The sequence below is a fragment of the Oerskovia flava genome, assembly GCF_026163685.1.
In the GTDB taxonomy this organism is placed as follows: Bacteria; Actinomycetota; Actinomycetes; order Actinomycetales; family Cellulomonadaceae; genus Oerskovia_A; species Oerskovia_A flava.
Genome location: NZ_JAOXSR010000001.1, coordinates 341908 through 457250, shown reverse-complemented (window position 1 = coordinate 457250; position 115343 = coordinate 341908). Strand labels below are relative to the sequence as shown.

Below are 115343 nucleotides of genomic sequence, written 5' to 3'. Positions count from 1 at the left end.
GAACCCGGGTGCGGTCGCCACGACCCCGACGACCGCACCTCGCACCACCCGGCCCCGTCCCCGACGGGGCCCGACAACCACGGCGCACGGATGCGCCGTCGGGGTTGCGACAGCGAAGTCCAACAAGAAAGCGAGTACACGATGGACGTGTCAACAGGCGAGCTCATCGTCTCCGAGTTCCTCGGGACGGCGTTCCTGCTCCTCGGAGGTGCAGGAGTCGTCGCGAACGTCATCCTCCCGAAGACCAAGGGATTCAACGGCGGCTGGCTCCTCATCAACTTCGGATGGGGCCTTGCCGTCTTCGCCGGTGTGTTCGTGGCGTACCGGTCCGGTGCACACATCAACCCGGCCGTGACTTTCGGCATCTGGGCCAACGGCGCGGAGGAGTTCGCCCCGGGCATCCCCGTGACCGCCGCGAACGGCTTCTACTACGTCACCGCGCAGATGGCCGGTGCCGCCGTGGGTGCCGCGCTGGCCTTCCTCGCCTACAAGAAGCACTTCGACCAGGAGGCGCCCGGCGCCACCAAGCTCGCGGTCTTCTCCACCGGCCCGGAGATCCGCTCCTACGGCTGGAACGTCGTCACCGAGGTCATCGGCACGTTCGTCCTCGTGTTCGTCGTCCTCCAGTTCGGCAACACCCCGCACGAGCTCGGCCCCCTCGCGGTCGCCCTCCTCGTGGTCGGGATCGGCGCGAGCCTCGGTGGTCCCACCGGGTACGCGATCAACCCGGCACGTGACCTCGGCCCCCGTATCGCGCACGCACTGCTGCCGATCAAGGGCAAGGGCCCGAGCGACTGGAGCTACTCCTGGGTCCCGGTCGTCGGCCCGATCGTCGGTGGTGTCCTCGCCGGACTCCTGGCCGCCGCGGTCGCCTGACCGTCCGCCGCCCGGTGGCGACCACGACGTCGCCACCGGGCAGCACCCGTCGCACCAGCACCTCGTCCAAGCGCACCCGATCCACAGAAGGACTGACACACCATGGCTGACTACGTCCTCGCCATCGACCAGGGAACCACCAGCTCCCGCGCCATCGTCTTCAACCACTCCGGCGAGATCGTCTCGTCGGGGCAGCTCGAGCACGACCAGATCTTCCCGAAGGCCGGCTGGGTCGAGCACAACCCCGAGCAGATCTGGAACAACGTCCGCGAGGCCGTGGGCCTCGCCCTGACCCGGGCGAACCTCACGCACGCCGACATCGCCGCCGTCGGCATCACGAACCAGCGCGAGACGGCCGTCGTGTGGGACCGCACGACCGGCAAGCCCGTCTACAACGCGATCGTCTGGCAGGACACCCGCACGCAGAAGATCGTCGACGAGCTCGGTGGCTCCGAGGGCGCCGAGAAGTACAAGGCGATCGTCGGCCTGCCGCTCGCGACCTACTTCTCCGGACCCAAGGTCAAGTGGATCCTCGACAACGTCGAGGGCGCCCGGGCTGCGGCCGACCGCGGCGACCTGATGTTCGGCAACACCGACACCTGGGTGCTGTGGAACATGACGGGCGGGACCGACGGCGGTGTGCACGTCACCGACGTCACGAACGCCTCGCGAACCATGCTCATGGACCTCGACACCCTCTCCTGGCGAGAGGACATCGCCGCCGACATGGGCATCCCGCTGTCGATGCTCCCGGAGATCAAGTCCTCGTCCGAGGTCTACGGCCACGGCCGCCAGCGCGGCATGGTCCCGGGCGTCCCGATCGCCGGCATCCTCGGTGACCAGCAGGCCGCCACGTTCGGCCAGGCGTGCTTCGAGGTCGGGCAGGCCAAGAACACCTACGGCACCGGCAACTTCATGCTCCTCAACACCGGCACCGAGAAGGTGATGAGCGAGAACGGTCTGCTCACGACCGTCTGCTACAAGATCGGCGACCAGCCGGTCCGGTACGCGCTCGAGGGCTCGATCGCCGTCACCGGCTCCCTCATCCAGTGGCTGCGCGACAACCTCGGGATGTTCACCGACGCGCCCGACGTCGAGTGGCTGGCCCGCAAGGTGGACGACAACGGCGGCGCGTACTTCGTCCCCGCGTTCTCCGGACTCTTCGCCCCGTACTGGCGCTCCGACGCCCGCGGTGCGCTCGTCGGCCTCACGCGGTACGTCACGAAGAACCACATCGCCCGCGCGGCGCTCGAGGCGACGGCGTTCCAGACCCGCGAGGTCCTCGACGCCATGAACGCCGACTCCGGAGTGGACCTCACCGAGCTGCGCGTCGACGGCGGCATGGTCGCCAACGAGCTGCTCATGCAGTTCCAGGCCGACCAGCTGGGCGTCGACGTCGTGCGTCCGAAGGTCGCCGAGACCACCGCGCTCGGCGCCGCGTACGCCGCGGGCATCGCCGTCGGCTTCTGGTCCGGAGAGCAGGACGTCATCGACAACTGGGCCGAGGACAAGCGCTGGACCCCGTCGATGGAGTCCGGCGAGCGCGAGCGGCTGTACCGCAACTGGAAGAAGGCCGTCACGAAGACGATGGACTGGGTGGACGACGACGTGGAGCAGTAGTCCTCGATCGTCCCGTCGAGGGGGTGGTCCTGCCGGTCGCGGCGGTGCCACCCCCTCGTCGCGCGCTCGGGGCGTCGTGCGCTCGGGGCATCGTGCGCTCGGGGCGTCGGGGTACGGCGGTGCGCTGGCTAGGGTGGCTGCGTGAGCACCACGAGCGAGACCGGCTACACGGTCCCCGGCCTGCACGTCACCGACCGCGAGATCGAGGTCCCCCTCGACTGGTCGGACGAGAGCGACCCGCGGCGTCTGACGCTCTTCGTCCGCGAGCTCGTCGACCCGGCCCGACGCCGCGACGACCTCCCGCTGCTCGTGTTCCTCCAGGGCGGGCCGGGCGGCAAGGGGCCGCGCCCCACCGGTCCGGACGGCTGGCTCGGCCAGGCCCTGGCGACGTACCGCGTCGTGCTGCTCGACCAGCGCGGGACCGGGCGCTCGTCCGCGGTCCGCGCCGCAGTGCTCGCCGCACAGGGCTCGGCCGCGGACCAGGCCGAGCACCTCACGCACTTCCGCGCCGACTCGATCGTCGCCGACGCCGAGCACGTGCGCCGGTCGGTCTACGGCGGGCGGCGCTGGACGACGCTCGGCCAGTCCTACGGCGGGTTCCTCACCATGACGTACCTGTCGCGCGCCCCCGAGGGCCTCGCCGCGTGCCTCGTCACGGGCGGCCTGCCCGGCCTCAGCGCCGACGCACGCGAGGTGTACCGGCGCACCCAGCCGCGCGTCGTCGCCAAGAACGCGCGCTACCGGGCGCGGTACCCCCACGACGAGGCGCGCCTCGCCGCGATCGCGGACCGCCTCGCCGTCGGCGACGTCCGCCTGCCCGACGGCGACCCGCTGTCCGTGCACCGGTTCCAGTCGGTCGGTATGGACCTGGGGATGAAGCCCGGCGCCGAGCGCATCCACTGGATCGTCGACGAGGCGTTCGACCCGGGTGCGCCCGACGAGCTCACCGACACGTTCCTCGCCGACGTGGCCGCCACGACGTCGTTCCGCACCAACCCGCTCTACGCGGTGCTGCACGAGTCGATCTACGCGCAGTCGCACACCGGCCCCACCGCGTGGGCCGCGCAGGCGGTGCGCGACGACGACCCCGCCTTCGCCCCCGGCACCCGCCCGCTCCTGCTGACGGGCGAGATGATCTACCCCTGGATGTTCGACGAGGTCGCCGCGCTGCGACCGTTCCGCCGCGCGGCCGAGGCGCTCGCGACGTGGGAGCGCTGGCCCGACCTCTACGACCTCGACACGCTCGCGCGCAACGAGGTCCCCGTCGAGGCGGCGGTCTACCACGACGACATGTTCGTCGACGCCGACCTGTCGCTCGAGACCGCCGCTCACGTGGGCAACACCGAGGCCTGGGTGACGAACGAGTTCGAGCACGACGGCCTGCGCACCGGCGACGTCTTCGCCCGCCTCACCGAACGCCTGGCGACCCGCGGCGGCCCGCTCCCCGCCTGACGCCCCCGCTCCCCCGCTGAGTGCAGGGAAACGGTCGTCGGAGAGCGCTCTCCGACGACCGTTTCCCCGCACTCAGCGTTGGCGGACCTCGTCGGCGAGCTGTGCCAGGGCTGAGTCGACGCGCAGTTCGCGCAGCGCAGGCTCGTCGCCCTCCAAGCGGTCGGCGACGGCGTCGTAGAACTCCGCTGCGCGGTGGGGAGCGATGTCGAGGAGCACCGTCATCAAGCGCCAGGACCGGAGGGTGTCGCCGTCCGGCAGCTCGTGCCCGCGACGACGACACAGGTCGGCCACGCCGTCGAGCATGTCCTCGCCCGGCCCGTCGGGGTCGGTCAACCGGCACGCGGCGTCGGCCTGCTGGTCCGCGACCTCGTCGTCCCAGCCTGTGCGGTGCGGCACCAGGAGAGGGTGGAGACCCGGGTCGCCCAGCGCTCCCGCGGCGACGATCTCGAGCTGCCAGACGGCGCCGCTCGGCCGGGTCAACGCGGCTCGCACGCGCGGCAGCGCACGGGGATCTCGGCGGTACGCGAGCCCGACGAGGGCCTCGCACCGCGTCTCACGGTCGACGTCGTCGAGCCGGGCCGCGAGCGCGTCCCGGAGCTCGGGTGTGTCCACCTCGTGGAATTGCCGTCCGAGCACGAAGCACGCGTAGTCCCGCACCCTCTTCTTCGGATCCGTGGTGAGCCGGATCGTCGCGTCCACCATCTCGGGCGTCGGCGGATCACCGTGGGTCAGACCCGGCAGCATCATGACCGCACGGCGCCGGACGCCGGACTTCTCGTGGGACAGGAGCGCGATCACAGCGGCGACGTCCATGTCGGCCAGTATGCCCGGCGGTCCCCGCTGAGTGCGGGGAAACGGTCGCCGGAGAGCGCTCTCCGACGGCAGTTTCCCCGCACTCAGCGTTGGCGGGGCCGGGCGGGTCAGTCCGAGGGGGCGTGCTTGTCGAGGAACGCATAGACCTCGGTCGCGTCGACCCCGGGGAACGCGCCGGTCGGCAGTGCCGAGAGCACGTGCTGGTGCATGCGCGCGCTGGGCCACGACACGTCCTCCCAGTGCGCGGCGGCCGTGGCGGCCGGGCGACGGCAGCACGACTCGTCCGGGCAGGTCGACTGCCGCCGCACCGCGGTGTCCCGACCGCGGAACCACTTGGCCGACGCGAACGGCACCCCGACGGCCAGGGAGAACTGGCCGTTCGTCGTCGTGCCGGTCTGGGTGGAGCACCAGAACGTCCCGGCGGGCGTGTCGGTGTACTGGTACGACTCCTGCGCGCGGTCGCGGCGGGTGAACGCCTCGCGCACCGCCCAGCGCCGGCACACCATCTGGCCCTCGATCGCGCCGGTGACGTCGGCCGGGAGCGGCAGGCCGTCGTTCGCGTAGCCGCGGAACAGGGCGCCGTCGTCGCCGACCCGCAGGAAGTGCAGCGGGATGCCCAGGTGCTCGGTCGCGAGGTTCGTGAAGCGCTGGGCCGCGGCCTCGTGCGTCACGCCGAACGCGTCCCGGAAGTCCTCGACCGCGAGGTCCTTCTCGCGCTTGCGCCGGTCCAGGAACTCGACGGCCGCGGACTGCGGGATGAGGCAGCACGCGGCGAAGTAGGTGATCTCGACGCGCTGTCGCAGGAACTCCGCGTACGAGCGCGGGCGCTCGTGCCCGAGCACGCGGTGCGCCAACGCCTGGAGCGCGAGCGAGCGCAGCCCGTGCCCGCCGGGGATCGACGCGGGCGGGAGGTAGATGCGGCCGTGCCGCAGGTCGGTGACCGTCCGGGTCGAGTGCGGCAGGTCGTCGACGTGCAGGATCGTGAACCCGAGCTGCTCCGCCATGCGCGCGACGGAGCGGTGGGTGAGCGCGCCGATCGTGTAGCCGGCCTTGCGGGTCATGTCCTCCGCGAGCGCCTCGATCTCCGGGTAGTAGTTGTTGCGCGCCTGCCGCTCGAGGCGCAGCTCGGTGTTGGCGCGCCGCGCCTCCTCCGGGGTGGCGATGGCCTCGGACGCGCGGCGCGCGAGCTCGGTGTGCAGGCCGACGAGGTTCTCGAGCACGGGCAGCGGCAGCTTCTGGCTCGCCTTCACGGCGGGCAGGCCGAGCGAGGCGAACAGCGGGCCGCGCTGCGCCCGGTCCAGGTCGATCTCGAGGGCGGCCCTGCGCGACGGCGGCTCGTCCGCGAGGAGGTCGGTCACCGACACGTCGAGCACGGTCGCGACGTGCTGCAGGAGCGACAGGCGGGGCTCGCGGCGGCCGTTCTCGACCATGGACAGCAGGCTGGGCGCGGTGCCGACCGCCTCGCCGAGCTGCTCGAGCGTCAGACCCCGGGCCGTCCGGTGGTGCCGGATCCGTCGCCCGAGCGTAAGGAGATCGCCGTCGTTCTCGAGGCCGAAGCCTGAGTTGTCCGCCATTCCTTGACCATACGTCAAGATCGGCGAATCTTCACAGCATCCTGAGTGGAAAACCGTCACCGTACGGCGCGAGGGTGGAGGTACGAGGACGTCACCGCCGTCGGGCACGACGACGCGGGACCACCAGCGATACCGGGAGCACAGATGACCATCAGCACCGCCAACCCTCGCCGCACGCGGCACGTCGCCCTGATCGACGACGTCGAGGCGGTCCCCGCCGGCGTGCCGGCGCCGTCCGCCGACCCGCGTCCCCGCGACGCCCGGGCCTGGGTGCGCGAGATCGCCGCGATCACCGAGCCCGACTCGATCGTGTGGTGCGACGGGTCGGACGCTGAGCGCCAGCGGCTCGTCGACCTCATGGTCGACGCCGGCACGCTCCTGCCGCTGAACCCCGAGCTGCGCCCCGGCAGCTACCTCGCACGCTCCGACCCGCACGACGTCGCACGCGTCGAGTCCCGCACGTTCATCTGCTCGCGCGAGGAGGTCGACGCCGGCCCGACGAACAACTGGCGCGAGCCCGAGGCGATGCGCGCCGAGCTCCGCGAGGTGTTCGACGGCTCGATGCGGGGCCGCACGATGTACGTCGTGCCGTTCTCCATGGGCCCGGTCGGGGGGCCGATCTCCCAGGTCGGCATCCAGGTCACCGACTCCCCCTACGTCGTCGTGAGCATGGGCGTCATGACGCGGGTGGGCGACGCCGTGCTGCGGCTCATCGACGACGGCGCGGCGTTCGTCCCGGCCGTGCACTCGGTCGGCGCGCCCCTGATCGACGACACGGGCGCGGTCAGCGAGGACGTGCCCTGGCCGTGCAACGACACGAAGTACATCGCGCACTTCCCCGAGACGCGCGAGATCTGGTCCTACGGCTCGGGCTACGGCGGCAACGCCCTGCTCGGCAAGAAGTGCTTCGCGCTGCGCATCGCCTCGGCGATGGCCCGCGACGAGGGCTGGCTGGCCGAGCACATGCTCCTCGTGCGCGTCACGTCGCCCGAGGGCCGGCGCTACCACCTGGCCGCGGCGTTCCCCTCGGCGTGCGGCAAGACGAACCTCGCGATGCTCCGGCCCACGATCCCCGGCTGGACGGTCGAGACCATCGGCGACGACATCGCGTGGCTGCGGCCCGGCCCCGACGGGCGCCTGCGCGCGATCAACCCGGAGGCGGGGTTCTTCGGCGTCGCGCCGGGGACGGGCGTCGAGACGAACCCGGTCGCGGTCGCGACGTTCGACCGCGACACGATCTTCACGAACGTCGCCCTGACCGGCGACGGTGACGTGTGGTGGGAGGGCCTGACGCCCGAGCCACCCGCGCACCTCACGGACTGGACCGGTCAGGACTGGACGCCCGACGCCGGACGCCCGGCGGCCCACCCGAACTCGCGGTTCACGGTCGCGGCCGCGCAGTGCCCGACCATCGCCGACTCGTGGGAGGACCCCGCGGGCGTTCCGGTCGACGCCATCATCTTCGGCGGTCGGCGGGCCACGAACGTGCCGCTCGTCGCGCAGGCGTACGGCTGGGAGCACGGGGTGTTCATGGGCGCGACGATCTCGTCCGAGCAGACCGCCGCGGCCGAGGGCACCGTCGGCGAGCTGCGCCGCGACCCGTTCGCCATGCTGCCGTTCTGCGGCTACAACATGGCCGACCACTGGGCGCACTGGCTGCGCGTGGGCGCGAGCCTGGACCCGGAGAAGCGGCCCAAGATCTTCCAGGTCAACTGGTTCCGCAAGGGCCCGGACGGCGGGTTCCTGTGGCCCGGGTTCGGCGAGAACTCGCGCGTCGTCGAGTGGATCGCCCGCCAGGTCGACCGCTCGCGCGGGACGCGGACCGACCGCGGCGCGGTCGAGAGCCCGGTGGGCCTGCTGCCCGCACCCGGAGCGCTCGACGTCGAGGGCCTCGACCTGCCCGACGGCGCGCTCGAGGCGCTCTTCGAGGTGGCACCCGAGCCGTGGCTGGCCGAGACGCAGATGACGGCCGAGTTCTTCGACACGTTCGGCAACCGGGTACCCGACGAGCTCTGGGCGCAGCTCGCGCGACTGCGCGACCGCCTGGAGAGCAGCTCGCCGAAGTAGAACCCCCGTCCGCGAGGTAGTACTCCGGTCCGCGAGGTAGAACCCCCGTTCGTCACGGGGGTTCTACCTCGCGCACCCCGGTTCTACCTCGCGGAATCTCGTTCTACCTCTCGAGGTGAGCGCGCGGCCTCAGGAGAGGAAGAAGGAGTTCGCGACCCACGTGCCGGAGAGTCCGAGCGGGACGGCGACGAGCAGGCAGAGCGGGGCGATCCAGCGCTGGCGGGCGGTGCGGGCGATGACGACGGTGAGGACGATCCCGACCGCGACCATGATCGCGCCCGACGCGCCCTGCCACGGGAACGCGACCGCGCGCATCAGACCCTCGCTCACGAGCACACCGCCGGCGAGCGAGACCCCGGCGATCTGGGCCCAGGACTCGGTGGAGCGCCACCACGACCCGGCCACGCCGAAGACCAGACCCCCGACGAGCGCCCCGGCGATCCAGAACACGAGGATGCGCTCCTGCGACGGGACGTCCTGCAGCGTGCGGACCGCGTAGTAGCCGGCGAGCAGCAGGAGCTCGACCGCGACGCCCGCGACCGCGGCCCGGCGCGGCGTGCCCGCGAGCGCCCCGACGGCGAAGGCGACGAGCACCCAGACCGCGATGGAGTTCGCCCACATCGCCCAGGGGTCGACGAGGACGCCCTGCGCCCACTCCGTCAGGACGCCGATGCCGAGACCGGCCGCGACGACCACGAGGGCCAGGCGTCCGGTCGAGGCACCGGTCCGGACGGGCTGCGGCTCCTGGGCGCGCGCCACGGCGGGAGAGGTGTCGATCACCGCACCAGTCCACCGCGCGGGCGGTGCGCCGCACATCCCCCCTCAGACGGATATGGGCGCCCCGCCGTCGTCCCGGCGACGGACGGGACGTGCGAAGCCCGTACGCGAGGTAGAACCCCAGTCGCCGACTGGGGTTCTACCTCGCGGACCGGGGTTCTACCTCGGCAGGGGTGGGGTGGGAGAATCGGGACCGTGCCCGACGTCGTCCCCTCCCGCCCTGCCGCCTCGCCCTCGTCCGGGGGTGAGCCCGGCGACCTGGCCGGCGACTGGCGACCGCACGTCGCGAACCCTGCGGCCCGGCCGGCGCCGACGCTGCCGCACGTGATGTTCTTCGAGCCGCGGATCCCGGGGAACACGGGGAACGCGATCCGTCTCGCGGCGGTGACCGGCGCGCGGCTGCACCTCGTCGAGCCGCTCGGCTTCGACATGGACGAGCCGAAGCTGCGTCGGGCCGGTCTGGACTATCACGACCTCGCGGCGGTGGAGGTGCACGCGGACCTCGACGCCGCGCTCGCGACGCTGCCCGGTGAGCGGGTCTTCGCGTTCACCACGAGCGCGACGACGTCGTTCACCGACGTCGTCTACCGCCCGGGTGACGTGCTGCTGTTCGGGCCCGAGCCCACGGGCCTGCCCGAGGACGTCCTCGCGCACCCGCGCCTGACCGACCGGCTGAAGATCCCGATGCAGCCCGGGCGTCGGTCGCTCAACCTCACGAACGCCGCGTCGATCGCCGTCTACGAGGCGTGGCGGCAGGCGGGCTTCCCCGGCGGGTCCTGACCGACGGCGAGCTCTCGCCCGTCACGACACCAGCCGGACCTCGACGACCTGTGCCGTGCGACCTCCCGCGGTCGCCTCGAGGCGCACCTCGACCCCGGCACGCGAGCCTGCGCCGTCCGGCAACGGGATCTCGACGACCCGCGGCCCGGTCGGCGGCTCCTCCTGCGCGTCGAGCTCGGCCACCGGCGCACCGTCGAGGCGCACGGCGGTGGGCGTGGTGCCGGGGCGGTAGGTGATCCGCAGCGCGCGGCCGTGCCCGTGGGGATCGGAGAGCCGGTAGCCGAACCAGCCGGTGGCGGACCGCCAGCCGACGCCCTCGACCGTGCCGGTCGACGTCTGCTCGCCGGTGAACGCGTGGTCGCTCTCCGGCTGCTGCTGCCCGGCGTGCACGACGTCCACCGTCGCCCGGGACTCCGCGAGCTCGGCGTCGTCCCGGGCGCGCAACGCGGCGCGCACGCCCGGGACGGCACCCGGTGCGGCGAGCGGCCAGTACAGGACGTACCGCGCGTCGTGGATCCCGGCGAACGGCTCCAGCACGGTGACCCGGCCGGCCGGGTCGTCGGCGCGCTCGAGGACGTAGGCGAGCGGCTCGCCCGGCAGCCGGTGCACCGTACCCGGGAGGTCGTCGTCGCACTCCGTGAGGACGACGGGCAGCCCGGCGAGCGGGTGGAGCGGGCCGCCGGCCACGTGGCCCATCCGCGCCTCGTCCGCGACGAGGCCGACGAGGTCGTCGGCGGTCGTCCGCGCCGCGAGGACGACGGGACCGTGCCGGAACGCGACCCAGTCGCTCCCGTCCGGCAGGCGCTCGGCGCTCACCGCGGCGGGGAGCGTGAAGGTCACCCGGTCGCCGTCGTGCCAGGTCCGGCGGATCTCGAGGTACCCGTCGACCAGCACCTCGGCGACCCGTGCGCCGTTGACCGCCAGGTCGACCCGCGCCCCCGGTTCGAGCCAGCCGGGTCGGCGCACGCGGAGCGTGAAGCCCACCGGGGCCGCGGCACGGACGGTGAGCTCGACGGCGTCGTCCGCCGGGAAACGCGTGCGCTGCTCGAGCGTCACCCCGCGCTCGGCCCACCGCACCGTCGAGGCGACGAACAGGTGGACCCACAGCGCGTCGGCGCTGCGTGAGCAGACGAGCTCGCCGTAGCGGGCGTGGTTCTCCAGCCCGGTCCCGACGCAGCACCAGAAGCACTCCTGGGGCTGGGAGTACACGCGGTAGTGGTCCGGGCGCACCGGCGTGAAGTACACGAACCCGCCGCGGGGGTGCTGGGAGGACAGGATGTGGTTGAACGTCGCCCGCTCGTAGAAGTCAACGATCTCCGGGTCGGGGCGGTGCAGGAACATCGCCCGGCTGAGGCGCAGCATGTTCGTCGTGTTGCACGTCTCCGGACCCTCGGGCGAGGCGAGCGCGGGCGAGCAGTCGTGCGCCGGGTGGAAGTGCTCGCGGACCGAGTTCCCGCCGAACGCGTACGTCCGACGCCGCGTCACCGTCTCCCAGAAGAACCGCGCCGCGCCCAGCAGCTCCTCGTCCTGCGTGAGCTCGCCGAGCCGCTGGTACCCGACGACCTTGGGGATCTGCGTGTTCGCGTGCAGGCCGTCGAGCGCGTCGCGGCGCGCGGCCAACGGCTCGAGCACCGCCCGGTGGGCGAACCGGCGGGCCATCGTGAGGTACTCGTCGCGCCCGGTGATCGCGGCGAGGTCGGCGTACGCCTCGGTCATCCCGCCGTGCTCCGTGGCGAGCATCGCCTCGAACCGGTCGTCGTCCAGGTCGCGCGAGGCCGCGCACCACCAGTCGGCGAGGCGGACGACGACGTCGAGCGCCGCCCGGGAGCCGGCCTGCCGGTACGCGTCGACCAGCCCGGCGAACAGCTTGTGCAGGTTGTACCAGGGCACCCACGCGCCCCCGAGCTCGAACGTCCCGGCCTGGGCCTCAGCCTCGACACCGACGACCCGGTCCCAGAGCCGCTGCCCGTCGGGCACTCCCCCGACGTACCCGGTGCCGAGTGCGTCCTGGCACTGCGCGACGCCCGCGACCAGGCGGTCGAGGAGCACCCGCGGACGCGGGTCGTCGGTCGCCGCCGACATCAGCGCCGCCGCGGACAGGGCGTGGCCGAGGGTGTGCCCGTCGAGCCCCGAGTCCTCCCAGTTCCCGTACGACCCGACCGGGTCGCCGTCACGTACGACCGGCGCCAGGCCCGCCTCACGCCGCAGCGGCGCGAGGAGACGGTCCGGGTCCAGCCGCAGGAGGTACTCGAGGCCCGTGCGCTGGGCGTCCCGGAAGGGCCCGTCCAGCAGCCGGACGTCGCTCAGGTCGAAGGGCTCCATGCTCGGTCAGGCATCCGCGGCCTGGAGCGAGACCGTCGCGAACGACGCGGCCGGGAGCTCCACGCGGAGCACACCACCGGTGAGCGTGACGCCCTCGAGCGCGACGGGCGCGACGGCGTCGGGCAGGTCGGGCGTGTTGTGCGCCGTGAGCGCGTCCGCGACGAGGACCCGACCCTGGGCCTCGTGCACCGCACGACCGCGCAGGTCCAGCTCGACCGTGTGCGCCGCGTCGGCGTCGAGGTTCGTCAACGAGACGAGCACGGCGCCGTCCTTGCTGGACGCCGACAGCGACACCAGCGGCACGGCCTGCCCGTCGACCTCACGCGTCGGCACCGCCGAGGTCAGGTGCGCGGCGTGCGACGTCGCGTCCTGGTGCCCGGCGTTCATCTCGAACACGTGGTAGGTCGGCGTGAGGACCAGGGCTTCGCCGTCGGTGAGCAGCATCGCCTGCAGCACGTTGACCGTCTGTGCGATGTTCGCCATGACGAGGCGGTCGGCGTGCGCGTGGAACATGTCGAAGTGCAGGCTCGCGACGATCGCGTCCCGCATCGCGTTCTGCTGGAACAGGAAGCCGGGGTTGGTGCCGGGCTCGACGTCCCACCACGTCCCCCACTCGTCGAGCACGAGCCCGACCTTCTTCTCGGGGTCGTAGGCGTCCATGACGGCGGCGTGCCCGGCGATGTAGTCACCCACCCGCAGGGTGCGGCGCATCGTCTCGTAGTACTCGTCCTCGGAGAACTCCGTCGCGCGGCCCTTGGCCCCCCACGTGCCCGAGAACGTGTACGCGTGGAACGAGACCGCCTGGAACACCAGGTGCGGGTCCTTCGCCCCGAGCGTCGAGATCTCCTTCATGAGGGTCTCGGTCCAGTGGTAGTCGTCGTCGGACGCGCCGGCCGCGATCTTGTAGAGCGCGTTGTCGCCGTGGTTGCGCGCGTACGTCGCGTACTGCCGGGCGAGCGGGGCGAACTGCTCGGCGCGCAGGTTGCCCCCGCAGCCCCACGGCTCGTTGCCCACGCCCCAGAAGGGCACGCGCCACGGCTCGTCCCGCCCGTTCTCGCGGCGAAGGCGCGCCATCGGGCTGTCCCCGGCGCGGGTCAGGTACTCGACCCACTCGCTCATCTCCTGCACGCTGCCGGAGCCGATGTTCGCGCTCACGTACGGCTCCGTGCCGAGCAGGTCGCACAGCGCCATGAACTCGTGCGTGCCGAAGTGGTTGTTCTCCTCGACGTTCCCCCAGTGCGTGTTGACCATGCGGGGCCGCTGGTCGCGCGGGCCGATCCCGTCCGACCAGTGGTACTCGTCCGCGAAGCAGCCGCCCGGCCAGCGCAGCACCGGGATGCGCAGCGCACGCAGCGCCTCCACGACGTCGAGGCGGATGCCGCCCTCGTTCGGGATGTCGGAGTCCTCCCCCACCCAGAACCCGTCGTAGATGCAGCGGCCCAGGTGCTCGGCGAAGTGCCCGTAGAGGTGGCGCGAGATCGTCGGCCCGGCGACGTCGAGGTCGACGACGGCGCGCACGGACGCATCAGGGGACGTCGGGCTGAGGGTGGTGGTCATGCGGTGTCCTTCCGAAGGTCACGTCGTCGGGCTGTCGGCGGTGACCACGCTAACCGCGCGGCACGGCCCGACCCGGCCCCGGGACCGCCTGCGGACGGTCTGAAAGTTTCCGCCTCAGGCGGGTGCGACCGACGCGCGCTCGACGAGCCGCACGGGCAGCGCGAGCGGTGCGCCGGGTGACGCGGTCGCCGTGGGGGCGAGTGCTCGCTCGACGGCGGCGTCGGCCAGCTCGCGCAGCGGCTGGCGCATCGTCGTCAGGGCGGGCACGACGAGCTCGGCGGCGTGGACGTCGTCGAACCCCATGACGGACAGGTCGCGCGGGACGACGAGCCCGAGCTCGTGCGCGGCGCCGAGGAGCATCAGGGCGAGGTGGTCGTGCGAGGCGAGCACCGCTGTCGGGGGCTGCGGGAGCGCCAGGAGTGCCTCGAGCGCCGGGCGTACGCCGCCGGGTGCGACGACGTCGTCGACGACGTAGCCGCCGCGTTCCGGGTCGGGGAGGCCCGCGTCGTGCAGCGCCCCGAGGACGCCGGCGCGCCGCTCGGTCGCCGGCCACCCGCCGATGGAGCTGACGTAGGCGATGCGCCGGTGCCCGCGGGAGAGCAGGTGCTCGGCGGCGGCGCGACCGCCGCCACGGTTGTCGGTCGCGACCCAGGTCACGCCGTCGGGCGGGCGCGTGACCGGTTCGAGCAGGACGAGCGGGGTGCCGGTGGACCGCGACCAGGCGACCTCGCGGTCGACGACCGTGTGCAGCGCGGCGATCACTCCCCCGCTCGTGCGGCCGGTGACCTGCGCGAGCCAGTCGCCCGTGGCCGACGTGGTGAGCACGGTGGACACACCCCGCGACCGGGCGGCGGCCTGTACGGCCTCGACGACCGCGGACTCGTAGAGCGACCCCACCTCGGGGATGACGAGGTCCAGGAGCCGGGGCGCCCGCCGGTGCCCGACGACGTACCCCGCCCGCTCCAGCTCGCCCACCACTCGCCCGCGGGTGGCCTCGGCGACGCCCGGGCGCGCGTTGAGCACGCGCGAGACCGTGGGGACGGAGACCCCGGCCCGGCGCGCGACGACCGCGAGGGTGACGAGCGACGCCCGCTCGCGAGCGTCGTCGGGGGCATCGCTCACCCCTGCGGCTCCCGGCCCAGCAGCCAGGTCGCCGACCGGCGGAGCAGGTCGACCCGGCCCGCGGAGTCGTAGGACCGCACGTCGTGCCCGAGGCCGTCGTAGACCGTCCGGCCGCCGTGCGCCTCGTGCGCCCACACCACGGGGTGGTCGTTCCCGTCGTGCTCGACCGTCGCCAGGACCTCGATGCCCGGGCGGGTCCGCAGGAAGCAGTAGCGCTCGTCGAGCACGTCGACGTCCCCGAGCCCGCGGGTCACCTCGTGGCCGGGGCGCACCGTGACGCGGGCCTCGCCGAACGGCGGGTGCATCGACTCGCCGGGGATCCAGCGACCGCCCAGCACGTCCTGCCAGTCGGGCGCGTCCGGGAAGGTGTTCGCCGCCTGGTGCAGCCCGAGCACCGCGCCGCCGGCCCGCGCCCAGCGGGAGAGCGTGCCGTGCAGCGGTGCCCACGCGGCGTCGTCGTCGCCCGGCTCCCCGCGCCCGCAGTTCACGACGAGCAGGTCGGGACCGGCGGGTCCGTCCAGGTCGTCGAGCGCGTCGGGGAACGTGCTGCGCACCTCGACGTCGACGTCGGGCAGCGCCCCGAGCAGCACCGCGACCCGGTGCGAGGTCGCGGCGTGGTCGTGCCAGGGGTCCTCGTAGCGGCCTCGGCCGGCGAGGACCCGTACACGCTGCGTCATCCGATGCTCCACGTCTCTCCCGGCGGGCCGGGACCCGGCGGCGCCGGTGCGGTCGCCTGGTCGGACGGTACCCGACACCGGCCCGGAGGCGTCCAGGTGGACACCTCCGGGCCGGTTCGGGCAGCGCTGCCGCTCCGCGGACGCGGCTCAGACCAGGTCGCGCACGGCAGCGTACTGCTCACGCACCACCGGCTCGGGCGCGGCCTCGGACACCGTGCTCGACGACGTCCGCCACGCGGGCGGGCCACCCACCTCGCCCGACCCCCGGGCGGCCAGGACCCACGCGGCCTGGCGGGCCGCGCCGTCGGCCACGTACTCGCCGGGCTCCGGCACCGTCAGCGGCATCCCGAGCACCTGCGGCGCGATGCGCCGCACCGCCTCGGACTGCGCGCCGCCGCCGATGAGCACCAGCCGCTCGACGGGCACACCGAGCGCGCGCAGGGCGTCGAGGCCGTCCGCGAGCCCGCACAGCATGCCCTCGACGAACGCCCGCGCCACGTGCGACGGCGTCGAGCTGCCGAGCCGCACACCGTGCAGCGTGCCGCTCGCGTCGGGACGGTTGGGCGTGCGCTCACCCTCGAGGTACGGCACGAGGACGAGGCCGTCGGCGCCGGCCGGCGCCTCGAGCGCGAGCCGGGACAGCTCGGCGTGGTCCACGCCGAGGACGGTCCGGGCGGCGTCGAGGACCCGGCTCGCGTTGAGCGTGACAGCGAGCAGCAGGTACCGGCCCGTGGCGTCCGAGAAGCCCGTCACGAGGCCGGAGCCGTCCGCGGTCCGCTCGGCGGCGACCGCCGACACGACGCCGGACGTGCCGAGCGAGACCCCCACGTCGCCCTCGACCATCCCGAGGCCCAGGGCCGCGGCGGCGTTGTCGCCCGCACCGGGTCCGAGGAGCGCACCGCCGTCGACCGCGGAGCCTGCGACGACCGGCGACGCCACCCCCGCGGCCTCGGCCGGGCCGAGCACACGGGGCAGCACGACGTCGGACCGGCCGAGCGCGAGCTCGACGAGGTCGGGCCGGTAGGCCCCGGCCCCACCGTCGGCGGCTGCGTCGTAGTAGCCCGTGCCGGACGCGTCGGACCGGTCGGTGACGAGCGCCGACAGGTCGGGCTCGAGCCCCTGGCTGCGAGGCCCGAACCCGGCGATGCGCCACGTCAGCCAGTCGTGCGGGAGGGCGACCGCGGCCACCCTCGCCGCGTTCTCGGGCTCGGCGTCGCGCAGCCAGCGCAGCTTGGTCACGGTGAGGGACGCGACGGGCACCGAGCCGATCGCGTCCGCCCACGCCTGCTGACCGGCGTCCGTGTCTCCGTCGCCGAGCTCGGTGACCAGGTCGCGCGCGGCACCGGCCGAGCGGGTGTCGTTCCACAGCAGCGCCGGGCGGACCACCTCGCCGTCGACGTCGAGCGCGACCATGCCGTGCTGCTGGCCCCCCACCGCGAGCGCCGCGACGTCGTCGAGCCCGCCCGCCGCGGCGGCGGCCGCGCCGAACGCGGTCCACCACGCCTCGGGGTCGACCTCGGTGCCGTCGGGGTGGCGCGCCGAGCCGAAGCGCACGAGCGCCCCGGTCTCGGCGTCGCGGACGACGACCTTGCAGGACTGCGTCGACGTATCGACGCCGGCGACCAGAGTTCTCATGTCCCCCATGTCAGCCGATGAGGTGCTTGAGCGCCAGCTGGTTGAGGCGCACGAAGCCGAAGTCGCGACCCGCCGCGGCGTCGACGTCGAAGTCCTCGTACGTCGAGCGGTCGGCGAGGAGGTCCGCGACGGACTCGCCCGCGCCGAGCGTCGTCTCGCCGAGCTCGAAGACGCCGGAGTGGCGGAACGCGTCCTGGACCTCGGGGTCGGCACGGTACGCGGCGGCCTTGGCCGCCAGGAGCGAGTAGGTCTCCATGTTGGCCTTCGCCGAGTCCCACACACCGACCTCGGACTCGGTGCGCGACGGCTTGTAGTCGAAGTGCCGCGGGCCGGTGTAGCGAGGACCGCCGTTGGGGAAGCCGTTCTCGAGCAGGTCGACCGTGAAGAACGCCGACAGCAGGTCGCCGTGGCCGAACACGAGGTCCTGGTCGAACTTGATCGAGCGCTGACCGTTGAGGTCGATGTGGAAGAGCTTGCCCGCCCACAGCGCCTGGGCGATGCCGTGCGTGTAGTTGAGGCCCGCCATCTGCTCGTGCCCGGTCTCGGGGTTGAGCCCGACGATGTCGCCGTGCTCGAGCTTCGCGATGAGGGCGAGCGCGTGCCCGATCGTCGGCAGGAAGATGTCGCCGCGGGGCTCGTTGGGCTTGGGCTCGAGCGCGATCTTCAGGTCGTAGCCCCGCTCCTTGATGTACGCCGCCGTGAGGTCCAGGCCCTCCGCGTAGCGCTCGTGCGCCGAGTGCAGGTCCTTGGCGCCGTCGTACTCGGTGCCCTCGCGACCGCCCCACATGACGAACGTCTTCGCGCCCAGCTCGGCGGTGAGGTCGACGTTGCGCAGCACCTTGCGCAGGGCGTAGCGCCGCACGCCGCGGTCGTTGGAGGTCAGGCCGCCGTCCTTGAAGACGGGGTGGCTGAAGAGGTTGGTGGTCACCATCTCGATGACGAGGCCGGTCTCGTCGGCAGCCTTCTTCACGTCGCCGAGCAGGCGCTCGCGGGTGGTGTCGTCCGAGCCGAACGGCACGACGTCGTCGTCGTGGAACGTGAAGCCCCACGCGCCGAGCTCGGCGAGCTTGTGCACGGAGTACGCGGGGTCGAGCGCGGCGCGGCTCGCGCTGCCGAACTGGTCCTGCGCGGTCCAGCCCACGGTCCACAGGCCGAAGGAATAGTTGATGTTCTGGGCGGTGGTGTCGGCCACGACTCTCTCCTCGTCGAGATCACTGCACGGATCGTCCCCGCGTGGCGGGGCATATTTGTTGTACGGATGAACTTATGCGGAGTTCTCGGTAAGGTCAAGGCGTGAACCGGACCCCCGTGTCGCTGGCCGCCCGGCAGGGCACCCTGCGCGAGCACAACCTCGCCCTCGTCGCGCGTGCCGTGTTCGAGTCGCCCGCTCCCCGCTCGCGGGCGGACCTCTCCGTGGTGACCGGCCTGACCCGGGCGACGGTCTCCGTGCTCGTGGACCAGCTCGTCGACGCCGAGATCCTGCGCGAGCTGCCACCCCTGGCACCGCAGCGGGCCGGGCGCCCCGCGGTACCGCTCACGCCCGCGGCACGCAGCATCGTCGGGCTGGGGCTCGAGGTCAACGTCGACTACCTCGGGGGCCGGGTCGTCGACCTCACCGGCGCGGTGGTCGCCGAGCGCGTCACCCCGGGCGACTTCCACGCGAGCGACCCCGCCGACGTCCTCGCGCGCCTCGGCACGCTCGCCCGGGACCTGCTCGCCGAGGTCGACGCGCAGGGCATGCGCGTCGCCGGTGCGCGGCTCGCCCTGCCCGGGCTCGTCGACGCCCGCGCCGGGCGGCTGCAGGTCGCCCCCAACCTCGGTTGGTCAGAGCTCGACCCCGTGCCCCTCCTGGGCCTCGATCCCGGTCTGCGGTTCGACGTCGCGAACGAGGCCAAGCTCGCCGGCCTCGCGCAGTCCGCGCTCGCCCACGGTGGCCCGCCCGTCCCGTCCGACCCGGCGCCCGGTGCACCGCCGCTGCCCGACGACGGCGCGCGCCCCGGCCCGTCGTCTTACCTGTACGTCTCGGGCGACGTGGGCATCGGGTCGGCGATCGTCATCGACCGCCAGCTCTTCCTGGGCCGCCACGGCTGGTCCGGGGAGATCGGGCACGTCGTCGTCGACCCGCACGGACCCCGCTGCCCCTGCGGCGCGACGGGCTGCCTCGAGCAGTACGCCGGCAAGGACGCGCTGCTGCGTGCCGCCGGGTTGGGGGTCGACGCCCAGGTCGCGGACCTCGTCGCGGCGCTCGACGCCGGGGACGCCCGGGCCACGGCGGCCGCAGCCCGCGCCGGCTCGGCGCTCGGCAGCGCGCTCGCCGACTTCATGAACCTCGTCGACATCGACACGGTGCTCCTCGGCGGGATCTACCCCGACCTGCTCCCCTACCTCCGCGCTCCGCTGCTCACCGGGCTGCGCACCCGGGTGCTCGCCGCACCCTGGGCCGAGTTCGAGGTCTCCGCGGCCCTCGTCGGCTCCTACGCCGCGATGACGGGCGGGGCGCGGCTCGTCCTGCGCGACGTGCTCGCGCACCCGGCCGACTGGGTCACGCCGGTCTGACGCCGGCGTCCCGACCTGCCGACGCCCGCCCAGGATCACGGGGAAGCGCCTTCCGAGGTCCTACGCTGTGTTCATGCCGCCCCTCCCGCCGGGTCCCGTGACCCTCAGCCAGGTCGCCCGAGAGGCCGGGGTCTCCCTCGCCACCGCGTCGCGCGCCATCAACGGCAGCGCGACCAGGACCGTCAGCCCCGAGCTGCGCGAGCGGGTGCTCACCGCGGCGGCGAGGCTGCGCTATTCTCCCGACGCCAACGCGCAGGCCATGGCCCGGGGCCGGACGACGTCGGTCGGCCTCATCGTGCACGACATCTCCGACCCGTACTTCTCGTCCATCGCCGCGGGCGTCACGGGCGCCGCGGAGCAGGCGGACCTCGTCGTCACGCTCGCCAGCACCCAGCACCGGGCGGACCGCGAGCTGGCGTTCGTCGAGCTGATGCACCGCCAGCGCGCCCGCGCGATCATCGTCGCGGGCGGCCGCCTCGACGGGGGCGCGTCCGACGACGCTCTCGTCGCCGCGCTCGAGGAGTACCACCGCCACGGGGGCGGGGTCGCGCTCGTCGGGCAGCCCCTCGCCGCGCTGCCGACGGTCGTCGTCGCGAACCGCAGCGGAGCGGGCGACCTCGCCGGCGCGCTGCACGCGTTGGGCTACCGGAGCGTCGGGGTGCTCGCCGGGCCGGCCGGGCACCGCACGGCCGCCGACCGCTCCGCGGGGTTCGCGCAGGCGCTCCAGGAGCGCGGCACGGCCGTCGGGCCGGTCGTGCACAGCGCGTTCACGCGCGACGGCGGGTACGCCGGGATGGCCGAGCTCCTCGCCCGCCCCGACCGCCCCCGCCTCGTGCTCGCCGTGAACGACGTCATGGCCGTCGGGGCGATGGCCGCCGCGCGCGACGCCGGGCTGCACGTACCGGACGACGTCGCGGTCGCGGGCTTCGACGACATCGTCACCCTGCGCGACGTCACCCCGGCACTGACGACCGTCCGCATCCCCCTGACGTCGATCGGCGAGATCGCCACGCGCCTCGCGCTCGGTGCGGACGCCGGGTCCGTCGAGGTGACGGGGACGGTCGTCGTGCGTGACTCCACCCCGGACCTGCGCCCGACAGCACCGACCACGTGCCCGTGACGCTCCTCTCGCCCGATCGGTCAGGACGTGCTGTGATCAGAGGGCACGGGGCGCGCTCACCCCGCTCGAGACACGTGAGGTGATGCTCGCAGGTTGACGCAGGAAAGCGCTTCCCCTAGCCTCGTGGAAAGCGCATTCCCGATTGCGCGCACCGCCGCGCCCGTCCCGCAGGAGCACTCGCATGAGCACACCCCCGGCCGACCGCACGCTGCGCATCGCCATGAACGGCATCACCGGGCGCATGGGATACCGCCAGCACCTCGTCCGCTCGATCCTGCCCATCCGGGACGCGGGCGGCGTCGTGCTCGCGGACGGCAGCCGGGTCCAGGTGGAGCCCGTCCTCATCGGGCGCAACGAGTCGAAGGTCCGCGAGCTCGCCGCCCTGCACGACGTCGAGCACTGGAGCACCGACCTCGACGGCGCGATCGCCGACCCGAGCGTCGACATCGTCTTCGACGCCTCGATGACCGCGCTGCGCGCCAAGACCCTCACCAAGGCCATGCAGGCCGGCAAGCACATCTACACCGAGAAGCCGACCGCGGAGACCCTCGACGAGGCCGTCGACCTCGCCCGCCTGCGCGAGGAGACCGGCGTGACCGCCGGCGTCGTGCACGACAAGCTCTACCTCCCCGGCCTCGTCAAGCTGCGCCGCCTCGTCGACGAGGGCTTCTTCGGGCGCATCCTGTCGCTGCGCGGCGAGTTCGGCTACTGGGTCTTCGAGGGCGATCACCAGGCCGCTCAGCGCCCGTCGTGGAACTACCGCAAGGAGGACGGCGGCGGTATGACGACGGACATGTTCTGCCACTGGAACTACGTCCTCGAGGGCATCCTCGGGTCGGTGAAGACCGTCAACGCCCAGACGATCACGCACATCCCGACCCGCTGGGACGAGCAGGGCGCGGCCTACCCCGCGACCGCCGACGACGCGGCATACGGCATCTTCGAGATCGAGACCCCCGACGGCGACCCCGTCGTCGCGCAGATCAACTCGTCCTGGGCCGTGCGCGTCTACCGCGACGAGCTCGTCGAGTTCCAGATCGACGGCACGCACGGTTCGGCCGTGGCCGGGCTCACCAAGTGCGTCGCGCAGCAGCGCGCCCACACCCCCAAGCCCGTGTGGAACCCGGACCTGCCCGTCACCGAGTCCTTCCGCGACCAGTGGCTCGAGGTCCCCGCCAACGCCGAGCTCGACAACGGCTTCAAGCTGCAGTGGGAGGAGTTCCTGGGCGACGTCGTCGCCGGGCGCCCGCACCGCTTCGACCTGCTCTCCGCCGCGCGCGGTGTGCAGCTCGCCGAGCTCGGACTGCGCTCGTCGGCGGAAGGCCGGCGCCTCGACGTCCCGGAGATCTCCCTGTGACCCCGCAGACCACCCGCCTGCCCGGCCGGTCGGCCACCCCGGTGGCCGCCGCGCTCGACCTCGCCGACAGCGGCGTCGTCGTCCGGCTGCCGCGGTTCGGCGCCGGCCGCGTCGCCGGCACCGAGGTGCGCGAGCTGCGCGCGCCCGGACCCTGGACGACGCCGACCGGCCCGATCACCTCCCGGGTCGCCTTCGCGGCGGCGCACGTCGTGCCGCACGTCGGCGCCGACAACACCCCGGGCCGCCCCGCCGAGGTCGACTGGGAGTCGACGCTCGCCTACCGGCACCGCATCTGGGAGCACGGGCTCGGCGTCGCCGACGCCATGGACACCGCCCAGCGCGGCATGGGCCTCGACTGGGCGGCGACCCAGGAGCTGGTCCGCCGCTCGTCCGCCGAGGCGCGCGCCGTCGGTGCCCGGATCGCCTGCGGCGCGGGCACCGACCAGCTGGACCCCGCCCTCGTCGCGAGCTGGGAGCCCGGCGACCGGGCCGCGCTCGACGCCGTGACCGACGCGTACCGCGAGCAGGTCCGTATGGTGCAGGACGCCGGCGCGCAGGTCATCGTCATGGCCTCGCGCGCCCTCGCCCGCGTCGCCCGGGACGCCGACGACTACGCCCGCGTCTACGACGCCGTGCTCGCCGAGGCCGACGAGCCCGTGGTCCTGCACTGGCTCGGCACCATGTTCGACCCGGCCCTCGCCGGGTACTGGGGCGCGCAGGACCCGGCCGACATCACCAGCGCGACCCGCACCTTCACCGACCTGATCCGTGCCCACCAGGGCCGCGTCGACGGTGTGAAGGTCTCGCTGCTGGACGCCGCGCACGAGGTCGGCCTGCGCCGGGAGCTCGCGACGCTCGACCCGGCCGCCGGCGGCGCGGTCCGCCTGTACACCGGGGACGACTTCAACTACCCCGAGCTCGTCGCGGGCGACGAGCAGGGCCACTCCGACGCCCTGCTCGGCATCTTCGCCGCGATCTACCCGGCGGCGTCGACCGCGCTGCAGGCGTTCGACGCCGGCGCGGCGGGCGACGACGACGGCGCCGCCCGCGGGTACGCGATCCTCGCGTCGACCGAGGCGCTCGGCCGGCACATCTTCGCCGCACCGACGTACTACTACAAGACGGGCATCGCGTTCCTGTCCTGGCTGAACGGCCACCAGCCCGGGTTCCAGATGGTCGGCGGCCTGCACGCGGGCCGCTCCGTCGAGCACCTCGTCGACCTCTTCCGCATCGCCGACACCGCGGGCCTGCTGACCGACCCGGCGCTCGCCGCGCGCCGGCTCTCGACGTTCCTCGCGGTCAACGGGGTGGACCTGTGACCGGGCCGGGCACGGGCAGGCTCTCGCTCAACACGGCGACGATCAAGCGCTCGACCCTCCCCGAGGCGGTCGAGATCGCCGCGGAGGCCGGGTACGACGCCGTCGGCCTCTGGCGCGACCGCGTCCAGGAGACCGGGGCCACGGTGGCGGCGAAGATCGTCGCCGAGGCGGGCCTGCGCGTCTCCTCCCTGTGCCGCGGCGGGTTCCTCACCGCGGCCGACGACGCCGGGATCGCCGCGGCGCTCGACGACAACCGGCGCGCCGTCGAGGAGGCCGCGACCGTCGGCACGAGCGAGCTCGTGTTCGTCGTCGGCGGGCTCCCCGCCAACAGCAGCCCGGGGGCCGGGCCGCGGCACGACGCCGGGGCGGCGGACCGCGACCTCGTCGCGGCCCGGTCGCGCGTCGCGGACCGCATCGCGGACCTTGCGCCCTTCGCGGCCGAGCACGGCGTGCGGATCGTCCTCGAACCGCTGCACCCGATCTTCGCCGCCGACCGCGCCGTCATCTCGACCCTCGGCCAGGCTCTCGACCTCGCCGCACCGCACCCGGCGGACGTCGTGGGCGTCGTCGTGGACACCTACCACGTGTGGTGGGACCCCCAGCTCGAGACCATGATCGCCCGCGCCGGGGCGGAGGGGCGGATCGCGTCCTACCAGGTCTGCGACTGGATCCTGCCGCTCGCCGCCGACCCGCTGCTCTCGCGCGGGTACGTCGGGGACGGCTACGTCGACTTCCCCACCATCACCCGGTGGGTGTCCGACGCCGGCTACACGGGCGACATCGAGACCGAGATCTTCCACCAGGAGATCTGGGACACCGACCCCCGCACGGTGGCCGCCACCGTCGCGGACCGGTACGCCCGGTACGTGCTGCCCTCCCTCCCGGGCTGAGAAGCACACCGCCGGCCGTCCCGACGACGGGGCGTCACCCGGGGAGGCTCCATGCCCTCCTCACCCCGGGTGACGCCCCGTCGTCGTGCACGAGGCCGCGACTCAGCGCACCGTGAGGACTCAGCGCACCGTGAGCGAGACCGCCGCCCACGACAGCGCCGGCAGCGTGGCGAGCACCTCGCCGGCGACCTCGCGCACCGGCAGCGCCGTCGGGCGCACGGGCTGCTCGTCGCGGGTGTTGGTCGCGAACCGGTCCCGCCCCTCGGGGACCGTCAGGACCAGGGCTTCGCCCGCGAGGGCGAACCCCTGGCCCGCGCCTCCCAGCGTGACCTCGACGGGCGCCCGGTGGTCGCGGTTGACGAGGAACAGCTCGACCCGGTCGCCGTCGACCGTCCCCGCGACGTCGACCGAGGGGACGTCGCCGTAGGCGGCGGTGCTCACCAACGGGGCGTCCACCGCGATGCGCAGCGCCTCGCCGCGGGCGCGGGCCGCCGTGATCGCGAACGGCCAGAAGATGGTCTGGCGCCACGCCGCGGCGTCGGGCTCGGTGCGGATGGGCGCGATGACGTTGACGAGCTGCGCCTGGTTCGCCATGGTCACGCGGTCCGCGTGCCGGAGCAGCGAGTTGAGCAGCGACCCGACCACGACGGCGTCCGCCACGGCGTACTCGTCCTCGATGATCGCCGGCGCGTACGCCCACTCCCCCGTGAGGAGCGGCTCCTTGTCCTGCTCGTTGAAGCGGGTCTGGTACCAGACGTTCCACTCGTCGACGCTGATGCCGAGCGGACGCTCCAGGCCGAGCGCGGCCTCCTCCTCGGCGAGGATGCCCGCGACCTCCTCGATGTACCGGTCCAGCCCGACGCCGGAGGCCAGGAACGAGTCGAGGTCGCCGTCGAGCTCCTCGTAGTAGGCGTGCAGGGAGATGTGCTCGACGAGCCCCGCGGTCTGGCGCACGACCTCGCGCTCCCAGGAGCCGAACGTCGGCTGCCCCGCAGACGAGCTGCCCGCGACGACGAGCTCGATCCCGGGATCGACGAAGCGCATGAGGCGCGCGGTCTCGGCGGCGATCCGGCCGTACTCGTGGGCGGTCTTGTGGCCGATCTGCCAGTCGCCGTCCATCTCGTTGCCCAGGCACCACAGCCGGATCCCGAACGGGTCCTCGGCGCCGTTGGCGCGGCGCTCGTCGGACAGCGCCGTGCCGGCCGGGAAGTTGCAGTACTCGAGCAGGCGCGCGGCGTCGCGCGGCCCGCGCGTGCCGAGGTTCACCGCCATCATCAGCTCGAGGCCCACACGCTGCGCCCAGGACGCGAACTCGTGCAGCCCCACCTGGTTGGTCTCGACGCTGTGCCACGCCGCGTCGAGCCGCACGGGCCGCTCGTCGCGCGGGCCGACGCTGTCCTCCCACTCGAACCCGGAGACGAAGTTCCCGCCCGGGTAGCGCACGACCGTGGCACCCAGCTCGCGGACGAGGTCCGCGACGTCGGTCCGGAAGCCGTCGGCGTCGGCGCTCGGGTGCTCCGGGGCGTGGATGCCGTCGTAGACGCACCGGCCCATGTGCTCGACGAAGGTCCCGAAGAGGCGCGGGGAGACCCGCCCGACGGTCGCTGCGGGGTCAAGCTCGATACGTGCGTGGGTCATGCTCGGAAGTCCTCGGCTCTCGGTGTGGTGGTGCGTCAGCGGGGCGCGGGTCCGGTGCTTCTCCGGACGACGAGGTGGGTCGGGACGAGGTGGGTGCCGCGCTCGTGCTCGTCGTTGCGGAACTGGCGCAGCACCCCCTCGACGCAGCGTCGGCCGACCTCGGCGAAGTCCTGGTGGACGGTCGTGAGCGGGGGCAGGAACGACCCCGCCTCGGAGATGTCGTCGAAGCCGACGACGCTGACGTCCTCCGGGACGCGGCGCCCGCTCTCGTGCAGGGCGCGCAGCAGCCCGAGGGCCAACTCGTCGTTGGCGGCGAACACGGCGGTGCAGGCGGGGTCGGCCGCGAGCCGGAGCCCGGCCCGGTACCCGGACTCGGCGGACCAGTCGCCGCGCTCGACGGGCAGGACGGGGCACCCGGCCTCCTCGAGGGTGCGCCGCCACGCCGCGGTGCGACGCTCGGCCGCGAACGACTCCTCGGGACCGGCCAGGTGGTGCACCGTGCGGTGCCCCAGGTCGAGCAGGTGGGCGACCGCCTGGCGGGTGCCGTCGGCCTGGTCGGTGTCCACGACGCTGTACTGGTCGCCGGCGTCCGAGTCCGCGACCACGACCTGCACCCCGGGCGGGAGCGAGACCGAGGCCGCGTCGAGGAGGTGGACCTCCATGAGGAGGATGACGGCGTCGACCGCGAGCTCCCCGAGCCGGGTGAACGCGCCCCGCACGCCGTCCTGCGTCGGCACGGCGACCGGGATGAGCGTGATCGCGTAGCCCTCGGCGGCCGCGGACGACGCGATCGCCTCGAGGGTGCGGACGTTCCCCGTGGTGGAGAGCGTGAAGAGAATGACGCCGATGGTGCGGAACTCACCGCTCTTCAGGGCGCGCGCCGCGCTGTTGGGGCGGTATCCGAGCTCGGCCATCGCGCCCAGGACCAGCCGGCGGGTCTCGTCGACCACGCCGGGGTGGCCGTTGGCGACCCGCGACACGGTCTGGGAGGAGACCCCCGCAAGCCGCGCGACGTCGGCCATGGACACCCGGCGGCGGCGCCGCTCGGGGCGCACCTCACCGAGGACGTGAGCCTCCACGACCGCGGACGCCGCGCCCGGATCTTCCTGCGCCGAGCGTCGCTCCGGCGCGACCTCGTCCAGCCCCTGACTCATGCCTGCTCGTGCCCTTCCGTCGACCGCGACGCACCCTAGCGTTCGCTGCGCCGCGCTCACGTGGGACTTGACGTCTCGGAGCGGCGGTGCCACGATCACCGTAGTCCATGTTTACGTAAACATCCACGAGGCCGTTCTCCGATGTTTACGCAAACACCCGCGGTCCCTCGCGGGTGGCCTGACGACCAGCTCGCGAACAGCAAGGAAGCACCATGACGACGCTGTCTCCACCCGTGGCCGCCGCGCACGGCGTGCCCGACCCTGCCCCGCACCGGCACCGCCGCCGCCGCTGGATCGGCTGGGGTTTCATCGGGCCCTTCATGGCGGTCTTCGCGCTGGTCTTCCTCGCGCCCATCGCCTACTCGATCTACCTCAGCCTGTTCCGCAACCAGATCGTCGGCGGCAACGCGTTCGTGGGGTTCGACAACTACTCACGAGCGCTGAGCGACCCGCAGTTCTGGTCCGCGCTGAGCCGCGTCTCGCTCTTCCTCGTGGTCCAGGTGCCGATCATGCTGTGCCTCGCCCTGCTGGTCGCGCTCGCGATCGACAGCGGCCGCCTGCACGGCAAGAACTTCTTCCGGATCTCGATCTTCCTGCCGTACGCCGTACCTGCCGTCGTGGCGACCCTCATGTGGGGCTTCATGTACGGCACCCGGTTCGGGCTCGTCGGCAACATCAACGACTGGCTCGGCACGTCGATCCCGAACCCGCTCTCCCCGGACTGGGTCCTGCTGTCCATCGGCAACATCGTGACCTGGGAGTTCGTCGGCTACAACATGCTGATCTTCTACTCCGCGCTGCGGACGATCCCCACCTCGCTCTACGAGGCCGCGGAGATCGACGGCGCCGGGCAGCTCCGCATCGTGCGCGCCATCAAGCTCCCCGCGATCCGCGGCGCCCTCGTCATCGCCACGATCTTCTCGATCATCGGCAGCTTCCAGCTCTTCAACGAGCCGAGCATCCTGCAGTCGCTCGCGCCGAACGCGATCTCGACCTACTTCACCCCGAACCTGTACGCCTACTCGCTGTCGTTCTCCGGCCAGCAGTACAACTACTCCGCCACGGTGGCGATCATCATGGGCCTCATCACGATGGTGATCGCCTACGTCGTCCAGCTCCGCGGCATGCGCAAGGAGAGCTGACCATGACGCACACCGCCACCGTCCCCGCCGCGCCCGGGGCCCGCCCCGCCCGCACGTCGTCCCCGTCGAGCCTGCGCAGCGGACGCCGGCACTCGGTGGAGAAGCCGCGCCGCAACGTGGTCCTCACCGTGCTCACCGGCATCGTGCTCGTGTACTCCCTCGTCCCCCTGCTCTGGCTCGTCATCAACGCGAGCAAGACGCAGGCGAACCTGTTCGACTCGTTCGGCCTGTGGTTCGCGGGCGACTTCGCGCTCTTCGACAACATCGCCCAGACCCTGACGTACGACGACGGCATCTTCGGCCGCTGGCTCGCCAACACCGTCCTGTACGTCGTGCTGGGCGCCGGGGGCGCGACCTTCCTCGCGATCCTCGGGGGCTACGCCCTGGCGAAGTTCGACTTCCCCGGCAAGCGCGGGGTGTTCGCCGTCGTCATCGGCGCGGTCGCCGTGCCCGGCACGGCGCTCGCCGTGCCGACGTTCCTCATGTTCAGCCAGATGGGCCTGACGAACACGCCGTGGGCCGTGATCATCCCGTCGCTCATCTCGCCGTTCGGCCTCTACCTCATGTGGACCTTCGCCGCGGAGGCCGTGCCGACCGAGATGCTCGAGGCGGCACGCGTCGACGGCGCGAGCGAGTTCCGCACGTTCTTCCAGATCAGCATGCCGCTGCTCGCCCCCGGCATCGTCACGGTCCTGCTCTTCACCATGGTCGCGACGTGGAACAACTACTTCCTGCCGCTGATCATGCTCAAGGACCCCTCCTGGTACCCCCTGACGCTCGGGCTCAACGCCTGGAACGCGCAGGCGTCCACGGCCGGCGGCGAGGCCATCTTCAACCTCGTGATCACCGGGTCGCTCCTGACGATCCTCCCGCTGATCGCCGCCTTCCTCCTCCTGCAGCGCTACTGGCAGTCAGGACTCGCGGCCGGCTCCGTCAAGGAGTAGGCCCGCACATCTCCCCCAGCACCACCCGCACCGATCCGTCTGACGACGAAGTGAGAGGAACCTCCATGTTCACCACCACCCACCGCACGCGCTCCCGCGCGACCGCGACGGTCGCCGCGATCGGCGCCCTCGCCCTGACGCTCACCGCATGCGGCGGCGGCAGCGACGACGACGCCTCCCCCGCGGACGCCCAGAGCGCCCTCGAAGAGGGCGGCACCCTCACCGTCTGGGCGTGGGACCCCACGCTGACCGACGTCGCCGCCGACTTCGAGGCCGAGAACCCGGGCGTCACGATCGAGCTCGTCAACGCCGGTACTGGCAACGACCAGTACACCGCCCTGCAGAACGCCATCGCGGCCGGCTCGGGTGCGCCCGACCTCGCCCAGGTGGAGTTCTACGCCCTCCCCCAGTTCTCCCTGTCGGAGTCGCTCGCGGACCTCACGCCGTACGGCGCCGACGAGCTCGCCGACACGTTCACCCCCGGCCCGTGGGGCGCCGTCGCACAGGGCGAGGGCATCTACGCCCTGCCCACCGACTCGGGCCCGATGGCGCTGTTCTACAACAAGCGCGTCTTCGACGAGCACGGCATCGAGGTCCCGACGACGTGGGACGAGTACATCGAGGCAGGCCGTGAGCTCCAGGAGGCCGACCCGGGCGCGTACATCACGAACGACACCGGCGACGCCGGCTTCACCACGAGCCTCATCTGGCAGGCCGGCGGCCAGCCGTACCAGGTCGACGGCACGAACGTGACGATCGACTTCTCCGACGAGGGCTCGCAGACCTTCGCCGACACCTGGCAGACGATGATCGACGACGAGCTCGTCGCCCCGGTCAGCTCGTGGAGCGACGAGTGGTACCAGGGCCTGTCCGACGGCTCGATCGCGACCCTCGTGATCGGTGCGTGGATGCGCGGGAACCTCGAGTCGAGCGTCCCCGGCGCCGCAGGCGACTGGGCCGTGGCCCCGATGCCGCAGTGGGAGGAGGGCGCGACCGCGACCGCCGAGAACGGCGGCTCCTCGCTCGCGATCCCCGAGGCGAGCGAGAACAAGGACCTCGCCTGGGCCTTCCTCGAGTACGCGACCGTCGGTGACGGCGTCCAGACCCGCATCGAGGGCGGCGCGTTCCCCGCGACGACGGCCGACCTCGAGGGCGCGGAGTTCCGCGACGTCGAGTTCGAGTACTTCGGTGGCCAGGCGGTCAACGAGGTCCTCGCGGACTCCGCGGCGAACGTCGTCGAGGGCTGGGCGTACCTGCCGTTCCAGGTGTACGCGAACTCGATCTTCAACGACACGGTCGGCCAGGCCTACGTCGGCGGCACGACCCTCACCGACGGCCTGCAGAGCTGGCAGGACGCCTCGGTCGCCTACGGCAGCGACCAGGGCTTCACCGTCACCGAGTGACCGGTGCGGGGCGGGCGGCGAGCAGCCGCCCGCCCCGTGCAGGACCCCGCAGCCGCACCACCCTTTCTGCATCGAACGAGGAGCTCCACCCCATGTCGACCACGTCCCCGCACCGCTGGCTCCGCTGGCCCACCACCGGCGACGGCGAGCGCCCGACGCCGCGACTCGCCTTCGGCGCGGACTACAACCCGGAGCAGTGGCCGCGTGAGGTGTGGGACGAGGACGTGCGGCTCATGCGCGCGGCGGGCGTCAACATCGTCTCGGTCGCGATCTTCTCCTGGGCCCGCCTGCAGCCGACGGCCGACACGTGGGACTTCGCGTGGCTCGACGCGATCCTCGACCTGCTGCACGAGAACGGGATCGCCGTCGACCTCGCGACCGCGACCGCGTCCCCACCGCCGTGGCTGACGACGGCGCACCCCGAGATCCTGCCGGTGACCTCCACCGGGGAGACGGTGTGGCCCGGCGCGCGCCAGCACTGGCGGCCGACGTCACCGGTGTTCCGCGAGCACGCCCTCCGGCTCGTGCGGACCATGGCCGAGCGCTACGCCGACCACCCGGCGCTCACCGCGTGGCACGTCTCGAACGAGCTGGGCTGCCACAACATCTACGACTACAGCGACGACGCGGCCGGTGCCTTCCGCACCTGGCTGCGCAACCGCTACCCGACGCTCGACGACCTCAACGACGCGTGGGGCACCGCGTTCTGGTCGCAGCGCTACAGCGCGTGGGACCAGATCCTGCCGCCGCGCCTGGCCGGGTCCCACCCGAACCCGACGCAGCAGCTCGACTTCAAGCGGTTCTCCTCCGACGCGCTGAAGGACTACCTGCGCGCCGAGCGGGACATCCTGCGCGACCTCACGCCCGACGTCCCCGTGACGACGAACTTCATGGTCATGGGCGAGACCAAGGGCATGGACTACGCCGACTGGGCGCAGGAGATCGACTTCGTCTCCAACGACCACTACGTCCTGCCCGGCGTCCAGGCCCACGACGAGCTCTCGTTCTCCGCGAACCTCACCGGTCACATCGCGGGCGGCCTGCCGTGGTTCCTCATGGAGCACTCGACGAGCGCCGTGAACTGGCAGCCCGTCAACGTCGCGAAGAAGCCGGGCGAGCTCGTGCGCGACTCCCTGACGCACGTGGCGCACGGCGCCGACGCGGTCTGCTTCTTCCAGTGGCGCCAGTCCCGTGCGGGCGCCGAGAAGTACCACTCCGGGATGGTCCCGCACGCCGGCGAGGACAGCGTGCTGCACCGCGCCGTGCGCGACCTCGGCGCCACCCTCGAGAGCCTCGCCCCGGTCGCGGGCTCGCACCAGCTCCCCGCCCGCACGGCGATCCTCTTCGACTGGGACTCCTGGTGGGCGAGCGAGCTCGACTCCCACCCGCACAACGCGCTGCGCTACCGCCAGGAGGCCCTCGACTGGTACTCGGCGTTCCTCGCGGCGGGCGTGCGCGTCGACGTCGTGCCCGCGCACACCGACCTGTCCGGGTACGACCTCGTCGTGGCACCCGTCCTGCACGTCGTGCCCGGTGGCCTCGGTACCCGTCTGGACGAGTTCGTCCAGGGGGGTGGCCACCTCGTCGTCACCTACTTCTCGGGGATCGTCGACGAGAACGACCACATCCACCTCGGTGGTTACCCCGGCGCGTTCAGCGAGCTGCTCGGGATCCGCGTGGAGGAGTTCGCCCCGCTGCTCGACGGCGAGTCCGTGCTCATCGACGACGGCGCCGACGGCGTCGAGGGCACCCTGTGGTCCGAGCCGATCACGGTGACCGACCCGGCCGTCCAGACCCTCGCCTGGTACAAGACCGGTGAGCACGGTGGCCGGCCGGCGATCACGCGCCGCCCCGTCGGGTCCGGGTCCGCGACGTACGTGTCGACCCGCCTGGGCACCGGCCTCACCCCGGTGCTGCGCCGCCTGCTCGACGACGCGGGCGTGCCGAGCGAGCTGCCGGCACCCGTCCGCGGCGACGTCGAGCTCGCGGTGCGCGCGACCGACGACGACGAGTTCTGGTTCCTCGTCAACCGCACCGCGCACCAGGTCGACGTCGACGAGCTCTCCGGCGAGGTCCTGATCGGGACGCGAGCCGGGGCCACCGGCCCGGTCGTGCTCGCGCCGCGTGGTGTCGCCGTGCTGCGCCGCCCGCGCACCGGCGCCTGACCCCACCGCCCGCGGGGCCGGACCGACCCGGCCCCGCGCGCGCCCCGGTCTGCTCTGCCCGCACGTCCCGCACGACCGCAGCACCAGCACGAACGCACGCACGCACGCACGCACCAGCAGGCACGCACCAGCACGCACAGCCCGTTCGCAGAGCCGCGAGAGAAAGGCAGTTCGAGGATGAACGTACGAGCACGCACGAGGTGGGTCGCCGCACTGGGCGTCGCCACCGTGACCCTGACCGGTGGTGCGATGAGCGCCACCGCCCACCCGCCGTCGGGCACCGCAGCCGTGGGGGCGGCCACGCTCCCCGCCGCGCTCGCGGCCGAGTCCGACCTCCCCACCGTGACGGTGACGCCCGACCCGAGCTACGCCGGCCAGCCCTTCGAGGGCTGGGGCACGAGCCTCGTCTGGTTCGCCAACGCGACGGGCGACTACCCGGACGAGATCCGCGAGGAGCTCGCCGACATGGTCTTCGGCCCCGACGGGCTGAACCTCAACATCGCCCGCTACAACGTCGGCGGCGGCAACGCGCCCGATGTCCCGCCGTACCTGCGCGCGGGCGGCGCCGTCGACGGCTGGTGGAAGGCCCCGGAGGGCACCACGCGTACCGACGTCGACTGGTGGGACCCGGCGGACCCGGACCACTGGGACCCCGACGCGGACGCGACGCAGCGCTGGTGGGTCGACCGCATCAAGGACGACGTCACGCACTGGGAGACGTTCTCCAACTCCCCGCCGTGGTTCATGACCGTCAGCGGATACGTCTCGGGCGGCTTCAGCTCGACGGCCGACCAGCTCAAGACGGAGAGCATCGACGACTTCGCCGCCTACATGGTCGGCGTCACCGAGCGGCTCGAGGACGCGCACGGCATCGAGGTCGACACGATCGACCCGTTCAACGAGCCCAACACGAACTACTGGGGCACCCAGCTCGGCTCCGACGGCAACCCGACCGGCGGCCGCCAGGAGGGCGCCCACATGGGCCCGGGCCTGCAGGCGCAGGTCATCCCGGCGCTCGCCGACGCGCTCGACGGCTCGGCGACCGACGCCGTGATCGCGGCGATGGACGAGACGAACCCGGGCACGTTCGCGACCAACTGGAACTCCTACCCGGACGCCGTGCGCGACCAGGTCGCGCAGCTCAACGTGCACACGTACGGCACGGGCCAGCGCACCACGGTCCGCGACATCGCCAAGGGCGAGGACAAGCCGCTGTGGATGAGCGAGGTCGGCGGCAACTGGAGCTCGACCGGCCAGGACTTCGAGACCATGGAGTCCGGCGTCGGCAGCGCGCAGCACATCATCGACGACCTGCGTGAGCTCGAGCCGAGCGCGTGGGTGTTCTGGCAGCCCGTCGAGGACTACAACAACATGGCGCCCGGCGGCGAGAGCGCGAACGGCATGAACTGGGGCGAGATCCAGATCCCGTTCGACTGCACCGCCGAGGACACGCTCGCGACCTGCCCGATCTACACCAACACCAAGTACTGGGCGACGCAGAACTTCACGCACTACATCGAGCCCGGCGACTCGCTCATCGGAACGGACGACCTCAACAGCACCGCGGCCGTCGCCGCGGACGGCGAGTCCGCGACGGTCGTGCACGTCAACGCCGGCGAGTCCGCGCGTGCGGTCGAGCTGGACCTGTCCGGGTTCGGCGAGGTGGCTGCGGACGCGACCGTGACGCCCGTCGTGACCAGCACCGCGGGCTACCTCGTCGAGGGCGAGGCGGTCGCCGTCGAGCAGTCTGGCGACGCCGCACCCCACGCGACCCTGACGGTCCCGGCCGAGTCCGTCACGACGTTCGTCGTCGACGGCGTCTCCGGTGTCGCGGACGACGCCGCGCTCGTGCAGGCCGGGCACGTCTACCGCCTCGACGGCGCGCAGTCGAACCGTTCCCTCGCCCCGGCCGCGACCGGTGACGGCGTCGTGATCCGCACGGACGCGGCGGTCGCCGAGCAGGCCTGGGAGCTCACCGCGCTCGGTGCTCCCGAGGGCTCCGGCACGCACCGCACGCGGTACGCCGTGACCAACGCGGCGACCGGCGAGCAGCTCGCGGTCGACGCCGAGACGTCCGCGGTGCTCGTCCCGGCCCCCGACGACGTGTCGAGCACGCCGCTCGCCGCGCAGTGGACGCTGTCCACGACCGGCGACGGCACCTACACGCTCGTCAACGCCTCGTCGAAGACGCTGCTCGAGGTGGGCGGCCAGGCCACGGCCGACGGCTCCCCCGTCGGCACGTACCTCGCCAACTCGGGCATCAACCAGCGCTGGCGCATCGTCGACGAGACGGTGCTCGGCACGCAGGACGTCGAGGCGTTCACGACGCCCGGCGTCGCACCCGAGCTGCCCGACGTCGTCACGCCCGTCTACCGGGACGGCGCGCGCGGCGGGCTCCCCGTCACCTGGGACGTCCCCGGTGACGAGGCCTGGGCGCAGCCCGGCACCGTCGAGGTGACCGGCACGGTCGCGCTGCCGACCGGCGGCGAGCAGACCGCGACGGCGAGAGTCGTGGTCGACACGCTCGAGCGCACGCTCCCCGCGCGCGCGAAGGCCTACGCGGGCGGGGAGCCCGAGCTCCCGACGACCGTCTCGGCTCTCGCCGCGGGCGGCGACGAGGTGCAGCGCCCGGTCACCTGGGACGACGCACCCGCGGGGGCGTTCGACGAGGTGGGCGTCGTCGAGCTGACGGGCACGGCGGACGCCGGCGTCCTGGACGGCGAGCCGACGACCCTGCCCGCCGTCGTACGCGTGCAGGTCACCGAGGCCACCTCGGCGAACGGTGCGCTGGCGACGGGGACCACCACCGCGGCCACGTTCACCGAGCCCGGCTACTCGGTCACCGGCGTCGTCAACGGCGTCCTCACCGACAAGGCCTGGTCGAACTGGGTCTCCGGCACCAAGCGGGCGAACGACACGCTCACCGTGACGCTGCCCGCCGAGCGCGACGTCACCGGCGTCGTGACGCACTTCTGGAAGGACGGGTCCAGCGCGAGCTGGGCGCAGTCCGTGCGGGCGCAGGCGCTCGTCGACGGGACGTGGACCGACGTCGGCGAGCCCGTCGCGGTCGACGCACCGACGACCGGCCCGGCGCCGGCCGTCACCGTGCCCGTCGACGTCCGCACCTCCGCGGTGCGCGTCGTGCTCACGGCACGGGACAACACGCACATGGTCGTCTCGGAGATCGAGGTCCTGGCCAAGGTGCCGGGGACCGGGACCGACGCCGCGGCGTCGGGCATCACGGTCGACGGCGAAGCGCTCGCCGGGTTCGACCCGGAGGTCACGGCGTACGCGGTCGCGGCCGGTGACGTGCCCGAGGTCGCCGCGGTCGCGCACGACCCCTACGCGAGCGTCGACGTCGCACCGGCCGAGGAGGTGCCCGGCACCACAACGGTCCGGGTCACCGCCGAGGACGGCAGCACCCGCGACTACACGATCGCGTGGTCCGCGGACGCGCCCGCAGCGCCCCTGACGGTGACGGCGGACACCCGCTGCCTCGCCGGCAAGGTCTTCCTCGCGGTGCGTGCGACCAACGACGGCGAGACACCGCTGGACATCACGCTCAGCACGCCGTTCGGCACCCGGACCGTCGCCGACGTGGCACCCGGACGCAGCGCGTACCAGTCGTTCGCGACCCGCGCCGCGTCGATCGAGGCGGGCGAGGCCCAGGCCTCGGCCGCCGGCGCGGACGCCAGCGCGTCGTACGCCGCGGCCGACTGCGGCTGACGGGCTCACGCCCACGAGCGGGGCGCCGGGGTGCGACGACCACGTCGCACGCCGGCGCCCCGCGTCGTCGTGCGCGGGACGCCGGCCAGTGACGCTGGCGACAAGCCCGGTAGGGGCGGGCGGGATCGTACGGGTACCGTCGTTCGTTGGACGGTACGGCGCCCGATCCACGGGGCGCGTCCATGACGAGAAGGTGACACATGAGCGAGGCATCAGTGCTGCGGGCGAACGGCCTGTGGGCGGGCTACGGGGGCCACGAGGTCCTGCGTGGTATCGACATCGAGCTGAGCCGCGGGGCGGAGCCGGTCGGCATCGTCGGTCCGTCCGGCGCGGGCAAGACGACGGTCGTGCGCGCCCTGCTCGGCGACGTCAAGCCCACGCGCGGCACCGCGACCTACGCGAGCCGCACCGTCTCCAAGCTGTCGCGCCGCGACAAGAAGGTCTTCAAGACCACCGTGCGCGCGGTGTCGCAGAACGGCCTGGTCGGTGTCGAGCCGCGCTGGACCGTCACGCGGACGCTCGACTCCGCGCTCACCGACGCCCGCAAGGCCGGGCGCGCCAACGGCCAGTCCGCGACCGAGCTGCTCGCGCTCGTCGCGCTCGAGGAGCGCTACGCCACCCGGGTGGTGCACTCGTTGTCGGGCGGGGAGAAGCAGCGCCTGGCCCTCGCGCTCGCCCTGGCCACGCGGCCGGACGTGCTGCTGCTCGACGAGCCGCTCACCGCCGTCGACCCGACCATGCGGGGTGACGTGGTGCGCTCGCTGCTCGACGTCGTCTCCGACCTCGGCACCGCCGTGCTGCTCGTCTCGCACGACCTCGAGGTCGTCGAGCGGATGTGCCCGACGGTCCACGTCCTCGCCGACGGCGAGTTCGTCGCGAGCGGCCCGCTGCGCGACGTGCTCGCGACCGGCGAGCACCCGGTGGTCCGCGAGCTCGCGCACCACGCCCCCCTGGCCGCGCAGCGCTTCCGCTGAGCGCCCGCCACCCGCCGGTGCGCCTTCCGTAGGATGGCCGGATGAGCGCACCGGCACCCCTGCCCGACGCCGCACCGCGCTCCTCGTTGCGCGAGGTCGCCTACGAGACGCTCAAGGCCAGGATCATCGGCCTGGACCTCGCCCCGGGGCAGCGGCTCGTCGAGCGGGACATCGCCGCGGAGCTCGGCGTCTCCCGGGTTCCCCTGCGTGAGGCCCTGCAGATGCTCGAGCGCGAAGGCCTCGTCATCACCGTCCCCCGGCAGGGCGCACTCGTCGCACCCTTCACGCGCGACGACGTCGTGCACCTCTTCGAGGTCCGGGAGAGCGTCGAGGTGCTCGCCGCCCGTCTCGCCGCGCTGCGGCGCACCGACGCCGACGTCGCCGAGATGCGCGAGCTCGTCACCGAGGCCCGGACGGCTCTCGACGCCGGCGACGAGGCCCGGACCGCGGCCGCCAACGCCGCGTTCCACGAGGCGATCGTGCGCACCTGCGGCAACCCCCTGCTGCAGTCGATGATCGCTCCCCTCGGCGCCCGCGTCCGGTGGCTGTTCCACCTCACCAAGCAGCGCGACACCCGCGCGCAGTGCGAGGAGCACGCCGAGATGCTCGACGCGATCGAGGCGGGCGACGCCGACCTCACGACCCGTCTCGCCCGGCAGCACGTGACGTCCGGGCTCGAACCGACGCTCGAGCTCTCGAACGCCTGGACGAGCGGAGCGGTCGACCCGGTCGCCCTCACCCGCACGCGAAACCGCCGCCGCCGCACCCCCTGACCCTGCCGAGCAGGCGGTTTCTCGGCACACGAGCGGCGTTCTGCCGAGAAACCGCCTGTTCGGCACCGGGGCGAGCCGTCACGCACGATTTACGGCTGCGAAACACGCTGACAACACGGGGTCACGACACTTCTCGTTAGTGGTATACCACTAATCATCTTCCGAGGAGGACCCCATGCGCACGTACCGCACCTCATCCGCCCCCGCCGTGACATCGACCGACCGGCATCCCTCCGCCCACCCTCCGCGTCGGCACCACGCCCTGGCCGTCGGCGCGGCGGCAGCGAGCATCGCCCTGCTCGGCGCGTGCGCCAGCGGCACCGACGCCGCGGGCGACCCCGCCGCACCGACGGGTGACGAACCGCTCGTCGTCGGCGTCTTCCTGCCCGGCTCGATCTCCGACACCGGCTTTATGCAGTCGGCCCACCTCGGCGTCGAGCGGCTCGAGGAGGAGCTCGGCGACGAGATCGAGGTGTCCACCGTCGAAGAGGTCGCGGCGTCGGACTACGAGCAGGTGCTCGTACGGTTCGCCAGCGAGTCCGACCTCGTCATCTCCGTCGGCGGGCAGACCGACGCGGACGTGCGCAAGGTCGCCCCCCAGTTCCCCGACGTGCTGTTCGTCGAGATCGGCGGCCCCGCCGACGCGGAGCCACTCGACAACCTCGCCTACTACGACCCGCAGCAGGCCGAGGCCGAGTACCTGTCCGGCGCGCTGGCGGCTCTCTCGTCCGAGACGGGGACCGTCGGCTTCCTCGGCGGCGTCGAGCTCCCCGCCATCGTCAACGCGTCCCAGGCCTTCGCGAACGGCGCGGAGGCCGCCGTGCCCGGCACCGAGGTCGTCACGCCGCAGTTCCTCGGCGACTTCAACGACCCCGCGAAGGCCAAGCAGGCCGCCGCCGCGAACTACGCGGTGGGGGTCGACGTCGTCGGCCAGATCGTGAACCTCGGCAAGTCCGGCATCGAGCAGGCCGCGCAGGACGCCGGTGCCCACATGATCGGCGGGCCGATCCCCGGCGAGTGCGCGGCGGAGAGCCCCTACGTCGGCTTCGTCCGCACGGACATCGGCACCGAGGTCGAGTACGCCGTGCACGCCGTCCTCGACGGCACGTGGGAGGCGGCGCAGGTGCCCTTCGGCCTCACGACCGACCGCGACGGCAGCGGCATCGTCGTGTGCACCGACGACCCGGAGATCACCGAACGTCTCGCCGAGATCGAGGAGTCCGTCGCGTCCGGCGAGGTCACGACCTACTGAGGTCACGACCTGCCGAGGTCACGACCGACCGGCCGCCCACCCTCACCTCCCCCACCGCTCCCCCGAGGAGGCACCATGCGCACGACCGCACGTACCGCGCCCGCCGCCGTCCCCGCCGACACCGCGCCGTCGGGCACACCGAAGGCCCCGGGCACCGGCGACGCGCCGGCGCTCAGCCTCCGGGCCGTCCGCCGGACGTTCGGGCCGACCGTGGCCCTGGACGACGTGACGCTCGACGTCGCGCACGGTGAGGTGCACTGCATCCTCGGGGAGAACGGGGCCGGCAAGTCGACCCTGTGCAACATCGTGTTCGGGACGGTCCCCGTCTCGTCGGGGGACGTCCTGCTCGACGGCGCACCGTTCGCCCCGGCGTCCCCCGCCGACGCGATCGGCCGGGGCGTGAGCATGGTCCACCAGCACTTCAGCCTCGTCCCCACCCTCACGGTCGAGGAGAACCTGCTCCTCGGGCGCAGCGGCCTGCGCCCGGACCGGCGGGCGCTGCGCGAGCGGCTCGCCGAGCTCCGGGCGGACTTCGGGCTCGTCGTCGACCCGTCGGCCCGGGTGGACCGGCTCTCGGTCGGCGAGCGCCAGCAGGTCGAGATCGTCAAGGCCCTGCTGCCGCACCCGGCGCTCGTCCTTCTCGACGAGCCGACGGGCGTCCTCGGCCCGGCGGAGATCGACGGGTTCCTGTCCACGGTGCGGCGCATCGCGGACTCGGGCACCGCCGTCGTGCTCATCACCCACAAGCTCGCCGAGGTGATGCGGGTCGGCGACCGGGCGACCGTGCTCCGTGGCGGGCGCGTGGTCGGGGGCGGCCGGATCGCGGACCTCACGCCCGAGCGCCTCGTCACGCTCATGGTGGGGCGGGAGATCGGCGGGCTCGACGCCGTCCTGGCCGCCACCCTGGGCGTCACCGGGCCCGACGTCGCGGGACCGCCGGCGCACGGCCCCACGACCACGCGGGCCCGGGCCCGGGCCCGGGCCGAGGAGCCCGCGATCCTGGAGGTCCGGGGACTCACGGTGCTCGGACCGGAGGGCGCGCGGCGCGTCGACGGGGTCGACCTCGCCGTCGCGCCCGGCGAGATCGTCGGGATCGCCGGCGTCGAGGGCAACGGGCAGAGCGAGCTCGTCGCGGCCGTGTCCGGCTCGCTCGCCCCCGAGGCCGGCAGCATCCACCTCGCCGGGGAGACCGTCACCCGCGCGTCCCCGGCCCGTCGCGCCGCCCTCGGCCTCGGGGTCGTCCCCGAGGACCGGCACCACGAGGCGGTCGTCCCGGGCCTGAGCGTCGCCGAGAACCTCCTCCTCGGTCGGCTGCGCGAGCACCGTCGGTTCCTCCTCCTCGACCGCCGCAGCATGCGGACCCGGGCCGACGAGCTCGCCGAGCGCTTCGACGTCCGCACCGCCGGGACCGACGCCCCCTTGTCGTCGCTGTCCGGCGGCAACCAGCAGAAGGCCGTCCTGGCCCGCGAGCTGAGCCTCGACCCGCTCACCTGCGTCGTCGCCGCGCACCCCACCCGGGGCCTCGACCTCGGCGCGGTGGACGACGTCGTGACCCGCCTGCGCGAGGCGGCCCACCGCGGGGTCGGTGTGCTCGTGGTGTCCTCCGAGCTGCCCGAGCTCCTCGCGCTGTGCGACCGCATCCTCGTCGCCTACCGGGGCCGGCTGCTCGGTCCCGTGCCGTGCACGGACCCGGACGCCCGGGACCGCGTCGCCCGCCTGATGATGGGAACCGCAGCATGAACCTCCGTCACCCGCTCTCGGTCGCGGTGCTCGCCGCGGCAGCAGCCCTCGCCGTCAGCGCGGTGCTCGCCGCGCTCGCCGGCGCCACCCCGGTCGAGGCCGGCACCGCGCTCTGGGAGGGCATGGTCGGGACGCCGTACGCCGTCGGGTCGTCCCTCGGCGTCATGGCGATCCTGCTGCTCGTCGCGACCGGGTTCATCGTGGCGCTGCGCGCGAACCTCGTGAACGTCGGCGGCGAGGGGCAGATCTGCCTCGGTGCCGTCGCCGCCACCGCGGTCGGGACGGCGCTGCCCGAGTCCGTCCCTGCCGCCCTCGCCCTGCCCGCGGTGCTGATCGCGGCCGCGGCGGGCGGGGCGGCCTGGGCGTCGATCGCCGCGTGGCTCGCCGTCTCCCGCGGCGTCAGCGAGGTCATCACGACCCTCCTGCTGAACTTCGTCGGCGTCGCCGTGCTGCTGCTGGCGATCCACGAGGAGGCGCTGCTGCGGCAGGAGGTCACGAGCTCGGAGACCCTGCCGCAGTCCGCGCCGCTGCCCGACGCCGCGCACCTGCCGCTCCTTGGCGTCGAGGGCTCGCCCGCGACCGTCGCGATCCTGCTGTCCCTGGCGCTCGCGGGCGTCGTCGCCGTCGTGCTCGCCCGCACCGCCACCGGGCTCCGGCTGCGGGCGGTCGGGCTTTCCCGCCCCGCCGCCCATCGCCTGGGTCTGCCCGTCGACCGCCTGCGCTTCACGAGCCTGACCAGCGCCGGTGCCTTCGCGGGCCTCGCCGGGGGCGTCCTCGTCGCGACGGCGCCGTTCGTCCTCGCCGAAGGGCTGTCCTCCGGCTACGGGTTCTCGGGCCTGGTCGTCGGGCTGCTCTCCCGGGGCTCGCTCGCCGCGGCGGTGCTCGTCGCCGGCGCGCTCGGCTTCCTCGTCTCCGGCGGCATCAACCTCCAGCTCGCCGCGGGCGTGCCCGCTGCCGTCACCCAGATCACCGAGTCCCTCCTGGTCCTCGCGATCGCCGGCTCCGCCGCATGGACCGTGACCCGCGCCCGCCGCGGCCGCACCCGCGGCCGCACCGTGCGCAGCCCGTTCCGGCGGCCACCGGTCGACGTCTCCGCGCCACCGGACCCGCCCGGCCGTCCCGCCGCACATGAGCCCGCACCACAGCCCGTCGGCACCACCCTCGAGGAGGCACGGTCATGATCGTCCAGGTACTCACCGACGTCCTCGTCGCGAGCGTCGCGCTCGCCGTCCCGGTGCTCGTCGCCTCCTCGGGCGAGCTCGTCGGGCAGCGTGCCGGCGTCCTGACGATGAGCGTCGAGGGCATGATGCTCACCGGCGCCTTCGCGTCCGTCATCGGGGCGACGACCACCGGTTCCGCCCTCGCCGGGGTGCTCTGCGGCGCGACGGCCGGGCTGCTCTTCGGCGTCCTGCAGGCGCTGCTCAGCGTGACGCTGCGGGCCAACCAGATCGTCACCGGCATCGCGGCCAACGCGCTCGCCCTCGCCGGGACGACGTTCGGGGCACGGCTCCTCTTCGAGCGCGGCACCGCGGTCCCCGGCTTCGACCGGTGGGCCGTGCCCGTCCTCAGCGAGATCCCCGTCGTCGGGCCCGCGCTGTTCCGCCAGACCCCGCTCGGGTACGCGCTCCTCGCAGCCGTCGTGGTGCTCGGGATCCTCACGTCACGACGCACGGGCTGGGGCCTGTCGATCGACGCCGTGGGAGAGGACGCCGCCGCCGCCGACCGCGCGGGGATCCCCGTGCTCCGCATCCGGCACCTCGCGGTGCTCGGCGTCGGGCTGCTCTCGGGCCTGGCCGGGACGCAGCTCGCGCTGTCCGAGGTCCGCACCTTCAGCGACAACATGACGGCCGGCGTCGGCTACCTCGCGGTCGTCGCCGTCATCGCCGGGAGCTGGCGACCCGTCCCCGTGGTCGTGGCATCGCTCGTGTTCGGAGCGGCGCAGGCCCTGCAGTTCACGCTCCCCGCGCTGGGCGTCGACGTCCCCTTCGCCCTGCTGGTCATGCTCCCGTACGTGCTCGCGCTCGTCGCGGTCGCCGGCCTCGTCACGCACAGCCGACCGCCGTCCGGCCTGACGACGACGTTCGCCCGCGTGCGCGCGGCCTGACGCGGCACCCGGCCCCGACGGCCGGGCCGAACGCCAAGACCCGCTCGCCCGACCTTCCCTCTGGAGAACCCATGCCTCTCGTCCTCACCCGCTCCGAGCTCGCAGGCCTCGTCGGACCCGCCGACGTCGTCGCGGCGGTCGAGCACGCCTTCGCCGACGTCGCGCGCGGCACCGCCGACCAGCCGCCGTTGTCGTCCGCCCGGCTCCCCGGTGCCGACGCGCAGTTCCTCCCCCTGACCGCCGTCGACTCCCGCACGGGGCTGGCGGGGTCGAAGCTCCTCGCCGACATCCCGGGGAACCGGGCGCGCGGCCTGCCGGCGCAGCGGTCGGTGCTGGTGCTCGTGTCCGCCCTGACGGGCGAGTGCGAGGCCGTGCTCGACGGCGGCCTCCCCACCCGCCTGCGCACCGCCGCGGCGAGCGCGGTGGCCACCCGGGCGCTCGCGCGGCCGACGTCGTCGGTCCTGGGCCTCGTCGGCGCCGGCGGGCTCGCGGTGGAGCACGTGAACGCCCTGGCCGGCGTCCTGGAGCTCGAGCAGGTGCTCGTGTGGTCGCGCACACCGGCCACGACCGCCCGGTTCGTCGGGGACCTCGCGGCGGGTCACCCGTCGCTCAAGGTGACGGTGCTCGACTCCCCCGCCGCGGTCGTCGGCGGGTCGGACGTCGTCTGCACGCTCACGCCGTCCCGCGAGCCCGTGGTGCGGGGCGAGTGGTTCCACCCGGGGCTGCACGTCAACGCCGTCGGCGCCCCACCCCGCCCCGACCACCGTGAGATCGACGGCGCGGGCATGGCCGCGGCCCGGGTGGTCGTCGACTCCCGGTCGACGGCGCTGCACGAGTCGGGCGACGTGCTGCTCGCGATCGACGAGGGCGCGATCGGCCCCGACCACGTGCAGGTGGAGCTGGGCGACGTGCTGACCGGCCGGGCCGCGGGACGGACAGGACCGGACGAGGTCACGCTGTTCAACTCGGTCGGGCTCGGCATCCTCGACGTCGCGATCGGCCGGCTGCTGCTCGACGCCGCCCGCGCCCTCGGCCGTGGCACGACCGTGGACCTCGCCTCGTGACCGCCGACCCGGCGGCCACCGACGTGACGGAGCCCGACCGGGTGCACCTGCGCACGGCCCTCGACCTGGCGCGCGCGGCCGCCGCCGCGGGGAGCGCGCCGTTCGGTGCCGTGCTCGTCGACGGGCGGGGACGGGTCCTCGCCACCGGGCGCAACGACGCCGCCGTGAGCGGGCCGACCGCGCACGCCGAGACCGAGGCGGTCCGCTCGGTGCCGGTCGCCGACCGGCACCGGCTCACGGGCGCGACGTGCTACGCCAGCGGGGAGCCGTGCCCCCAGTGCACCGGGGCGCTCGTCTGGGCGGGCGTGACCCGGATCGTGTTCGCGGCCGCGACCGTCGACTTCGCCCCGCTGCTCGCGCCCGGGCCGTCGTTCGCGATCACCTGCGCCGAGCTGGTCGCCCTGTCGGACGCGGACGTGGAGGTCGTCGGTCCGGCGCTCGGCCCCGCGGGGCTGGCACCGTTCCGCGGGGCCGGCGCCGCGGACGCCGGCCCCTGAGCCGGGTCAGCGCGACGTGCCGTCGACCGCGTGCGGCTCGATCGCGGCGATCTCCTCGTCCGTGAGCGGCGCGGCCTCGAGCGCCGCGACGTTGTTCTCGAGCTGCGCGACGCTCGACGCGCCGATCAGCGCCGAGGTGATGCGCTGGTCGCGCAGCACCCACGACAGCGCGAGCTGTGCGAGGCTCTGCCCGCGCCCCGCCGCGATCCCGTTGAGCGCCCGCACCCGCTCGAGGTAGGTCTCCCCGATCGCCTCGGGCTTGAGGAAGTGCCCGACGGCGGCGCGCGAGCCCGCGGGCACCTCGCCCGACAGGTACCGGTCGGTGAGCAGGCCCTGCTGCAGCGGCGAGAAGACGATGGTCCCGATGCCGAGGTCACCGACGACGTCGAGCAGTGACTCGTCCTGGCGGCCGTCGTAGGCGTCCTCGCGGTCGGCGATCTCGACGTGCCGGTTGAACATCGAGTAGCTGGGCTGGTGGATGAGCAGCGGGGTGCCGAGGTCGGCGAGGATGCGCGCGGCGTCGCGCGTGCGGGCGGGCGAGTAGTTGGAGACGCCGACGTACAGGGCCTTCCCCTGCTGGACGATGTCGTGCAGCGCACCCATCGTCTCCTCGAGCGGGGTGCTCGGGTCGGGACGGTGGGAGTAGAAGATGTCGACGTAGTCGAGCCCCATCCGGCGCAGCGACTGGTCGAGCGAGGACACGAGGTACTTGCGCGAGCCGCCGTCGCCGTACGGGCCCGGCCACATGTCGTAGCCGGCCTTGCTCGAGATGATCAGCTCGTCCCGGTAGGGCGCGAGGTCCTGGGCGAGGTGCCGCCCGAAGTTCTCCTCGGCGCTGCCGTAGGGCGGGCCGTAGTTGTTCGCGAGGTCGAAGTGCGTGATGCCGAGGTCGAACGCGCGACGCACCGTCGCCCGCTGCGTCTCGAACGGGTTCACGTCACCGAAGTTGTGCCACAGGCCGAGCGAGATCGCCGGCAGGTCGAGGCCGCTGCGTCCCGTGCGGCGGTAGGTCATGGACTCGTAGCGGTCCTCGGCAGCGAGGTAGCGCGGGGTGAGGGGCATGCGCCCATCCTGCCGTCCGCGGCGCCTGCGCGTCGAGGCTGTCCCGGAGAGCGGTCGGTCGCCTCAGCGCGAGGGGGTCTCGACGACCTGCCCCGCCCAGGCGAAGCCGCCGCCGAAGCCGAAGAGCAGCGCGGGGACGCCCGCGGGGATCTTGCCCGCGTGCCACCACTTCGACAGCCCGAGCGGGATGCTCGCAGCCGACGTGTTGCCGGACTCGACGATGTCGGTGACGACGATCTTGTCCTCCATGCCGAGCGCCTTGGCCAGGGGCTCGATGATCCGCAGGTTCGCCTGGTGCGCGACGAGCACCTCGAGGTCGTCGACCGCGATCCCCGAGCGCTCGACGACCAGGCGGGCACGCTCGGCCGCGCGGGTGATCGCCCACTTGAAGACGGCGCGGCCGTCCTGGACGAACTTCTCGTCGGGCGCCTCGATGAGCACCGCGGGGGTCAGGTCGGGCTCGGAGCCCCACGTGACCGGGCCGATGCCGGGCGTGTCGCTCGCCTGCACGACGGCGGCACCGGCGCCGTCGGCCGTGAGGATGCACGTGCTGCGGTCCGTCCAGTCGGTGAACGCCGTGAGCTTCTCCGCGCCGATCACGAGCGCGGTGCGCGCCGACCCGCCACGGATCGCCTGGTCCGCGAGCGCCATCGAGTGCGCGAACCCGGAGCACGCGACGTTGACGTCGAGGACGGCCGGCCCGACGGCGCCGCGCAGGTCGAGCGTGTCGGCCTCCTCGGGCGTGGACTGCCCGGGCATGACGCCGGTCCGCAGCTGGTAGGCGACCCGGCCGGCGGTGTTGGGCGAGCGGTCGCGCGCGGTGGCGGTCGCGACGATGACGAGGTCGACGTCGGCTGCCTCGACGCCCGCGTCCGTGAGGGCGTGCCGTGCGGCACGTGCGGCCATGTCCGCGACGGTGGTGTCGTCGTCGGCCACGTGGCGGGTCACGATGCCGGTGCGGGAGCGGATCCACTCGTCGTTGGTCTCGACCCGTTGCGCGATGTCGTCGTTCGTCCAGATGGTGGCGGGCTGGTCGTGGCCGAGGCCGACGATGCGTGAGCCGGGTGCGCCGGTGGGGATCAGCATGGGTCGATCATTCCCCCGGGACGGGTCATCGGCCAAGCCGGGTCGGCCTGCGGGTCCCATGCCGGTCGACGAGCCGGTCGACGAGCGGGGTGAGGAGGAGCGCGAGGAGCACGCCGACGAGGGCGCCCGCGGTGTTGACGACGACGTCCTGGAGCGACGTGACGCGCCCGGGGACGGCCAGCTGCACGGTCTCGATGCTCGCGCTGAGCGCGCAGCCTGCCAGCACCACGACCGCCGCGAGCCGGCCGCGGGGCGTCCCGGGACGCCGGTCCGCGGCGAGGAACCAGCCCAGGAGGCCGAACGGCACGAACATCACGACGTTCGCGAGGGGCTCGAGCACCTCGACCGTCAGCGGGATCCCGAGCGTGTGCGCGGCGGCGAGGATCGCGGCCGTCCACCGTGGCGCGTCGGTGGTCTGCGGCGACGGCCACAGCGTGACGACGAGGACGGCGGCGAGATAGGCGACGAACGCCAGGCGGAGGGGGCGCACCGGCTGATCGTAGGGTGCGCGACAATGGTGCACGACCCCAACGACCCCGATCAGTGCAGGACGACTCCGTGCCCCAGTCCGCGAACGCGACGACCACCACCTCCGCCGACGGCGCCATCTCCTCCCGGGACCGGGCGGCCGTGCTCGCGCAGGCAGCGCGGCGCCGCTCGTTCGCGGTGATCAGCCACCCGGACGCGGGCAAGTCGACGCTCACCGAGGCGCTCGCGCTGCACGCGAACGCGATCCGCGAGGCCGGGCGCGCCGACGGCAAGGCCGGGGGCCGGCGCACGGTGTCCGACTGGATGGACATGGAGCAGGCGCGCGGGATCTCCATCACGTCGGCCGCGCTGCAGTTCACGTACCGGGACGCCGTGATCAACCTCGTCGACACCCCCGGGCACGCCGACTTCTCGGAGGACACGTACCGGGTGCTGTCCGCGGTCGACGCCGCGGTCATGCTCGTCGACGCCGCGAAGGGTCTCGAGGCGCAGACCATGAAGCTCTTCGCGGTGTGCAAGCACCGCGGCATCGCGCTCATCACGGTGATCAACAAGTGGGACCGCCCGGGCAAGGACGCGCTCGAGCTGATGGACGAGATCCAGGAGCGCACCGGCCTGGTCCCGACACCGCTGACGTGGCCCGTGGGCATCGGCGGCGACTTCCGCGGTGTGCTGGACCGCCGCACGGGCAGCTACGTGCGGTTCACGCGCACGGCGGGCGGCACGACGATCGCCCCCGAGGAGGTCATGGACGCCGACGCCGCGCTCGAGCGCGAGGGTGACGCCTGGACGACGGCGGCCGAGGAGTCCGAGCTCCTCGAGGCCTCGGGCGCCGACCACGACGACGAGACGTTCCGCGCCGGCGAGACGACTCCCGTGCTGTTCGGGTCGGCGGTGCAGAACTTCGGTGTGCACGCCCTGCTCGACGTGCTGGTCGACGTCGCCCCCTCCCCGACCCCGCGCCCCACCGTCACGGACGAGCGGCGGCCCGTCGAGGCGCCCTTCAGCGCGTTCGTGTTCAAGATGCAGGCCGGGATGGACACCGCGCACCGTGACCGCCTCGCGTTCGCCCGGATCTGCTCGGGCGTGTTCGAGCGCGGCATGGTCGTCACGTCGGCGCGCACCGGGCGGCCCTTCGCGACGAAGTACGCCCAGCAGGTCTTCGGGCGTGAGCGGACGATCGTCGACGAGGCGTACCCGGGGGACGTCGTCGGGCTCGTCAACGCCGCCAACCTGCGCGTCGGCGACACGCTGTACCTGGACCAGCCCGTCGAGTACCCGCCCCTGCCGACCTTCGCGCCCGAGCACTTCGCGGTGATGCGCGCCAAGGACGTCTCGCGCTACAAGCAGTTCCAGCGCGGCGTCACGCAGCTCGGCGCGGAGGGTGTTGTGCAGGTGCTCCGCTCGGACCTGCGCGGTGACCAGGCGCCCGTGCTCGCCGCCGTCGGGCCGATGCAGTTCGAGGTCGCCGAGCACCGGATGGCGACCGAGTTCAACGCGCCCGTCACGCTCGACCGCCTCCAGTACCAGATCGCGCTGCGCACGACCCGCGAGTGGGTCGCCGACCTCAACCAGCAGCTCGGTGTGGAGGTGCTCCAGCGCGAGGACGGCGAGTTCCTGGCCCTCTTCCCGGACCGGTGGCGCCTGTCGTCCGTGCGGACCAAGCTGCCCGACGCCGTCCTGCAGGAGGACGTCGTCTTCGGCTGATCCTCAGGCCGCGGGGGCGAGCAGCGCCCGCTCGATCCGTGCCGCCTCGCCGGACAACCACACCTCCGCGCGGTCGAGCCGCTCCGCGAGCCCGTCGTCCCACCACCGCCGGAACACCGGGTCCGCCTCGGCCGCCGCACGCATCGTGAGCCGCAGGTTCGCCGCCCGCCTGCGCGCGAGCGGCACGACCTGCTCCCGCAGCCCACCGTCCATGCCGTACCCGTCGGCGAACGCACGGACGCGGACCGCGGCGTCGGCCCCGGCGAGCGCCTCGCCACGGTCGACGGGGTCGCGCAAGGGCACCCACCACCCGAGCGCGTTGACGACGTCGGCGCCGCGCGTCGTCGGGCGGGCGAGGTCGAAGTCGATGAGCGCGACGGGCAGACCGCCACGGAAGACGACGTTGCCCGGGCAGTAGTCCTGGTGGGAGACGAGCTCCGGGGTGTCGAACATCGGGACGACGCCGTCCGGGACGACGCCGGGGATGGACCCGAACACCGCCCCGGCATCAGGCTCCCAGGACTCCGCGGCGTCGTGCAGGCGACGGATCAACCCGCCGAGGGCCGCCAGCACCTCGAGGCCCGCGACGTCTGCGGGCAGCGGCTCCACCGGGACGTCACCGGGGACGAAGGAGAGCACCTCGCGCCCCTGCCCGTCGGTGCCGAGGGGCACGGGGGCGTCGGTGAAACCCCGGGCGTGCAGGTGCGCGAGGTAGTCCTGGATCGTCGCCGTGAACGGGCGCACGGGGCGGCGGACCGTGCCGTCGACGCGCACGACGTGCGTCACGCCGTCGTGCACGAGCTCGACCTCGGCCTCGGCCTCGACCGACGACGGGGCCGGCGGGGGCGACGGGGATTCCCGGGAGCCGTCGATCATCCGCTCACCCTACGGGTCGGCCCCGTCGGGGCGTCACCCGACGAGGGTGCCCGCCGCGCGGGGCTCGACGCGGCGCAGCGTGCTGCTCGCCACGACGACCCGGCGCAGGTCCGGGAGCCCGCCGGACACGGCCCCGCCCGCCCGGGCCTGGACGAGCACGTTCCCGAGCGCCGCCGCCTCGACCGGCCCGGCGACGACCGGCAGCCCGGTCGCCTCGGCCGTGAGCCGGCACAGGAGTTCGTTCTGCGACCCGCCGCCCACGAGGTACAGGGTGTCGACGCGGGCGCCGGAGAGCTCGCACGCCTGGGTGAGCGCCCGGGCGTAGGCGGCGGCGAGGCTGTCGAGCACCGCGCGGACCAGCGCGGGACGGGTCTGCGGGACCTCCTGACCCGTCCGCCGCGCGGCCGCGCGCACCCTGTCCGGCATGGACCCCGGCGCGAGGAACTCGTCGCCGTCGACGTCGACGAGGCAACCACCGCCGGGCTCGTCGCCGGCCGCCGCCAGCAGCGCACCCAGGTCGACGTCGTCACCGGCCTCGGTCCACTCGCGCACGCACTCGTTGAGCACCCACAGGCCCATGACGTTGCGCAGGTAGCGCACCGAGCCGTCGAGGCCGAGCTCGTTGGTGAAGTTCGCCGCCCGGCTCGCCTCGCTCAGCACGGGCTCGTCGAGCTCGAGCCCCACGAGGGACCACGTGCCGCACGAGACGTAGGCGACCGTCGCTCCCGGCGTGGAGGCGGGGACGGCGACCACGGCCGAGGCCGTGTCGTGCGAGGCGACCGCGACGACGGGCACCGCGCCGAGGCCCGTCGCCTCCTGCACCGCGGGCAGCAGGTGCCCGACGACGGTCCCCGGCTCGACCAGCGCGGGCAGCCGATCGCGCAGCGCGCCCAGGGCCGGGTACTCGGCACCGAGGCGCGCGACGAGGTCGTCGGACCAGGTGCGGGACCGGGTGTCGAGCAGGCCGGTCGTCGAGGCGTTGGTGACCTCCGCGACGCGGCGCCCGGTCAACCAGTACGTCATGAGGTCCGGCACGAGCAGCAGCTCGGCGGCCGCCGCCCACGTCGCGTCGTCGGCGCCCGCGACGAGCTGGAACTCGGTGTTGAACGGCAGGGTCTGCAGGCCGTTCACCGCGTAGTGCGTCGCCGCGTCCACCCGTGCGTACACCGCGTCCGGCACGCCCGTGGTGCGCGGGTCGCGGTAGTGCCGCGGGTTGCCGAGGAGCGCGCCCGTCGCGTCCAGCAGGCCGTAGTCCACGGCCCACGAGTCGACGCCCACCCCGCGCACCTCGAGCCCGTGCCGGCGCGCCAGCAGGCCCGCCGCGCGCACCCCGTCGAGGACACCACGCCACAGGTGCAGCACGTCCCAGTGCAGCGCCGTGCCGGTGTCGCCCGGTCCCGGCTCCCCGGCGGGCGCCGACACCGGGAGGGCCACCGGCCCGTTGGTGAACCGCGCGGTCTCGACGAGGTGCACCCGGGGTGCGCCACCGCCGTCGGGCAGGTCCGTCCCCGGCGCGGGGTTCTCGACCACCCCGAGGATCACGCGCCCGCTGGTCGCCCCGAGGTCGACGGCGACGAACGCCGCCGACCCCCGGGGCACGTCGAGCTCGTCCGCACGCTCGACGCTCACCGCCCCCACCTCACCGCAGGAACGCGGCCGCCACGCCCGAGTCGACGGGCACGTGCAGGCCCGTCGTCTGGGAGAGGTCGGGACCGGTCAGCGCGAACACGGCCGCCGCGACGTGCTCGGGCAGCACCTCGCGCTTGAGGAGCGTGCGCTGCGCGTAGTACGCGCCCAGCTCCTCCTCCGGCACGCCGTACACCGCGGCGCGCTTGGCGCCCCAGCCGCCCGCGAAGATCCCCGAGCCGCGCACCACACCGTCCGGGTTGATGCCGTTGACCCGGATCTGGTGCTCGCCGAGCTCTGCCGCGAGCAGGCGCACCTGGTGCGCCTGGTCCGCCTTCGTCGCCGAGTACGCGATGTTGTTCGGGCCGGCGAACAGGGAGTTCTTCGACGCGATGTAGACGATGTCGCCGCCCATCTCCTGGGCGATCATCGCGCGCGCCGCCTCCCGCGCGACGAGGAACGACCCCTTCGCCATGACGTCGTGCTGCAGGTCCCAGTCCTTCTCGGTGGTCTCCAGCAGCGGCTTGGAGATAGACAGGCCCGCGTTGTTCACCACGAGGTCCACCCCGCCGAAGGCGAGCGCCGCGGCGTCGACCATCGCGCGCACGTCACGCTCCGAGGTGACGTCGGCGCGCACGGCCACCGCGACGTCGGGCCCGCCGAGCGAGTCCGCGACCTCCTGGGCGCCCTCGAGGTTGAGGTCGCCCACGACGACGCACGCGCCCTCGGCGGCGAGCCGCTCCGCGATGGCGCGCCCGATCCCGGAGCCCGCACCCGTGACGAGCGCGACGCGCGTCGCGAGCGCCTTGGGCGCCGGCATGCGCCGGAGCTTGGCCTCCTCGAGCGCCCAGTACTCGATGCGGAACTTCTCCGCCTCGTCGATCGGGGTGTAGGTGCTGATCGCCTCGGCACCGCGCATGACGTTGATCGCGTTCACGTAGAACTCGCCCGCGACGCGCGCCGTCTGCTTGTTCTTGCCGAACGAGAACATGCCGACACCCGGCACGAGCACGATCGCCGGGTCGGCGCCGCGGATCGCCGGGCTGTCGGGGGTCGCATGGCGGTCGTAGTACGCCTGGTACTGCGTGCGGTACTCGGCGTGCAGCTCGCGCAGCCGGGCCACGGTCTCCTCGACCGAGGCGTCCGCGGGCAGGTCCACCACGAGCGGGCTGACCTTGGTGCGCAGGAAATGATCCGGGCAGCTCGTGCCCAGGGCCGCGAGCGGCGCGAGGCGTTCGCGGGCGACGAAGTCGAGCACGACGTCGGAGTCCGTGAAGTGCCCGACCTGCGGGGCGTCGGTCGACGCCAGGCCCCGGACGACGGGGGCGAGCGCGGCGGCCTTGGCCCGGCGCTCGTCCTCCGACAACGCCTCGAAGCCCGGGCGCACCGCCCCGAAGGGGTGCTCGGCGAGCTCGGCCGTCCGGGCCGCGATGAACTCCTCCGCGCGCCGCACGATCTCGAGCGAGCGTCGCTCGGTCTCGGCCGACGTGTCGCCCCAGGCCGTGATGCCGTGACCGCCCAGGACGCAGCCGATCGCCTGCGGGTTCGCCGCCTTGATCTCGGCGATGTCGAGGCCGAGCTGGAAGCCGGGCCGGCGCCAGGGCACCCACACGACCTCGTCGCCGAAGACCTCCCGGGTCAGGGCCTCGCCGTCGGCCGACGTCGCCAGCGCGATGCCCGAGTCCGGGTGGAGGTGGTCCACGTGCGCGGCGTCGACCAGGCCGTGCATCGCCGTGTCGATCGACGGCGCCGCACCGCCCTTGCCGTGCAGGCAGTAGTCGAACGCGGCGACCATCTCGTCCTCGCGCTCCACGCCCGGGTAGGTGCCCACCATGGCGCGCAGCCGGTCGAGGCGCAGCGCGGCGAGGTTCTTCTCCGTGAGGGTGCCGAGGTCGCCGCCCGAGCCCTTGACCCAGAGCAGCTCGACGGGCTCGCCCGTGACCGGGTCCGTGGCGACGCCCTTGGCGGACGTGTTGCCGCCCGCGTAGTTGGTCACCCGCGGGTCGGCGCCCAGCCGGTTCGAGCGGGCGACCAGGTCGGCGACCGCGTCGGCGGCGCTCTGGGCGCCGGGCTGGGCGCCGGGCTGCGCGGGGGTGCGGTCGGTCGTCGTCGTCATGTCAGGCTCCCCATCCGGCCTGCACGCCACCGACGCGCTCGGCCACGATCTTCTCGGTGTACCCCGACGCCGCGAAGGCGGCCATCGGGTCCGGGTCGAGACCCTGCTCGACCCGCAGGTCGGCCAGCAGCGGCCGCACGTCGGTGTTGTAGGCGTCCATGAGCACCCCGTTCGCGCCGAGCACGTCACCGGAGTGCTGCGCGGCCTCGAGCGCGGGCATGTCGACGAGGAGCGCCTTGGCGGTCGCCTCCTGGACGTTCATCACGGAACGGATCTGGCCCGGGATCTTCGCCTCGATGTTGTGGCACTGGTCGAGCATGAAGTTCACGCCGCTGCTCGCGTCCAACGCACCCACCGTGACGATCTCGTGCATGATCCGGAACAGCTGGAACGGGTCGGCCGCGCCCGCCATGAGGTCGTCGTCGGCGTAGAAGCGCGAGTTGAAGTCGAACGCGCCGAGCCGTCCCTGGCGCAGCAGCTGGGCGACGATGAACTCGATGTTCGTGCCCGGGGCGTGGTGGCCGGTGTCGAGGACGACCTTGGCCCGCTCGCCGAGGGCGAGGCAGTGCAGCAACGACGTCCCCCAGTCCGGGATGTCGGTCGCGTAGAACGCGGGCTCGAAGAACTTGTACTCCAGCACGAGCGTGTTGCGCGGGTCCGCGGCGGTCAGCGCCGCGTAGATGTCGGCGAGCGAGTCGGCGAGCCGGTCCTGGCGGGCGCGGATCGAGTCCTGCCCGGGGTAGTTGATGCCGTCCGGCAGCCACAGCTTGAGCTCGGTGGACCCGGTGGCCGCCATGACCTCGATGCACTGCAGGTGGTGGTCGACGGCCTTCTTGCGCACGACCGGGTCCGGGTGCGTGAGCGACCCCAGGCGGTAGTCGTCGTCCTGGAAGAGGTTCGAGTTGATCATCCCGATGCTCACGCCGTGGTCGGCCGCGTGGCGCGCCAGGTCGGTGTAGTCCTCGACGAGGTCCCACGGGATGTGCAGCGAGACCCGCGGGGCGATGCCCGTGACGGCGTGGACCTGCGACGCGTCGGCGATCTTCTCGTACGGGTCGCGGGGCACACCGTCCTGGGCGAACACCTTGAACCGTGTCCCCGAGTTGCCGAACGCCCAGGAGGGCAGCTCGATGGTCTGCTGCCGGAGCGCGGCCTGCGCGGCCTCGAGCCGGGACTGCGCCGGTGAGTCGGACATCATGCTTCCCTCCTGGTGCGCGCAGCGTTGCGCGACGTCGCGTGGCCCTGGCCGGACGGCCCGGTCACCTCGCAATGAATCGATTCATTGCGCCTGAGCGTACGGTGCTCGACAGGCGAGGTCAAGACGACCGAACGGGACCGAACATGCCCTCCCCGCCCGTCGAACATGCGGTGATCACCCGCGCGGGACCCCTTGGCGGGTGCCTACGGCGCGCTCGGCGGGTCAGCGCGTGGGCAGGCCCGCGCGCTCGAGCTGGCCCTCCAGGTGGAAGACCTCGTCGAGCAGGACGAAGCCCTCGTCCGGACGACCCTCCGACGCCGCGAAGAAGTCACCCATCGCCGCCTGCCAGCGCGCGTTGACCTCGGTGGCGGCCATCGCACGCTGCGCCCGCTCGTAGTCGTCGGTGACCAGGACGCCGACCAGCAGCCCGTCCTCGCCGAGGAACAGCCGGTAGTCGCGCCAGCCCGTGTCCCGCAGCGCCTCGAGCATCTCGGGCCACACCGCCGCGTGCGCCGCGCGGTACTCCGCGAGCCGCTCGGGGCGCACGCGCGAGACGAAGCACACGTGCTCGGACGTCTCGGAGCGCGCCTCGGGGACCTCTTCGTCGGTGAATCGGTTCATAATGGAAACCTAGCACCGTCGTACGTCACGATGGGTCGGTCGCCGACCCGGTACGCGATGGCCGAGCCGCCCGTGCGCACCGACGCGCACGCCACAGGAGGAGCACCAGATGAGCACACCCGTCCAGCGGCGCCGCGCGTCCATCAACGACGTCGCACGACTGGCCGAGGTGTCCGTGGGCACGGTCTCCAACGTCCTCAACCGTCCGGACCGGGTCTCCCCCACCACCCGCGAGCGCGTCGTCGCCGCCATCGCCGAGCTCTCGTTCGTCCCGAACGGGTCTGCTCGCCAGCTGCGGGCCGGCACCATCACCACGGTCGGCGCGATCGTCCTCGACATCGCCAACCCGTTCTTCACCGACGTCGCGCGCGGCATCGAGGACCGCCTCACCCAGGACGACTACACCCTCATGCTCGCGAACTCCGAGGAGGACCCCGAGCGCGAGCAGCGCTACCTGCGCCTCTTCGAGGAGCACGGCGTCCAGGGAGTCATGGTCGTGCCGTCCGACGAGCGGATCGACCACCTGCTCGCGCTGCGCGCGCGGGGCGTGAACGTCGTCCTGCTCGACCGCTCGTCCCCGCTCGACGACCTCTCCTCGGTCGCGGTCGACGACGTGTCCGGCGGTGAGCTCGCCGCCCGCCACCTCCTCGAGCAGGGCCACACCCGGATCGCGTTCCTCAACGGCCCGCACGCGATCCGTCAGTGCGTCGAGCGGCACACGGGCGTCGTGCGCGCCCTCGAGGCGGCCGGGCTCGACCCGGCGGAGGCGCTCGTCGAGATCACGGTGCCCTCGCTCAACGCCGACGGCGGCGAGGCCGGGACGCGCGAGCTCCTCGCCTCCGCGGACCACCCGTCGGCGATCTTCTGCGTCAACGACCTCACGGCGCTCGGCGCCCTGCGCACGCTGCGCCACGAGGGCGTCCGGGTGCCCGACGACGTGGCCGTCGTCGGGTACGACGACGTCACCTTCGCCGCCGAGCTCGGCACCCCCCTGACGTCGGTGCGCCAGCCCACCCACGCCCTCGGCTTCCGCGCCGCCGACCTCCTCCTCGCCGCCGCCGCGGGCGCCCCCGCCGAGCAGGTCCTCTTCCAGCCCGAGCTCGTAGTCCGCGCCTCCAGCACCACCCCCTAACCCCAACCCCCTCCCCCCGCCCCCGCGCCCCCTCCCCCTCCGCCGAACACGACCTTGCTGCCGTTCAGGTCGCCATAACGTCAGCAGAGTCGTGTTCGGCGGCGAGGAGGGTCGTGTTCGGCGGGGAGGCGGCAGGGTGGTGGTCGGCGGCGGGGAGCCGTCGGGGTCGTGGTCAGGCGAGGACCTGGCGGGCGAAGCGGACGTGCTCGGCGTGCTGGTACGGGCCGCCGTTCTCATGCCCGTTGTAGGCGTAGACCCTCATCTCCTTGGGTCCCGCGTAGTGGTTGAAGGCCGCGTACACCGCGGACGGCGGGCAGATCTCGTCGCGCAGCCCGACGGAGAACAGCGCGGGCACGCCCACCCGTGGGGCGAGGTTCATGCCGTCGAAGTACGCGAGGGTCGCGAAGGTCTGCTCGACGAGCTCGCGGTGCGCGTGCAGGTACCCGACGAGCTCGGCGTACGGGTGCGCGTCGGTGATCTCGGCGCAGCGGCGCACGTGCGCGAGGAACGGCACGTCGACGATCGCCCCGCGCAGCGCGACCCCGCGCAGGCCGGACAGCGCGGCGGCGGCGAGCGCGATCGCACCGCCCTGCGACCCGCCGGAGACCATGACCCGGCCCGAGTCCACCGCCGGGTGCGCACGGGCCACCTCGACGGCGCGCGCGGCGTCGAGGAACAGCCGCCGGTAGTAGTACGCCTCGGGCGACTCCACGCCCTGGGTGAGGAACCCGGCGGCGTGCGGGCCGCCGTCGTGCGCGTCGCCGGTGTGCCCGACCTGGTGCGCGCTGCCCTGGCCGCGGTTGTCCATGACGAGGACGGCGTACCCCGCCTGAGCGAGCAGGGTGTGCTCGATCGACAGGCCACGCCCGCCGCCGTAGCCGATGTAGGTGACGACGGCGCCCAGCGCCCTCCCGTCGGGCGCACTCCGTGCGGGGCGGTGGAACCAGGCCTTGATCGGCTGGCCGCCGAACCCGGTGAACGTGACGTCCTCGGTGACGATCTCGGTGAGGCCGGTGTCGACGGTCTCGCGTGTGACCCGCAGGGGGTGCGCGGCGTCCTGCTCGTCGAGGGTGCGGCGCCAGAAGCCGTCGAGGTCGGCCGGTTCGGTGCGGTCGGGCCGGTAGGTGACGAGCTGGTCGAGGGGCAGGTCGAACTGGGCCACGAGAGCTCCTTCGTGTGCGGGGCGGCGTCGACGCCGCGGGGCCGGAGACCGGGCGCCGGCCCGGTGGTCGAGCGGTAGCGTACGCGGCCCTGCGCCTCGCTTGTATCGTTTCATGGCAGACTTGTGGCATGCGACGTCGCACCACCCCCGAGGCCTTCGACCCGACCGCCGTCCGCCCCTGGAGCGCCCGCCTGCCCGGGCTCGCGTACGGCGGCGACTACAACCCCGAGCAGTGGCCGCAGGCGACCCGGCTCGAGGACGTCGAGCTGATGCGCAAGGCCGGGGTGAACTTCGTCAGCGTTGCGATCTTCGGCTGGGCGACCATCGAGCCCCGGGAGGGTGAGCTCGACTGGGCCTGGCTCGACGAGACCATGGACCGCCTGCACGACGCCGGTATCCAGGTCGCCCTCGCGACCGCGACCGCCTCCCCGCCGCCGTGGCTCACCCGCAAGCACCCCGAGATCCTGCCGCGCCTCGCCGACGAGACCGTGCTGCACCAGGGCGGACGCCAGGCGTACTCCGTGACCCACCCCGTGCACCGCGAGTACGCCCTGCGGATGGCCGCGCGGATGGCCGAGCGCTACGGCGAGCACCCCGCGCTCGCCCTGTGGCACGTCGACAACGAGATCGGCTGCCACGTGCCGCGCGACTACTCGGACACCGCCGCCGGGGCGTTCCGCGACTGGCTCCGCGCCCGGTACGGCACCCTCGACGCGCTCAACGCCGCGTGGGGCACCGCGTTCTGGTCGCAGCGCTACGGGTCCTTCGACGACGTCCTGCCGCCGCTCGTCGCCCCGACGTACGCCAACCCGACGCAGCAGCTCGACTTCGACCGGTTCTCGTCGGACTCCCTCCTCGACTACTACCGCGACCTGCGTGACCTGCTGCGCGAGCTGACGCCGCACGTGCCGACGACGACCAACCTCATGGTGTCGTCGGCGACCAAGGGCATGGACTACTTCTCCTGGGCACCCGAGCTCGACGTCGTCGCGAACGACCACTACACGGCGGCGGAGAACCCAGACCGGCACGTCGAGCTCGCCTTCAGCGCCGACATGACCCGCGGCGTCGCGGGCGGTGACCCGTGGATCCTCATGGAGCACTCCACGTCCGCCGTGAACTGGCAGCCCCGCAACCACACCAAGACCCCCGGCGAGATGCTGCGCAACTCCCTCGCGCACGTCGCCCGGGGCGCGGACGCCGTGATGTTCTTCCAGTGGCGCCAGTCGGCCGCAGGCGCCGAGAAGTACCACTCGGCGATGGTCCCGCACGCCGGCCAGGACACCGACGTGTGGCGCCGGACGGTCGAGCTCGGGCGCGCGCTCGAGGCGCTCGCCGAGGTGCGCGGGTCCCGGGTCGAGGCCCGCGCCGCGATCTGCTTCGACTACCCCGCCTGGTGGGGCGCCGAGCTCGACTCCCACCCGACGCAGGCGCTGCGCTACCCCGACGAGGTGCTCGCCTGGTACCGAGCCCTGTGGGACGCGGGCGTGACGGTCGACGTCGTACGCCCCGGCGCGGACCTCTCCGGGTACCGGCTCGTGATCGCCCCCACGCTCTACCTCGTCACGGACGCCGACGCCGCGAACCTCGCCGCCGCCGCGGACGCGGGCGCCACCGTCGTCGTCACGTACTTCTCCGGGATCGTCGACGAGCACGACCACGTGCGGCTCGGCGGCTACCCCGGCGCGTTCCGCGAGCTGCTCGGGGTCCGCACCGAGGAGTTCTACACCCTGCAGGTCGACGAGACCGTGCGCGTGAGCGGCGGCCCGCTCGACGCGTCGAGCGCCGACCTGTGGACCGAGAAGACGCACGTCTCCCCCGGCACCGAGGTCGTGGCGTCGTACGACGACGGCCAGCTCGCCGGGCTGCCCGCCGTCACGCGGCGCCCGACGACGGCCGGCGGGTCCGCCTGGTACGTCGCCACCCGGCTCGACGGAGCGGGGACCGCGGCGCTCGCGCGCACGGTCGCCGGGGCGGCGCAGGTGCTCCCGGCCGAGGCGGCGGCCGACGGCGTGGAGACCGTGCGCCGCTGGTCGGCCGACGGCCGCACGGCCTGGCTGTTCGCGATCAACCACACCGCCGACGACGCCAAGGTCGCGACGTCCGGGGTCGAGCTGCTGGCGGGCGGGGACGTCGACGGGACGCTCGTCGTGCCCGCCGGCACCGTCCGGGTGGTGCGCGAGGCGCACTGACCTCGGTCGCGTCTCAGCCGGTCGGCGCGATGGGGAAGGTCGCGAGACGCCCGCACATGCCGTAGCTCCGCGGACCGGGGTCGGCCGCGCGTGCGGCGACGCGCCCGGCCGTCAACGCGGAGCCGTCGCCGACCGCGAGCGCGGCGAGCACGGCGTCCGTCTCGTGCGTGGCGCGGACGACCGACGACTCCCACGTCCGCCGCCACCCGGCGACGCGTGGCGCCACGAGTCGCGCCGCGGCGTCGTACAGCGGCGCGAGCGCGCCCGGCCCGGACTGCTCGACGGCGGCGCGCAGCCTCGCGTAGCCCGCGAGCGCGAGGTCTCGGCGCGCGTGGGCGGCCGCAGCGAGCCCCGCGTCGTCCGCACCCTCAGGGCTCGGGAGGGCGGCCGCCGCGGCGTACCGGTCGGCGTCGCGCACGACGTCGACGGGGAACGTGAGCACGGCGTCCCCGGCCTCGGGCAGCCCGGCGTTGGACATGACGACGACGAGCTCGAGCCCGCCGTCGTTGACCAGCCGGTGGATCACGCCCGGCGTGAACCACACGACCCGGCCGGGTTCGAGGCCGTGCACCGCGAAGCCCTCCGGGCCCAGCGTCTCGACGCTGCCCCGCCCCGCCAGGACCACGTAGCCCTCGGCGGAGGCGGTGTGCAGGTGCGGTGTGCCGCTCCCGCCCGGGGCGTCGTCGGTCGGCCAGTCATACACGCGCAGGTGGCTGACCGACGTCCCGCCGGGAAAGACGGGCGCGTCGGGCGCGCGCGTACCGGCACTGCTCACGCGCGCACCACGCGCGCCGCGAGCGCCCGGCGGCCGTGCTCGGCGAGGTCCTCGCCGAGCTCGGGCGTCCCGTGCCCGTCGACGACGACGACCGCGTACTCGAACGTCAGCGTCTGCCCCGGGGCGAACTCGATCTCCTCGCCGAAGAACGGCGCCGGGCACAGGCAGGCGAAGTGCTCGTTGCGCACGAACCACTGCGGGGTGCCGCCGGGGTTGGTCCCCGGGTCGATCATGACGAGGGTGGACCAGGTCGCGCTGCCGTCGTGCTGACCGGTGAACCCCATCCAGGGGTGGCGCTGGCCGCGGACGTCCTCGCCGCCGGAGTAGCCCGGCGCGAGGATGGTGCCGCCCGTGAAGGACCGCGGCCCACGCCAGAACAGCCCGCCGTAGCCGGCGTTGTCGCGTCCGTTGGTCGTGGGGCTGCCCAGCGGCAGGTCGCCGGCGGAGACGTTCGTGACGGTGCTGCGGAAGGTCAGGACCCAGCCGGTCCCCTCGACCAGGCTCACGACGCACTCGCGTGCCTCGCGCACGACGACGTCGCCACCCGTCACGTCTGCACCCGTCACGCCGTTCCCGGTCACGCCAGGCCCGGGCGGTGTGCGCCACGCCAGCTCCTCGACGAACCCGACACCTCCGGCCTGTTCCCCGACGTGGCGGAACGCGACGTGGTCCATCGAGCCGTCGTTGTCGAGCTGCACGTATCCGTCGTCGCGGACATAGGTGGGCCCGCCCCAGAAGTTGTACGGTCCGACGTTCGGCAGCGACCACACGATGCCCTTGTGCCACACGTGGTCGTGCGGCCGGTAGAGGCTGACGGTGTCGCCGCCGAGGGTGCGCAGGGGGTGGAAGTAGGGCCGGGGGCTCTCGAGCTGGGCCTCGGTCGGGCGGTAGACGTAGCTCAGCAGGTCCGACGACTCGCGCTGCACGTGCAGCGCCGCGCCGTCGTCCGTGAGCGCGAGACCCGCGGCGCCGGCGGTCATCCGGGCACCCCCGCCGAGACGGGCGCCCAGGCGGGCCCCCACGGAGCGCCGGTGCCGTCCATCGAGCGGGCGAACGCGTCGTCGGCGCCGATCTCGCCGGCGGCGACGGGGCGACCGGTGAAGGCCGACCGGTAGATCGCCGCGGCGAGCTCGAGCGTGCGGCGCGCGTCGGCGGAGGTGACCGGCAGCGGCGCCCCCTGGGCGAGCGCGCGATAGGTCGGCAGGAGCTGGGCGAGGTGCCCGCTCGGCAGGGCGGTCGGGTCCGGCCGCCAGAGGGCCGCAGCCTCCTCGCGGCCGGGCGCGGGGGTGAACGTCCAGTCCTCGTCGGTGTAACCGTAGAGGTGCGTGAGCGCGACGGTCGCGGCCTCGGTGTCGATCCGGATCTCGGAGACCTGGCTCGGGGAGACGACGGAGTTGACGATGCTCGCCATCGCCCCGGACTCGAACCGCACGAGAGCCATCGAGACGTCCTCGGTGTCGGTGTCCCGCGCCTGGCGGGCGGCGACGGCGGTGACGTCGGTCCAGGGGCCGAGGATCGACAGCAGCAGGTCGAACTGGTGGATGCCGTGGCCCATGGTCGGCCCGCCGCCCTCGGTGTCCCAGCGCCCGCGCCAGGGCGCGGCGAAGTACTCGGCGTCACGGAACCACAGCGTGTTGCACACCGCGACGAGGGGGCGCCCGAGGGCGCCGTCCGCGAGGAGCGAGCGCAGCTGCACGGCGCCGTGGCCGAACCGGTGCTGGACGATCACCGTGAGCTGCGCGGAGGAGGCCGCCTCGAGCGCGACGAGCTCGTCGAGCTGGGCGAGGGACAGCACGGGCGGCTTCTCGAGCACGACGTGCACACCCGCGCGCAACGCCGCGGCGGCGGTCGCGAAGTGGGCCGACGGCGGCGTGCAGATGTGCAGCACGTCGACGTCGCCCGCGGCGAGCAGCGCCTCGACGTCGGTCGCGACACCGGCGATGCCGTGCTGGTCGGCGAACGCGCGAGCCCGGTCGAGGTCGAGGTCGACGACGTGAGTCGTCTCGACGGCCGGTGCGCCGTCGTGCTCGGCGAGCTCGGCCAGCGCGCTCGCGTGGGCGTGCGCGATCGCGCCGGCTCCGACGATGGTCGCTCTCATGCGGGGGTCTCCTCGGTGGTGGCGGGGTGCGGGTCGTGGTGGGCACGGCGCAGCTCGACCCCGAGGTCGAGGTCCGCGACGGTGACGGGCAGGCCGGTCGTGAGGGACCGGTTCGCGGCGTACCCGACGGCTGACGCCCGGATCCCGTCGCGGTAGCCGGCGGCGCGGCCGAGCGGGTCGTGCGCGGCCGGACCGTCGAAGACGTCGGCGAGGAGGAAGACGTCGCCGCCACCGTGCCCCCCGACGCCCTCGGGGATGGGCCGGTCGACGGCGCGCTCCCAGTGCTTCTGCACGACGAGGCGTTCGCCGTAGGGCCGCACCGTGTCACCGTCCCACGCACCCGGGGTCGCGGTGGGGTCGAGGACCGCGACGCCGTCGTCGCCGAACGCCACCGAGCCGCGCTCGACCACCTCGAGCTCGGCCCGCCCGCGCGTGCCCGTGACGACGACCCGGTAGCCCTCGTAGGGGGCGTGGGCGACGAGCGAGTAGGTGAGGACCGCGCCGCGCTCGTACTCCACGAGCACCGCGAGGGTGTCCTCGAGCCCGATGCCCTCGTCGAAGACGTCGGCGTCGCGCACGTACCCGTCCTCGGCGCGCGCCTCGGGCCCGTACAGCGCGGCGAGCCTCTCGTCACCCGCCAGGTCGAGGCGCCAGGGATCGATCCCCTCGGCGCGCAGCCGCGCCTCCGCCGTGTCCTCCTGCCCGACGCCGGTCCCCGGCCGGGTGGACGCCTCCCGCACGTGCGCGCCGTCGTGCCCGTAGAAGCGGCGTCCGCCGCTCGCGACGACGCGCCGCGGCGCGTCGTCGATCCACCAGGAGACGAGGTCGAAGTGGTGGCTGGACTTGTGGACGAGCAGCCCGCCGGAGCGGCGCTTGTCGCGGTGCCAGCGCCGGAAGTAGTCGGCGCCGTGCACGGTGTCCAGGGCCCAGTCGAAGTGGATCGCGAGGACGTCCCCGATCTCGCCCGAGGCGACGACCTCGCGCAGGGCCGCGTTGCGCGGCGCGTACCGGTAGTTGAAGGTCATCGTGAGGTCGCGCCCCGTCTCGGCGACCGCGTCGACGATGCGGCGGGCCTCGGCCTCGTCGGTGGCGATCGGCTTCTCGACGACGACGTCGGCGCCGGCGCGCAGGGCGCGGGAGACGAGGTCGGCGTGCGCGTGGTCGGGCGTCGTGACGATCACGCGGTCCACCCGCTGCTCGGCGATCGCGCGCTCGAGGTCGTCGGGGCCGTAGACCGGGCGCGGCCCCGCCCCGGTCTCTCGGGTGACCTGCTCGTCGTGGTAGCGGGCGCGCACGGCGTTGGGCTCCACCCACGCGACGATCTCGCCCTGGTCGGCGTGCGCCCCCGTGAGCGCGGAGACGTAGAGCCCCGCGCGGTGCCCGGTCCCGACGACGGCATACCGACGTCGTGGCGACGCCGGGCGGTCGGGCGCGAGCACAGGGACAGGTGCGGGTGCGGGAGATGTCGGACTACCAGACGTCATGGCGGCGGGTTCCTCGTCGACGTGCCGGAGCGACCCGGGGGCTCTCCCGGGACGCAGGTCTTGAATCGATACAACCACAGGTGGCGACCGGACTCAACCACCGCGGGGTCGCACACCGGTCCGGCGCACGACCCCACGGGTGGGCAACGGGTCAGGTCAGCATCCGGCCGGGTCAGCCACAGGCGGCCGCCGCGAAGCCGACCGTCCGCACCTGCTCGCGGTCGCCGACGGTGGCCACGATCTCGACCTCACCGGCCTCGACCGACGCGGCGCGGGTGTTGAACGACTGGAAGGCGCTCTTGCCCGCCGGGACGTGGCGGTAGGTCTTGTCCCCGTAGGGCGTGCGGATCTCGATCGAGACCGCCTCGTCCTCGGCGTTCGCCGCCCGGACCGCCAGGTGGACCTTGGACCCGACGCAGCGCGCCTCCGCGCTCACGTCGGACAGCGCCACGCCCGGGTCCGGCAGGGCGAGCTCCGGCACGGGCACCGTCGAGAAGTCGGTGTCCGAGGCGAGGTAGAAGCCCGGGTACGACGGCTGGTTGTAGGACGTGTTCTGCCGCGCGACCTCCGCCCGGTACTGGGGGTCGTGCATGAGCGTGTACATCGCACGGTCGGTGACCTCGGTGCTGAGGTAGATGCGGATCGCGGAGCTGTCCGCCGTGCGCACGAGCACCTCCTCGCGCCAGTCGCCGAGGACGTCGGCGACGAGGCCGGGCGTGCCCTTGGTGCCGTTGTTCGTCAGCGTCCCGTCGAGCGTGCGCAGCGTGCCGCGCGTCCGGTCGTCGATCGTCGGCGTCTGGTTACCGGACCCGTTGACGATCTGCGTGGTCATGTCCGCCGCCCAGCGCACGCTGAAGTTCGTGCCCGGGGTCGCGGTGTCCAGCAGCTCGCCCGTGGCGCTGAGCAGGCCCGAGCCGTCGGACCCGCCGGGCATGCTCGCCCAGATCTCCATGCCCCGGGTGGTCGGGTCGACGTCGCCGACCATGCCCCGACCCGTGTCGCGCCCCGAGTAGCGGCCGTCGAGGATCTCACCGGTCGCGGCGTCGCGCAGGGCCCAGCCGTACGGCGCCCAGGTCCCGCCCTCGTGCACGGTGAAGATCTCGAGGCCCGGACGGTCCGGGTCGATATCGGTCACGTGCATGGCGTCGCCGTGACCGAGCTTGGCCAGCTCGCCCGGCTGCGCGCTCCCCTCGGGCATGACGTCGTAGGAGCTGTAGAGCAGGCTGCCGTCGTGGTCGATCGTGGCCGAGCCGTAGACGATCTCCTGGTTGCCGTCACCGTCGACGTCCGCGGTGCTCAGCGAGTGGAACCCCTGCGTGGTGAGGGTCCCGAACTCCGGGTCCGCGCCCTCGACCCCGTGGGGCGAGTCGTTGAACGGGTTGTTCATCGGTGCCCATCCGCTGTCGACCGTCCAGTCGGTGGTGAGCTCCTCACCGTCCCAGCTGTAGGCGACGAGCGCGCTGCGCGTGTAGTACCCGCGGGCGAACACCGCCGAGGGACGCTCGCCGTCGAGGTACGCGACGGTCGCCAGGAAGCGGTCGACGCGGTTGCCCGGCTCGATGCGGGCCATCGCGTAGTCGCCCCACATCAGGCCGTCGTCGTGGCGCCCCGGCTCGTAGTGGACGGTCTCGAGCTCGGCGCCCGTGGCACCCTCGAAGACCGTGAGGTACTCGGGCCCGTCGACGATGAACCCCTCGAAGCCCCGCAGCTGGTTGCGCGCGCTGCGGGCGGGCGCGTACTCGTCGATGAAGAAGTCGGCCAGCTCGCGGGCCGCGGCGTCCGAGAGGGGGTAGTCGTGCTCGGGCTCGATCCCGAACGCCTCCTCGAGCGTGGCGGGCCAGTTCTCCGCCACGACCTCCGGGTGCTCGGACCAGCCGACGAACATCTCCACGAGGTGCTCGTAGTAGTCGTCCGCGCTCATCCGGTAGTCGTCGTCGTGGCCGTACCCGGCGACGAGGTCGTCCTGCGGGATCGTGATCGGCTCGTCGGAGACGACCTCGCCGTCCTCGTACCGCAGCGTCGTGGTGCCCGGCGCTGTCTTGACCATGATCTCCGCGCGGCCGTCGGCGTCGAAGTCGTAGACCATGACCTGCGCGTAGTGCGCGCCGGCACGGACGTTGACCCCGAGGTCGATGCGGTGCAGCAGCGTGCCGTCGGCCTTGTAGGTGTCGAGGTAGACCGGCCCGGTGTAGCCGACCTGCGAGACGTCCTTGGAGTTGGACGGGTCCCACTTGACGACGTACTCGTACTGCCCGTCGCCGTCGACGTCACCGACGGCGATGTCGTTCGCGGAGTACGTGTACGCCTCGCCCACGGGGGTGACGCCGTCGGCCGGCTTCTCCAGCGGCAGCTCCGTGTAGTCGCCCTCCCAGGGCTCGACGGCGTCGCTCGTGCCCGCCGCGCCGGTGACGGGCGCGACGCGGTAGGACGACGAGCCGTCACCCGCGGTGTCCAGGTAGTTCGTGCTGTCGGTGACGGTCGCGACGAGCTCGTCGTCCCGGTACACGTGGAACCCGGGGCCGGTCATCCCGGTCGCGGAGTGCCCGGTCACCTCGTCGCCGAGCAGCCGCCAGCTGAGGAACACGCCCTCGCTCGTGGTCGCGGCCACGAGCCCGCGGTCGAGCCGTTCCATCTGGACGCCCCCGCCGGGGTCGGCCGTGGACGGGGTCGTGACCGACGGGGCTGCCGCGGCGGCCGTCCCGACCAGTCCGAGGCAGGCGGCCGTGGCCACCGCCCCGAGGGTCCGTGCGTGCGAGAAAGGCTTCATCGTCTTCCCTTCGCTCGGTCGCACCACAGCGTCGATGCTGTGATTGCAACGTTTCAAAGTGCCGTACGGAGGGGTCTCCCCCGTGCCGGCGCGACCGGGTACGGCACCCGGTCACCGGTGCGGTCAGGGGCTGGTCACGCCGGCCCCCGACGCACGTCTCACACCGTCGGCGGTCGTCCGCCGCGGCGGGCCTCGACGCCGACGACGGCGAGGCAGAGCAGGCCGGGCACCACGATCACCAGTGGGACCAGCATCCAGACGAAGAGCCCGCACACTCCGACCGCGACCGCCAGCAAGAAGGATCCGGTCGGGTCCTCGCGCGTGCGACGCAGCCCGTCACGCGCGAGCTCGACGGCCGGTCGCGCCCGTCCGACGCCGTCGGGCCAGGACCAGGCTGCGGCCGCCCGCAGGGCGATCACGACGAGCCCGAGCAGCGCGACCAGCGACACGGCACGCACGAGGGCGGCGCCGGGCAGCAGACCCGACGCGGCGAGCTGGAGGTTGAGCTCGAGCAGGACCGCCGCGGCGAGGAGCCCGAGCCCCACGGGCCAGAGGTTCCGCAGGGCCGAGCCGGCGTCTCGCGCGACCTGCCCGACGCCGTCGGGCCGGCCGGCCACGTGCCGCCGCAGGTGTGCGACGCCGGCCGCGACCGCCGCCGGTGCCGTCACCACCAGCAGGCTGCCGACCAGCACGAGGGCTCCGACGAGGAGCACCTCGGCGAAGAGGGCGAGACCCGAGCCCCGCTCACGCGGGGTGCGGGTACGGCGCTCGGGCCGCTGCGACCCGTCGGGTCCGGCCGTGCGGTCGTCGTCCACCATGGCTGCCATTCTGCGCGCTCCCGGCTCAGCCCTTGAGGCCCTGCGTGGCGACACCGTCGACGATGTAGCGCTGGAACACGATGAAGAACAGCAGCACCGGCAGGAGCGCGAGCACCGCCATCGCCATCTGGGCGCCGTAGTCCGACACCGAGGTCTGGTCGACGTACAGGCGCAGCGCGATCGGCAGGGAGTACAGGTCGGGCTTCTTCAGGTACAGCAGCGGGCCGAGGAAGTCGTTCCAGGACCAGATGAACGCGAAGATCGAGCTGGTGATGATCGCCGGTCGCATCAGAGGCAGCATGATCGACCGGAAGATGCGCACGTGCCCGGCCCCGTCGATCCGGGCGGCCTCGTCGAGCTCGCGCGGCAGGTTGCGCATGAACTGGACCATGAGGAACACGAAGAACGCCTCGGCGGCGAGGAACTTGCCCGCGAGCAGCGGGACGAAGGAGTTCACCAGGCCGAGATTGTTGAAGATGATGTACTGCGGGATGATCACGACGTGGAACGGCAGCAGCAGCGTGCCGATCATGAGGGAGAAGAACAGCCCTCGCCCCGGGAACGAGATCCGCGCGAACGCGTAGGCGGAGACGGTCGCCGAGAGCACCACCCCGACCACGGACGCCACGGCCAGGATCATGGAGTTCATGAAGAACGTCCAGAACGAGACGCCGCCGATCCCGCCGAGGGCCTTCGCGAAGTTGTCGAGCGTGAACGTCGTCGGGATGAGGTTGATAGATCCCACGATGTCGCTCGACGGCTTGAACGAGGACATGAGCATCCACACCGCGGGGTAGAGGATGACCACGGTGATGGCCAGGATCAGGACGTGGAACGCGACCGCCCGCACACGCCGGCGGCGCTGGGCCGCGCTGCGCGAGCCGGCGACGCGCCCGCCGGGGCCCTCGGGGCCCGTGGCCGTGTCCTCCATGAGCAGGACGCCGCCGGCGGCCTGCGCGGGCAGGTTGGGGTAGCTCGTCTGGCTCATCGCGTCTCTCCGGAGTAGTGGACCCAGGACTTCGAGGTCTTGAAGAAGACCGCGGTGATGATCCCGACCACCAGGACCAGCACCCAGGCCATCGCCGAGGCGTAGCCCATCTGGAAGTCGGTGAACCCGCGGATGTACAGGTAGAGCGTGTAGAAGAGGGTCGATCCGGCCGGGCCACCCGTGCCGCCCGAGATGATGAAGGCCGAGTTGAACACCTGGAACGCGTTGATCGTCTCGAGCAGCAGGTTGAAGAAGATCACCGGCGAGAGCATCGGCAGCGTGATCTTGAGGAACTTGCGCACCGCGCCCGCGCCGTCGACCGATGCCGCCTCGTACAGCTCGGCCGGGACCTGCTTGAGGCCGGCGAGGAAGATCACCATCGGTGCACCGAACTGCCACACGGCGAGCAGGATCATCATCGGCATCGTCATGTCCGGGTTGCCCACCCAGCCGCCGGCGGGTGCGCCGAAGAACTGCCCGATCTTGTCCACCATGCCGTCGTCGATGAACATCGCCTTCCACACGATCGCGATCGACACGCTCGCGCCGATCAGCGACGGTGCGTAGAAGATCGACCGGTAGGCGCCCTGTGCGCTGTGCTTGAGGTTCAGCAGCATCGCCACCGCCAGCGCCGCGATCAGCTTGATCGGCGTGCCGACGAGGACGTAGACCGCGGTGACCTTGACCGACTGGATGTACCGCGGGTCGGAGAACAGGGCCGTGAAGTTGTCGAACCCGACCCAGCTCGGCGACCGGAACAGGTTGTAGTCCGTGAAGGCCAGGTACAACGAGGCGAGCATGGGCCCCACCGTCAGCAGCAGGAAGCCCAGCAGCCACGGCGTCAGGAAGGCGTAGCCGGCGCGGACGTCGGCGGACCTCCAGCGCTTCTGCTGGGTCCGTGTGCCAGGCGCAGGCGCCGGCGTCCCGCGTTGCGCGTCATCGCGTGTGAGGGTCACGGTTCTCGTCCGATCAGTCGTCGTCGTTCAGTCGGAATCGCTCGGTCGGGGCCTTCGTGCGGCGACCCGCGGTGCGGCGGCGCACCAGGCCGCCGCACCGGAGGGTGTCAGGACTGCGGGATCGAGGACGCAGCGCCGTTGAACCACTGGGAGACGAACTCCTCGATGTCGATCGTCTCGTACAGCAGCTCCTCGCCGAGCCGCTTGAACTCGGCCTCGATGGCACCGAAGCCCTCGACGGGGATCGGGGCGGCCTCGGTCGCCTGGTCGGTCACCGACTCCTCGTAGGCCACGACGCGCTCATCGACCGAGCCGGGCTCGATCTCCATCGCGTCGCGCTGCTCGGCGACCGCCGGGACGCCCTTCGAGGTGCCGAAGATCCGGCCGACCTCGGGGTCGTTGACGAGGAAGTCGATGAGCGCGGCAGCGGCCTCGGGCTCCTCCGAGCTCGCCGAGGAGGACAGCAGCATCGACGGCTTGAAGAACAGGCTCGTCGTGCCGTCGTCACCCGACGGGATCGGCAGCATCTGGATGTTGTCGGTGCCGGAGTCGGCGACGTAGCCCGCGAGGAAGTTGTCCCAGCTGAACTCGGACGCGGCCTCGTTGACCGTGAAGCCACCCAGCGGCTCGAGCTGCTTGGTCCGCTCGATCGGGTAGACGACCCCGGCGTCACGCAGCGGCTGCGTGCGCTCGAGCCACGACGTCAGGTCGGCCTCGTCGAAGCCGAGCTGGCCGTCCTCGGTGAACGGCTCGACGCCCTGCTGGATGAGCCACTGGAGGAAGAACCAGAACGTCACGGAGTAGTCGGGACCACCGAAGACGACGGGGTCCTCCCCCGCGCCCGCCTCGGAGACCTCGGTGAGCCAGGCGTCGTACTCGTCCCAGGTGTAGCCCTCGGCCGGGGGCTCGATGCCGAGCTCGTCCAGGAGATCCGCGTTGTAGAACAGGGCGAGCGTGTTGCTGCTGGTCGGGATGCCGAACTGACCACCCTCGAGGTTGCCGGAGGCCAGCAGCGCCTCGTCGAACCCGCCGACGTCGAGGTTGACCCCGATCTGCCCGTTGAGGTCGGCCAGCTGGTTGGTCGCACCGTACTGACGCAGGTAGGACAGGTCCATCTGCATCACGTCGGGCAGCGCCTGCCCGGCGGCCTCGGTGTTGCGCGCCGTCCAGTAGTCGTCCCACGCCTGGAACTGGGTCTGGACCGTGATGTTGGGGTTCTGCTCCTCGAAGAGGTCCACCGACTCCTCGTACTTCGAGGCGCGGTCGTCGTTGCCCCACCACGCCAGGGTGAGGGTGATGTCGCGGTCCGTGTCGAGCGCGTCACCGGCACCCGGTTCGGTCGTCTCGCCGTTGCCGCCTCCGGAGCATGCCCCCAGGGTGAGCGCGACGGTCGTCGCGACACTGATGCCCAGGACTGCACTGCGCGTGATCCTCATGTGAGCCTCCTTGCTCGTCGTCATCCAGGTCGGCCGACCGGCTCGAGTGACCACTGCGGCACTCCGGCTCGTCCGAATGAAACGTTACAATACTGGACTGGGGCCAGATGTCCAGCCCTGGAAGCGACTCGGATCATAACGATTCAACAGCGAGCCCCCGGAGATTCCTGCGATGCCGCAGCACCACACCCTCGAACCGCCGCCCCTCGGCCGCAACCGCGGGTTCCGCATCTACCTCGCCGCCCAGACCGTCCATGTCTCGTCGGTCGGGATGCAACGGATCGTCCAGAGCTGGCTCGTCCTCCAGCTCACCGCCAGCCCTGTCGCCGTGGGCCTGGCCGTGGCGCTGCAGTACCTCCCCCTGCTCGTCGTCGGACCCGCCTTCGGGCTCGTGGCGGACCGCCATGACAAGCGTCGGATCGTCCTGGGTACGACCGCCGCCACCGCGGGCCTCGGCCTCGGGCTCGCGCTGCTCGTCCTGTCCGGGCAGGTCGCCACGTGGCACGTGTACGTCGTGGCGGTGCTGCTCGGCCTGGTCAGCGCCCTCGACCAGCCCGCCCGCCAGGTCCTCGTGAGCGAGCTCGTCGGCGACGGCCGCCTGCGCGCCGCCGTCTCCACGAACAACGTCGCCGGTCAGGTCGCGACCATGGTCTCGCCCGCCGTCGGCGGCCTGCTCATGGTGAGCATCGGCGAGGGACGGACGTTCCTCGTGTCGGTGGCGCTCGCCGTCACCGCGCTCGGGCTGCTCGCCGCGATCCGCCCGCGCGACCTGCACGCCCCGCACGTGCTCGCCCGAGCCCGCGGCCAGGTCAGGGAGGGCGTGCGGTTCCTGCTCACGCACCCCACGCTGCCGTGGGTCGTGCTCCTCGCCGGGTGCATCGGCGTCTTCGGCCTCAACGGTCCTGTCGTCCTCGCGGCCTTCGCCGACGACGTGTGGGGCACGGGCTCGGCCGGGTTCGGCCTCTACACCTCACTGTGCGCCGTCGGGGCGATGGTCGGGGCGGTCGTGGGAGCCCGGGTCAGGACCCTCGACGCACGTCTCGTCGTCGTCGCCGCCGCGCTGTTCGGCGCCCTGCAGATCGTCGCGGCCGTGATGCCCACGACGACGACGTTCGGCATCCTGCTCGTGCTCGTCGGCGTGGCCACGCTGCTGTTCATCACGAGCGCTGCCACCTACGTCCAGCTCTCCACCCCGCCGACCATGCGCGGGCGGGTCCTCGCGATCTACTCCCCGGTGCTCCTGGGTGGGCACGCCGTCGGCGGCCTGCTCGCCGGTGCGCTGACCCAGGCGACGGGGGTCCGGACGGGTCTCGTCGTGGTCGGCGTCGCGGCGATCGTCAGCGCGGTCGCCGTAGGTCTCGCGCTCCTGCCGCGCGGCGGCCTGCGAGCGCCCGTGCGCTGAGCGGTCGCGGCACGACGAGGTCCGCCCGCGCGTTCAGAGCTGCTCGAGCAGCACCCCTACCTCGGCACGCACGGCCGCCACCCAGGGGCCGTCGTCGGCCAGCGCGCCGCCGAAGACGGCCCGCACGCCCAGCAGGGCGTCGACGAGACGGTCCGCGTCGAGCGAACCGTCCTCGCCCTGCGCCGGCCCCGCCGCCGCGCGGAGCTCGGACGCCAGCGGGTCGTCGAGGGGCAGCGGCCCGCCCGTCACCGTCCGCCCTCGCGCGACGAAGACCATCCAGGACGCGACCGCGGCCGCAGCGGCCCGCGGCACGACACCGGCCGCGCGCCGGTCCCGCACGGTCCCCAGCCAGCGGTACGGGATCTTCTGCGAACCGTCCATCGCGACCTGCACGGTGGTGTGCCCGGTGTGCGGGTTCGCGAAGCGCTCGAGGATCTGCTCGCCATAGGCGACGAGGTCCGTCCCGTCGGGCGGCGTGAGGGTGGGCAGCGCGTCGTCGAACAGGAAGGCCCGCGCCTGCGCCGCGATCCGTGGGTCGGCGACCGCCTCGGCGATCGTCGTGTGCCCCGCGAGGGCGCCCGCGTACGCGACGAGGGAGTGCGTCCCGTTGAGCAGACGGAGCTTGGCCTGCTCGTACGGCCTGACGTCGGCCGTCAGGGTCGCTCCGGCCTGCTCCCAGGCGGGGCGCGGCCCGGCGAAGCGGTCCTCGATCACCCACTGGAGGTACGGCTCCGCGACGACCAGACCCTCGTCGCGCGCGCCCAGCAGAGCCTCGACCTCGTCGCGTTGCGCAGCGGTCGTCGCCGGCACGATGCGGTCGACCATGCTGCCGGGGAACGTGACTGACGCCGCGATCCACTCCCGCAGCGGGTCGCCCTCGGTGCCGGGCAGCGCGGCGTCGACCGCCACCCGGACGAGCCCTGCCAGGACACGGCCGTTGTCGACGAGGTTGTCACAGCTCAGCACCGTGATCGGTGTGCCCCCGGCCCGCCGACGCGCGGCGAGCGCACGCACGAGCAGCCCGACGGCGCTCGACGCCGCCGGGGGCCCTGATCCGGCCGGGCCGGCCTGCTCCTCGGCCCGCAGCACGTCGAGGTCCGCACGGACCGCGTCGACGTCGAGCGTCCCGTCCGACGAGCGGGAGTACCCCTTCTCCGTGATCGTCAGGGTGACGACGTGGGTGCTCGGCGCGGCCACGACGTCCAGGACGCGCGCCGTCTCCTGCGCCGGCCACGCGACGTCGAGCACGGAACCGATCAGGCGGGGCTCGACGCCGTCGACCCCGGCGGTCAGCACGGTGTAGACGCCGCCCTGGGGCCGCAGCTGGTCGCGCACCGCGCCCGAGCGCTGCGTGACCCCGAGGATCCCCCAGCGCAGGTCACCCGTCGCGAGCGCCGCATCCTCCGTGACGACCGCCTGGTGCGCGCGGTGGAACGCACCGATCCCGAGATGCACGATCCCGACCTGCTCCGGCCGCACGGGCTCGGCGACGACACCCGGCAACGCATCGCGGCACAGCCTCGGCGGCTGCACCGGTCCGGTGCTCGAGCCGGTGCTCGAGCCGGTTCTCTGCAGCGCGGTGGTGCTGGTCGGGACGGTCACGATGCCTCCTGCGGGGCGTTGACGGTGGTGGGCGTGGGGGCGGCGACGGTCGTGGAGTCACGCACGACGAGCTCGACGTCGAGCTCGGTGACGGGTTCGGAGGCCTCCGGCCCGTCGCTCACGGCCAGGCCCCTGTCCCGACGTCGGCGAGCGTCGAGGACGGCGACGAGGCGGTCGACGGCGGTGGCGCCCAGCCGCGCGAGGTCCGTCCGGACCGTCGTCAGCGGCGGCGAAGCGAGGGTCGCGACGAACGTGTCGTCGAACCCCACGACGCTCAGGTCATGGGGGACCACGACTCCCCGGGCACGCAGCCGGTCCACGAGACCGACCGCGACGAGGTCGTTGTAGGCGAGCACGGCGGTCGCGCCCGAGGCGACGACGAGGTCCGCGGCGGCCCGGCCGCCCGCGACGTGCGGACGGAACGAGCCGACGGCGACGACCTCGATCTCGGGATAGCGCGCCTGCGCGATCGCGAGCCCTTCCCGGCGCCGCGCGTCCGACCAGGATCGCTCCGGTCCGCCGACGTAGGCGATCCGACGATGACCCAGCGCACGCAGGTGCTCGGCCGCGAGCAGCATCCCGGCGATGTCGGACGACGTCACGGACGGCACGCCGTCGACGCGCAGGTTGACGAGGACCGCCGGGGCGGAGCCGAGCACCTCGAGGTCCGCCTCGATCGCGCGCGGCGAGCACAGCACGACTCCGTCCGTCTGCGCGTGCAGACCGAGGACGAGCTCGGTCTCGAGCTCGGGGTCCTCGCCCGCGTCGACGACGAACACGGCGTGACCGGTCTGGCGGGCCCGCGCCTGCACACCCTTGGTCACCGACGCGAAGTACGGGTTCTCCAGGTCGGGGACGACGAGACCGAGAGCACCGGTGCGACCCGCGCGCAGCCCGCTGGCCGCACGGTTGGGTCGGTAGCCGAGGCGCGTCGCGGCGGCGAGCACACGGTCGCGCGTCTCGGCGGCGACCCGGTCGGGCTCCGCGAGGGCACGCGACACCGTCGAGATCGACACACCGCTCTCGCGGGCGACGTCACGGGCGGTCACCACTGCTGCCTCCAGGTTCTCGGGGCCCGACGGGCCGGACTGCGAACGATTGTAGGCTCGGCGCCTCCTCAGGGAAAACACCGGCTGCAAGCCGTGCTGCAAAGGTTCGCAGCCGTGCATCTTGTCAGGCGTCGGCGGCGCGGGCGACAAGGCCGGCGGGGCTGACCGACCGCCCGGTCGAGGCCGCCTCGTAGATCGCGCACAGGAGGCCGACCGTCTCCAGCGCGTCCTCCGCGTCCACCGGCGTCGGGGCCGTCCCGTCGAGGGCGTCGAGGATCTGCGTCCACTGGGCGAGATGCCCCGCGTGCCCGATCGCCAGCGGGTCCGCCGCGCCGCCGAGAGTGGCGACGGTTCCCGGAGTCGGCACGCCGGGGACGTCCCACCGACGGACCTCGCCCTGCGCGAGCTCTACCGTCCCCTGCGACCCGTACACCGCGAGGGTCGCGGGGAACCCCGGTGGCGTCGCGGTCGTCGTGGTGACGAGCCCGAGCGCACCGGACGCGAACCGCACCGTCGCGACGGTGGTGTCCTCGGCCTCCATCTCGTGCGCCACGGTCCCGTACTGGGCCGTCACCGACTCCACCGGCCCACAGAGCCAGCGCAGGAGATCGACGTTGTGCACCCCCTGGTTCATCAGCGAGCCACCGCCCCGCGCCATGCTGGACCGCCAGCCCGCCGCGCGGTAGTAGTCGTCGTCACGGAACCACCGCACGTGCGTGGTGGCCAGGCTGACGTCGCCCAGAGCTCCCGCGTCCAGCACGCTCTTGAGCGCCTGGTGCTCGGGCTCGAGACGTCGCTGGGAGATCATCGAGACCATCAGTCCGCGCTCGCGGGCAGCCCCGGCGACGCGGACGGCGTCGGCGACCGTCAGGGCGAGCGGCTTCTCGACGACGACGTGCCGCCCGGCCTCCAGCGCTGCGAGCGCGAGCCGGGCGTGGGTTCCGCTCGGCGAGCAGATCGCGACGACGTCGACCTCCTCGTGCGCGATCACCTGCTCCGGTGGGAGCCGCGCCACCTGCCACCCGGCGAGCGCACTCCCGGACTCGTGCCGCGCGCCGCCGCTGTAGGCGACGAGCGCCGCACGACCGTCCAGCTCACGGAGCGCCCGCGCGTGCATCGTCCCGATGCTCCCCATGCCGACGACGCCCACACCGTACCGACCCGTCCTCATGCGCTGCCCTCCGGCGACGTGGGGTCGCTCGGGGACGTGGGGTCACTCGGCGACATGGCTGGCGCCGAGCAGGTCCCGGAGCCGTTCCGCCGCGGTGACGAAACGGGGGTCGGCGAGCGTGGCGCCGTAGTCGCGCCGGTCGCCGAGACCTGGCTCGAGCGTCTCCACGATCCGCCCGGGCCGTGGGCTCATCACCACGATCCGGCTGCCCAGGAACACGGCCTCGGGGACCGAGTGGGTGACGAGGACGATCGTCGTCCCGGTCTCCCGCCAGATCCGGTTCATCTCGATGTTCATCTGCTCACGCGTCAAGGCGTCGAGGGCACCGAACGGCTCGTCCATGAGGAGGACCCGAGGCTCGTGCAGGAGCGCCCGGCACAGGGCCACCCGTTGCTGCATCCCCCCGGACAGCTCGTGCGGGAGCGCCTTCTCGAACCCGGTGAGACCGGTGAGCGCGATGAGGTCGTCCGCCCGGCGCTCGGCCGCGCGCCGGTCCATCCCCCGCATCTCCGCCTGGAGCAGGATGTTCTTGCGCGCCCCGCGCCACTCGAGCAGCGCCGAGCGCTGGAAGGCGAACCCGATCTCCCGCTGCGGCCGCGTGACCGGCTCGCCGTAGAGGTTCACCCGGCCCGAGGTGAAGGGCGTGAGGCCGGCGACGATCTTCAGCAGCGTCGACTTGCCGCAGCCCGACGGACCGACGATGGTGACGAACTCACCCGGTCGCACCGCGAGCGAGACGTCGTCGAGCGCGACGGTCTCGGACCGCTTCGACGTGAAACGCATCGTGAGGTTCGAGACCTCGATGATCGGGTCCGTGGCGATCACCTCCGCGGGCGCCTCCAGCTCGGTCGCCGCCATCACAGGTCCTCCCCGAACGACCCGTCCCAGTAGTCGGTCGACGTGACCGCACCGTCGAAGTCGGTGTTCTCGGACAGGAACGTGAGCGTGTCGACCCACTGCTGCTCGGTGTTGACGCTGGGGGCGGGCGCCTGGTCGAGACCGAGGAGCTCGATCGTGGCGTCCAGCTGCGCGGCCAGGACGTTCTCGTCCGGTGCCTGCTCGGCGCCTTCCGCCATCGCGGCGACGGCTGCCTCGCGGTCGTCGGCCGCCTCGAGGAACGAGCGGGACGTCGCGCGGACCATCGCCTCGACGAGGTCCGGGTCGCCCTCGATGGTCGCGTCGTTGACCACCAGGCCGGTGCCGAGCAGGTTCATGCCGAAGTCGGCGAACGGCAGCGCGTCGACCTGGGTGCCGGTCTGGTTCTCGATCGTCGGGGCCTGGTCGTGGTGGAACCCCTGGATGGCGTCCACCCGGCCCTCGATCAGCGCGGCGATCTTGCCCGCGGCGTCCACGTTGACCACCGTCACGTCGGCGGGGTCGACACCGTTGATCTCCAGCCACGCCGGGAAGGTGCCGTACATGGCGTCACCGGGCGTGCCGCCGACCGTCTTGCCGACGAGGTCCGCCGGCTCGGTGATCTGCTGGTCGGAGAAGAACTCCACCGAGCTGGGCCCGGTCTGCAGGAAGACACCGACGCTCTTGACCGGCATCCCGGAGCTGATCGCGTTCGCGAGCGGCGGCGTGTCCGCCCACCCGAAGTCGGTGTTGCCCTGCGCGACCTGCTGCACCGTGTTCCCGGACCCGTTGCCCGGCTGGATCGTGAGGTCGATGCCCTCCTCCTCGAAGATCCCCTGCTCGACCCCGTAGTAGAACGGCGCGTGCTCGCCGTAGGGCACCCAGTTGAGGGTGACGGTCACCGGGGTGAGCTCGTCGCCGCCCTCCCCCGGGTCCGCGGACCCCCCGTCGCCCTGGCCGCAGGCCGAAGCCCCCGTCGCCACGACGCCGGCGACGGCCAGCGAGACTCCGATCTTGACACCGCGCATGGGTGAAGCCTTTCTGATCGTGCCGCCCGGACGGACGGCGGAGAACTGCGAGGGACCGTGCTGGAGGTGCGTCGTCACGAGGACGCGAGGGCGAGGTTCCCCCGCCGCGAGGCGTGCCAGGGGATGAGCAGACGTTCGGCCAGCTCGACGAGGAGGAAGAGGACGACGCCGATCAACGACATGAGGATGAGGTCGGCGAAGAGCAGTGGCGCGTCCAGGTTGCCGCTCGCGAGCAGCAGCACGTACCCGAGGCCGCGGTCGGCACCGACGAACTCACCGACGACGGCACCCACCACGGCGAGCGTGACGGCGACCTTCAGCCCGGACATGAGCTGCGGGAGCGCCCCGGGGAACCGGATCTTGCGGAACGTCTTCCATCGGGACGCGCCCATCGTCGCGGAGAGCTCGAGCAGCTCGGGGTCGACCGACCGCAGGCCCGCCACCGCGGAGACCACCACGGGGAAGAAGGCGATGAGCACCGCGAGGATGATCTTGGGCGTCATGCCGAAGCCGAACCACACCACGAGGATGGGCGCGATCGCGATCTTGGGGATCACCTGCGCGAAGAGGATCAGCGGATAGAGGGACTTCTCGGCCGTCTTCGAGTAGACGAGGAGCACCGCCGTCGCGACGCCGATGACGGCGGCGAGCAGGAAGCCGATGACGGTCTCGACCGTCGTCACCCACGTGTGCTCGAGCAGCATCGCCCAATCGGCGACCATGGTGTCCCACACTGCACCGGGAGCCGGGACGAGGTACGCCGGGACGAGCTCGCGCCAGGCGACGAACCACCACCCGGCGAACAGCAGCAGCAGCACGCCCACGGGCCGCCACGACGCCGAGACGAGCGCGACGGCGCGTCCGCCGATCGACGGCGCGGGGCCGGACCGCGACGTCCCCGCCCCGGCCCTGCTGCCGGGGGGTGTCCTCGCGGACGAGTCGGGTCGCGCATCCTGGGTGGTGGTCATGGCACGGTCCTCCGTGGGGCTCGCGATGGTGCGGGTTCGCGCGTCGGGCGATCGGTCTGCGTGGGTCATCGGTAGGGCACCTCCTCGGCGTGGAGGATCGCGGTGAACGCGCTCCACGCCTCGGTGAAGAGCTCAGGGCCGGAGAAGCCTCCGAGGCTGTGCGCTGCGCCGAGGTGCGGCTCGAGGGAGAAGAACCCGTCGAAGCCGTCGGCCCGCAGCGCCCGGATCGTCTCCACGACCTCACCGTCCCCGTGGCCCGCCGGCACGACCTCGCCGGTGCCCGCGACCGCGTCCTTGATCTGGACGTACTCGAGGTACGGACGGAGCTGGGCGTAGCCGTCGGTGAAGGGGCGCACGCCGACCTGGACGAAGTTGGCCGCGTCCCAGGCCACCTGGAGGTGCGGCGAGCCGACCGACTCGACGAGGTCGACGCACCGCTGGGGGGTCGAGCCGTAGATGCCCTTCTCGTTCTCGTGGAGCAGCACGACGCCGGCGGCTGCCGCGACCTCCGTCAGCGCCGCCATCCGCCGCAGCACGACGTCCCGGCTCGCCGCCGGGTCCGTCCCGTCGGGGACCCAGAAGGAGAAGACCCTGATGTACGGCGCCTCGAAGAGCTGCGCGACGGAGGCCGCGTGACGCATCCGGGCGAGGTGCGCGTCGAAGTCGTCGTCCACCGAGATCTTGCCGATCGGCGAGCCGATGCTCGAGACCCGCAGGCCGTGGCGACGCAGCAGCTCCGCGGCGCGCTCACGCTGGTCCGCGTCGAGATCGAGGACGTTGACGTCCCACGCGCTGCGGAGCTCGATGTGCGTGAGGCCGAGCTCCGCCGCCACGACGCACTGCGTCTCGACGTCGGGGGAGATCTCGTCCGCAAAACCTGAGAGCGTCCACATCTGGCGGCCTTCCTGCTCGTCGTACGGTCCGCTGCCTCGTCGCGCGGAGCGGTACGCCATGGGTGCGGGGGTCTCGCCCGTCGCGGCGGGAGCCGTCGGACGCCCGGGGGACCCGTGTTCCACGAGCCGCGCGCGGCGTGCCATCCGTCTGCCTCTCCGTCGAGGACCGATACCTGACGTGCTCCGGGATCGAGCCCGGTGCACGTGGCTAGGACACTATGAGCCGGGTCACGGTCCGACAACGAGTTGCCACTTGTTGCACCTCGTCCTCGTGAACCGAGCAGAGGCCGACCACGCGCGCGCTGCCGCCCGCGCACGCCGCGACGGACGTGGTTGCCGTCGGTTGCCACGCCCGGCCGGTCCGAGGTGGCGGCGCCGAGGTACCGACGTCACCCGTCGAGCAGGTCCGTCGACGCGCCGAGATCGATCGCGACGTGCCGGAAGCCGGCGGAGCGCACGGCGCGCAGGATCTCCCCGCGCAAAGGCTCCGACGTCACGCTCGCGAGGTCGAGGTCCGCCGCCTCGAGCCGGGCGAGGTCACCGTGATGACGGACCCGGAGCTCCTCCAGACCCAGCCTGCGCAGCTCGCTCTCGGCGGCCTCGACCTGCACGGACTCCTCCGTCGTGCCACCGTTCTCCGACGGCTCGCCGCACCCGGTGGGCGCCCTGAGCGCCAGACCCAGGTCGGTGGCCAGCCGGACGATCGTCGAGCGGTCCAGCCCGATCTCCACCAGGGGTGCGACCACGTCGAGGGCACCGGTGCCCGGGTCCGCGGGGCCGGCGGGACGGACCACGGTCGCCAGGTCCAGCCGCCGGACGGCCTCGTCGACCGCGCCGTCGTCCACCTCGAGGACCGCTGCGCCGACGGTGGCCGCCATCCGCACCACGCCGCACCGCTGGACCGCAGTCGAGCCCGCCGGGGCGCTCACGAGCGCGGTCACCCGGGCCCGCCCGAGGGTCTCGGCCGTCAGGGCGAGCAGGAGGACGGACGCCGGGTCGCCCGAGAAGGCGACGCCCACGCGCCTGCCGTCGTCCAGCCGCTCGATCACCGTGGACAGGGCCCGGACCAGCTCCGGGGTCGTGAGGGAGTCCTGCGACCCGTGCGGCGCGCCTTGGCGCACCACCGTCGGCAGGGCTCCCCGCTCACGCGTGTTCACGCTGCTATTCGAGAGCGCCTCGTGAAACCTCGTCAAGGGGTTGCCGTCTCTTGCCTCGACGGGAGCGGGGTCCGGTCGGCACACCGATGGCAACCTGTTGTCCCGGGCATCTAGCCGTACTACAGTCCGAGCGCATGGACGACGAGGTCCCGGGGACGAACCCGACCATCTACGACGTCGCGAAGGCCGCCGGCGTCGCGACGTCGACCGTCTCGCGCACCTTCTCGCGCCCCGGCCGCGTCAACGCCGAGACTGCCGACCGCATCCGCAAGGTCGCGCACGAGCTCGGCTACCGCGTGAACCCTCTGACCCACGGCCTGCCGACGGGCAGGACATCGCTCCTCGCCGTCGTCGTGGCGGACGTGACCAACCCGTTCTTCTTCGAGATCATCCGGGGAGCCGAGAAGACCGCGAGCGATGCCGGGTACACCCTGCTGGTGGTCGACGCCCAGGAGTCCGACGAGGCGGAGCGGCAGGCGCTCGATCGGACGCTGCCGCTCGTCGAAGGCCTGGTCCTCGCGACGTCCCGGCTGTCCGACTCCTCGATCCGGGTGGTCGCCAAGCAGCGGCCCACGGTCGTCATGAACCGCGCGATGACCGACGTCCCGAGCGTCCTCACCGACAACGCCCAGGGGATGCGACGGGCGGTCGAGCACCTCGCAGGGCTCGGCCACACGAGCCTGACCTACGTCGCCGGGCCGGAGGCCTCGTGGGCCGACGGGATGCGGTGGCGGGCGTTCCGCGAGGCGACGCACGAGCTCGACCTGCAGGCGCGCCGCCACGGCCCGTTCGCGCCGACGCTCGCCGGCGGTCTCTCGGCGGCCAAGGTGCTGGTGAAGCACCGGACCACGGCGGCCATCGCGTACAACGACCTCGTGGCGATCGGCGCGATGCGCGGCCTCGTGCGCCTGGGGGTGGATGTTCCTCGCGACATGAGCGTCGTCGGGTTCGACAACATCTTCGGGTCCGACTTCTGCACCCCGCCGCTGACGACCGTCGCCGCCCCGCTACGCCACTTCGGCGCTCTCGCCGTCCAGCGGCTGCTCGTCCAGCTCCGGAGCTCGCCACCGGGGACGTCCGCCCCGACGCTGTTGCCCGCGAAGCTCGTCGAACGCGGCTCGACGGCGCGGCGCGGCTGACGACCTCGGCTGCTGCTGCCGGTCACACACCCTCCCGACCGCGTACCAGGTGCAACAAGTGGCAACTCGTTGTCCTCGATCTCGGCGGACCGGATAGTGGCGAGCACCAGCGCACGGTGGCGAGCCCTGTGCGCAGGTCCCAGGCACGTGAGTCCCTCGATGGAGAGGCAGGCTGATGGAACGCAGCTCGACCCATTCCCGTCCCGTACGCACTCCCGGTCCCCGGCCCCGGGCGTCGACCCGCCGGCGACGAGCCGTCGTCGCGGCGCTGGCCGCCCTCGCTCTCCCCGCCGTCGCACTGCTGCCGGTCCAGGCGACCGCGCAGGCCGACATCCGGCCGCAGGAACCCGGCGTGACCCTGCGGGTGTTCGACGTGCAGGTCGTCCTCGACGACTACTGCACGCTCAAGCCCGGTCAGACCCCGAACGTCGACAAGATCATGCCGACGATCGACTGGACCACGAACGCAGACTTCGGTCTCGCGAACCGCTTCGTCACCGAGGTCACAGGCTACCTCAACGCTCCCGAGGCCGGCACGTACGACTTCCGGCTCACGAGCGACGACGGCGCCCGCCTGCTGCTCGACGACGAGCTCGTGGTCGACCACCCCGGCCGGCACGGCGCGTCGCCCAAGGACGGGTCCGTGGACCTCGAGCCGGGCTACCGCGCGCTGCACATCGACCACTTCGACGGTGACTTCGACCAGCGCCTCAAGCTCGAGTGGCGCCCACCGGGCGCGACGAGCTTCACGCTCGTCCCGAACTCGGTGCTCAGCACGGACGCCGACGTCACGCGGGTGACGGCGCCGGGCCGCAAGGAGTGCGAGGGCGTCAGCGAGGCGCCGGGCGACGGGCTGCCGCTGACCGAGGTGCACCCCGACTACACCCTGACGAACCTGCGCCCCGACGGCTTCCAGCCGCAGGTGACCGGCATGGACTGGCTCCCGGACGGCCGCATGGCGATCTCGACGTGGGGCGGCGACCGGCTGACCGAGCTCGGCGAGGTGTACCTGATCGACCACGTCACCGGTGATGCCGAGGCGAGCGAGGTGACCTACACGAAAGTCGCGGAGAACCTCGAGGAGCCGATGGGCGTCGCGTACGTCGACGGCGAGCTGTACGTGTCGGAGAAGCACGGCCTCACGAGGCTCGTCGACACCGACGGCGACGAGGTCGCCGACGAGTACGACACGATCGCGACGTGGCCCTTCGGCGGCAACTACCACGAGTTCGCGTTCGGCCTGTTGTACGAGGACGGCCACTTCTACGTCACGACCGGCATCGCCATGGTGCCCGGCGGCAACTCCCTCGACCCCCAGCTCGCGGAGAACCGCGGCTCGGTCATGAAGATCGACGGGGACACCGGCGAGGTCGAGTACGTCGCGGGCGGGCTGCGGACGCCGAACGGGCTCGGCTGGGGCGCCGACGGGGGCATGTACGTCACCGACAACCAGGGAGTGCGCATCCCGACGTCGAAGCTCGTGCGGGTCGAGCAGGGCGCGTTCTACCACCACTACACGAACCCAGACGGCCCCTACGACGACCAGCCCGTCACGGAGCCCGTGCTGTGGCTGCCGCACAACGAGATCTCGAACTCGCCGAGCAACCCGGTCGTGCTGACCGAGGGCGTCTTCGCCGGGCAGATGGCCATCGGTGACGTGACCTACGGGGGCCTGCAGCGCGCGTTCCTCGAGGAGGTCGCCGGCGAGGAGCAGGGGGCCGTGTTCCGCATGACGCAGGGCCTGGAGTCCGGCGTCAGCCGCACGAGCGTCGGCCCCGACGGCTCGATCTACGTCGGCGGCATCGGCTGGTCCGGCAACTGGGGCCAGGCGGGCAAGCTCAGCCACGGGCTGCAGAAGCTCACGTTCGACGAGAGCCGGGCCTTCGACATGCTCGAGATGCGGGCCGTCGAGGGCGGGTTCGAGATCGAGTACACGCAGCCGCTCTCCGAGGAGACCGCGCAGGACCTCGCGTCGAAGTACACGGCCGCCCAGTGGCGCTACGTCGCGACCCCGCAGTACGGCGGACCGAAGGTCGACGAGGAGGACCTCGAGGTGACGGCGGCGACGCTGTCGGAGGACCGCACGACCGTCGCGCTCGAGATCGCCGGGCTGAAGCCCGGTCGCGTCGTCAACGTCCACTCCCCTCGCCCCTTCTCTGCCGAGGGTGGCGAGGAGCTGTGGAGCACCGAGGCCTGGTACACGCTCACGCGCCTGCCGGACGGCTCGGTCGCCCCGCCGGTCTACGAGGCCGAGGCGGCCGACATCGGCGGCGGGGCGGGCTGGAACAGCAACCACGCCGGCTACTCCGGCTCCGGGTTCGTCGACCGCAACTGGGAGCCCGGCGCGCGCACCACCTTCGCCGTCCGCGCGGACGAGGCCGGCCCGCACGACCTGGTGCTGCGGTACGCCAACGGGCAGAACAACGACCCGAGGCCGATGCCGAGAAACCTCAGCCTGTACGTCAACGGGGAGAAGGTGAAGCAGACCTGGCTCGACAGCACCGTGCAGTGGTCCAGGTGGGCCACCCAGACCGAGACGGTCGAGCTGCGCGAGGGGGCGAACACCATCGCCTACGTCCATGACGACGACGACATCGGACACGTGAACCTCGACAGCCTCACCGTCACGCCGACCGAGCGCACCGTGCTCTTCGACGGCAGCGACCTCGACGCATGGGAGGCGGTCTCGGGCGGACCGGCCACGTGGCCGGTCGCGGACGGGACGTTGGAGTCGTTCGGTGGCGACATCCGCACGAAGGAGAAGTTCGAGGACTTCCGGATGCACGTCGAGTGGTACCAGCCGGAGCATGACCCGTCCCAGACGGGCCAGGCCCGCGGCAACAGCGGCGTCTACATCCAGGAGCGCTTCGAGATCCAGATCCTCGAGTCCTTCGGGATCGACCCGCCCGGCACCAACGACGCCGGCGCGATCTACCTGAAGAAGGCACCGGACGTGAACGCCGCGACACCCATGGGCACGTGGCAGACGTACGACATCGAGTTCACGGCCGCGCGCTTCGACAGCTCGGGTACCAAGACCGCCGACGCCCGTCTGACGCTGGTCTGGAACGGGGAGGTCGTGCACGACGACGTCGCTATCGACGGCAAGACCGGCAACGGGAAGGAGGAGGGCCCGACGCCGGGTCACATCCGCCTGCAGGACCACGGCGACCCGGGTCTGAACCCGCTCTTCCGCAACATCTGGATCGAGCGGTTGTCGGGGGTCGAGGAGTCGCCGGAGGGCGTGGCGGTCAGCACGACCGCTCAGGCCCGGTGCGTCGCCGGCAAGCCCCACGTCGCGGTGCGGGTCGTGAACGACGACACGGTCGCGGTCGACGTGGAGATCGACTCCTCGTTCGGTACGAGGTCCTTCACCGACGTCGCTCCCGGCAAGAGCGCGTACCAGTCGTTCGTGGTGCGTGACGCCGAGCCGGCAGCCGGCTCGGTGAGCGTCACGGCCCGACCGTCCGACCCCGCCGACGAGCGCGAGAGCGTCTCGACGACGGAGCACGAGGCGCCCGCCTGCGGCTGACGCCCGGACCCGGGTCCGCTCCGACTCTCCCGCCGGCACGGGGAGCGGACCCGGGTTCACCTCGGCACCGTGCGAACGATTGGCAACTGTGCTCGCTTCGATACAGGACCACTTGTTGGAGTAGCATGCAAACGTTCGCATCCACGTCTCAGGAGGATCACTTGACCAGCACGGCCCACCGTCACACGACCACCGCGCCGGCCTCGTGGTCGCTCCACCCCGACCGCGCCCTGCCCGCCGACACGGCGCTGCGCCCGCTGGCACGCGAGATCTACGCCGCCACCGCCGGCCTGCCCGTCGTGTCGATGCACGGGCACGTCGACGCGGGCCTGCTCGCCGACGACGCCCCGTTCGGTGACCCGGCCGAGCTGTTCATCACCCCCGACCACTACCTCGTGCGCATGCTCGTCGCGCAGAGCACCTCCCGCCACGGAGCCCCCGGGGTCGACGGTGTGCACAGCCTCGGGGTCTCCCCCGTGGGCTCCGCCCCGCAGGGCACGCCGGCCGCCGAGACGGACCCGCGCGAGATCTGGCGACGTTTCTGCGCGGGGTGGCACCTGTACCGCGGGACACCGACGCGATACTGGCTCGAGCACGCGCTCGTCGACGTCTTCGACGCTCCCGTCGCGCCGTCCACCGAGACCGCCGACGAGCTGTTCGACCACCTCGTGGACCGCCTCGCACGACCGGAGTTCCGCCCGCGGGCGCTCTTCGAGCAGTTCAACATCGAGATCCTCGCCACGACGGACCCGGCGCAGTCCCCGCTCGTCGACCACGCCCGCCTCGCGGCCGACGGGTGGGGCGACCGGGTCGTCCCGACGTTCCGCCCCGACCCGCTGCTCCACGTCGACCGGCCGGACTGGTCGGACCACGTGCGCGCGCTCGGGGAGGCCGCAGGGGCCGACGTCGTCGGCTACGCGAGCTACCTCGACGCCCTGCGTTCCCGCCGGGCCGCGTTCGTCGCGGCCGGTGCTCGCGCGACCGACCACGGCCACCTGTCCGCCGACACGACGCCGCTCGACGACGCCGACGCGGCACGGATCGTCGACGCCGCGCTGCGCGGCGAGGCGTCTGCGGAGGACGCAGCGGCGTTCTCCGCCCACATGCTGTTCCAGATGGCGTCGATGTCCGCCGAGGACGGCCTCGTCATGCAGCTCCACCCCGGGGTGCTGCGCGACCACTGCGGCGAGGTGGTCCGCGCCTACGGCCAGGACAAGGGGTACGACGTCCCGGTGGCCACCGAGTACGTGCACGCGCTGCGGCCCGTGCTGGAGGCGTTCGGCCACCACAAGAACTTCCGGCTCATCGCGTTCACGGTCGACGAGACGTCGTTCTCGCGCGAGCTCGCCCCGCTCGCCGGGGCCTACCCCGCCCTGCGCCTCGGGGCGCCGTGGTGGTTCCTCGACACCCCGGACGGCATGCGGCGCTTCCGCGAGACCGCGACCGACACCGCGGGCTTCTACAACACGAGCGGGTTCGTCGACGACACCCGAGCCTTCTGCTCGATCCCCGCGCGGCACGACCTCGCCCGCCGCGTCGACGCCGGGCACCTCGCCCGCCTGGTCGCCGAGCACCGGCTCGGGCTCGACGAGGCTGTCGAGACCGCCGTCGACCTTGCCTACCACCTGCCGAAGGCCTCCTACCCGCGGCCCGGCGCCTGACCCCGACCCCAGCACCGCATCCCCCGCACCCGACTCGACGGAGAGCCTGATGACGACCCACACCCCGACGACGCCCACCCCGCAGGGCTCGACCGCGCCGTCCGCCACGCCCGGCGGTACCGCGATCCGTTCGGCGGAGGTGCTCGTCTCGAGCCCGGGCCGCAACTTCGTCACGCTGCGCATCACGACCTCCGACGGCGTCACCGGGCTCGGCGACGCCACGCTCAACGGCCGCGAGCTCGCCGTCGCGTCCTACCTGCGGGACCACGTCGTGCCGCTGCTGATCGGGCGCGACGCGCACACCATCGAGGACACGTGGCAGTTCCTCTACCGCAGCGCCTACTGGCGCCGCGGACCGGTGACGATGGCCGCGATCGCGGCGGTCGACGTCGCGCTGTGGGACATCAAGGCGAAGCTCGCCGGACTGCCGCTGTACCAGCTCCTGGGCGGGGCCTCCCGGCGGGGCATCATGGCGTACGGGCACGCGTCCGGCCGTGACCTGCCCGAGCTGTTCGACTCGATCCGCCAGCACCTCGACGAGGGCTACCGCTCGATCCGCGTGCAGACGTCGGTCCCGGGCGTCGACGCCGTCTACGGCGTCGCGGCGCAGGCGTCCGAGGGCGGGCGCTACGACTACGAACCCGCGCGGCGGGCGCCGCTGCCGGCAGAGGAGGACTGGGACACCCGCGCCTACCTGCGCCACGTCCCGGGCGTCTTCGAGGCGGTCCGCGCCGAGTTCGGGCCGGAGCTGCCGCTCCTGCACGACGGCCACCACCGCATGACCCCGATCCAGGCGGCGCGGCTCGGCAAGGACCTCGAGCCGTACGACCTCTTCTGGCTCGAGGACTGCACCCCCGCCGAGAACCAGGAGGCCCTGCGCCTGGTCCGGCACCACACGACGACACCGCTCGCGATCGGCGAGATCTTCAACACGGTCTGGGACTACCAGACGATCATCCGTGAGCAGCTCGTCGACTACGTGCGCTCGGCCGTGACCCACACGGGCGGCATCACGGCCCTGCGCCGCATCCTCGACTTCGCAGCGCAGTACCAGATCAAGTCGGGCATCCACGGGCCGACCGACATCTCGCCGGTCGGCATGGCCGCCGCGCTGCACCTTGACCTCGCGATCCACAACTTCGGGATCCAGGAGTACATGAAGCACTCGCCGCTCACCGACGAGGTGTTCCGGCAGTCGTTCACGTTCGTCGACGGCCACCTGCACCCGGGCGACGCCCCGGGTCTCGGCGTCGAGCACGACGACGAGGCCGCCGCCCGCTTCGAGTACCAGCCCGCCTACCTGCCGTTCAACCGGCTCAAGGACGGCACGGTCCACGACTGGTGACCTCCTCGCTGAGTGCATGAGAACGGCTGGCTCGAATCGCTTCGAGCCAGCCGTTCTCATGCACTCAGCGTCGGGTGGGTGACAGGCGGTCCTATGTCACCGTGCCGAGCTGCCAGGGGACGAACTCCTCGCCACCGAGGTCGAGCTCCTCGCTGACGGTCTGCTCCCCCGACGCGACGGCGAGGATGCGCGCGAAGATCTCGTCGCCGACCTGCTCGAGGGTCGCGTCGCCCGTGACGATGCGACCGCAGTCGATGTCGATGTCCTCGGCCATCCGTTCGTAGAGCTCGCTGTTGGTCCCGAGCTTGATCGACGGCGTGGGCTTGCACCCGAACACGGACCCGCGGCCGGTCGTGAAGCACACGACGGTCGCACCGCCGGCGACGATGCCCGTGACGGAGACGGGGTCGTACCCGGGCGTGTCCATGAAGACGAAGCCCTTGGTGTCGAGGGGGTCGGCGTACTCGTGGACGGCCGCGAGGTCGGCCTGCCCGCCCTTGGCGACCGCACCGAGCGACTTCTCGAGGATCGTCGTCAGGCCGCCGGCCTTGTTGCCGGGCGAGGGGTTGTTGTCGAGGCTCCCGCCGCCGGCGGCGGCGTAGCCCTGCCACCACTCCAGGCGGTCCAGCAGGCGCTGGGCGACCTCGGGGGTCACCGCGCGCCGGGTGAGCAGGTGCTCGGCGCCGAACACCTCAGGCGTCTCCGCGAGCACCGACGTGCCGCCGTAGGCGACGAGCCGGTCGGACGCCTGGCCGAGCGCCGGGTTCGCGGTGATCCCCGAGTACCCGTCGGAGCCGCCGCAGTTCAGCCCGAGCACCAGCTCGGAGACGTCGCAGTCCTCGCGCGCGAAGCGCGCGTCGATCTCGTCGGCCATCTCCCGCACGGCGGCGACCCCGGCGCGCACGGTCGCACGGACACCGCCCGAGTCCTGGATGGTCAGGGTCCGCACCAGGGTGTCGGGCGAGACCTGCGCGCCCGCGAGGATCGTGTCGACGGCGATCATCTCGCAGCCGAGGCCGAGCACGAGGATGCCGGTGACGTTGGGGTGCTGGGCGTACCCGCGCAGCGTGCGCAGGAGCACCTGGGCGCCCTCGCTCGCGGGCACGAGGCCGCACCCGGAGGTGTGGGTGAGCGCGACGACGCCGTCGACGTCGCCGTAGGCGTCCATCGCGAGCCCGCGGAACTGGTCGGCGATCATCCGCGCGGTGCTGGCCGAGCAGTTGACCGACGTGAGGATCGCGACGTAGCTGCGGGTGCCGACCTTCCCGTCCGCGCGGCGGTACCCGCGGAACGTGGGGCGCGGCCCGGGCGGGACCGCCAGCTCGACGTGCTGGCCCCCGAGCTCGTGCCCGGTGTGCTCGGAGGTGTCCATCGCGAGGTTGTGCGAGTGCACGTGCTCGCCCGCCGCGACGTCGCGCGTCGCGACACCGATCGACTGGCCGTACTTGTGGACGCGCGCGCCCGCCGCGACGTCGCGCAGCGCGATCTTGTGGCCGCGCGGGACCTCGCCGGCGACGGTCAGGGACTCGCCCTCCACCGTTCCGGACGGGACGCCGTCGACGATCGTCCCGGCCACGAGGTCGCGGGTGGCGACGGCGACGTCGTCACCCGCCCGCAGGACGAGCAGGACGTCGCTCGCGTGGGTCGTGACGGTCATGGGCGCTCCCCGACGTGCAGCCCGAGGTCGGCGATCCGCACCGGTTCCCCGCTCGCGAGGGACCGGTTCGCGGCCAGCCCGACGGCGGTCGAGAGCACCCCGTCCCGCAGGCCTGCCGGCCGACCGAGCGGGTCGTCGCCCGCACCGCGGAACAGGTCCGCGAGCAGGACGGCGTCGCCGCCTCCGTGCGCACCCTCCCCCTGCGGGATCTCGACCTCGCGGGCGGGCTCCCAGTGGCGCTGGACGACGAGCCGCTCGCCGCGCCGGCGTACCGGGTCCACCGAGGCGTCCTCGACCGCGCTCGGGTCGAGCACCAGGCGGCCCTCGTCGCCGACGAGCACGGCGGCGCGCTCGACGACCTCGAGCTCGGCGCGCCCGCGGGTGCCGGTCACCGAGACGCGATACCCCTCCCACGGGCCGTACGCCGTCAGGGAGTAGGTGAGCAGGGCGCCGCGCGAGTACTCGACGAGCACGGACAGGGTGTCCTCGATGCTCACCCCGGGGGCGAACACGTCCTGGTCGCGCCGGTAGCCGTCGTGCTGGGAGGCGTCGCCGTAGAGGCTCGCGAGCCGCGGGTCGTCGTCGAGGTCGAGCGCGAAGGGCGCGGGGTCGGCGGTGGCGGCGCCGGCCCCCGAGTCGCCGTAGAAGCGCAGGCCGCCGCGCGCGACGACGAACGTGGGGTCGTCCGCGAGCCACCAGTTGACCAGGTCGAAGTGGTGGCTCGCCTTGTGCACGAGCAGCCCGCCGGAGGTGGCCTTCTCGCGGTGCCAGCGGCGGAAGTAGTCGGCGCCGTGCATCGTGTCGAGGACCCACTCGAAGTGCACCGAGGTGACCTCGCCGATCTCCCCCGACGCCACGACCTGCTTGAGGGCGGAGTTCCGCGGGGAGTAGCGGTAGTTGAAGGTCAGCACGAGGTCGCGACCCGTGTCCCGCACCGCGGCGAGGATGTCGTGGCAGCCCTCGACGCTCGTGGTCATCGGCTTCTCGAGGACCACGTCGGCACCGGCACGCATGGCGCGCCCGACGACGTCCGCGTGCGTCCGGTCCGGGCTCGTCACCACGACCGTGTCGACCTGCTCGTCGACGATCATGCGCTCGAGGTCCGCGGGTGCGTACGTCGGGCGCGCGGTGCCGACGAGCGCGTCGTAGTACGCCGCCCGCACCGGGTTGGGCTCGCACCACGCCACGAGCTGCCCGACGTCGGCGTGCGGGCCCTGCAGGGCGTCGACGTACATCTGCGCGCGGTGCCCGGTACCTGCCACGGCGTAGCGCCGGCGCTCGGGGGCCGACGGCGGGACGCGGCCGGCGACGGCTGCGGCACCCGGGGCGGCGGGGGCGAGGGACGGGGCGTGGGGCATGTCGGGGGTTTCCTTTCCCGGGTGGGACTCCGGTGGGACGAGCACGGGCGGACCCGGGGCGCAGCCCCGGGTCCGCCCGTCAGGGACTAGCTGCCGGTCGCGGCCTCGACCTCGGCCGTGAACTGTGCGGCGGCCTCCTGCGGGCTGAGCCGGCCGAAGAGGACCTCCGTGTTGATCCGGCGGATGATCTCGACGACCTCACCGGCGCCGACCGGCGGGACGGGCGCGCCGTCGACGATCTCGTCCTCGAGGTCCTCGAGGAACGCGGCGGCCTGCTGCTCCACCGGCGGCAGGAGCTCCTGGATCCCGTCACGCACCGACGTGTTGGCCGGCATGCCGCGGTCGGAGAGCATCAGCTCACCGGCCGCCGGGTCGTTGAGCAGGAAGTCGACGAGCTTCGCGGCGGCCTCCGGGTGCTGGGACGTCTCGGCCACCGAGTAGTACATGGCCGGCTTGAAGTACATGCCGGTCCGCTCGTGCTCCGACTCACCGGGGAAGCGCAGCAGCTCCAGGTCACGGCCGGCGGCCGCGGAGATCGCCCCGAGCTGGTTGGTCCACCACACGCCCATCGCGCCGGTGTTCGTGCCGAGGAGCGACTGCTCGGGGCCGCCGGCGTCGATCTCGACGGACCGCGCGGCGTCGGGCGTGCCACCCGAGTCCTGGAGGTCGAGCGAGGTCTGCCACCAGTCGGCGAGGGTCTGCTCGTCGTAGCCGAGCGTGCCCTCGGGCGTGTAGAGGTTCTGGCCCTGCTGCCGGGCCCAGATCGCGAAGCCGGGCTCGTTGAACCCGTAGTCCTGGGCGCCGAAGACGTCCTCGCCGCTCGCGGAGATCTCCGACGCGATCTCGACGTAGTCGTCCCACGTCCACGTGGTGTCGTCGGGCATCTCGACGCCCGCGTCGGCGAAGATCTGCGGGTCGGCGACGACCGCGTACGCGTTGATCCCGGTCGCGATCCCGTAGAGGCCGCCGTCCACCTCGCCCGACGCGACGACGCCCGGGTCGACCTCGGCCGTGTCGATGTCGAGGGTGCTGAGGTCGGCGAGCACGCCGCGGCTCGCGTAGTCCGCGAGGTAGCGCTCCTCCTGCGTGATGACGTCCGGGGCGTCGCCCGCCGCGACCGTCGTGGACAGCTTGTCCCAGTAGCCGCCCCAGTCGGTGAAGTCACCGACCACGGTGATGTCCGGGTTCTCCGCCATGAAGAGGTCGAGGACCTCCTGCGTCACCTCGTGCCGGGTGTCCGACCCCCACCACGAGAAGCGGATGGTGACGTCCTCCCCCTCCTCGGCGGCGGTCGTGTCGGTGTCGGCCGGGCCTGCGGCGCCGCGGTCACCGCCGCAGGCACCGAGGGCGAGCGCCCCGACGGTCAGCAGCGCGCCGACCTTCAGGAGGGCGCCCCGGGCAGGGCGCTGCCGGTGGGTGATCGATGTACTCATGACTCTCCTTGGGTGCGTGACGAAACGTCGTTGTTTGCCTGCGTACGGACCGTGACCGGCTACTTGATGCCGGTCGTGGCGATGCCCTTGACCAGGTACTTCTGGCCGAAGAGGAAGACGAGGAACACGGGGATCAGGGACACGATCGACATCGCGAAGAGCGAGCCCCACGAGCTCTGGCCGGTCGAGTCGACGAACGTGCGCAGCGCGACCGGGACCGTGTACATGTCGGGTTTGGTGAGGAAGATCAGCTGGCTGAAGAAGTCGTTCCACGTCCAGATGAAGGTGAAGATCGCGGTCGTGGCCAGGGCGGGCACCGACAACGGCAGCATGATGCGGAAGAAGATGCGTCCGTGCCCGCAGCCGTCGAGGCGCGCCGCCTCGTCGAGCTCGGTCGGGATGCCGCGGAAGAACTGCACCATGAGGAAGATGAAGAACGCGTCCGTGGCGAGCAGCTTGGGCACGATCAGCGGCAGGAACGTGTTGATCCACGCCAGCTGGGAGAACAGGATGTACTGCGGCACGATGATGACGTGGATCGGCAGCATGATCGACATGAGCATGATCGCGAACCACAGGGTGCGGCCCTTGAACTTCAGCCGCGCGAACGCGTAGGCCGCGAGCGAGCACGCGAGCAGGTTCCCCAGCAGCGATCCGGCGACGATGATCGCCGAGTTCATGAGGTAGTGGCTGAACGGGTGCAGCAGCGCGTTCCAGCCCTCGGAGTAGTTGCTGAGGTCGACCTCGCTCGGGATGAGGCCGGGCTCGCGGAAGATCAGCGCCGAGGGCTTGAACGAGCTCGCGATCATCCACAGCAGCGGGTAGAGCATCACGAAGCCGAAGGCGATGAGGCCCGTGTGCTTGAGCGCCGACTTCACGCTGGAGCGGCGGCGGAACCGCCGAGGCGGTCCCGGCGGCATCGATGCCGCCAGCTCGGTGAGGGTCGTGGTGGCAGGGGGCGCGGCGTCGCGCACGGTCGCGTCAGTCATTGTAGAAGACCCAGTACTTGGAGGCGAGGAAGTTGACGGCCGTCATCCCGGCGACGATCGCGAGGAGCAGCCAGGCCATGGCGGAGGCGTACCCCATGTCGAGGGCCCCGAAGCCCCGCTGGTACAGGTACAGCGTGTAGAACATCGTCGAGTCGGCGGGACCGCCGGTGCCGCCCGAGACCACGTAGGCCTGGGTGAACGTCTGGAAGGCGTTGATCACCTGCAGGACGAGGTTGAAGAAGATGATCGGCGTCAGCAGCGGGACGGTGATCGAGCGGAACTGGCGGATCTTGCCCGCGCCGTCGATCGACGCGGCCTCGTAGTACATCTGCGGGATCTGCCGCAGGCCGGCGAGGAAGATCACCATCGGTGCCCCGAAGGTCCACACGTTGAGGGCCATCAAGGTGCCGAGCGCGTAGTCGGGGTGCGACACCCACCCCTGGCCCTGGACGCCGAAGAAGGCGAGGACCTGGTTGACCAGACCGTCGGAACCGAAGACCTGGCGCCACAGGATCGCGATGGCGACGCTGCCGCCCAGCAGGGAGGGCAGGTAGTAGACCGACCGGTAGATGGCGAGGCCCTTGAGCCCCCGGTCGAGCAGCAGGGCGAGCGCGAGCGCCGCGGCCAGCTGCAGCGGCACCGAGACGAACACGTAGGTGAACGTGACCTGGAGGGAGTTCAGGAGGCGCGGGTCCTCGAGCATCCGCGAGTAGTTGTCGAGGCCGATCCACTCGGGCGGCTGCAGAAGGTTGTAGTTCGTGAGGGAGAGGTATCCCGAGGCGACCATCGGGCCCGCGGTGATGAGGAGCAGACCGGCGAACCACGGGGCGAGGAAGAGGGCCGCCGCCCGGCCGTCACCGCGTCGCAGGCCCCCACGGGCCCTGGGCCCGCTCGCGGCCTTGCGGGACGAGCGTAGCTCACCGAGGACGGACATCTCTGCCTCCCTCGTCGAGCCCACGCCGTGCGGCGCGCCGCACGTGGATGCGTTCCATCGGCTGACCTTTCGGATCGTCGTTGACCAGAGCCGGTCCTCTTCCGTGAGAAACCGGTTGCTGATCGAGGACTGTAGCACGCAGGGAACCGGTTTCCCATGGTGTACCGTCGGACTGGGCCGCCAGCGTCGGCACGCCCCCCACACACGCTGGGACATCACCGGCCCGCCCCCGCGAACGCGAGCGCGAGGCCCACCGACCGGAAAGCTGGAGGCCACGATGTCGAAGGTGAGCGAGCGACGTCCGACCGTGACGATCGCCGAGGTCGCGAGCGCGGCCGGGGTCTCGCGAGCCACGGTCTCCCGGGTGATGAACGGCCGGTCCACGGTCGACCCGGAGATCAGCCGCCGGGTCCGCGAGGCTGCGGCCGAGCTTCAGTACCGGCCGAGCAACGTCGCGCGGAGCCTGTCCCTCGGGCGGACCGAGACGGTCGCGCTCGTCGTGCCGGACCTCGGCAACCCCCTGTTCCAGCAGATCCTGCGCGGCATCATGAGCGCGGCGGACCCCGACGGCTACCGGGTGCTGGTCGCCGACACCGCGGAGAACCCGAGCGCCGAGGCGGAGATCGCGCTCGAGGCCCGGCTGCGGTGCGACGCCCTCGTCCTCGTCTCACCGCGGATGCCCGAGCAGGACCTGCGCGAGCTGCTCCCCCGCGCGCACCCGGTGGTGCTCGTCAACCGCGAGCTCACCGCACCCCAGCCCGGCTCCGCGGCCACGCCGACGCTGTCCATCGACTTCGCGCACGGCGCGACCGCCGTCGTCGAGCACCTGGTGGCGCTCGGCCACCGCCATCTCGCGTACCTCGCCGGCCCGGTCGGCAGCGCGTCCGACGCGGCACGCCTGCGCGGCCTGCGGGTGGCGCGCGAGCGGCACCCCGACGTGCGCATCGACCACCTGCCCTGCGGGTCGACCGTCGACGCGGGCTTCGCCGCCGCGGACACCGCGCTCGCGACCCGCGCCACCGCGGTGGTCGCGTTCAACGACCTCGTGGCGTTCGGGCTGCTCGCCCGGCTCAACGAGACCGGCGTCGCGGTTCCCGGCGACGTCTCGATCGTCGGCTTCGACGACATCGAGCTCGCCCGCTTCTCGACGCCGTCCCTGACGACGGCGGCCGTCCCGCAGGCAGATCTCGGGCGACGTGCGTGGGAGCGTCTGCGGGCCGTGATCAACGACCCCGGCGTCGACCCGGCCACGCTCGGTCCGACGCAGTTCGAGCCCCGCATCGAGGTGCGGGCGAGCACCGGCCCGGTACCGCCGCCGCGCGGCGCGGCCACACCGTCCGCCCCCGGCCCGCGCTGGCGGTCCGAGGGTGACGCGAGCGTTCTCGCGCTCGGGGACCTGCACCTGGCACGCTACGAGCCCGGCGACCGGATCCCCGCCGTGCACTCGCCCCGCCCGTTCCTGCACCCCGTGCACACGCTCGGCGGCATCGCCCTCACCGATGCCGGGCCGGTGGACCACCGCCACCACTACGGCGCGTCGGTCGCGGTCGCGGACGTCAACGGCACGAGCCACTGGGGCGGACGGACGTTCGTGCGCGACGAGGGCCCGACGCTCCTCGACAACCACGGGCGCCAGGTCAGCGGCGGCGCCCGGGCCGACGGGACCACCCTGCACGACGAGGTCCTCTGGTCCGCCGCCTCGGGCGATCCCCAGGCGCGCGAGGAGCGCACGCTGCGCTGCGAGCTCGTCGCCGAGGCCGCGGGCGGGACGGACGCCTGGGTCCTCGACTGGCGCAGCGCCCTGCACGCCGAGCACGGGGACCTCGTCATCGCGAGCCCGGCGACCAACGGGCGACCCGGCGCGGGCTACGGCGGGCTCTTCTGGCGCGTCGCCCCCGCGGCGACGACCGCCGTGCTCTCGGCGACCGGCGTGGGCGAGGAGCTCGCGCACGGCTCGACGTCACCCTGGGTCGCGTTCGTCCAGGACCACGAGACCGGGCCGACGACGCTCCTGCTCCTCCAGCACGGCGCGCCGCACACGGTGCGCCCCTGGTTCGTGCGGGCGGCCGAGTACCCCGGCGCGGGTCCGGCGCTCGCGTGGGACGAGCCCCTGACCGTCCCGGCGGGCTCGACGCTCGAGATCGGGTTGTCAGCCGTGCTCGTGGATCACGCACTGTCCCTCGAGGAGGCCGCGCACCTCGCAGCCCGGACCGCCGACCGGCTCGCTCGAGGCATCGAGAAGAGCAGCACAGCGGAGAGCAGCAGCGAGGAGACGGCCCGTGCCTGACCTCTCCCGGGCGAGCGGCACCACCGGCGTCACGCGAGTCGCGCGCGTCGCCCTCGTCGGCGCGCACGGCCACGGCGCCTCGCACCTGCGCCGGCTCGTCGACCTGCACACCGCCGGGACCGTCGAGCTGGTCGCCGTCGTCGACCCGCAGGGCCCCGGCGACCAGGAGCACACGCCGTCCGGCACGCGGTGGTTCGCCGCGCTCGACGACCTGCTGGACGGCTCGCCGGACGGCGGGACGCTCGACGGGCTGGGCACTCACCGGCCCGACGTCGTCGTGCTCTGCACCCCGATCCCCACGCACGTGCCGCTGGCGACGGCGGCGCTGCGGGCCGGGTGCGACGTGCTCCTCGAGAAGCCGCCGACCCCGTCGCTCGCCGAGCACGAGGTGCTCGTGCAGGTCGTCGCCGAGACGGGACGGCGGTGCCAGGTCGGCTTCCAGACGTTCGGCTCCACCGCGCTCGACGCGGTCGCCCGGATCGTGGCCGATGGCGAGATCGGCGACGTCGTGCGGATCGGCGCGGTGGGGACGTGGGTCCGCACCGCCGGGTACTGGGCGCGGGCACCGTGGGCCGGCCGACGCCGCATGGGCGGCCGGGACGTCGTCGACGGCGTCGTGACGAACCCGCTCGCGCACGCGGTCGCCACCGCCCTGCGGGTCGCGGGCGTCACCCGCGCGCAGGACGTCGCGTCGGTCGAGGTCGACCTCTACCGGGCGAACCCGATCGAGGCCGACGACACGTCGTCCGTCCGGGTCGTGGCCCACGACGGCACGCAGGTCGCGTGCGGTCTGACGCTCTGCGCCGAGGAGCGCACCCCGGCGCGCGTCGTCGTCCACGGCACGCTCGGCACCGTGACCCTCGGCTACGAGACCGACGTCGTCCATGTCGACGGGACCCGCGGCCGGCGCACCGAGCAGCACACCCGGATCGACCTGCTGGCGGACCTGCTCGCCGCGCGGCAGGACCCCGACGCGGGGTTGCTGTGCGACCTGCGGGACACGGGAGCCTTCACCCGGGTCCTCGAGGCCGTGCGCACCGCCCCCGGTCCCACGCCGATCACCGCCGAGCACGTCACGTGGGTCGGCGAGGATGACGAGCGCCGGCCCGTGGTCCACGACGTCGCCGCCTGGTGCGAGGAGGTGTCCCGGACCGGGCGGACGTTCCGGGACCTCGGCGCTCCCTGGGCGGCCCGCTGACCGCGATCCTCGCCGCGCTCGCCACCATGGGCGCGATCGTCGCGACGCCGTGCCTGCTCTTCTCGACCCTCGCGGCCGCCGACCTCGGGCTGCTGTGGTCGGCCGCGGCGGCGGCGACGGCCACGGTCGTCTGCGCGCTCGGGATGCTGGCGGTCTGCCGCGAATGGTGGCGCGCCGCGTCGCGACCCACCCCCTGCCCCTCGCGACGCCCGCCGGGATCGTGACGACGGTGCTCTGCGTCCCCGCGCTGCTCGTCGTCACGCTCGCGCTGGGCTCCTGAGCCGCCACCTACAGACCGGCCTCCCGGTAGAAGCCCTCGATGTGCTCGCGCACGGCCCGGGCGGCACCGGCCCCGTCGCCCGCGCCGACGGCGGCGAGCACGCCGCGGTGCTCGGCCCGCAGCCGCGTCGCGGTGGTCTCCCACGACGGCAGCCCGGCGCTGCCCGCCGCGACGTAGGACTCGACGGCGCCGCGCAGCCCCGTCATGACGGCCTCGACCAGCGCGTTCCCCGCGAGGCGCACGAGGACGAGGTGGAAGGACGCGTCGAGCTCGTGGAAGGCCGTCGCCGACAGCGCGGGGTCGTCCATCCGGTCGAGCAGGCCGCTCGCCTCGGTGAGGAGCGCGTCGACGGCCTGGGCGTCGACGCTGCCCGCGCCCACCCGCCCTGCCGCCTCGGCGACCGCCCAGGTCTCGAGCAGCACCCGGGTCTCGACGACGTCCCGCACCGCGAGCGTCCCGGAGGCGACGTGCAGGCGCACGGCCGCGCCGAGCCCGGCGGCCGGCCGGTCGATGACGGAGGCGCCGGCGTCGGGCCCCGACCCGACCGCGGTCCGCACGATCCCCATCGCCTCGAGCACCCGCAGCGCCTCGCGGACGGACGGCCGAGAGACGCCGAGCTCCTCGGCGAGGACGCGTTCGCCGGGCAGGCGCTCGCCGAGGGCCCAGCGCCCGGCGGCGAGGTCCGCCTCGATGCGGGCGAGGACGCGTTCGTGGGTGCGCACGGGCCCAGCGTAACGACACGGTGTCATGTGGTCTGACCACATCGTCTACAGTGGTCCCTCTGTGGTCTGACCACAGCCTCGTCGCGCACCGTCGCCGATGCGTCGCGAGACCGGAACCGACTCGCCCCCAGGAGACCGGATGCGTATCGCCCTGACCGCCACCTGTATCGCCGACGTCATGTTCCCGCAGGCCCCCCGCGCCACCGTCCGGCTGCTCGAGCGCCTCGGGCACGAGGTCGTGTTCCCCGAGAAGCAGACCTGCTGCGGCCAGATGCACGTCAACACCGGCTACTTCGACGAGGCCGTGCCGGTGATCCGCCACCACGTCGAGACGTTCGAGCCCGTGCTCGACGGCGAGTGGGACGCGATCGTCGTGCCGTCGGGCTCCTGCACCGGGTCGATCCGCCACCAGCAGGGCATGGTCTGCCGTCGCGCGGGCCTCGACGGCCTGGGGGCGCGGGCCGAGGCCGTCGCGGCCAAGACGTACGAGCTCTCCGAGCTGCTCGTCGACGTGCTCGGCCTGACGGACGTCGGGGCATGGTTCCCCCACCGCGTGACCTACCACCCCACCTGCCACTCGCTGCGGATGATCCGTGTGGGCGACAAGCCGCTGCAGCTGCTGCGCGCCGTCGAGGCCATGAACCTCGTCGAGCTGCCGGACGCCGAGAGCTGCTGCGGGTTCGGCGGGACGTTCGCGCTGAAGAACTCCGACACCTCCACAGCGATGCTCCACGACAAGATGGCGAACGTCTCGTCGACGGGCGCCGCGGTCGTCACGGCGGGCGACTACTCGTGCCTGATGCACATCGGCGGCGGGCTGAGCCGGGCACGCAGCGGGGTCGCGACGATGCACCTGGCAGAGATCCTCGCCTCCACGCGCGAGGACCCGGCGCCGGCACCCGTCGGGGCGCAGGGCACGCAGGAGCGCGCCGGCGCGACCGAGGGCGGTCACCGATGAGCACCTTCCTCGGCCTCCCCCGCCGTCGCACCGTGCCCGACGACGCCGCCCCGTTCGGCGACGTCCCGCACCCCGACGACCCCCTGCGGTGGGGCGAGACATTCCCGGACGCCGCCCGGGCCGCGCTCGCGAACACCCAGCTGCGGACCAACCTGGGCCACGCGACGTCGACCATCCGCGCCAAGCGCGCGCTCGTCGTCGACGAGGTCCCGGACTGGGAGGCGCTGCGCGACGCGGGCTCCGCGATCAAGACCGACGTCATGGCACGCCTGCCCGAGCTCCTCACCGAGCTGGAGCGCAACGTCACCGCACGGGGCGGCGTCGTGCACTGGGCCCGCGACGCCGACGAGGCCAACCGGATCGTCGCGGACCTCGTCAAGGCCACGGGCGAGACCGAGGTCGTCAAGGTCAAGTCGATGGCGACGCAGGAGATCGGCCTCAACGAGGCGCTCGCCGCCGAGGGCATCGCCGCCGTCGAGACCGACCTCGCCGAGCTCATCGTGCAGCTCGCCGACGACATGCCGTCCCACATCCTCGTCCCCGCGATCCACCGCAACCGCGCCGAGATCCGCGAGATCTTCCTGCAGCGCATGGGCGACGTACCCGCCGACCTCACGGACGCACCGCGCGAGCTCGCGATGGCCGCCCGCGCGCACCTGCGGCGCAAGTTCCTCTCCGCGAAGGTCGCGATCAGCGGCGCGAACTTCGGCGTCGTGGACACCGGCACCCTCGCGGTCGTCGAGTCCGAGGGCAACGGGCGGATGTGCCTGACGCTCCCGGAGACGCTCATCACCGTCATGGGCATCGAGAAGCTCGTGCCGACCTACGCCGACCTCGAGGTGTTCCTGCAGCTGCTCCCCCGCTCCTCCACGGGCGAGCGGATGAACCCGTACACGTCCCTGTGGACGGGCGTCACGCCGGGTGACGGGCCGCAGGCGTTCCACCTCGTGCTGCTCGACAACGGCCGGACCGACGTCCTCGCCGACGAGGTCGGCCGCGCCGCCCTGCACTGCATCCGCTGCTCGGCGTGCCTCAACGTGTGCCCGGTCTACGAGCGGGTCGGTGGCCACGCCTACGGCTCGGTCTACCCCGGGCCGATCGGCGCGATCCTCACACCGCAGCTGACGAAGAGCTCGGCCGGGGGCGGCGGGCGGCACGACGACCCGAACTCCGCGCTCCCCTACGCGTCGACGCTGTGCGGCGCGTGCTACGACGTCTGCCCCGTGAAGATCGACATCCCGTCGATCCTCGTCGAGCTGCGGGCGCGCGAGGTCGACGCCGACCGCGAGGGCCGGCCGACGGGGTGGGGCGCCGCGATGAAGGCCGCGTCGTTCGTCATGCGCGACGAGCGGCGGTTCGAGCTCGCCGAGAAGGCGGCGGTGCTCGGCCGCCTGGCCGGCGGTCGCGACGGACGCGTGTCGCGGCTCCCGTTCCCGGGGTCGCGCTGGACGTCGTCGAGAGACCTGCCCGTCCCCGCCCGGCAGAGCTTCCGGTCCTGGTGGGCCGAGGACCACGACGGACCCACGCACAACGAACCCCCGCACGACGGCCCCCCGCACGACGAGGACGATGCACGATGAGCGCGCGCGACGAGGTCCTGGCCAGGGTGCGTGCCGCGCTCTCCGGCGACGGGAAGGCAGGGGCTGCGGCGCCGTCCGCAGCGCAGCCCGCCCGCACGTACCGGACGGCGAGCGAGCACGCACCGGGCTCGGCGACGGCGCTCGAGATCCTCGTGGACCGGCTGGAGGACTACAAGGCGCACGTGCACCGGGCGAGCGGTGACGACGAGGTGGCCCGCGTGGTGGGCGACCTGCTGGCCGACGCACGCTCCGTCGTCGTGCCGCCCCGGCTGCCCGCGGGGTGGACGGACGCGCTCGGGGCGGGCACCGTCGTCGTGCAGGACTCCCGCGAGGACCCTCGCTCGGCGCTCGAGCTGGACGAGGTCGACGCGGTCGTCACCGCGGCCCGCGTCGCGATCGCCGACACGGGCACGATCGTCCTCGACGGTGAACCCGACCAGGGCCGCCGGGCGATCTCGCTCGTTCCCGACCTGCACGTGTGCGTGGTCCGGGCAGAGCAGGTCGTGCACACCGTGCCCGAGGGTGTGCGCCTGCTCGCTGCGTACCCGGGCCGCCCCCAGACCTGGATCTCCGGACCCAGCGCGACGAGCGACATCGAGCTCTCCCGGGTCGAGGGTGTCCACGGCCCGCGGACCCTGCACGTGGTGCTCGTCGGCTGACGGCCCTCAGTCCTCGCCGTCGAAGCGGGCGCGCGCGTCCTCGACGGCGGGCAGGTGCTCGCCGCTCCAGCCCAGCAGGGCGTCGATGAGGTCCTGGAGCGTGTCCCCGAGCGCCGTGATGCGGTACTCGACGGCGACCGGACGGTCGCTGATGACGACCCGCTCGACCATGCCGTTGCGCTCGAGCCGCCGCAGGGTCGCCGTGAGCGACTTCTGCGTCACGACGGGGATCGCCCGTCGCAGCTCGTTGAAGCGCCGGGGCCGCTCGCACAGCGTGTCGAGGACGTGCAGGGACCACTTGTCGAGCACCTCGTCGAGCAGCTCTCGCTGCGTCGGGGTGACCTGCACCGTCGTGGTCTGCTCCTGCGCGGACGCGGGGTCTGGGGTATCCACCATGACACCTAGTCTCGTTGAAGTTCCCTTCGGTGACCAGGTAGACAGGTGATACCTACCCGCCCTACCGAGAGGACACCCCGTGCCCGTCCAGCTGCTCTCCCCCGAGGGGATGTTCCAGCCCGTCCCCTACCACCACGTCGCGATCGGCACCGGCACGCGCCAGGTGCACGTCGCCGGTCAGATCGCCCGCGACGCCGCCGGCAGGCCGGTCGCCGCGGGCGACCTCACCGGTCAGGTCGCGCAGGCGCTGCGGAACACCGCGCTCGGCCTGACCGGTGCCGGCGCGACGTTCTCCGACGTCGTCCGCCTCACGTTCTACGCGGCCGGGTGGAAGCCCGAGATGATGGCCGACTTCATGGCCGGCATCGACCGTGTCGCCGACGAGCTCGGGATCCCCCGGCCGCTGCCGCCCGTGGCGCTGATCGGCGTCGAGATCCTCTTCGAGCCGGACGTGCTCGTCGAGGTCGAGGCCTTCGCCGTCCTCGACTGAGGACGCACGGCTCACGCCACCAGGTCGACCCCGAGGGTCGCGAGGACACCGAAGAGCACACCCCACAGGATGATCGAGACGATCTGCCAGCGGATCACGGCGGTCTTCGACGCCCCGAAGGACACCATCGCGAGCGACGTGATCTGGCTCGGGAGCACCGTCTGACCGAGCAGGCTGACACCGGCCACGCCGTACTTGTCGAACATGCGCTTGAGCTTCTGGCGCTTGGGCGAGCTCGTCTGCTCCCGGTTCCGCAGTGCCGCCTCGCGCGCCCTGGCCGCACCGAGCACCAGGACCGTCATGGAGACGACGTTGCCGACGATCGCCGCCACCACGGCCACGACCGGGTTCACCCCCGCGAGGATGCCGATCACGGAGCCGAAGTAGGACTCGACGAAGGGGATGGCGCCGGCCAGCACGACGGCCAGCCACTGGACGAGGTCCGGCAGGCCCTCGGTGAACTCGCGCAACGACTCGATCATCAGGTGCTCCTCGGTGGGTCGTGGAAGGTTCCGTCCGCACCTCTCGGTGCGCTGGTCCCACCCTCTCCCCGCCGCGGCGCCGCGAGCAGTGCGGCACGGCACGAGTTCTCACCTGGTCGTCACGGTCAGGCCATGACAGGTGTCATGCTCCGCCGGCGGACACGTCGAGATCCATGCGGAGGAACTCCGTGATCCGCAGCACGCGCGGGGGGCGCGCGGCGTCGTCGCCGACGGCGGCCCACGCCTCGTCCTCACCGATCACCCGCGGAGCGGTGAGGGCGACGTCGCGCCCCTCGACCGTCAGGGTGGCGTGCCCGGCGGCCAGGATGTTGCGGGCCCAGTCGGACCGGGAGCCGTAGACGAGGACGAACACGTACCCGCCGGCCACGGGCAACGCGTCGAGCGGCGTCCGGTAGGCCGTGCCGGAGACACGGCCCACGTGGCTGAGGACAGGCCGCTTTCCCCGCCGCAGCTCGGCCGGGTTGAACACCCGCTTGTTGACCTGGCCCCACCACCTGGGCATCGGCACGCTGACCACCTCCACGTTCCGTCGTCGACCCTTACAGTGTAAGGACTGTAGCTTTACGGTGTAAGGATCGTCAACGGAGGAGGCCGCATGACACCCGCCCGACGCGAGGCACCGCTGCGGCGCGACGACGTGGTCGCGGCCGCGATCGCGCTCGTCGACGCCCACGGGCTCCGGGCGCTGAGCATGCGCAGGCTGGGCGAGGCGCTCGGCGTCGAGGCGATGTCGCTCTACACCCACGTCGCGAACAAGGACGACCTGCTCGGCGCCATGGTGGACGCGGTCTTCGCGAAGATGAGCCCTGCCCCGGCGGGGACGCACTGGCGCGCGGCGCTCACCACCGTCGCCACGTCCAAGCGCGCCGTCCTGCGTCGGCACCCGTGGGCCCTTCCGCTGCTCGACTCCCGGCGCGCACCCGGCCACGCGACCCTCGCGCACCACGACGCCTTGCTCGGCTGCCTGCGCGGCGCGGGCTTCTCGGTCCCGGCCACCGGGCACGTCTACGCCCTGCTCGACTCGTTCGTCTACGGCTTCGCCCTCCAGGAGGCGAGCCTGCTGCTGACGGACCCCGACGACTCGGCCGACCTCGCCCGAGAGATGCTCGAGCGGCTCCCCGCCGACACCTACCCGCACCTGGTCGAGCTCGTCACCGCACAGGCCGCTCGGAGCGGCCACTCCTTCGCCGACGAGTTCGCGGTCGGCCTCGAGCTGCTCCTCGACGCCTGCGCGGGCATCCACGTGCGGGAGAATGGGGCCTCGTGAGCGACCCCACCCTCTTCGACCTGCCGCCCGGGAGCCGGGAGCTCCCCCGTCGCATCGTCCTGCTGACGGGCCCGTCGGGCTCGGGGAAGACGTCGCTCACGCGGCGTCTCGGCCTGCCGGTGGTGGCGCTGGACGACTTCTACCACGACGTCGACCACCCCGGGATGCCGCAGCGGTTCGGCATCGTCGACTGGGACGCCCCCGGGAGCTGGGACGCCGGGGACGCCCTCGCGGCGCTCGTCGAGCTGTGCCGCACAGGGCACTGCGACATGCCCGTGTACGACATCCCGACCTCGCGCCGCACCGGCACCACGCGTCTCGACGTGACCGGCTCGCGGGTGGTGCTCGCGGAGGGCATCTTCGCCGCCGAGCTGGTCGGGCGTGCGCAGGCCGAGGGCATCCTCGCGGACGCGATCTGCCTGCGCCGCCCTCGTCTGATGACCTTCTGGTTCCGCCTGCTGCGGGACCTCGGGGAGATGCGCAAGCCCCCGCTGACGCTGCTGCGCCGCGGCTGGGGGCTGTGGCGCGACGAACCCCGCCTCGTGCGGCAGTGGGTCGCGCTCGGCTGCCGGCCGACCACCCCCGCACAGGCGGAGAGGGACATCCGGGCACTGCTCGCCGACTGAGCGCCCCTGGCACGGGAATCCTCCCGCGAGCGCCACAGACATTCGATAGACATTCGATCTCTTCGCCCCGAGCGGGCTCTCTGCGCTTGACCGTGCCCGTTTCGCTGGACTACGGTGATCGAGTCATCTGATGTTTACGCGAGATTCCTCGCGGCGATGCTCTGCGAGGTCCGTATGCCCACGATCACCGGCGTCGAGATCGAGGACGTCCGCTTCCCCACCTCCCTCACGGCGGACGGGTCGGACGCGATGAACAAGGACGGCGACTACTCCGCGGCCTACGTCGTGCTGCGCACCGACGGCACCGACACGACCGGCGCCCCGCTCGGTGGCTACGGACTGACGTTCACGATCGGCCGCGGCAACGACATCGTCGCGGCGGCCGCACGCCAGCAGGCCGCGCTCCTCGTCGGCCGGGACGTCGACGAGATGGCCGCAGACATGGGCGCCGTCTATCGCTCCCTCACCTCCGACTCCCAGCTCCGCTGGCTCGGACCGGAGAAGGGCGTCGTGCACCTGTCGGTCGCCGCCGTCCTCAACGCGGCGTGGGACCTCGTGGCCCGGCGCGCGAGCAAGCCCCTGTGGCGGTTGCTCGCCGACATGACGCCCGAGCAGCTCGTCGACGCGGCAGACCTGCGCTACCTCTCCGACGCGCTCACACGCGACGAGGCCCTGGCGATCCTGCGGGCGAAGGAGGCGACGAAGGCGGAGCGTGTCGCGCACCTCGAGCGCACGGGCTACCCCGTCTACACGACGTCGGCCGGCTGGCTCGGGTACAGCGACGACAAGCTCCGGCGCCTGTGCCAGGAGGCCGTCGACGCCGGCTACGGGCACGTCAAGCTCAAGGTCGGCGCCGACCTCGCCGACGACGTGCGGCGCTGCTCGATCGCCCGCGAGGTCATCGGCCCCGACCGCCGGCTCATGATCGACGCCAACCAGGTGTGGGACGTCCCGCAGGCCATCGAGTGGGTGCGGGAGCTCGCCCGGTTCGACCCGCTGTGGATCGAGGAGCCCACCTCGCCCGACGACGTCCTCGGCCACGCCGCGGTGCGCCGCGCCGTCGCACCCGTGGGGGTCGCCACGGGCGAGCACTGCCACAACCGCGTGATGTTCAAGCAGTTCTTCCAGGCCGGCGCGATCGACTTCTGCCAGCTCGACACCGGGCGGCTCGCGAGCATCAACGAGATCGTCGCCGTGCTGCTCCTCGCGGCGAAGTTCGGTGTCCCGGTGTGCCCGCACGCCGGGGGCGTCGGTCTGTGCGAGATGGTCCAGCACGTCTCGGTGCTGGACTACGTCGCGATCGCCGGCGACCTGGAGGGCCGGGTGACCGAGTTCGTCGACCACCTGCACGAGCACTTCACCGACCCGTGCGTCGTCGCCGACACCGGCTCCGGCAGCGGCTACGTCCTGCCCGCGCGGCCCGGGTACTCGACCCAGATGCACCCTGCGTCGGTCGCGGAGTTCCGGTTCCCGGACGGCGGCTACTGGTCCATGCGCCAGTCATCAGAGGATTCCGTGCTCGCGCCCGTCCGGTAAGCCATAATCGGGTCATGTCCCGCACCGATGATGTCGTCGCCGGCATCAAGCGCATGATCATCGACGGCGACCTGTCCGCGGGCGACCGCCTCCCCGTCGAGAAGGACCTGGCCGAGGCCCTCGGCGTCTCGCGCGGCTCGCTGCGCGAGGGTGTGCGCGCCCTGTCCATCCTCGGGATCGTGGACACCCGGCAGGGCGACGGCACCTACGTCACGAGCCTCGATCCGGCCCGGCTGCTCGCCCCCATGGGCTTCGTCGTCGAGCTCCAGGGTGACGGCAGCGCCCAGCCGTTCCACGCCGTGCGCCGCATCCTCGAGACCGAGGCCGCCGCACTCGCCGCGACCCGCATCACCGACGACGCCCTCGCCGAGGCGCGCGCCCTGCTCGACGGCGTCGCGGGGACCCTCGAGGGTGGCGCGGCCGACGACCACGAGCAGTTCATCGAGGTGGACATCGCGTTCCACCGGATCATCGCCCGGCACTCCGGCAACCCCGTCCTCGCCGCCCTCGTCGAGTCGCTCGCGAGCCGCACCGTCCGCGAGCGCCTGTGGCGCGGCCTGCACGAGGAGGGCGTCGAGGGTCGAACCCACCAGGAGCACGTCGACATCCTCACGGCACTCTCGTCCCGGGACCCCGAGGCCGCGCGCATCCGGATGGCGAACCACCTGCTGGGTGTCGAGCAGTCGTTGCGCTCGGTGCCCGTCGACGACGAGCAGACCTAGGTCTCTCGCCATCCCCCACGCGTTCCGACGTCCTCACTCCCGGCGGATCGCTGCCAGCGGGTAGGGCGTCGCCCGGCTCTCCCGCTGGAACCGACGGTAGAAGTCCCCCATCACCGCGGCGACCGGTGCGTGCCGGACGAGAGCTGCCGCGACCGCCGCGGGGGCTCCCTGCGGGGACACCCCCTGGGCGCAGGAGCGCACGAACGCCTGGCGTTCCTCCGGTCCGTACCCGTACAGGGCGACGGCCAGCCAGTTCACCAGGTGCGTGACGGCGTAGCTCCGGTCGTAGCTGCGGTGCTCGTCGAAGAAGTCGACCTCTCCCTGAGCGAGGTCGAAGCGGGAGGAGATCGCGAGACCGTAGTCGGCGAAGAAGAGCCGGCTGCCGTCCGTGAGGATGTTCTCGAAGTGGGCGTCGAAGTGCAGCAGCCCGTGGGCGTTCATGAACGAGATGCCGGCCTCCAGCTCGTCGTCCACCATGGCGCAGGCCCGCTCCGCGGCCTCGTCACCGGCTCCCATCTGGTCACCCAGCCAGGCGTGCAGGTTCTGCGGGATGTACTCCAGGAACAGCGTGATGCTCGCCGAGGAGTGCTGCAGAGCCTCGATCCGGCGGCGTATGCCCGATCCACCTCCCCAGTAGGCGACTGCTCGTTCCACATCGGCCAGCTCCTCGGGAAGCGGCTGGCCGGAGTCCGGGAGCACCCGCCAGTGGTACATCAACGGGAAGCCCTCGTGGTCTCCCTCGATCACCCAGCTCGTCGTCATGGTGTGCACGGCCAGCTCGCGCCAGGCTCCGAACCCGGGAGCGCCGATGGTGCCGACACCGTAGTGGCAGAAGTCCGGCAGCCCGAACAGGTTCGCGGTGGAGCGGACGTTCTCCGGCCGGCGCTCCAGGTCGGTCAGGCGCACCTGCTTGACGAAGACCGCGGTTCCGTCGACCTCCAGCAGGACGGCCTGCCCGCCGATGCCGGCACCGATCGGCGTGGCGGCGTCCACGAGCTCCTGCAGGCTGCGGTCGCTGCACAGCGACAGCGCCGTGGACACGGCTCCGTGGGCGGCCAGACGAGCACCGCGGGACATGTCAGGGTTCGTCAACTCTGCCTCCAGCCGGGCACCCGGCCTCTCGTGACACGGCGTCGGCACACAGCGCGTCGGAACGCACCGCGGCTGGGACGGCAACCACCCTCTCACGTGGGGTTGATGGTGCCGTGACCTCGCGACGCGCCAGGTCACGGCACTACGGTGGGTCGATGCGGAAGCCGATGGTGCTCGTGTGCGTGCCCGTCCTGCTCCTGGGTCTGGGAGCCTGCTCGAGCGGGCTCTCCCTTGCGGAAGAGGACGCGTGCAACGCGATCCACGCCTGGAGCACGGGCGGGCGCGAAACCGACCACTTCGACAAGATGGTGGCCCTGGCCCAGGAAGGCCTCGAGGACTCGGATCAGGGTTCGTTGATCACCGCAGCAGACGAGCTCGCCGACAGCGCTGAGGCTGACCGGGTGGCCACGGCCACGGACTTCATCGGGCTCTGCAGCGACCTGGGTTGGGAGCTCCCCGAGGGGTGAGGCCGGGAGGGCTGACACGCCCTACCCGGGTCGGAGCACGGTCGGGACGCCGGCGACCAGGTCGAGGGTCGTGTCCGGCCCACGACCTCGCACGACCACCTGGTGGTCGCGGTCGGCCACGAGCCGCACGGTGACGTCGCCCGCGTGCCAGGCGAGGTCGACCGTGACGGCACCGTGGGCCCGCAGCCCGCGAACCTCGCCCTCGCTCCACGACGCGGGCAGCACGGGCAGCACGTCGAGCACGGTGCGACCGGGGCTCTCGGAGCGAGACTGCAGGAGCATCTCGGCCACACCGGCCGTGAAGCCGAAGTTGCCGTCGATCTGGAACGGCGGGTGGGCGCAGAACAGGTTGCGGTAGACGCCGGCGCGTCCCGGGTCGGCAGCGTCGCCGGTGGGCGCGAGGAACGCGCGCAGGGTCGCGGCGGCGCCGTCGGTGTCCCGAAGCCGGGCGCGCAGCGCGAGCCGCCACGCGAGCGCCCACCCGGTGGACCGCGGACCGCGGGCGTCGAGGGTGCGCAGCGCCGCGTCCGCGAGCCCGGGCGTGCGCTCGGGGTCGATCCGCGCCGCCGGGTAGACGCCGACCAAGTGGGTGGTGTGCCGGTGGTCAGGCTCGGTGTCCTCGACGTCCTGGGACCACTCCGCCAGGCGCCCGTCGGGGCCGACCCGTTCCCGGGGCAGGCGGGCGAGGGCGTCGGCCGCCCGGGTCCGCCACGCGTCGTCGTACACACCGCGGGGAGCCAGCGCGTCCAGGACGTCCAGGCCGCGTTCGAGGAGGTCGCCGATCAGCGCCAGGTCGGCGGTGGTCGACGTGCTCAGCGCGGCAGGCTGCCCGTCGGGGGCGCGGAAGTGATTCTCGGGCGACGTCGAGGGCGATGTCACGAGCCGCCCGTCGGGCCCGTCCACGAGCCACGAGAGCGCGAAGAGCCCCGCGTCCCGGACGAGGGGCCAGCCGCTGTGCTCCAAGTGGTCGAGGTTCCGCGTGACGTCATAGTGGTCCCAGGCGTGGCGGGCGAGCCAGACGGCCCCGAGCGGCCACATGGACCAGCACGGGTCCGCGTCACCCTCCCCGACGGGCAGGGCGAAGCCCCACGCGTCGGAGTTGTGGTGCAGGACCCAGCCGTCGAGCCCGTAGAGCTCGCGCGCCACGACCCCGCCCGTGGTGCGGGCGTGCCCCAGCCAGTCGAGGAGGGGGCGGTGGCACTCGGCGAGGTTCGCGACGTCGGCGGGCCAGTAGTTCATCTCGAGGTTGATGTTCGTCGTGTAGTTGCTGCTCCACGGCGGCCGGACCTCCTCGTTCCAGATGCCCTGCAGCGTCAGGGGCAGCGTCCCTGGCCGCGAGCCCGCCACCATGAGGTACCGGCCGTACTGGAAGACGAGCGCCGCCAGCCCCGGGTCCTCGTCGCCGTCGGCGTGCCGACGCACGCGCTCGTCCGTCGCCAGGTCCGAGCCCTCCCCGAGCCGCAGCGTGACCCGGCCGAAGAGCGCGTCGTGGTCGGCCACGTGCTCGGCGCGCACCTCGTCCGCGTCGGCCCGCAGCCGGCGGGCGAGCCCGTCGAGGGCCAGGTCCAGCTCGGTGCGCAGGGCGCCGACGTCACCGTGCGGCGCAGTGAGCGGGTCGGTGTGGTCGGTCCGGCTGCCGAGCGCGACGGTGAGGTGGCTCGCACCCGTGACGCGCAGACCGCCGTCGTCCACCTCGATCTCGCCGTCCGTCAGCACGCGCATCCCGACGACGGCGGTGACGGCCGCACCCGGTGCGTCGTCGTAGACGACGGGCTGCGCAGGGTCCTCGTGCGGGGGCGCGACCTCCGAGGGCATCCGCACGACCGCCTCGACGCGCCCGCCACGGGAGCGGTCGTCGAGCCGCGCGGTCACGACGGCGGTCGGGTGCACGGACGTGACCCGCACCTCGGTGGTGGGCAGCACGGCGGGCGCGCGCGCGAGGTCCTGCGCGCTACGACGCACGACGATCGCCCGGGCAGGAGCGCTCGCCCACGCCTCCTGCGTCGCGACCACGCCCGACCGCTGCCAGGTGTGCGCGGCGACGGCCGCACCTAGGTCGAGCGTGCGTCGATAGTCCTCGACGGGTGCGTCCGGGGCGTCAGACGCTGCGATCCACAGGTCGACGAGCGGCTGGTACGCCTGGCTGTGCCCGTGCTGGAGGGCTCTGACCTCGTCCTCCGCCGCCCGCACGTCCCCCGCGGCGAGCGCGGCACGGACGCGGCGCACGGCCTCCGGGCCCGCGCCCGGGGCCGGCCGGGCGGCGCTCGCCGGGGACCCCGACCAGCACGTGTCGTCGTTGACCTGCAGCCGGTCCAGGCCCGTACCGCCGAAGCACATCGCCCCGAGCGAGCCGTTGCCGATCGGCAGGGCGTCGGTCCAGGCCGTCGCGGGTGCGTCGTAGCGCAGCACGAGACCCGGATCCGTCGCGCTCGGGCTGGCGATCACGGGACGAGGGCGGCGCTCGCGCGCACGGCGGCCGGTGTGCGGACGGCGTGCCGCTGGCGCCCGAAGCCCTCGATCTCGATCTCGACGACGTCGCCGTCCCGGAGGTAGGGGAAGCGGCCCGAGAACGCCACGCCCTCCGGGGTGCCGGTGGAGATGAGGTCGCCCGGCTCGAGCACCATGTACTGGCTCAGGTGCCACACGAGGTGGTCGACGTCGAAGATCATGTCGCGCGTGGACGAGTCCTGCCGGGGCTCCCCGTTGACCCAGGACCGCAGCCGCAGCGCGCCGGGGTCGACCTCGTCGGCGGGGACCAGCGCCGGACCGGTCGGGGCGAACGCCTCGCCGCACTTGCCCTTCGACCACTGGCCGAGGGACTCGTCCATCTGCCACGCCCGCTCGGAGATGTCGTCGACCGTGGTGAAGCCCGCGATGTGCGCACGCGCCTCCTCGACCGACGCGAGGTAGCTGGCCCGCCGCCCGACGACGATCGCGAGCTCGACCTCCCAGTCCAGCTTCTCGGCACCGGGGGGCAGGGGCACGGTGTCGTCCGGGCCCACGACCGTGTTGGGGTGCTTGAGGAACACGATCGGCACCGACGGCGGCCGCGCGCCGGACTCGGCGGCGTGCGCCGCGTAGTTCTGCCCGATGCAGATGACGGCGGGTGGCCGCGCGACGGGCGCGCCCCGGCGCAGGTCCTGCGCCCCGCGGAGCACGGGCAGCTCGCCCGCAGCGAGCGCGGCCCGCGCCCGGTCGATGCCGCCCGCGGCGAGGAACGCGCCGTCGATCTCGGCCGTGACCGGCCGCAGGTCGTGGACCACCCCGTCGTCGTCGGTGACGGCGGGGATCTCCTGGCCCACGGGGCCCAGGCGGAGCAGGTGCATCATGTCCTCGTCTCGTGCGGAGTCGTGCGTGCGTGTCGCACGCGGTACGTCAGGGGTGTCGGGCGAAGGCCGCGGGGTGCGCGGCGGGGTCGAGCAGGCCGTCGCCGGCCAGGGTGTCCCACAGGGCGTCGGGCACGACGGCGGCGGCTCGCTCCACCGTCTGCTCGACCTGGGCGGCGGTCCGGAGGCCGACGACGGTGCTCGCCACGGCGGGGTGGCGGCGGACGTAGGCCAGCGCGGCCTGCGGCAGGGTGACGCCGTGCTCCGTGCAGCGGGCGGCGATCCGGCGGGCTCGGTCGACGAGCGCGGCGGGGGCCTGCTGGTAGTCGTAGGTGGCGTCGTCGGCCGGCCGGTCGCGGGCGAGGAGCCCGGAGTTGTAGACGCCGGCGACCACGACGCCCACGCCGCGGGCGGTCGCGGCGGGAAGCAGGTCGCAGAGCGCGGGCTGCTCCAGCAGGGTGAACCGCCCCGCGCACATGACGACGTCGACGTCGGTGCGCTCGACGAACCGCGTGAGCATCGCCGACTGGTTCATCCCCGCGCCGACGGCGCCCACGACCCCCTGGTCTCGCAGCTCCACGAGGGCGGGGATGGCCTCCCGGACGGCCTGGTCCTCGAGGTGGTCCGGGTCGTGGAGGTAGACGACGTCGAAGCGGTCGAGCCCGGTGCGCTCGAGGCTCTCCTCGAGGGAGCGGAGCACCCCGTCGCGGGTGAGGTCCCACTCGCGGCGATGGGTGGCGGGGACGTCGAACCCGGGCAGGTCGCGCTCGTGAGCCGTCTCGGGCGAAGGGACGAGCAGGCGACCGACCTTCGTGGAGACGACCAGCTCGTCGCGCGGCCGGCCCCTCAGCGCGTCCCCGAGCCGGCGCTCGGACAGCCCGAGGCCGTAGTGGGGCGCGGTGTCGAAGTACCGCAGCCCGAGGTCCCACGCCCGGTCGAACGCCGCCCTTGTCTCGGCGTCGCCGACCTCGCGGTAGAGGTTGCCCGCCTGGGCGGCCCCGTACCCGAGCGGGGTCAGGCGGACGTCGCGACCGACCGTCGTCGTGCGCGCGGCCATGTCAGGACCCGCTCGCGGCCGGGCCGCGCAGGCGCAGGCCGTGCATCCCGCCGTCGACCGCGAGGAACGTGCCGGTCGTCGAGGAGGCGAGAGGGCTCACGAGGTAGCAGACCGCGTGCGCGACCTCCTCGGGGCTGACCATCCGGCCGGTCGCCTGGCGTGACTCCATGGCCGCGAGCTCGGCGACGGGGTCGGCCGCAGCGGCGATGTGCCCGCGTGCCATCACCGTGTCGACCGTGCCGGGGTTGACCGCGTTGACGCGGACGCCGTCGTGCACGTGGTCGGCCGCCATGGCGAGCGTGAGGGCCTGGACGGCGCCCTTCGA

Annotated in this window: 93 protein-coding genes (1 of these 93 running past the window's edge); 42 read left to right on the top strand and 51 right to left on the bottom strand. The window is 72.9% G+C overall.

Annotated features, from left to right (window positions below; translation table 11 throughout):
- Window positions 1–141: 141 nt before the first annotated feature.
- From OHL10_RS02015 to OHL10_RS02005, 3 genes are all read left to right on the top strand, one after another.
- The gene (locus tag OHL10_RS02015; protein WP_265520469.1) at window positions 142–876 is read left to right on the top strand and encodes an MIP/aquaporin family protein; all 735 of its coding nucleotides are present in this window, start codon (window positions 142–144) and stop codon (window positions 874–876) included.
- A 102-nt stretch (window positions 877–978) separates the two neighbouring features.
- Window positions 979–2496 (top strand): glycerol kinase GlpK, encoded by a 1518-nt coding sequence (gene glpK, locus OHL10_RS02010; protein WP_265520468.1) that lies wholly within the window; start codon window positions 979–981, stop codon window positions 2494–2496.
- Window positions 2497–2637: 141 nt separating this feature from the next.
- The gene (locus OHL10_RS02005) at window positions 2638–3948 is read left to right on the top strand and encodes an alpha/beta fold hydrolase (RefSeq protein WP_265520467.1); all 1311 of its coding nucleotides are present in this window, start codon (window positions 2638–2640) and stop codon (window positions 3946–3948) included.
- Between the two features lie 72 nt (window positions 3949–4020).
- Here the strand turns inward: OHL10_RS02005 and OHL10_RS02000 are convergent, their stop codons facing one another.
- Together OHL10_RS02000 and OHL10_RS01995 are read right to left on the bottom strand one after the other, a co-directional pair.
- Window positions 4021–4761 (bottom strand): HEAT repeat domain-containing protein, encoded by a 741-nt coding sequence (locus tag OHL10_RS02000; RefSeq protein WP_265520466.1) that lies wholly within the window; start codon window positions 4759–4761, stop codon window positions 4021–4023.
- Window positions 4762–4868: 107 nt separating this feature from the next.
- The gene (locus OHL10_RS01995; protein WP_265520465.1) at window positions 4869–6335 is read right to left on the bottom strand and encodes an XRE family transcriptional regulator; all 1467 of its coding nucleotides are present in this window, start codon (window positions 6333–6335) and stop codon (window positions 4869–4871) included.
- Window positions 6336–6479: 144 nt separating this feature from the next.
- Here OHL10_RS01995 and OHL10_RS01990 point away from each other — a divergent pair, with 144 nt between their 5' ends.
- Complete coding sequence (locus OHL10_RS01990) at window positions 6480–8402, top strand: phosphoenolpyruvate carboxykinase (GTP) (protein ID WP_265520464.1); 1923 nt, start codon at window positions 6480–6482, stop codon at window positions 8400–8402.
- A 129-nt stretch (window positions 8403–8531) separates the two neighbouring features.
- Here the strand turns inward: OHL10_RS01990 and OHL10_RS01985 are convergent, their stop codons facing one another.
- Entirely contained in the window at window positions 8532–9182 is a 651-nt protein-coding gene (locus OHL10_RS01985; protein WP_265520463.1) for a DUF6518 family protein, read from the bottom strand.
- A gap of 324 nt (window positions 9183–9506) precedes the next feature.
- Here OHL10_RS01985 and OHL10_RS01980 point away from each other — a divergent pair, with 324 nt between their 5' ends.
- Complete coding sequence (locus OHL10_RS01980) at window positions 9507–9959, top strand: tRNA (cytidine(34)-2'-O)-methyltransferase (protein WP_265520991.1); 453 nt, start codon at window positions 9507–9509, stop codon at window positions 9957–9959.
- 21 nt (window positions 9960–9980) lie between these two features.
- On the opposite strand, the gene OHL10_RS01975 is transcribed toward OHL10_RS01980, so the two are convergent.
- From OHL10_RS01975 to xylA, 6 genes are all read right to left on the bottom strand, one after another.
- Window positions 9981–12281, bottom strand: coding sequence for a glycoside hydrolase family 127 protein (locus OHL10_RS01975; RefSeq protein WP_265520462.1), 2301 nt, complete (start codon window positions 12279–12281; stop codon window positions 9981–9983).
- Between the two features lie 6 nt (window positions 12282–12287).
- Window positions 12288–13838, bottom strand: coding sequence for an alpha-N-arabinofuranosidase (locus tag OHL10_RS01970; RefSeq protein ID WP_265520461.1), 1551 nt, complete (start codon window positions 13836–13838; stop codon window positions 12288–12290).
- Between the two features lie 114 nt (window positions 13839–13952).
- A complete protein-coding gene (locus OHL10_RS01965; protein WP_265520460.1) occupies window positions 13953–14960 on the bottom strand; it encodes a LacI family DNA-binding transcriptional regulator in 1008 nt (335 codons plus the stop codon).
- Complete coding sequence (locus OHL10_RS01960; RefSeq protein ID WP_265520459.1) at window positions 14957–15637, bottom strand: ThuA domain-containing protein; 681 nt, start codon at window positions 15635–15637, stop codon at window positions 14957–14959. Before OHL10_RS01960 ends, OHL10_RS01965 begins: the two co-directional genes overlap by 4 nt.
- Window positions 15638–15784: 147 nt before the next feature.
- A complete protein-coding gene (locus OHL10_RS01955; protein WP_265520458.1) occupies window positions 15785–17272 on the bottom strand; it encodes an FGGY family carbohydrate kinase in 1488 nt (495 codons plus the stop codon).
- 10 nt (window positions 17273–17282) lie between these two features.
- Complete coding sequence (gene xylA / locus OHL10_RS01950; protein ID WP_265520457.1) at window positions 17283–18464, bottom strand: xylose isomerase; 1182 nt, start codon at window positions 18462–18464, stop codon at window positions 17283–17285.
- 101 nt (window positions 18465–18565) lie between these two features.
- Here xylA and OHL10_RS01945 point away from each other — a divergent pair, with 101 nt between their 5' ends.
- The 5 genes from OHL10_RS01945 (at window position 18566) to OHL10_RS01925 (ending at window position 24514) form a co-directional block, all read left to right on the top strand.
- On the top strand, window positions 18566–19828 hold the full coding sequence (locus OHL10_RS01945; RefSeq protein ID WP_265520456.1) for an ROK family protein: 1263 nt from the start codon (window positions 18566–18568) through the stop codon (window positions 19826–19828).
- Between the two features lie 73 nt (window positions 19829–19901).
- Window positions 19902–20948 (top strand): LacI family DNA-binding transcriptional regulator, encoded by a 1047-nt coding sequence (locus OHL10_RS01940; protein WP_265520455.1) that lies wholly within the window; start codon window positions 19902–19904, stop codon window positions 20946–20948.
- Between the two features lie 181 nt (window positions 20949–21129).
- Entirely contained in the window at window positions 21130–22305 is a 1176-nt protein-coding gene (locus OHL10_RS01935; protein WP_265520454.1) for a Gfo/Idh/MocA family protein, read from the top strand.
- A gap of 86 nt (window positions 22306–22391) precedes the next feature.
- Window positions 22392–23624: a dihydrodipicolinate synthase family protein gene (locus OHL10_RS01930; protein WP_425498948.1), complete on the top strand. Its 1233-nt coding sequence runs from the start codon at window positions 22392–22394 to the stop codon at window positions 23622–23624.
- Window positions 23621–24514, top strand: a complete 894-nt coding sequence (locus OHL10_RS01925; protein ID WP_265520453.1) for a sugar phosphate isomerase/epimerase family protein — start codon at window positions 23621–23623, stop codon at window positions 24512–24514. The genes OHL10_RS01930 and OHL10_RS01925 overlap by 4 nt, the downstream gene beginning before the upstream one ends.
- 120 nt (window positions 24515–24634) lie before the next feature.
- On the opposite strand, the gene OHL10_RS01920 is transcribed toward OHL10_RS01925, so the two are convergent.
- Entirely contained in the window at window positions 24635–26152 is a 1518-nt protein-coding gene (locus tag OHL10_RS01920; RefSeq protein ID WP_265520452.1) for an alpha-N-arabinofuranosidase, read from the bottom strand.
- 35 nt (window positions 26153–26187) lie between these two features.
- Window positions 26188–27306 (bottom strand): LacI family DNA-binding transcriptional regulator, encoded by a 1119-nt coding sequence (locus OHL10_RS01915; RefSeq protein WP_322645509.1) that lies wholly within the window; start codon window positions 27304–27306, stop codon window positions 26188–26190.
- Window positions 27307–27518: 212 nt separating this feature from the next.
- Here OHL10_RS01915 and OHL10_RS01910 point away from each other — a divergent pair, with 212 nt between their 5' ends.
- From OHL10_RS01910 to OHL10_RS01850, 13 genes are all read left to right on the top strand, one after another.
- Window positions 27519–28448: a carbohydrate ABC transporter permease gene (locus OHL10_RS01910; protein WP_265520451.1), complete on the top strand. Its 930-nt coding sequence runs from the start codon at window positions 27519–27521 to the stop codon at window positions 28446–28448.
- A 2-nt stretch (window positions 28449–28450) separates the two neighbouring features.
- On the top strand, window positions 28451–29392 hold the full coding sequence (locus OHL10_RS01905) for a carbohydrate ABC transporter permease (RefSeq protein WP_265520450.1): 942 nt from the start codon (window positions 28451–28453) through the stop codon (window positions 29390–29392).
- A 65-nt stretch (window positions 29393–29457) separates the two neighbouring features.
- Entirely contained in the window at window positions 29458–30795 is a 1338-nt protein-coding gene (locus OHL10_RS01900) for an ABC transporter substrate-binding protein (RefSeq protein ID WP_265520449.1), read from the top strand.
- A gap of 92 nt (window positions 30796–30887) precedes the next feature.
- Window positions 30888–32960, top strand: a complete 2073-nt coding sequence (locus tag OHL10_RS01895) for a beta-galactosidase (protein ID WP_265520448.1) — start codon at window positions 30888–30890, stop codon at window positions 32958–32960.
- A gap of 249 nt (window positions 32961–33209) precedes the next feature.
- On the top strand, window positions 33210–36686 hold the full coding sequence (locus OHL10_RS01890; RefSeq protein ID WP_265520447.1) for an RICIN domain-containing protein: 3477 nt from the start codon (window positions 33210–33212) through the stop codon (window positions 36684–36686).
- 200 nt (window positions 36687–36886) lie between these two features.
- Window positions 36887–37660 (top strand): ABC transporter ATP-binding protein, encoded by a 774-nt coding sequence (locus OHL10_RS01885; RefSeq protein WP_265520446.1) that lies wholly within the window; start codon window positions 36887–36889, stop codon window positions 37658–37660.
- 41 nt (window positions 37661–37701) lie between these two features.
- Window positions 37702–38433, top strand: coding sequence for a GntR family transcriptional regulator (locus OHL10_RS01880; protein WP_265520445.1), 732 nt, complete (start codon window positions 37702–37704; stop codon window positions 38431–38433).
- Between the two features lie 175 nt (window positions 38434–38608).
- Window positions 38609–39685, top strand: a complete 1077-nt coding sequence (locus OHL10_RS01875) for a BMP family protein (RefSeq protein ID WP_265520444.1) — start codon at window positions 38609–38611, stop codon at window positions 39683–39685.
- A gap of 75 nt (window positions 39686–39760) precedes the next feature.
- Window positions 39761–41425, top strand: a complete 1665-nt coding sequence (locus OHL10_RS01870) for an ABC transporter ATP-binding protein (RefSeq protein ID WP_265520443.1) — start codon at window positions 39761–39763, stop codon at window positions 41423–41425.
- Complete coding sequence (locus tag OHL10_RS01865; RefSeq protein ID WP_265520442.1) at window positions 41422–42606, top strand: ABC transporter permease; 1185 nt, start codon at window positions 41422–41424, stop codon at window positions 42604–42606. The genes OHL10_RS01870 and OHL10_RS01865 overlap by 4 nt, the downstream gene beginning before the upstream one ends.
- Entirely contained in the window at window positions 42603–43529 is a 927-nt protein-coding gene (locus OHL10_RS01860; RefSeq protein WP_265520441.1) for an ABC transporter permease, read from the top strand. The genes OHL10_RS01865 and OHL10_RS01860 overlap by 4 nt, the downstream gene beginning before the upstream one ends.
- A gap of 71 nt (window positions 43530–43600) precedes the next feature.
- Window positions 43601–44593 (top strand): ornithine cyclodeaminase family protein, encoded by a 993-nt coding sequence (locus tag OHL10_RS01855; RefSeq protein WP_265520440.1) that lies wholly within the window; start codon window positions 43601–43603, stop codon window positions 44591–44593.
- On the top strand, window positions 44590–45090 hold the full coding sequence (locus OHL10_RS01850) for a nucleoside deaminase (RefSeq protein WP_265520439.1): 501 nt from the start codon (window positions 44590–44592) through the stop codon (window positions 45088–45090). The genes OHL10_RS01855 and OHL10_RS01850 overlap by 4 nt, the downstream gene beginning before the upstream one ends.
- A gap of 6 nt (window positions 45091–45096) precedes the next feature.
- Here OHL10_RS01850 and mgrA read toward each other — a convergent pair whose 3' ends face one another.
- From mgrA to OHL10_RS01835, 3 genes are all read right to left on the bottom strand, one after another.
- Complete coding sequence (gene mgrA / locus OHL10_RS01845) at window positions 45097–46152, bottom strand: L-glyceraldehyde 3-phosphate reductase (protein ID WP_265520438.1); 1056 nt, start codon at window positions 46150–46152, stop codon at window positions 45097–45099.
- A gap of 63 nt (window positions 46153–46215) precedes the next feature.
- Entirely contained in the window at window positions 46216–47238 is a 1023-nt protein-coding gene (locus tag OHL10_RS01840) for a 3-oxoacyl-[acyl-carrier-protein] synthase III C-terminal domain-containing protein (RefSeq protein ID WP_265520437.1), read from the bottom strand.
- Window positions 47239–47263: 25 nt separating this feature from the next.
- Window positions 47264–47728 (bottom strand): VanZ family protein, encoded by a 465-nt coding sequence (locus OHL10_RS01835; RefSeq protein ID WP_265520436.1) that lies wholly within the window; start codon window positions 47726–47728, stop codon window positions 47264–47266.
- 116 nt (window positions 47729–47844) lie between these two features.
- Here OHL10_RS01835 and OHL10_RS01830 point away from each other — a divergent pair, with 116 nt between their 5' ends.
- A complete protein-coding gene (locus tag OHL10_RS01830; RefSeq protein ID WP_265520988.1) occupies window positions 47845–49434 on the top strand; it encodes a peptide chain release factor 3 in 1590 nt (529 codons plus the stop codon).
- 3 nt (window positions 49435–49437) lie between these two features.
- Here the strand turns inward: OHL10_RS01830 and OHL10_RS01825 are convergent, their stop codons facing one another.
- From OHL10_RS01825 to OHL10_RS01805, 5 genes are all read right to left on the bottom strand, one after another.
- Complete coding sequence (locus OHL10_RS01825; protein WP_265520435.1) at window positions 49438–50310, bottom strand: phosphotransferase enzyme family protein; 873 nt, start codon at window positions 50308–50310, stop codon at window positions 49438–49440.
- 33 nt (window positions 50311–50343) lie between these two features.
- Window positions 50344–51939 (bottom strand): rhamnulokinase, encoded by a 1596-nt coding sequence (locus OHL10_RS01820; protein WP_265520434.1) that lies wholly within the window; start codon window positions 51937–51939, stop codon window positions 50344–50346.
- 10 nt (window positions 51940–51949) lie between these two features.
- Complete coding sequence (locus OHL10_RS01815) at window positions 51950–54052, bottom strand: bifunctional aldolase/short-chain dehydrogenase (protein ID WP_265520433.1); 2103 nt, start codon at window positions 54050–54052, stop codon at window positions 51950–51952.
- A 1-nt stretch (window position 54053) separates the two neighbouring features.
- A complete protein-coding gene (gene rhaI, locus OHL10_RS01810; protein ID WP_265520432.1) occupies window positions 54054–55250 on the bottom strand; it encodes an L-rhamnose isomerase in 1197 nt (398 codons plus the stop codon).
- Between the two features lie 222 nt (window positions 55251–55472).
- Window positions 55473–55871, bottom strand: coding sequence for an L-rhamnose mutarotase (locus OHL10_RS01805; RefSeq protein ID WP_265520431.1), 399 nt, complete (start codon window positions 55869–55871; stop codon window positions 55473–55475).
- Between the two features lie 109 nt (window positions 55872–55980).
- Here OHL10_RS01805 and OHL10_RS01800 point away from each other — a divergent pair, with 109 nt between their 5' ends.
- On the top strand, window positions 55981–57003 hold the full coding sequence (locus OHL10_RS01800; RefSeq protein WP_265520430.1) for a LacI family DNA-binding transcriptional regulator: 1023 nt from the start codon (window positions 55981–55983) through the stop codon (window positions 57001–57003).
- A 172-nt stretch (window positions 57004–57175) separates the two neighbouring features.
- Here the strand turns inward: OHL10_RS01800 and OHL10_RS01795 are convergent, their stop codons facing one another.
- Window positions 57176–58165, bottom strand: coding sequence for an acetylxylan esterase (locus tag OHL10_RS01795; RefSeq protein ID WP_265520429.1), 990 nt, complete (start codon window positions 58163–58165; stop codon window positions 57176–57178).
- A 128-nt stretch (window positions 58166–58293) separates the two neighbouring features.
- On the opposite strand from OHL10_RS01795, the gene OHL10_RS01790 reads away from it, so the two are divergent.
- On the top strand, window positions 58294–60357 hold the full coding sequence (locus OHL10_RS01790) for a beta-galactosidase (protein ID WP_265520428.1): 2064 nt from the start codon (window positions 58294–58296) through the stop codon (window positions 60355–60357).
- Window positions 60358–60370: 13 nt separating this feature from the next.
- Here OHL10_RS01790 and OHL10_RS01785 read toward each other — a convergent pair whose 3' ends face one another.
- From OHL10_RS01785 to OHL10_RS01745, 9 genes are all read right to left on the bottom strand, one after another.
- Window positions 60371–61132 (bottom strand): cupin domain-containing protein, encoded by a 762-nt coding sequence (locus tag OHL10_RS01785; RefSeq protein WP_265520427.1) that lies wholly within the window; start codon window positions 61130–61132, stop codon window positions 60371–60373.
- Window positions 61129–62112, bottom strand: coding sequence for a DUF6807 domain-containing protein (locus tag OHL10_RS01780; protein WP_265520426.1), 984 nt, complete (start codon window positions 62110–62112; stop codon window positions 61129–61131). Before OHL10_RS01780 ends, OHL10_RS01785 begins: the two co-directional genes overlap by 4 nt.
- Entirely contained in the window at window positions 62109–63230 is a 1122-nt protein-coding gene (locus OHL10_RS01775; RefSeq protein ID WP_265520425.1) for a Gfo/Idh/MocA family protein, read from the bottom strand. The genes OHL10_RS01780 and OHL10_RS01775 overlap by 4 nt, the downstream gene beginning before the upstream one ends.
- On the bottom strand, window positions 63227–64714 hold the full coding sequence (locus OHL10_RS01770; protein WP_265520424.1) for a Gfo/Idh/MocA family protein: 1488 nt from the start codon (window positions 64712–64714) through the stop codon (window positions 63227–63229). The genes OHL10_RS01775 and OHL10_RS01770 overlap by 4 nt, the downstream gene beginning before the upstream one ends.
- Before the next feature lie 172 nt (window positions 64715–64886).
- Complete coding sequence (locus OHL10_RS01765) at window positions 64887–67481, bottom strand: rhamnogalacturonan lyase (protein WP_265520423.1); 2595 nt, start codon at window positions 67479–67481, stop codon at window positions 64887–64889.
- A gap of 158 nt (window positions 67482–67639) precedes the next feature.
- Window positions 67640–68299 (bottom strand): hypothetical protein, encoded by a 660-nt coding sequence (locus OHL10_RS01760; RefSeq protein WP_265520422.1) that lies wholly within the window; start codon window positions 68297–68299, stop codon window positions 67640–67642.
- 25 nt (window positions 68300–68324) lie between these two features.
- The gene (locus OHL10_RS01755) at window positions 68325–69230 is read right to left on the bottom strand and encodes a carbohydrate ABC transporter permease (RefSeq protein WP_425498947.1); all 906 of its coding nucleotides are present in this window, start codon (window positions 69228–69230) and stop codon (window positions 68325–68327) included.
- A gap of 53 nt (window positions 69231–69283) precedes the next feature.
- Window positions 69284–70243 carry a carbohydrate ABC transporter permease gene (locus tag OHL10_RS01750; RefSeq protein WP_425498907.1) on the bottom strand — a complete coding sequence of 320 codons (960 nt, stop codon included), beginning with the start codon at window positions 70241–70243 and terminating at the stop codon, window positions 69284–69286.
- 107 nt (window positions 70244–70350) lie between these two features.
- The gene (locus OHL10_RS01745) at window positions 70351–71679 is read right to left on the bottom strand and encodes an ABC transporter substrate-binding protein (RefSeq protein ID WP_265520420.1); all 1329 of its coding nucleotides are present in this window, start codon (window positions 71677–71679) and stop codon (window positions 70351–70353) included.
- Window positions 71680–71851: 172 nt separating this feature from the next.
- Here OHL10_RS01745 and OHL10_RS01740 point away from each other — a divergent pair, with 172 nt between their 5' ends.
- Window positions 71852–73081 (top strand): MFS transporter, encoded by a 1230-nt coding sequence (locus OHL10_RS01740; protein WP_265520419.1) that lies wholly within the window; start codon window positions 71852–71854, stop codon window positions 73079–73081.
- 33 nt (window positions 73082–73114) lie between these two features.
- Here OHL10_RS01740 and OHL10_RS01735 read toward each other — a convergent pair whose 3' ends face one another.
- The 8 genes from OHL10_RS01735 to OHL10_RS01700 form a co-directional block, all read right to left on the bottom strand.
- On the bottom strand, window positions 73115–74683 hold the full coding sequence (locus OHL10_RS01735) for a mannitol dehydrogenase family protein (RefSeq protein WP_265520418.1): 1569 nt from the start codon (window positions 74681–74683) through the stop codon (window positions 73115–73117).
- On the bottom strand, window positions 74680–75735 hold the full coding sequence (locus OHL10_RS01730) for a LacI family DNA-binding transcriptional regulator (protein WP_265520417.1): 1056 nt from the start codon (window positions 75733–75735) through the stop codon (window positions 74680–74682). Before OHL10_RS01730 ends, OHL10_RS01735 begins: the two co-directional genes overlap by 4 nt.
- A 121-nt stretch (window positions 75736–75856) precedes the next feature.
- Window positions 75857–76903, bottom strand: a complete 1047-nt coding sequence (locus tag OHL10_RS01725; RefSeq protein WP_265520416.1) for a Gfo/Idh/MocA family protein — start codon at window positions 76901–76903, stop codon at window positions 75857–75859.
- Window positions 76904–76945: 42 nt separating this feature from the next.
- Window positions 76946–77761: an ABC transporter ATP-binding protein gene (locus OHL10_RS01720; protein ID WP_265520415.1), complete on the bottom strand. Its 816-nt coding sequence runs from the start codon at window positions 77759–77761 to the stop codon at window positions 76946–76948.
- Complete coding sequence (locus OHL10_RS01715) at window positions 77761–78786, bottom strand: ABC transporter substrate-binding protein (RefSeq protein WP_265520414.1); 1026 nt, start codon at window positions 78784–78786, stop codon at window positions 77761–77763. The genes OHL10_RS01720 and OHL10_RS01715 overlap by 1 nt, the downstream gene beginning before the upstream one ends.
- A 74-nt stretch (window positions 78787–78860) precedes the next feature.
- On the bottom strand, window positions 78861–79754 hold the full coding sequence (locus tag OHL10_RS01710; protein ID WP_265520413.1) for an ABC transporter permease: 894 nt from the start codon (window positions 79752–79754) through the stop codon (window positions 78861–78863).
- Window positions 79755–79819: 65 nt separating this feature from the next.
- Window positions 79820–80647 carry a sugar phosphate isomerase/epimerase family protein gene (locus tag OHL10_RS01705; protein WP_425498946.1) on the bottom strand — a complete coding sequence of 276 codons (828 nt, stop codon included), beginning with the start codon at window positions 80645–80647 and terminating at the stop codon, window positions 79820–79822.
- A gap of 389 nt (window positions 80648–81036) precedes the next feature.
- The gene (locus OHL10_RS01700; RefSeq protein WP_265520411.1) at window positions 81037–81804 is read right to left on the bottom strand and encodes an adenine nucleotide alpha-hydrolase family protein; all 768 of its coding nucleotides are present in this window, start codon (window positions 81802–81804) and stop codon (window positions 81037–81039) included.
- 134 nt (window positions 81805–81938) lie between these two features.
- On the opposite strand from OHL10_RS01700, the gene OHL10_RS01695 reads away from it, so the two are divergent.
- The 4 genes from OHL10_RS01695 (at window position 81939) to manD (ending at window position 89481) form a co-directional block, all read left to right on the top strand.
- Window positions 81939–82943 (top strand): LacI family DNA-binding transcriptional regulator, encoded by a 1005-nt coding sequence (locus tag OHL10_RS01695; RefSeq protein WP_265520410.1) that lies wholly within the window; start codon window positions 81939–81941, stop codon window positions 82941–82943.
- A gap of 175 nt (window positions 82944–83118) precedes the next feature.
- Window positions 83119–86475 carry a 3-keto-alpha-glucoside-1,2-lyase-like domain-containing protein gene (locus OHL10_RS01690; RefSeq protein ID WP_265520409.1) on the top strand — a complete coding sequence of 1119 codons (3357 nt, stop codon included), beginning with the start codon at window positions 83119–83121 and terminating at the stop codon, window positions 86473–86475.
- Between the two features lie 161 nt (window positions 86476–86636).
- Entirely contained in the window at window positions 86637–88136 is a 1500-nt protein-coding gene (gene uxaC / locus OHL10_RS01685; RefSeq protein ID WP_265520408.1) for a glucuronate isomerase, read from the top strand.
- A 49-nt stretch (window positions 88137–88185) separates the two neighbouring features.
- Window positions 88186–89481 carry a D-mannonate dehydratase ManD gene (manD, locus tag OHL10_RS01680; protein ID WP_265520407.1) on the top strand — a complete coding sequence of 432 codons (1296 nt, stop codon included), beginning with the start codon at window positions 88186–88188 and terminating at the stop codon, window positions 89479–89481.
- A gap of 91 nt (window positions 89482–89572) precedes the next feature.
- Here the strand turns inward: manD and OHL10_RS01675 are convergent, their stop codons facing one another.
- From OHL10_RS01675 to OHL10_RS01655, 5 genes are all read right to left on the bottom strand, one after another.
- Entirely contained in the window at window positions 89573–91138 is a 1566-nt protein-coding gene (locus tag OHL10_RS01675) for a UxaA family hydrolase (protein ID WP_265520406.1), read from the bottom strand.
- Window positions 91135–92496, bottom strand: a complete 1362-nt coding sequence (locus OHL10_RS01670) for a Gfo/Idh/MocA family protein (RefSeq protein WP_265520405.1) — start codon at window positions 92494–92496, stop codon at window positions 91135–91137. Before OHL10_RS01670 ends, OHL10_RS01675 begins: the two co-directional genes overlap by 4 nt.
- 86 nt (window positions 92497–92582) lie before the next feature.
- On the bottom strand, window positions 92583–93929 hold the full coding sequence (locus OHL10_RS01665) for an ABC transporter substrate-binding protein (RefSeq protein WP_265520404.1): 1347 nt from the start codon (window positions 93927–93929) through the stop codon (window positions 92583–92585).
- A gap of 59 nt (window positions 93930–93988) precedes the next feature.
- Complete coding sequence (locus OHL10_RS01660; RefSeq protein WP_425498906.1) at window positions 93989–94918, bottom strand: carbohydrate ABC transporter permease; 930 nt, start codon at window positions 94916–94918, stop codon at window positions 93989–93991.
- The gene (locus OHL10_RS01655) at window positions 94911–95852 is read right to left on the bottom strand and encodes a carbohydrate ABC transporter permease (protein ID WP_265520403.1); all 942 of its coding nucleotides are present in this window, start codon (window positions 95850–95852) and stop codon (window positions 94911–94913) included. The genes OHL10_RS01660 and OHL10_RS01655 overlap by 8 nt, the downstream gene beginning before the upstream one ends.
- A 277-nt stretch (window positions 95853–96129) precedes the next feature.
- On the opposite strand from OHL10_RS01655, the gene OHL10_RS01650 reads away from it, so the two are divergent.
- Window positions 96130–98139 carry a DUF6807 family protein gene (locus OHL10_RS01650; RefSeq protein ID WP_425498905.1) on the top strand — a complete coding sequence of 670 codons (2010 nt, stop codon included), beginning with the start codon at window positions 96130–96132 and terminating at the stop codon, window positions 98137–98139.
- Entirely contained in the window at window positions 98132–99337 is a 1206-nt protein-coding gene (locus OHL10_RS01645) for a Gfo/Idh/MocA family protein (RefSeq protein WP_265520401.1), read from the top strand. The genes OHL10_RS01650 and OHL10_RS01645 overlap by 8 nt, the downstream gene beginning before the upstream one ends.
- A 288-nt stretch (window positions 99338–99625) precedes the next feature.
- Here the strand turns inward: OHL10_RS01645 and OHL10_RS01640 are convergent, their stop codons facing one another.
- Window positions 99626–100339: a FadR/GntR family transcriptional regulator gene (locus OHL10_RS01640; protein ID WP_265520400.1), complete on the bottom strand. Its 714-nt coding sequence runs from the start codon at window positions 100337–100339 to the stop codon at window positions 99626–99628.
- Between the two features lie 139 nt (window positions 100340–100478).
- On the opposite strand from OHL10_RS01640, the gene OHL10_RS01635 reads away from it, so the two are divergent.
- The 3 genes from OHL10_RS01635 to OHL10_RS01625 are packed head-to-tail and all read left to right on the top strand — an operon-like array spanning window position 100479 to window position 103536.
- On the top strand, window positions 100479–101297 hold the full coding sequence (locus tag OHL10_RS01635; protein WP_265520399.1) for a (Fe-S)-binding protein: 819 nt from the start codon (window positions 100479–100481) through the stop codon (window positions 101295–101297).
- Complete coding sequence (locus OHL10_RS01630) at window positions 101294–102877, top strand: LutB/LldF family L-lactate oxidation iron-sulfur protein (protein WP_265520398.1); 1584 nt, start codon at window positions 101294–101296, stop codon at window positions 102875–102877. Before OHL10_RS01635 ends, OHL10_RS01630 begins: the two co-directional genes overlap by 4 nt.
- Window positions 102874–103536 carry a LutC/YkgG family protein gene (locus OHL10_RS01625; RefSeq protein ID WP_265520397.1) on the top strand — a complete coding sequence of 221 codons (663 nt, stop codon included), beginning with the start codon at window positions 102874–102876 and terminating at the stop codon, window positions 103534–103536. Before OHL10_RS01630 ends, OHL10_RS01625 begins: the two co-directional genes overlap by 4 nt.
- A gap of 6 nt (window positions 103537–103542) precedes the next feature.
- Here OHL10_RS01625 and OHL10_RS01620 read toward each other — a convergent pair whose 3' ends face one another.
- Window positions 103543–103932, bottom strand: a complete 390-nt coding sequence (locus OHL10_RS01620; protein WP_265520396.1) for a winged helix-turn-helix transcriptional regulator — start codon at window positions 103930–103932, stop codon at window positions 103543–103545.
- A 79-nt stretch (window positions 103933–104011) separates the two neighbouring features.
- Here OHL10_RS01620 and OHL10_RS01615 point away from each other — a divergent pair, with 79 nt between their 5' ends.
- Complete coding sequence (locus OHL10_RS01615; RefSeq protein ID WP_265520395.1) at window positions 104012–104422, top strand: RidA family protein; 411 nt, start codon at window positions 104012–104014, stop codon at window positions 104420–104422.
- Window positions 104423–104433: 11 nt separating this feature from the next.
- Here OHL10_RS01615 and OHL10_RS01610 read toward each other — a convergent pair whose 3' ends face one another.
- Window positions 104434–104904, bottom strand: coding sequence for a hypothetical protein (locus OHL10_RS01610; protein WP_265520394.1), 471 nt, complete (start codon window positions 104902–104904; stop codon window positions 104434–104436).
- Window positions 104905–105046: 142 nt separating this feature from the next.
- The gene (locus OHL10_RS01605) at window positions 105047–105427 is read right to left on the bottom strand and encodes a nitroreductase/quinone reductase family protein (RefSeq protein WP_265520985.1); all 381 of its coding nucleotides are present in this window, start codon (window positions 105425–105427) and stop codon (window positions 105047–105049) included.
- A gap of 93 nt (window positions 105428–105520) precedes the next feature.
- Between OHL10_RS01605 and OHL10_RS01600 the strand changes: the two genes are divergently transcribed.
- From OHL10_RS01600 to OHL10_RS01585, 4 genes are all read left to right on the top strand, one after another.
- Window positions 105521–106192, top strand: a complete 672-nt coding sequence (locus OHL10_RS01600) for a TetR/AcrR family transcriptional regulator (RefSeq protein WP_265520393.1) — start codon at window positions 105521–105523, stop codon at window positions 106190–106192.
- Window positions 106189–106818, top strand: coding sequence for a uridine kinase family protein (locus OHL10_RS01595; protein WP_265520392.1), 630 nt, complete (start codon window positions 106189–106191; stop codon window positions 106816–106818). Before OHL10_RS01600 ends, OHL10_RS01595 begins: the two co-directional genes overlap by 4 nt.
- Before the next feature lie 174 nt (window positions 106819–106992).
- On the top strand, window positions 106993–108354 hold the full coding sequence (locus OHL10_RS01590) for an L-fuconate dehydratase (protein ID WP_265520391.1): 1362 nt from the start codon (window positions 106993–106995) through the stop codon (window positions 108352–108354).
- Between the two features lie 14 nt (window positions 108355–108368).
- A complete protein-coding gene (locus tag OHL10_RS01585) occupies window positions 108369–109076 on the top strand; it encodes a FadR/GntR family transcriptional regulator (protein ID WP_265520390.1) in 708 nt (235 codons plus the stop codon).
- 33 nt (window positions 109077–109109) lie between these two features.
- Here the strand turns inward: OHL10_RS01585 and OHL10_RS01580 are convergent, their stop codons facing one another.
- Window positions 109110–110168 (bottom strand): protein kinase family protein, encoded by a 1059-nt coding sequence (locus OHL10_RS01580; RefSeq protein ID WP_265520389.1) that lies wholly within the window; start codon window positions 110166–110168, stop codon window positions 109110–109112.
- A gap of 155 nt (window positions 110169–110323) precedes the next feature.
- Between OHL10_RS01580 and OHL10_RS01575 the strand changes: the two genes are divergently transcribed.
- Entirely contained in the window at window positions 110324–110635 is a 312-nt protein-coding gene (locus OHL10_RS01575) for a hypothetical protein (RefSeq protein ID WP_265520388.1), read from the top strand.
- Between the two features lie 21 nt (window positions 110636–110656).
- Here OHL10_RS01575 and OHL10_RS01570 read toward each other — a convergent pair whose 3' ends face one another.
- The 4 genes in view from OHL10_RS01570 to OHL10_RS01555 are tightly spaced (at most 49 nt apart) and all read right to left on the bottom strand, a layout consistent with a single transcriptional unit that may run on beyond the window.
- Complete coding sequence (locus OHL10_RS01570; RefSeq protein ID WP_265520387.1) at window positions 110657–113080, bottom strand: glycoside hydrolase family 95 protein; 2424 nt, start codon at window positions 113078–113080, stop codon at window positions 110657–110659.
- Entirely contained in the window at window positions 113077–113961 is an 885-nt protein-coding gene (locus tag OHL10_RS01565; protein ID WP_265520984.1) for a fumarylacetoacetate hydrolase family protein, read from the bottom strand. Before OHL10_RS01565 ends, OHL10_RS01570 begins: the two co-directional genes overlap by 4 nt.
- A gap of 49 nt (window positions 113962–114010) precedes the next feature.
- Entirely contained in the window at window positions 114011–115018 is a 1008-nt protein-coding gene (locus OHL10_RS01560) for an aldo/keto reductase (protein ID WP_265520386.1), read from the bottom strand.
- Window position 115019: 1 nt separating this feature from the next.
- A protein-coding gene (locus tag OHL10_RS01555; protein WP_265520385.1) for an SDR family NAD(P)-dependent oxidoreductase crosses the window boundary here: on the bottom strand, window positions 115020–115343 show its end. Its footprint extends 447 nt past the window's final position; the window shows 324 of its 771 coding nt (coding positions 448–771); its start codon lies beyond the right edge, outside the window; the stop codon is at window positions 115020–115022.

What these genes read in the sequence shown, in the direction of transcription:
- OHL10_RS02015 (WP_265520469.1), top strand. Translation starts at nt 142, where the DNA reads ATGGACGTGTCAACAGGCGAGCTCATCGTCTCCGAGTTCCTCGGGACG.
- glpK (WP_265520468.1), top strand. Translation starts at nt 979, where the DNA reads ATGGCTGACTACGTCCTCGCCATCGACCAGGGAACCACCAGCTCCCGC.
- OHL10_RS02000 (WP_265520466.1), bottom strand. Translation starts at nt 4,761, where the DNA reads ATGGACGTCGCCGCTGTGATCGCGCTCCTGTCCCACGAGAAGTCCGGC.
- OHL10_RS01995 (WP_265520465.1), bottom strand. Translation starts at nt 6,335, where the DNA reads ATGGCGGACAACTCAGGCTTCGGCCTCGAGAACGACGGCGATCTCCTT.
- OHL10_RS01990 (WP_265520464.1), top strand. Translation starts at nt 6,480, where the DNA reads ATGACCATCAGCACCGCCAACCCTCGCCGCACGCGGCACGTCGCCCTG.
- OHL10_RS01980 (WP_265520991.1), top strand. Translation starts at nt 9,507, where the DNA reads ATGTTCTTCGAGCCGCGGATCCCGGGGAACACGGGGAACGCGATCCGT.
- OHL10_RS01975 (WP_265520462.1), bottom strand. Translation starts at nt 12,281, where the DNA reads ATGGAGCCCTTCGACCTGAGCGACGTCCGGCTGCTGGACGGGCCCTTC.
- OHL10_RS01970 (WP_265520461.1), bottom strand. Translation starts at nt 13,838, where the DNA reads ATGACCACCACCCTCAGCCCGACGTCCCCTGATGCGTCCGTGCGCGCC.
- OHL10_RS01960 (WP_265520459.1), bottom strand. Translation starts at nt 15,637, where the DNA reads ATGACGCAGCGTGTACGGGTCCTCGCCGGCCGAGGCCGCTACGAGGAC.
- OHL10_RS01955 (WP_265520458.1), bottom strand. Translation starts at nt 17,272, where the DNA reads ATGAGAACTCTGGTCGCCGGCGTCGATACGTCGACGCAGTCCTGCAAG.
- OHL10_RS01940 (WP_265520455.1), top strand. Translation starts at nt 19,902, where the DNA reads ATGCCGCCCCTCCCGCCGGGTCCCGTGACCCTCAGCCAGGTCGCCCGA.
- OHL10_RS01935 (WP_265520454.1), top strand. Translation starts at nt 21,130, where the DNA reads ATGAGCACACCCCCGGCCGACCGCACGCTGCGCATCGCCATGAACGGC.
- OHL10_RS01920 (WP_265520452.1), bottom strand. Translation starts at nt 26,152, where the DNA reads ATGACCCACGCACGTATCGAGCTTGACCCCGCAGCGACCGTCGGGCGG.
- OHL10_RS01915 (WP_322645509.1), bottom strand. Translation starts at nt 27,306, where the DNA reads ATGAGTCAGGGGCTGGACGAGGTCGCGCCGGAGCGACGCTCGGCGCAG.
- OHL10_RS01910 (WP_265520451.1), top strand. Translation starts at nt 27,519, where the DNA reads ATGACGACGCTGTCTCCACCCGTGGCCGCCGCGCACGGCGTGCCCGAC.
- OHL10_RS01905 (WP_265520450.1), top strand. Translation starts at nt 28,451, where the DNA reads ATGACGCACACCGCCACCGTCCCCGCCGCGCCCGGGGCCCGCCCCGCC.
- OHL10_RS01900 (WP_265520449.1), top strand. Translation starts at nt 29,458, where the DNA reads ATGTTCACCACCACCCACCGCACGCGCTCCCGCGCGACCGCGACGGTC.
- OHL10_RS01895 (WP_265520448.1), top strand. Translation starts at nt 30,888, where the DNA reads ATGTCGACCACGTCCCCGCACCGCTGGCTCCGCTGGCCCACCACCGGC.
- OHL10_RS01890 (WP_265520447.1), top strand. Translation starts at nt 33,210, where the DNA reads ATGAGCGCCACCGCCCACCCGCCGTCGGGCACCGCAGCCGTGGGGGCG.
- OHL10_RS01885 (WP_265520446.1), top strand. Translation starts at nt 36,887, where the DNA reads ATGAGCGAGGCATCAGTGCTGCGGGCGAACGGCCTGTGGGCGGGCTAC.
- OHL10_RS01880 (WP_265520445.1), top strand. Translation starts at nt 37,702, where the DNA reads ATGAGCGCACCGGCACCCCTGCCCGACGCCGCACCGCGCTCCTCGTTG.
- OHL10_RS01875 (WP_265520444.1), top strand. Translation starts at nt 38,609, where the DNA reads ATGCGCACGTACCGCACCTCATCCGCCCCCGCCGTGACATCGACCGAC.
- OHL10_RS01870 (WP_265520443.1), top strand. Translation starts at nt 39,761, where the DNA reads ATGCGCACGACCGCACGTACCGCGCCCGCCGCCGTCCCCGCCGACACC.
- OHL10_RS01865 (WP_265520442.1), top strand. Translation starts at nt 41,422, where the DNA reads ATGAACCTCCGTCACCCGCTCTCGGTCGCGGTGCTCGCCGCGGCAGCA.
- OHL10_RS01860 (WP_265520441.1), top strand. Translation starts at nt 42,603, where the DNA reads ATGATCGTCCAGGTACTCACCGACGTCCTCGTCGCGAGCGTCGCGCTC.
- OHL10_RS01855 (WP_265520440.1), top strand. Translation starts at nt 43,601, where the DNA reads ATGCCTCTCGTCCTCACCCGCTCCGAGCTCGCAGGCCTCGTCGGACCC.
- mgrA (WP_265520438.1), bottom strand. Translation starts at nt 46,152, where the DNA reads ATGCCCCTCACCCCGCGCTACCTCGCTGCCGAGGACCGCTACGAGTCC.
- OHL10_RS01840 (WP_265520437.1), bottom strand. Translation starts at nt 47,238, where the DNA reads ATGCTGATCCCCACCGGCGCACCCGGCTCACGCATCGTCGGCCTCGGC.
- OHL10_RS01825 (WP_265520435.1), bottom strand. Translation starts at nt 50,310, where the DNA reads ATGATCGACGGCTCCCGGGAATCCCCGTCGCCCCCGCCGGCCCCGTCG.
- OHL10_RS01815 (WP_265520433.1), bottom strand. Translation starts at nt 54,052, where the DNA reads ATGACGACGACGACCGACCGCACCCCCGCGCAGCCCGGCGCCCAGCCC.
- rhaI (WP_265520432.1), bottom strand. Translation starts at nt 55,250, where the DNA reads ATGATGTCCGACTCACCGGCGCAGTCCCGGCTCGAGGCCGCGCAGGCC.
- OHL10_RS01805 (WP_265520431.1), bottom strand. Translation starts at nt 55,871, where the DNA reads ATGAACCGATTCACCGACGAAGAGGTCCCCGAGGCGCGCTCCGAGACG.
- OHL10_RS01800 (WP_265520430.1), top strand. Translation starts at nt 55,981, where the DNA reads ATGAGCACACCCGTCCAGCGGCGCCGCGCGTCCATCAACGACGTCGCA.
- OHL10_RS01790 (WP_265520428.1), top strand. Translation starts at nt 58,294, where the DNA reads ATGCGACGTCGCACCACCCCCGAGGCCTTCGACCCGACCGCCGTCCGC.
- OHL10_RS01780 (WP_265520426.1), bottom strand. Translation starts at nt 62,112, where the DNA reads ATGACCGCCGGCGCCGCGGGTCTCGCGCTCACGGACGACGGCGCGGCG.
- OHL10_RS01775 (WP_265520425.1), bottom strand. Translation starts at nt 63,230, where the DNA reads ATGAGAGCGACCATCGTCGGAGCCGGCGCGATCGCGCACGCCCACGCG.
- OHL10_RS01770 (WP_265520424.1), bottom strand. Translation starts at nt 64,714, where the DNA reads ATGACGTCTGGTAGTCCGACATCTCCCGCACCCGCACCTGTCCCTGTG.
- OHL10_RS01765 (WP_265520423.1), bottom strand. Translation starts at nt 67,481, where the DNA reads ATGAAGCCTTTCTCGCACGCACGGACCCTCGGGGCGGTGGCCACGGCC.
- OHL10_RS01760 (WP_265520422.1), bottom strand. Translation starts at nt 68,299, where the DNA reads ATGGTGGACGACGACCGCACGGCCGGACCCGACGGGTCGCAGCGGCCC.
- OHL10_RS01755 (WP_425498947.1), bottom strand. Translation starts at nt 69,230, where the DNA reads ATGGAGGACACGGCCACGGGCCCCGAGGGCCCCGGCGGGCGCGTCGCC.
- OHL10_RS01745 (WP_265520420.1), bottom strand. Translation starts at nt 71,679, where the DNA reads ATGAGGATCACGCGCAGTGCAGTCCTGGGCATCAGTGTCGCGACGACC.
- OHL10_RS01740 (WP_265520419.1), top strand. Translation starts at nt 71,852, where the DNA reads ATGCCGCAGCACCACACCCTCGAACCGCCGCCCCTCGGCCGCAACCGC.
- OHL10_RS01725 (WP_265520416.1), bottom strand. Translation starts at nt 76,903, where the DNA reads ATGAGGACGGGTCGGTACGGTGTGGGCGTCGTCGGCATGGGGAGCATC.
- OHL10_RS01720 (WP_265520415.1), bottom strand. Translation starts at nt 77,761, where the DNA reads ATGGCGGCGACCGAGCTGGAGGCGCCCGCGGAGGTGATCGCCACGGAC.
- OHL10_RS01715 (WP_265520414.1), bottom strand. Translation starts at nt 78,786, where the DNA reads ATGCGCGGTGTCAAGATCGGAGTCTCGCTGGCCGTCGCCGGCGTCGTG.
- OHL10_RS01710 (WP_265520413.1), bottom strand. Translation starts at nt 79,754, where the DNA reads ATGACCACCACCCAGGATGCGCGACCCGACTCGTCCGCGAGGACACCC.
- OHL10_RS01705 (WP_425498946.1), bottom strand. Translation starts at nt 80,647, where the DNA reads ATGTGGACGCTCTCAGGTTTTGCGGACGAGATCTCCCCCGACGTCGAG.
- OHL10_RS01695 (WP_265520410.1), top strand. Translation starts at nt 81,939, where the DNA reads ATGGACGACGAGGTCCCGGGGACGAACCCGACCATCTACGACGTCGCG.
- OHL10_RS01690 (WP_265520409.1), top strand. Translation starts at nt 83,119, where the DNA reads ATGGAACGCAGCTCGACCCATTCCCGTCCCGTACGCACTCCCGGTCCC.
- manD (WP_265520407.1), top strand. Translation starts at nt 88,186, where the DNA reads ATGACGACCCACACCCCGACGACGCCCACCCCGCAGGGCTCGACCGCG.
- OHL10_RS01675 (WP_265520406.1), bottom strand. Translation starts at nt 91,138, where the DNA reads ATGACCGTCACGACCCACGCGAGCGACGTCCTGCTCGTCCTGCGGGCG.
- OHL10_RS01670 (WP_265520405.1), bottom strand. Translation starts at nt 92,496, where the DNA reads ATGCCCCACGCCCCGTCCCTCGCCCCCGCCGCCCCGGGTGCCGCAGCC.
- OHL10_RS01665 (WP_265520404.1), bottom strand. Translation starts at nt 93,929, where the DNA reads ATGAGTACATCGATCACCCACCGGCAGCGCCCTGCCCGGGGCGCCCTC.
- OHL10_RS01660 (WP_425498906.1), bottom strand. Translation starts at nt 94,918, where the DNA reads ATGACTGACGCGACCGTGCGCGACGCCGCGCCCCCTGCCACCACGACC.
- OHL10_RS01655 (WP_265520403.1), bottom strand. Translation starts at nt 95,852, where the DNA reads ATGTCCGTCCTCGGTGAGCTACGCTCGTCCCGCAAGGCCGCGAGCGGG.
- OHL10_RS01650 (WP_425498905.1), top strand. Translation starts at nt 96,130, where the DNA reads ATGTCGAAGGTGAGCGAGCGACGTCCGACCGTGACGATCGCCGAGGTC.
- OHL10_RS01635 (WP_265520399.1), top strand. Translation starts at nt 100,479, where the DNA reads ATGCGTATCGCCCTGACCGCCACCTGTATCGCCGACGTCATGTTCCCG.
- OHL10_RS01630 (WP_265520398.1), top strand. Translation starts at nt 101,294, where the DNA reads ATGAGCACCTTCCTCGGCCTCCCCCGCCGTCGCACCGTGCCCGACGAC.
- OHL10_RS01625 (WP_265520397.1), top strand. Translation starts at nt 102,874, where the DNA reads ATGAGCGCGCGCGACGAGGTCCTGGCCAGGGTGCGTGCCGCGCTCTCC.
- OHL10_RS01620 (WP_265520396.1), bottom strand. Translation starts at nt 103,932, where the DNA reads ATGGTGGATACCCCAGACCCCGCGTCCGCGCAGGAGCAGACCACGACG.
- OHL10_RS01610 (WP_265520394.1), bottom strand. Translation starts at nt 104,904, where the DNA reads ATGATCGAGTCGTTGCGCGAGTTCACCGAGGGCCTGCCGGACCTCGTC.
- OHL10_RS01605 (WP_265520985.1), bottom strand. Translation starts at nt 105,427, where the DNA reads ATGCCCAGGTGGTGGGGCCAGGTCAACAAGCGGGTGTTCAACCCGGCC.
- OHL10_RS01600 (WP_265520393.1), top strand. Translation starts at nt 105,521, where the DNA reads ATGACACCCGCCCGACGCGAGGCACCGCTGCGGCGCGACGACGTGGTC.
- OHL10_RS01590 (WP_265520391.1), top strand. Translation starts at nt 106,993, where the DNA reads ATGCCCACGATCACCGGCGTCGAGATCGAGGACGTCCGCTTCCCCACC.
- OHL10_RS01585 (WP_265520390.1), top strand. Translation starts at nt 108,369, where the DNA reads ATGTCCCGCACCGATGATGTCGTCGCCGGCATCAAGCGCATGATCATC.
- OHL10_RS01575 (WP_265520388.1), top strand. Translation starts at nt 110,324, where the DNA reads ATGCGGAAGCCGATGGTGCTCGTGTGCGTGCCCGTCCTGCTCCTGGGT.
- OHL10_RS01565 (WP_265520984.1), bottom strand. Translation starts at nt 113,961, where the DNA reads ATGCACCTGCTCCGCCTGGGCCCCGTGGGCCAGGAGATCCCCGCCGTC.
- OHL10_RS01560 (WP_265520386.1), bottom strand. Translation starts at nt 115,018, where the DNA reads ATGGCCGCGCGCACGACGACGGTCGGTCGCGACGTCCGCCTGACCCCG.